Annotated in this window: 108 protein-coding genes, 1 other RNA gene and 4 pseudogenes (2 of these 113 only partly in view); 51 read left to right on the forward strand and 62 right to left on the reverse strand. The window is 60.1% G+C overall.

The features are described 5' to 3' along the window. Positions 1-637 carry the 3' portion of a carbonic anhydrase gene (locus KW849_RS24480; RefSeq protein WP_218431614.1) on the forward strand. The gene continues 116 nt to the left of window position 1, outside the view, so 637 of the gene's 753 nt are visible here — the last part of the coding sequence; the start codon falls outside the window, past its left edge; the stop codon is at positions 635-637. Positions 638-727: 90 nt separating this feature from the next. Beyond that, complete coding sequence (locus tag KW849_RS24485; RefSeq protein WP_218431615.1) at positions 728-1,366, forward strand: TetR/AcrR family transcriptional regulator; 639 nt, start codon at positions 728-730, stop codon at positions 1,364-1,366. Positions 1,367-1,370: 4 nt separating this feature from the next. Here the strand turns inward: KW849_RS24485 and KW849_RS24490 are convergent, their stop codons facing one another. The 11 genes from KW849_RS24490 to KW849_RS24540 all read right to left on the reverse strand — a co-directional run bounded on the left by KW849_RS24490 (position 1,371) and on the right by KW849_RS24540 (position 11,123). Further along, positions 1,371-1,988 carry an LpxA family transferase gene (locus tag KW849_RS24490; RefSeq protein WP_218431616.1) on the reverse strand — a complete coding sequence of 206 codons (618 nt, stop codon included), beginning with the start codon at positions 1,986-1,988 and terminating at the stop codon, positions 1,371-1,373. Positions 1,989-2,114: 126 nt separating this feature from the next. Beyond that, the gene (locus KW849_RS24495; RefSeq protein ID WP_007967989.1) at positions 2,115-2,330 is read right to left on the reverse strand and encodes a molybdopterin-binding protein; all 216 of its coding nucleotides are present in this window, start codon (positions 2,328-2,330) and stop codon (positions 2,115-2,117) included. Between the two features lie 33 nt (positions 2,331-2,363). Beyond that, a complete protein-coding gene (ssuB, locus tag KW849_RS24500; RefSeq protein ID WP_218431617.1) occupies positions 2,364-3,170 on the reverse strand; it encodes an aliphatic sulfonates ABC transporter ATP-binding protein in 807 nt (268 codons plus the stop codon). Continuing rightward, entirely contained in the window at positions 3,167-3,949 is a 783-nt protein-coding gene (gene ssuC, locus KW849_RS24505; RefSeq protein WP_218431618.1) for an aliphatic sulfonate ABC transporter permease SsuC, read from the reverse strand. Before ssuC ends, ssuB begins: the two co-directional genes overlap by 4 nt. 9 nt (positions 3,950-3,958) lie before the next feature. Then, positions 3,959-5,107 carry an FMNH2-dependent alkanesulfonate monooxygenase gene (ssuD, locus tag KW849_RS24510; RefSeq protein WP_218431619.1) on the reverse strand — a complete coding sequence of 383 codons (1,149 nt, stop codon included), beginning with the start codon at positions 5,105-5,107 and terminating at the stop codon, positions 3,959-3,961. A 25-nt stretch (positions 5,108-5,132) separates the two neighbouring features. Continuing rightward, positions 5,133-6,128 (reverse strand): sulfonate ABC transporter substrate-binding protein, encoded by a 996-nt coding sequence (locus KW849_RS24515; RefSeq protein ID WP_218431620.1) that lies wholly within the window; start codon positions 6,126-6,128, stop codon positions 5,133-5,135. A gap of 91 nt (positions 6,129-6,219) precedes the next feature. Further along, complete coding sequence (ssuE, locus tag KW849_RS24520; protein WP_218431621.1) at positions 6,220-6,813, reverse strand: NADPH-dependent FMN reductase; 594 nt, start codon at positions 6,811-6,813, stop codon at positions 6,220-6,222. Then, complete coding sequence (locus KW849_RS24525) at positions 6,814-7,062, reverse strand: hypothetical protein (RefSeq protein ID WP_218431622.1); 249 nt, start codon at positions 7,060-7,062, stop codon at positions 6,814-6,816. Positions 7,063-7,096: 34 nt separating this feature from the next. After that, complete coding sequence (locus KW849_RS24530) at positions 7,097-7,735, reverse strand: peroxiredoxin (protein WP_218431623.1); 639 nt, start codon at positions 7,733-7,735, stop codon at positions 7,097-7,099. A 292-nt stretch (positions 7,736-8,027) separates the two neighbouring features. After that, the gene (locus tag KW849_RS24535) at positions 8,028-9,371 is read right to left on the reverse strand and encodes an OprD family porin (protein WP_218431624.1); all 1,344 of its coding nucleotides are present in this window, start codon (positions 9,369-9,371) and stop codon (positions 8,028-8,030) included. Between the two features lie 411 nt (positions 9,372-9,782). Then, positions 9,783-11,123 carry an OprD family outer membrane porin gene (locus KW849_RS24540; protein WP_218431625.1) on the reverse strand — a complete coding sequence of 447 codons (1,341 nt, stop codon included), beginning with the start codon at positions 11,121-11,123 and terminating at the stop codon, positions 9,783-9,785. A 432-nt stretch (positions 11,124-11,555) separates the two neighbouring features. Between KW849_RS24540 and tauA the strand changes: the two are divergent. Then, positions 11,556-11,780: pseudogene (tauA, locus tag KW849_RS24545) on the forward strand (taurine ABC transporter substrate-binding protein); the annotation flags it as partial. A gap of 127 nt (positions 11,781-11,907) precedes the next feature. On the opposite strand, the gene argA reads toward tauA, so the two are convergent. Then, positions 11,908-13,206 (reverse strand): amino-acid N-acetyltransferase, encoded by a 1,299-nt coding sequence (gene argA / locus KW849_RS24550; protein WP_108217144.1) that lies wholly within the window; start codon positions 13,204-13,206, stop codon positions 11,908-11,910. 263 nt (positions 13,207-13,469) lie between these two features. Next, positions 13,470-14,636: an acetylornithine deacetylase gene (gene argE / locus KW849_RS24555; RefSeq protein WP_218431626.1), complete on the reverse strand. Its 1,167-nt coding sequence runs from the start codon at positions 14,634-14,636 to the stop codon at positions 13,470-13,472. A gap of 157 nt (positions 14,637-14,793) precedes the next feature. Between argE and KW849_RS24560 the strand changes: the two genes are divergently transcribed. Then, complete coding sequence (locus tag KW849_RS24560) at positions 14,794-16,161, forward strand: inorganic triphosphatase (RefSeq protein ID WP_218431627.1); 1,368 nt, start codon at positions 14,794-14,796, stop codon at positions 16,159-16,161. A 120-nt stretch (positions 16,162-16,281) separates the two neighbouring features. Here KW849_RS24560 and KW849_RS24565 read toward each other — a convergent pair whose 3' ends face one another. Beyond that, a complete protein-coding gene (locus tag KW849_RS24565) occupies positions 16,282-16,752 on the reverse strand; it encodes an Lrp/AsnC family transcriptional regulator (RefSeq protein ID WP_218431628.1) in 471 nt (156 codons plus the stop codon). A 126-nt stretch (positions 16,753-16,878) separates the two neighbouring features. Between KW849_RS24565 and KW849_RS24570 the strand changes: the two genes are divergently transcribed. From KW849_RS24570 to KW849_RS24590, 5 genes are all read left to right on the forward strand, one after another. Continuing rightward, a complete protein-coding gene (locus tag KW849_RS24570; RefSeq protein WP_218431629.1) occupies positions 16,879-17,217 on the forward strand; it encodes a hypothetical protein in 339 nt (112 codons plus the stop codon). A 90-nt stretch (positions 17,218-17,307) separates the two neighbouring features. Next, positions 17,308-19,092 carry a GspE/PulE family protein gene (locus tag KW849_RS24575; protein WP_218431630.1) on the forward strand — a complete coding sequence of 595 codons (1,785 nt, stop codon included), beginning with the start codon at positions 17,308-17,310 and terminating at the stop codon, positions 19,090-19,092. Between the two features lie 84 nt (positions 19,093-19,176). Next, positions 19,177-20,097 (forward strand): SPFH domain-containing protein, encoded by a 921-nt coding sequence (locus KW849_RS24580; protein ID WP_108217150.1) that lies wholly within the window; start codon positions 19,177-19,179, stop codon positions 20,095-20,097. A gap of 8 nt (positions 20,098-20,105) precedes the next feature. After that, positions 20,106-20,555: an NfeD family protein gene (locus KW849_RS24585; RefSeq protein WP_218431631.1), complete on the forward strand. Its 450-nt coding sequence runs from the start codon at positions 20,106-20,108 to the stop codon at positions 20,553-20,555. A 68-nt stretch (positions 20,556-20,623) separates the two neighbouring features. Beyond that, entirely contained in the window at positions 20,624-20,941 is a 318-nt protein-coding gene (locus tag KW849_RS24590; protein ID WP_218431632.1) for a DUF2388 domain-containing protein, read from the forward strand. Between the two features lie 132 nt (positions 20,942-21,073). Here KW849_RS24590 and gcvP read toward each other — a convergent pair whose 3' ends face one another. Then, on the reverse strand, positions 21,074-23,947 hold the full coding sequence (gene gcvP / locus KW849_RS24595) for an aminomethyl-transferring glycine dehydrogenase (protein WP_218431633.1): 2,874 nt from the start codon (positions 23,945-23,947) through the stop codon (positions 21,074-21,076). 154 nt (positions 23,948-24,101) lie between these two features. On the opposite strand from gcvP, the gene KW849_RS24600 reads away from it, so the two are divergent. Beyond that, positions 24,102-25,241 carry a DegT/DnrJ/EryC1/StrS aminotransferase family protein gene (locus KW849_RS24600; protein WP_218431634.1) on the forward strand — a complete coding sequence of 380 codons (1,140 nt, stop codon included), beginning with the start codon at positions 24,102-24,104 and terminating at the stop codon, positions 25,239-25,241. Between the two features lie 107 nt (positions 25,242-25,348). Here KW849_RS24600 and gcvH read toward each other — a convergent pair whose 3' ends face one another. The 9 genes and pseudogenes from gcvH to KW849_RS24645 all read right to left on the reverse strand — a co-directional run bounded on the left by gcvH (position 25,349) and on the right by KW849_RS24645 (position 34,491). Beyond that, on the reverse strand, positions 25,349-25,732 hold the full coding sequence (gene gcvH / locus KW849_RS24605) for a glycine cleavage system protein GcvH (RefSeq protein ID WP_108217155.1): 384 nt from the start codon (positions 25,730-25,732) through the stop codon (positions 25,349-25,351). Positions 25,733-25,781: 49 nt separating this feature from the next. Beyond that, positions 25,782-26,864, reverse strand: a complete 1,083-nt coding sequence (gene gcvT / locus KW849_RS24610) for a glycine cleavage system aminomethyltransferase GcvT (protein WP_218431635.1) — start codon at positions 26,862-26,864, stop codon at positions 25,782-25,784. 155 nt (positions 26,865-27,019) lie between these two features. After that, complete coding sequence (locus tag KW849_RS24615; RefSeq protein ID WP_218431636.1) at positions 27,020-28,636, reverse strand: iron ABC transporter permease; 1,617 nt, start codon at positions 28,634-28,636, stop codon at positions 27,020-27,022. A gap of 138 nt (positions 28,637-28,774) precedes the next feature. Continuing rightward, positions 28,775-29,779: an extracellular solute-binding protein gene (locus tag KW849_RS24620; protein WP_108217158.1), complete on the reverse strand. Its 1,005-nt coding sequence runs from the start codon at positions 29,777-29,779 to the stop codon at positions 28,775-28,777. A 232-nt stretch (positions 29,780-30,011) separates the two neighbouring features. Beyond that, entirely contained in the window at positions 30,012-31,229 is a 1,218-nt protein-coding gene (locus tag KW849_RS24625) for a 2-octaprenyl-3-methyl-6-methoxy-1,4-benzoquinol hydroxylase (protein ID WP_218431790.1), read from the reverse strand. A 9-nt stretch (positions 31,230-31,238) separates the two neighbouring features. Beyond that, positions 31,239-31,349, reverse strand: a pseudogene (locus tag KW849_RS24630) (tetrameric acyl-CoA thioesterase); the annotation flags it as partial. 38 nt (positions 31,350-31,387) lie between these two features. Beyond that, a complete protein-coding gene (ubiH, locus tag KW849_RS24635; RefSeq protein WP_218431637.1) occupies positions 31,388-32,575 on the reverse strand; it encodes a 2-octaprenyl-6-methoxyphenyl hydroxylase in 1,188 nt (395 codons plus the stop codon). Then, a complete protein-coding gene (gene pepP, locus KW849_RS24640) occupies positions 32,572-33,906 on the reverse strand; it encodes a Xaa-Pro aminopeptidase (protein WP_218431638.1) in 1,335 nt (444 codons plus the stop codon). Before pepP ends, ubiH begins: the two co-directional genes overlap by 4 nt. A 27-nt stretch (positions 33,907-33,933) precedes the next feature. Further along, complete coding sequence (locus KW849_RS24645; protein WP_218431639.1) at positions 33,934-34,491, reverse strand: YecA family protein; 558 nt, start codon at positions 34,489-34,491, stop codon at positions 33,934-33,936. A gap of 203 nt (positions 34,492-34,694) precedes the next feature. On the opposite strand from KW849_RS24645, the gene KW849_RS24650 reads away from it, so the two are divergent. The 4 genes from KW849_RS24650 (at position 34,695) to KW849_RS24665 (ending at position 36,119) form a co-directional block, all read left to right on the forward strand. Continuing rightward, positions 34,695-34,904, forward strand: coding sequence for a TIGR02449 family protein (locus tag KW849_RS24650; protein WP_218431640.1), 210 nt, complete (start codon positions 34,695-34,697; stop codon positions 34,902-34,904). Further along, the gene (locus KW849_RS24655; protein ID WP_039765346.1) at positions 34,901-35,218 is read left to right on the forward strand and encodes a cell division protein ZapA; all 318 of its coding nucleotides are present in this window, start codon (positions 34,901-34,903) and stop codon (positions 35,216-35,218) included. The genes KW849_RS24650 and KW849_RS24655 overlap by 4 nt, the downstream gene beginning before the upstream one ends. Before the next feature lie 30 nt (positions 35,219-35,248). After that, positions 35,249-35,427: non-coding RNA, 6S RNA (ssrS, locus tag KW849_RS24660), on the forward strand. 86 nt (positions 35,428-35,513) lie between these two features. Further along, positions 35,514-36,119 carry a 5-formyltetrahydrofolate cyclo-ligase gene (locus KW849_RS24665; RefSeq protein WP_008004722.1) on the forward strand — a complete coding sequence of 202 codons (606 nt, stop codon included), beginning with the start codon at positions 35,514-35,516 and terminating at the stop codon, positions 36,117-36,119. 35 nt (positions 36,120-36,154) lie between these two features. On the opposite strand, the gene KW849_RS24670 is transcribed toward KW849_RS24665, so the two are convergent. Further along, complete coding sequence (locus KW849_RS24670; RefSeq protein WP_007978897.1) at positions 36,155-36,310, reverse strand: hypothetical protein; 156 nt, start codon at positions 36,308-36,310, stop codon at positions 36,155-36,157. Positions 36,311-36,505: 195 nt separating this feature from the next. Between KW849_RS24670 and KW849_RS24675 the strand changes: the two genes are divergently transcribed. Further along, on the forward strand, positions 36,506-36,955 hold the full coding sequence (locus tag KW849_RS24675) for an EVE domain-containing protein (protein ID WP_218431641.1): 450 nt from the start codon (positions 36,506-36,508) through the stop codon (positions 36,953-36,955). 99 nt (positions 36,956-37,054) lie between these two features. Here KW849_RS24675 and KW849_RS24680 read toward each other — a convergent pair whose 3' ends face one another. Then, positions 37,055-37,462 carry a flagellar basal body-associated protein FliL gene (locus tag KW849_RS24680; protein WP_218431642.1) on the reverse strand — a complete coding sequence of 136 codons (408 nt, stop codon included), beginning with the start codon at positions 37,460-37,462 and terminating at the stop codon, positions 37,055-37,057. A gap of 150 nt (positions 37,463-37,612) precedes the next feature. On the opposite strand from KW849_RS24680, the gene KW849_RS24685 reads away from it, so the two are divergent. Next, positions 37,613-38,590 carry an NADPH:quinone oxidoreductase family protein gene (locus KW849_RS24685; protein ID WP_218431643.1) on the forward strand — a complete coding sequence of 326 codons (978 nt, stop codon included), beginning with the start codon at positions 37,613-37,615 and terminating at the stop codon, positions 38,588-38,590. 122 nt (positions 38,591-38,712) lie between these two features. Here KW849_RS24685 and KW849_RS24690 read toward each other — a convergent pair whose 3' ends face one another. Then, entirely contained in the window at positions 38,713-39,381 is a 669-nt protein-coding gene (locus tag KW849_RS24690) for a gamma-glutamylcyclotransferase (protein ID WP_218431644.1), read from the reverse strand. 345 nt (positions 39,382-39,726) lie between these two features. Here KW849_RS24690 and KW849_RS24695 point away from each other — a divergent pair, with 345 nt between their 5' ends. Continuing rightward, positions 39,727-40,170, forward strand: coding sequence for a sn-glycerol-3-phosphate transporter (locus KW849_RS24695; RefSeq protein ID WP_305729732.1), 444 nt, complete (start codon positions 39,727-39,729; stop codon positions 40,168-40,170). A gap of 12 nt (positions 40,171-40,182) precedes the next feature. Here the strand turns inward: KW849_RS24695 and KW849_RS24700 are convergent, their stop codons facing one another. From KW849_RS24700 to KW849_RS24720, 5 genes are all read right to left on the reverse strand, one after another. After that, the gene (locus KW849_RS24700) at positions 40,183-41,151 is read right to left on the reverse strand and encodes a CDP-6-deoxy-delta-3,4-glucoseen reductase (protein WP_218431646.1); all 969 of its coding nucleotides are present in this window, start codon (positions 41,149-41,151) and stop codon (positions 40,183-40,185) included. Continuing rightward, the gene (gene ubiD / locus KW849_RS24705; protein ID WP_108217171.1) at positions 41,151-42,617 is read right to left on the reverse strand and encodes a 4-hydroxy-3-polyprenylbenzoate decarboxylase; all 1,467 of its coding nucleotides are present in this window, start codon (positions 42,615-42,617) and stop codon (positions 41,151-41,153) included. The genes KW849_RS24700 and ubiD overlap by 1 nt, the downstream gene beginning before the upstream one ends. A gap of 140 nt (positions 42,618-42,757) precedes the next feature. After that, positions 42,758-44,017 carry a transcription termination factor Rho gene (gene rho, locus KW849_RS24710; RefSeq protein WP_057712815.1) on the reverse strand — a complete coding sequence of 420 codons (1,260 nt, stop codon included), beginning with the start codon at positions 44,015-44,017 and terminating at the stop codon, positions 42,758-42,760. Positions 44,018-44,264: 247 nt separating this feature from the next. Next, on the reverse strand, positions 44,265-44,594 hold the full coding sequence (trxA, locus tag KW849_RS24715; protein WP_003206727.1) for a thioredoxin TrxA: 330 nt from the start codon (positions 44,592-44,594) through the stop codon (positions 44,265-44,267). Between the two features lie 121 nt (positions 44,595-44,715). Further along, positions 44,716-45,423 (reverse strand): FadR/GntR family transcriptional regulator, encoded by a 708-nt coding sequence (locus KW849_RS24720; protein ID WP_218431647.1) that lies wholly within the window; start codon positions 45,421-45,423, stop codon positions 44,716-44,718. Positions 45,424-45,679: 256 nt separating this feature from the next. Between KW849_RS24720 and KW849_RS24725 the strand changes: the two genes are divergently transcribed. The 5 genes from KW849_RS24725 (at position 45,680) to ppx (ending at position 50,231) form a co-directional block, all read left to right on the forward strand. Next, a complete protein-coding gene (locus KW849_RS24725) occupies positions 45,680-46,465 on the forward strand; it encodes a transporter substrate-binding domain-containing protein (protein ID WP_218431648.1) in 786 nt (261 codons plus the stop codon). 22 nt (positions 46,466-46,487) lie between these two features. Next, positions 46,488-47,156 carry an amino acid ABC transporter permease gene (locus tag KW849_RS24730; protein WP_218431649.1) on the forward strand — a complete coding sequence of 223 codons (669 nt, stop codon included), beginning with the start codon at positions 46,488-46,490 and terminating at the stop codon, positions 47,154-47,156. Continuing rightward, positions 47,153-47,803: an amino acid ABC transporter permease gene (locus KW849_RS24735; protein WP_108217176.1), complete on the forward strand. Its 651-nt coding sequence runs from the start codon at positions 47,153-47,155 to the stop codon at positions 47,801-47,803. The genes KW849_RS24730 and KW849_RS24735 overlap by 4 nt, the downstream gene beginning before the upstream one ends. Beyond that, entirely contained in the window at positions 47,790-48,527 is a 738-nt protein-coding gene (locus tag KW849_RS24740; RefSeq protein ID WP_218431650.1) for an amino acid ABC transporter ATP-binding protein, read from the forward strand. Before KW849_RS24735 ends, KW849_RS24740 begins: the two co-directional genes overlap by 14 nt. Positions 48,528-48,728: 201 nt before the next feature. Continuing rightward, a complete protein-coding gene (gene ppx, locus KW849_RS24745) occupies positions 48,729-50,231 on the forward strand; it encodes an exopolyphosphatase (protein ID WP_218431651.1) in 1,503 nt (500 codons plus the stop codon). Positions 50,232-50,402: 171 nt separating this feature from the next. Here the strand turns inward: ppx and ppk1 are convergent, their stop codons facing one another. Both ppk1 and hemB read right to left on the reverse strand, forming a co-directional pair. Beyond that, positions 50,403-52,631 carry a polyphosphate kinase 1 gene (gene ppk1 / locus KW849_RS24750; RefSeq protein ID WP_218431652.1) on the reverse strand — a complete coding sequence of 743 codons (2,229 nt, stop codon included), beginning with the start codon at positions 52,629-52,631 and terminating at the stop codon, positions 50,403-50,405. An 18-nt stretch (positions 52,632-52,649) separates the two neighbouring features. Further along, positions 52,650-53,663 carry a porphobilinogen synthase gene (gene hemB / locus KW849_RS24755; protein WP_218431653.1) on the reverse strand — a complete coding sequence of 338 codons (1,014 nt, stop codon included), beginning with the start codon at positions 53,661-53,663 and terminating at the stop codon, positions 52,650-52,652. A gap of 205 nt (positions 53,664-53,868) precedes the next feature. Between hemB and KW849_RS24760 the strand changes: the two genes are divergently transcribed. Then, positions 53,869-54,501 carry a DedA family protein gene (locus tag KW849_RS24760; protein WP_218431654.1) on the forward strand — a complete coding sequence of 211 codons (633 nt, stop codon included), beginning with the start codon at positions 53,869-53,871 and terminating at the stop codon, positions 54,499-54,501. Here KW849_RS24760 and KW849_RS24765 read toward each other — a convergent pair. Further along, positions 54,482-55,722 (reverse strand): annotated as a pseudogene (locus tag KW849_RS24765) (sterol desaturase family protein). The gene KW849_RS24760 and the pseudogene KW849_RS24765 sit on opposite strands and share 20 nt — an antisense overlap. A gap of 115 nt (positions 55,723-55,837) precedes the next feature. Here KW849_RS24765 and elbB point away from each other — a divergent pair. Further along, positions 55,838-56,506, forward strand: a complete 669-nt coding sequence (gene elbB / locus KW849_RS24770; protein ID WP_218431655.1) for an isoprenoid biosynthesis glyoxalase ElbB — start codon at positions 55,838-55,840, stop codon at positions 56,504-56,506. A gap of 122 nt (positions 56,507-56,628) precedes the next feature. On the opposite strand, the gene KW849_RS24775 is transcribed toward elbB, so the two are convergent. The 5 genes from KW849_RS24775 to KW849_RS24795 form a co-directional block, all read right to left on the reverse strand. Then, the gene (locus tag KW849_RS24775; protein ID WP_218431656.1) at positions 56,629-57,084 is read right to left on the reverse strand and encodes a YaiI/YqxD family protein; all 456 of its coding nucleotides are present in this window, start codon (positions 57,082-57,084) and stop codon (positions 56,629-56,631) included. Positions 57,085-57,207: 123 nt separating this feature from the next. After that, complete coding sequence (locus tag KW849_RS24780; protein WP_218431657.1) at positions 57,208-59,106, reverse strand: cytochrome c/FTR1 family iron permease; 1,899 nt, start codon at positions 59,104-59,106, stop codon at positions 57,208-57,210. A 162-nt stretch (positions 59,107-59,268) separates the two neighbouring features. Then, the gene (gene rhtB / locus KW849_RS24785; protein WP_218431658.1) at positions 59,269-59,901 is read right to left on the reverse strand and encodes a homoserine/homoserine lactone efflux protein; all 633 of its coding nucleotides are present in this window, start codon (positions 59,899-59,901) and stop codon (positions 59,269-59,271) included. A gap of 195 nt (positions 59,902-60,096) precedes the next feature. Further along, complete coding sequence (locus tag KW849_RS24790) at positions 60,097-60,678, reverse strand: mechanosensitive ion channel family protein (RefSeq protein WP_218431664.1); 582 nt, start codon at positions 60,676-60,678, stop codon at positions 60,097-60,099. Next, positions 60,678-62,588, reverse strand: a complete 1,911-nt coding sequence (locus tag KW849_RS24795; protein WP_218431665.1) for an ATP-binding cassette domain-containing protein — start codon at positions 62,586-62,588, stop codon at positions 60,678-60,680. Before KW849_RS24795 ends, KW849_RS24790 begins: the two co-directional genes overlap by 1 nt. Positions 62,589-62,638: 50 nt before the next feature. Between KW849_RS24795 and KW849_RS24800 the strand changes: the two genes are divergently transcribed. Further along, positions 62,639-63,103 (forward strand): TIGR02444 family protein, encoded by a 465-nt coding sequence (locus KW849_RS24800; protein WP_218431666.1) that lies wholly within the window; start codon positions 62,639-62,641, stop codon positions 63,101-63,103. Here the strand turns inward: KW849_RS24800 and KW849_RS24805 are convergent. After that, positions 63,100-64,164 (reverse strand): AlgP family protein, encoded by a 1,065-nt coding sequence (locus tag KW849_RS24805; protein WP_218431667.1) that lies wholly within the window; start codon positions 64,162-64,164, stop codon positions 63,100-63,102. The two genes, KW849_RS24800 and KW849_RS24805, sit on opposite strands and share 4 nt — an antisense overlap. A 192-nt stretch (positions 64,165-64,356) precedes the next feature. Between KW849_RS24805 and KW849_RS24810 the strand changes: the two genes are divergently transcribed. Next, positions 64,357-65,022 (forward strand): FKBP-type peptidyl-prolyl cis-trans isomerase, encoded by a 666-nt coding sequence (locus KW849_RS24810; RefSeq protein WP_218431668.1) that lies wholly within the window; start codon positions 64,357-64,359, stop codon positions 65,020-65,022. A gap of 60 nt (positions 65,023-65,082) precedes the next feature. Here KW849_RS24810 and rsd read toward each other — a convergent pair whose 3' ends face one another. The 7 genes from rsd to KW849_RS24845 form a co-directional block, all read right to left on the reverse strand. Then, complete coding sequence (rsd, locus tag KW849_RS24815; protein ID WP_218431669.1) at positions 65,083-65,541, reverse strand: sigma D regulator; 459 nt, start codon at positions 65,539-65,541, stop codon at positions 65,083-65,085. Positions 65,542-65,719: 178 nt separating this feature from the next. Continuing rightward, a complete protein-coding gene (locus KW849_RS24820) occupies positions 65,720-66,271 on the reverse strand; it encodes a disulfide bond formation protein B (RefSeq protein WP_218431670.1) in 552 nt (183 codons plus the stop codon). Positions 66,272-66,534: 263 nt separating this feature from the next. Beyond that, positions 66,535-67,773 (reverse strand): heme biosynthesis protein HemY, encoded by a 1,239-nt coding sequence (locus KW849_RS24825; RefSeq protein ID WP_218431671.1) that lies wholly within the window; start codon positions 67,771-67,773, stop codon positions 66,535-66,537. After that, the gene (locus KW849_RS24830; protein ID WP_218431672.1) at positions 67,770-68,939 is read right to left on the reverse strand and encodes a uroporphyrinogen-III C-methyltransferase; all 1,170 of its coding nucleotides are present in this window, start codon (positions 68,937-68,939) and stop codon (positions 67,770-67,772) included. Before KW849_RS24830 ends, KW849_RS24825 begins: the two co-directional genes overlap by 4 nt. 16 nt (positions 68,940-68,955) lie before the next feature. Next, positions 68,956-69,723, reverse strand: coding sequence for a uroporphyrinogen-III synthase (locus tag KW849_RS24835; protein WP_218431673.1), 768 nt, complete (start codon positions 69,721-69,723; stop codon positions 68,956-68,958). Beyond that, positions 69,720-70,661 carry a hydroxymethylbilane synthase gene (gene hemC / locus KW849_RS24840; RefSeq protein ID WP_218431674.1) on the reverse strand — a complete coding sequence of 314 codons (942 nt, stop codon included), beginning with the start codon at positions 70,659-70,661 and terminating at the stop codon, positions 69,720-69,722. Before hemC ends, KW849_RS24835 begins: the two co-directional genes overlap by 4 nt. 138 nt (positions 70,662-70,799) lie before the next feature. Beyond that, the gene (locus tag KW849_RS24845; protein WP_218431675.1) at positions 70,800-71,546 is read right to left on the reverse strand and encodes a LytTR family DNA-binding domain-containing protein; all 747 of its coding nucleotides are present in this window, start codon (positions 71,544-71,546) and stop codon (positions 70,800-70,802) included. Between the two features lie 459 nt (positions 71,547-72,005). Between KW849_RS24845 and argH the strand changes: the two genes are divergently transcribed. Continuing rightward, on the forward strand, positions 72,006-73,400 hold the full coding sequence (argH, locus tag KW849_RS24850) for an argininosuccinate lyase (protein ID WP_218431676.1): 1,395 nt from the start codon (positions 72,006-72,008) through the stop codon (positions 73,398-73,400). Between the two features lie 77 nt (positions 73,401-73,477). On the opposite strand, the gene KW849_RS24855 is transcribed toward argH, so the two are convergent. Then, positions 73,478-74,137, reverse strand: a complete 660-nt coding sequence (locus KW849_RS24855; protein WP_218431683.1) for a glutathione S-transferase — start codon at positions 74,135-74,137, stop codon at positions 73,478-73,480. Positions 74,138-74,261: 124 nt separating this feature from the next. Between KW849_RS24855 and KW849_RS24860 the strand changes: the two genes are divergently transcribed. The 3 genes from KW849_RS24860 to KW849_RS24870 all read left to right on the forward strand — a co-directional run bounded on the left by KW849_RS24860 (position 74,262) and on the right by KW849_RS24870 (position 78,065). Continuing rightward, complete coding sequence (locus KW849_RS24860; RefSeq protein ID WP_218431686.1) at positions 74,262-74,552, forward strand: hypothetical protein; 291 nt, start codon at positions 74,262-74,264, stop codon at positions 74,550-74,552. Positions 74,553-74,785: 233 nt separating this feature from the next. Beyond that, positions 74,786-75,031, forward strand: a complete 246-nt coding sequence (locus KW849_RS24865; RefSeq protein ID WP_007980796.1) for a TIGR02647 family protein — start codon at positions 74,786-74,788, stop codon at positions 75,029-75,031. Positions 75,032-75,221: 190 nt separating this feature from the next. Continuing rightward, entirely contained in the window at positions 75,222-78,065 is a 2,844-nt protein-coding gene (locus KW849_RS24870; protein ID WP_218431689.1) for a class I adenylate cyclase, read from the forward strand. A gap of 6 nt (positions 78,066-78,071) precedes the next feature. Here KW849_RS24870 and rnk read toward each other — a convergent pair whose 3' ends face one another. From rnk to cyaY, 3 genes are all read right to left on the reverse strand, one after another. Further along, the gene (gene rnk / locus KW849_RS24875) at positions 78,072-78,482 is read right to left on the reverse strand and encodes a nucleoside diphosphate kinase regulator (RefSeq protein WP_007992229.1); all 411 of its coding nucleotides are present in this window, start codon (positions 78,480-78,482) and stop codon (positions 78,072-78,074) included. A gap of 227 nt (positions 78,483-78,709) precedes the next feature. Next, the gene (locus tag KW849_RS24880; RefSeq protein ID WP_218431791.1) at positions 78,710-78,931 is read right to left on the reverse strand and encodes a DUF1289 domain-containing protein; all 222 of its coding nucleotides are present in this window, start codon (positions 78,929-78,931) and stop codon (positions 78,710-78,712) included. Positions 78,932-78,935: 4 nt separating this feature from the next. Then, positions 78,936-79,268 carry an iron donor protein CyaY gene (cyaY, locus tag KW849_RS24885; RefSeq protein WP_218431699.1) on the reverse strand — a complete coding sequence of 111 codons (333 nt, stop codon included), beginning with the start codon at positions 79,266-79,268 and terminating at the stop codon, positions 78,936-78,938. 324 nt (positions 79,269-79,592) lie between these two features. On the opposite strand from cyaY, the gene KW849_RS24890 reads away from it, so the two are divergent. The 6 genes from KW849_RS24890 to KW849_RS24915 are packed head-to-tail and all read left to right on the forward strand — an operon-like array spanning position 79,593 to position 84,200. After that, entirely contained in the window at positions 79,593-79,769 is a 177-nt protein-coding gene (locus KW849_RS24890; RefSeq protein ID WP_218431702.1) for a lipoprotein, read from the forward strand. A gap of 9 nt (positions 79,770-79,778) precedes the next feature. Continuing rightward, positions 79,779-81,026: a diaminopimelate decarboxylase gene (gene lysA / locus KW849_RS24895; RefSeq protein WP_108217203.1), complete on the forward strand. Its 1,248-nt coding sequence runs from the start codon at positions 79,779-79,781 to the stop codon at positions 81,024-81,026. 4 nt (positions 81,027-81,030) lie between these two features. Beyond that, positions 81,031-81,861, forward strand: coding sequence for a diaminopimelate epimerase (dapF, locus tag KW849_RS24900; RefSeq protein WP_218431712.1), 831 nt, complete (start codon positions 81,031-81,033; stop codon positions 81,859-81,861). A gap of 13 nt (positions 81,862-81,874) precedes the next feature. After that, positions 81,875-82,600 (forward strand): DUF484 family protein, encoded by a 726-nt coding sequence (locus KW849_RS24905; RefSeq protein WP_218431713.1) that lies wholly within the window; start codon positions 81,875-81,877, stop codon positions 82,598-82,600. A gap of 2 nt (positions 82,601-82,602) precedes the next feature. Continuing rightward, positions 82,603-83,502: a tyrosine recombinase XerC gene (xerC, locus tag KW849_RS24910; protein ID WP_218431715.1), complete on the forward strand. Its 900-nt coding sequence runs from the start codon at positions 82,603-82,605 to the stop codon at positions 83,500-83,502. Then, positions 83,499-84,200 (forward strand): HAD family hydrolase, encoded by a 702-nt coding sequence (locus tag KW849_RS24915; protein ID WP_218431716.1) that lies wholly within the window; start codon positions 83,499-83,501, stop codon positions 84,198-84,200. The genes xerC and KW849_RS24915 overlap by 4 nt, the downstream gene beginning before the upstream one ends. A 158-nt stretch (positions 84,201-84,358) precedes the next feature. On the opposite strand, the gene sutA is transcribed toward KW849_RS24915, so the two are convergent. From sutA to glnK, 4 genes are all read right to left on the reverse strand, one after another. Then, a complete protein-coding gene (gene sutA, locus KW849_RS24920) occupies positions 84,359-84,679 on the reverse strand; it encodes a transcriptional regulator SutA (protein ID WP_108217207.1) in 321 nt (106 codons plus the stop codon). A 101-nt stretch (positions 84,680-84,780) separates the two neighbouring features. Beyond that, on the reverse strand, positions 84,781-85,206 hold the full coding sequence (locus KW849_RS24925; protein ID WP_218431717.1) for a secondary thiamine-phosphate synthase enzyme YjbQ: 426 nt from the start codon (positions 85,204-85,206) through the stop codon (positions 84,781-84,783). A 214-nt stretch (positions 85,207-85,420) separates the two neighbouring features. Further along, positions 85,421-86,758 carry an ammonium transporter gene (locus KW849_RS24930; RefSeq protein WP_218431718.1) on the reverse strand — a complete coding sequence of 446 codons (1,338 nt, stop codon included), beginning with the start codon at positions 86,756-86,758 and terminating at the stop codon, positions 85,421-85,423. Positions 86,759-86,793: 35 nt separating this feature from the next. Beyond that, positions 86,794-87,132, reverse strand: a complete 339-nt coding sequence (glnK, locus tag KW849_RS24935; RefSeq protein WP_002555808.1) for a P-II family nitrogen regulator — start codon at positions 87,130-87,132, stop codon at positions 86,794-86,796. Between the two features lie 408 nt (positions 87,133-87,540). Between glnK and KW849_RS24940 the strand changes: the two genes are divergently transcribed. Then, positions 87,541-87,801 carry an accessory factor UbiK family protein gene (locus KW849_RS24940; RefSeq protein ID WP_008015521.1) on the forward strand — a complete coding sequence of 87 codons (261 nt, stop codon included), beginning with the start codon at positions 87,541-87,543 and terminating at the stop codon, positions 87,799-87,801. 433 nt (positions 87,802-88,234) lie between these two features. Beyond that, positions 88,235-88,756, forward strand: a complete 522-nt coding sequence (locus KW849_RS24945; RefSeq protein ID WP_218431719.1) for a Bro-N domain-containing protein — start codon at positions 88,235-88,237, stop codon at positions 88,754-88,756. A gap of 51 nt (positions 88,757-88,807) precedes the next feature. On the opposite strand, the gene KW849_RS24950 is transcribed toward KW849_RS24945, so the two are convergent. Both KW849_RS24950 and KW849_RS24955 read right to left on the reverse strand, forming a co-directional pair. Beyond that, positions 88,808-89,113, reverse strand: a complete 306-nt coding sequence (locus KW849_RS24950) for a HigA family addiction module antitoxin (protein ID WP_054617025.1) — start codon at positions 89,111-89,113, stop codon at positions 88,808-88,810. A gap of 8 nt (positions 89,114-89,121) precedes the next feature. After that, a pseudogene (locus tag KW849_RS24955) lies at positions 89,122-89,280 on the reverse strand (type II toxin-antitoxin system RelE/ParE family toxin); the annotation flags it as partial. A gap of 275 nt (positions 89,281-89,555) precedes the next feature. Here KW849_RS24955 and KW849_RS24960 point away from each other — a divergent pair. The 3 genes from KW849_RS24960 to KW849_RS24970 all read left to right on the forward strand — a co-directional run bounded on the left by KW849_RS24960 (position 89,556) and on the right by KW849_RS24970 (position 92,669). Further along, positions 89,556-90,002 carry a hypothetical protein gene (locus tag KW849_RS24960; protein WP_218431720.1) on the forward strand — a complete coding sequence of 149 codons (447 nt, stop codon included), beginning with the start codon at positions 89,556-89,558 and terminating at the stop codon, positions 90,000-90,002. 101 nt (positions 90,003-90,103) lie between these two features. Continuing rightward, on the forward strand, positions 90,104-90,904 hold the full coding sequence (locus tag KW849_RS24965) for a hypothetical protein (RefSeq protein ID WP_256357362.1): 801 nt from the start codon (positions 90,104-90,106) through the stop codon (positions 90,902-90,904). Positions 90,905-91,175: 271 nt separating this feature from the next. Then, entirely contained in the window at positions 91,176-92,669 is a 1,494-nt protein-coding gene (locus tag KW849_RS24970; RefSeq protein ID WP_218431722.1) for a YifB family Mg chelatase-like AAA ATPase, read from the forward strand. A 92-nt stretch (positions 92,670-92,761) separates the two neighbouring features. Here the strand turns inward: KW849_RS24970 and glyA are convergent, their stop codons facing one another. From glyA to KW849_RS24985, 3 genes are read right to left on the reverse strand one after another with little or no spacing between them, the layout of a single operon-like run. Beyond that, positions 92,762-94,027, reverse strand: a complete 1,266-nt coding sequence (gene glyA / locus KW849_RS24975) for a serine hydroxymethyltransferase (RefSeq protein WP_218431724.1) — start codon at positions 94,025-94,027, stop codon at positions 92,762-92,764. Between the two features lie 55 nt (positions 94,028-94,082). After that, positions 94,083-94,901 carry a YggS family pyridoxal phosphate-dependent enzyme gene (locus KW849_RS24980; protein WP_218431726.1) on the reverse strand — a complete coding sequence of 273 codons (819 nt, stop codon included), beginning with the start codon at positions 94,899-94,901 and terminating at the stop codon, positions 94,083-94,085. Continuing rightward, positions 94,901-96,151, reverse strand: a complete 1,251-nt coding sequence (locus tag KW849_RS24985) for a benzoate/H(+) symporter BenE family transporter (protein WP_218431729.1) — start codon at positions 96,149-96,151, stop codon at positions 94,901-94,903. Before KW849_RS24985 ends, KW849_RS24980 begins: the two co-directional genes overlap by 1 nt. A gap of 311 nt (positions 96,152-96,462) precedes the next feature. On the opposite strand from KW849_RS24985, the gene KW849_RS24990 reads away from it, so the two are divergent. Then, positions 96,463-97,965: a PLP-dependent aminotransferase family protein gene (locus KW849_RS24990; RefSeq protein ID WP_218431730.1), complete on the forward strand. Its 1,503-nt coding sequence runs from the start codon at positions 96,463-96,465 to the stop codon at positions 97,963-97,965. A gap of 104 nt (positions 97,966-98,069) precedes the next feature. On the opposite strand, the gene KW849_RS24995 is transcribed toward KW849_RS24990, so the two are convergent. Next, the gene (locus KW849_RS24995) at positions 98,070-99,281 is read right to left on the reverse strand and encodes an aldose 1-epimerase family protein (RefSeq protein WP_218431732.1); all 1,212 of its coding nucleotides are present in this window, start codon (positions 99,279-99,281) and stop codon (positions 98,070-98,072) included. Positions 99,282-99,547: 266 nt separating this feature from the next. Here KW849_RS24995 and KW849_RS25000 point away from each other — a divergent pair, with 266 nt between their 5' ends. The 9 genes in view from KW849_RS25000 to KW849_RS25040 are tightly spaced (at most 34 nt apart) and all read left to right on the forward strand, a layout consistent with a single transcriptional unit that may run on beyond the window. Then, a complete protein-coding gene (locus KW849_RS25000; protein ID WP_218431734.1) occupies positions 99,548-100,894 on the forward strand; it encodes an SrfA family protein in 1,347 nt (448 codons plus the stop codon). 17 nt (positions 100,895-100,911) lie between these two features. Beyond that, positions 100,912-103,977 carry a virulence factor SrfB gene (locus tag KW849_RS25005; protein ID WP_218431736.1) on the forward strand — a complete coding sequence of 1,022 codons (3,066 nt, stop codon included), beginning with the start codon at positions 100,912-100,914 and terminating at the stop codon, positions 103,975-103,977. After that, on the forward strand, positions 103,974-106,685 hold the full coding sequence (locus KW849_RS25010) for a putative virulence factor (RefSeq protein ID WP_218431737.1): 2,712 nt from the start codon (positions 103,974-103,976) through the stop codon (positions 106,683-106,685). The genes KW849_RS25005 and KW849_RS25010 overlap by 4 nt, the downstream gene beginning before the upstream one ends. 3 nt (positions 106,686-106,688) lie before the next feature. Next, the gene (locus KW849_RS25015; RefSeq protein WP_218431738.1) at positions 106,689-107,702 is read left to right on the forward strand and encodes a hypothetical protein; all 1,014 of its coding nucleotides are present in this window, start codon (positions 106,689-106,691) and stop codon (positions 107,700-107,702) included. Positions 107,703-107,713: 11 nt separating this feature from the next. Further along, the gene (locus KW849_RS25020) at positions 107,714-109,693 is read left to right on the forward strand and encodes a vWA domain-containing protein (RefSeq protein WP_371319184.1); all 1,980 of its coding nucleotides are present in this window, start codon (positions 107,714-107,716) and stop codon (positions 109,691-109,693) included. A gap of 10 nt (positions 109,694-109,703) precedes the next feature. Further along, positions 109,704-110,405, forward strand: coding sequence for an ABC transporter ATP-binding protein (locus KW849_RS25025; protein WP_218431739.1), 702 nt, complete (start codon positions 109,704-109,706; stop codon positions 110,403-110,405). Next, a complete protein-coding gene (locus KW849_RS25030; RefSeq protein ID WP_218431740.1) occupies positions 110,389-111,612 on the forward strand; it encodes an ABC transporter permease in 1,224 nt (407 codons plus the stop codon). Before KW849_RS25025 ends, KW849_RS25030 begins: the two co-directional genes overlap by 17 nt. Further along, a complete protein-coding gene (locus KW849_RS25035; protein WP_218431741.1) occupies positions 111,602-113,146 on the forward strand; it encodes an SUMF1/EgtB/PvdO family nonheme iron enzyme in 1,545 nt (514 codons plus the stop codon). The genes KW849_RS25030 and KW849_RS25035 overlap by 11 nt, the downstream gene beginning before the upstream one ends. 34 nt (positions 113,147-113,180) lie before the next feature. After that, positions 113,181-113,823 carry the 5' portion of a hypothetical protein gene (locus tag KW849_RS25040; protein WP_218431742.1) on the forward strand. 89 nt of this gene lie beyond the right edge of the window, so only the first 643 of its 732 coding nucleotides appear in the window; its start codon is at positions 113,181-113,183; its stop codon lies off the right edge, out of view.

The following is a 113,823-nucleotide window of genomic DNA, read 5'->3' on the forward strand; positions in this document are numbered from 1 at the left end:
TGAAAACTGGGGCAAACTGAAAAGCGAATACAGCCTTTGCAAGGCTGGGCAAGAACAGTCACCGATCGACATTCAAAACGCGTTCAAGTACCCATTCAAACCGGTGTCCTTCAACTATCGCCCAAACAAAGTTACCGTACTGAACAACGGCCATACGATTCAGGTGTCTGCGCCAAATTCAGGTAGTGTCTCCCTGCCCTCCGGTACGTTCTCTCTCGTGCAAATACACTTCCATACACCTGCTGAAGAAAAGATTCAGGGCCGCACTTATCCATTGGGCGTGCATCTGGTTCACCGCAATGACGCAGGCGAACTGGCGATTATTGCCTTGATGTATGAAGAGGGCGCACACAACACGGCACTGGAACCGATCTTCGCCGCCATGCCCAGGAATGCGGGTGGCAGGGTCACCTTGAACAAAGCGAACATTGCCGATTTATTGCCTGAAAACCACAACGCCTATGCCTTCATGGGTTCACTTACAGAGCCACCGTGCACTGAAGGTGTACGGTGGAACGTGCTGACGACTGCGGTGCAATTGTCCCAGGCACAACTGGAGGCTTTTCGAGCGATATATCCAATGAATGCTCGCCCAATCCAACCCTTGAACAATCGTAGCGTGGTGGTTGGTAACTGAGTCATCGGGACGACCAAGCGAGGCGGTGAGTCAATACAGACAAGGGGCGGGTCGACTCGTACAATGCCCGCTGCCCCGCAGGAGACCCCGATGACACGCGTAGCCACCCCCCGCAAACCCCGCGCACGCAGCCAGGCCCGGATCGATTCGATTCTCGATGCGGCCCGCACGCTGTTGGCCACCGAGGGCGTGGCCAGTCTGTCGATCTACAGCGTCGCCGAGCGCGCGGAGATCCCGCCCTCCTCGGTCTACCACTTCTTCGCCAGCGTGCCTGCCCTGCTCGAAGCCTTGACCGCCGACGTCCATGCGGCCTTCCGCGCCTGCCTGCAAGCCCCCATCGATCACCTGGCCTTGAATGGCTGGCGCGATCTGTCGCGACTGGTGGAACAACGCATGCTCGACATCTACGCAGAGGACGCCGCCGCTCGCCAACTTATTCTGACCCAACATGGCCTGACCGAAGTCACCCAGGCCGACCGCCAGCACGACATCGAACTGGGCGACCTGATGCACAAACTCTTCGATCATCACTTCGAGCTGCCGAAGCTTCCCGACGATGTCGATGTGTTTGCCCTGGCCATGGAACTGGGTGACCGGGTGTATGCGCGCTCGGTGCAACAGCACGGGCAGATCACGCCGCGCATGGCCGAGGAAGGAATGCGGGTTTTTGATGCTTACCTGGGGTTGTACCTGCCGCCTTACCTGCCCAAGCGCACCCTCGGCAACTGATGCTCTAAATCACTTCGCAATCGTATAGTGCCAGGCGTCGAATCACTGTTCCTGGTCGCAACAACCCGCCTGGTGCGACGACCGCGTTGGCTCCGAGCCGCGATTCGTCGCCCAGCAGCGCGCCAAACTTGTCGCAACCGGTCGGCACCAGCACATCATCGACCCGCACATTCACAGTTTTGTCAGTACGCTCGTTGCGATAGTTGGCAACGATGCTGCCCGCTTCCAGATTGACTCCGGCACCCAATACCGAATCACCGACAAAATTGAAGTGCGCCAGTTTGCTGCCGCCGAACACGAAGGAAGACTTGAGCTCGGCGCCGGGGCCGATGATGCAATGCTCATCCAGCCAACAACCACCACGCAGATAAGCACCGGCGGCGATAAAACAGCCAGCGCCAATGATCAGCGGCGCCTTGAGAATGGCGCCCTCTTCGACCTGCGCTGTGCGGTGGACGGCAATATCATCCAATACCAGGTAATCATCATCCGGCAACTGCTTGAGTAGCTCGCGCACACGCTCGGGGGCATTGCTCACCAGCTCCCAGGGCGTCAGGTCGGCCCATCGGGCAAGCTTCGAGAGGGCCATACCATGAATGTAATCCGAAATCCTGACTGTCATCTTTGATCTCCTTGTCGCCAAACCTTGCTGCGAAAAAAATCCACACCGGACTCTACCACCGCCAGCAAGGCCAACAAAAACCCCGAAGGGCTAAAACCCTCCGGGGTTGTTGTTTACGCATACGGCTTACAACTTGGCGATCGACACCTCGGTGGATTTCACAAACGCGATCACTTCACTGCCGACCGCCAGTTCCAGCTCTTTGACCGAACGCGTGGTGATCACCGAAGTGACGATGCCGGACGCGGTCTGCACGTCGATTTCCGACAGTACGTCACCGAGGACGATTTCCTTGATGGAGCCTTTGAACTGGTTGCGAACGTTGATGGCCTTGATTGTCATGATGTTGATTCCTGTCGTTGGATAAAACTTGAGTTATTGAGCCCAGCGCAATTGCGTGGGCAAGGGTGAAACAGGTTCGGGTTCCGGCGGCTGGCCGGGCAGCGCCAGCACGCGATTGAGGACTTCGGTTTCCAGCGCCGCCAGCCGATGGGAGCCACGGACCCGGGGGCGCGGCAGGTCCACGTGCAAGTCGAGGCCGACTTCACCGTCTTCGATCAGGATCACCCGATCGGCAATCGCCACGGCTTCGCTGACGTCATGGGTCACCAGCAACACCGTGAAGCCGTGCTGCTGCCAGAGCCGTTCGATCAGTTGCTGCATTTCAATTCGGGTCAGGGCATCCAGCGCCCCCAAAGGTTCGTCGAGCAGCAGCAGGCGCGGCTGATGAATCAACGCACGGGCCAAAGCCACGCGTTGCTTCTGCCCACCGGACAACGCTGCCGGCCACTCACTGGCGCGATCGGCCAGGCCCACCGCATCCAAAGCTTCTAGCGCTTGCGGCCGCCAGTTGCCCTTGAGGCCCAGACCGACGTTGTCGATGATCTTTTTCCAGGGCAGCAAACGCGCCTCCTGGAACATTAGCCGCGTGTCCTCCCGCGCGTCGCTCAATGGCGCGGCGCCGGCGAGCAACTCGCCGCCGGTTGGTTGATCGAGACCGGCGAGCAAGCGCAGCAAGGTACTTTTTCCGCAGCCGCTGCGACCGACCACGGCGACAAACTGGCCTGCCGGAATGTGCAGGTCGATCTCACGCAGCACCTGCCGCGAGCCAAAGGTTTTTTGCAGCTTGCGCACCGCCAGCGGAATACCGCGCAGCAGGCGTGGAGGTTGCTCCGCAATCATGCCGCACCTCCCTTGGCAATCTGATACGCCGGGTGCCAGCGCAGCCACACACGCTCAAGTCCACGGGCCGCGAGGTCGGCCAGTTTGCCGAGCACCGCGTACAACAGAATCGCCAGCACCACCACGTCAGTCTGCAAGAATTCCCGGGCATTCATGGCCAGATAGCCGATGCCAGAACTCGCGGAGATGGTTTCCGCCACGATCAACGTCAGCCACATGAAGCCCAGGGCGAAGCGCACACCGACCAGAATCGAAGGCAGCGCCCCCGGCAGAATCACCTGCCAGAACAGACCGAAACCGGACAAGCCATAACTGCGCGACATCTCCACCAGCGCCGGGTCGACGTTGCGGATGCCGTGATAGGTATTGAGGTAGATCGGGAACAACGTGCCCAGCGCTACCAGGAAAATCTTCGCCGACTCGTCGATACCGAACCACAGGATCACCAGCGGAATCAGCGCCAGGTGCGGCACATTGCGGATCATCTGCACCGAACTGTCGAGCAGACGCTCGCCCCACTTCGACAGGCCGGTGATAAAGCCCAGGGTCAAACCGATGCCGCCGCCAATGGTGAAACCCAGCGCGGCACGCCAGCCGCTAATGGCCAGGTGCGTCCAGATTTCGCCACTGCGCACCAGGCTCACGCCGGCTTCGATGACGGCGATCGGCGCCGGCAGAATCCGTGTCGACAACCAGCCCGCCGACACACTCAACTGCCAGACCGCCAGCAGCAACACCGGCAACGCCCAAGGCGCCAGGCTATGGATGATTTTCTTCATGACCGCGCCTCAGCTCTGGGACGCGGCTTTGGGCAGAATGTCGTTGGCGACCATCTCGCCGAACGGGCTGACGTAGCCGGCACTTTTCGGCAGTTCTGGACGCTCGACATCGAGGTGCGGAAACAGCAACTCGGCCACCCGGTACGACTCTTCCAGGTGTGGGTATCCGGAAAAAATAAAGGTGTCGATGCCCAGGTCCGCGTACTCCTTCACACGAGCCGCCACGGTCGGACCATCGCCTACCAGCGCCGTACCGGCACCGCCGCGCACCAGGCCGACGCCGGCCCACAGGTTAGGGCTGACTTCCAGGTTGTCGCGGTTGCCGCCATGCAATGCGGCCATGCGTTGCTGACCGACCGAATCGAAACGCGCCAGCGAAGCCTGGGCACGAGCGATAGTCTCGTCGTCGAGATGGGAGATCAGTCGATCCGCGGCTTTCCAGGCTTCATCGTTGGTTTCACGCACGATCACATGCAGGCGAATGCCGAAGCGCACAGTGCGTCCAAGCTTGGCGGCCTTGGCGCGGACCTGTTCGATCTTTTCCGCCACGGCGGCCGGTGGCTCGCCCCAGGTCAAGACCATTTCCACCTGTTCGGCGGCCAGGTCTTGCGCGGCATCCGAAGAGCCACCGAAGTACAGTGGCGGACGTGGCTGCTGGATCGGTGGATAGAGCAATTTCGCGCCTTTCACGCTGATGTGCTGACCATCGTAATCGACGGTTTCGCCTTCCAGCACCCGACGCCAGATGCGGGTGAATTCCACCGAGGCCTGATAGCGTTCTTCGTGGCTAAGGAACAGACCATCGCCCGCCAATTCTTCCGGATCACCGCCGGTCACCAGGTTGAACAACGCACGACCGCCGGACAGTCGATCCAGGGTCGCCGCCTGACGCGCCGCAACCGTCGGGGAAATGATCCCGGGGCGCAGGGCGACAAGGAACTTCAAGCGCTGGGTCACCGGAATCAGCGATGCCGCCACCAGCCACGAGTCTTCGCACGAGCGGCCGGTAGGGATCAGTACCCCGCCGAACCCCAGGCGATCCGCTGCCTGTGCGACTTGTTGCAGGTAACCGTGATCGACGGCACGTGCGCCTTCAGCGGTGCCAAGGTAATGGCCGTCGCCGTGGGTAGGCAGGAACCAGAAAATATTGAGGCTCATGGAGTGGTCTCCTTGGGGAATCGAATTATTGGGCTTTGGTTACCGAGCTTTGGGCCACGACGGCCGGCGGCGTCCAGATCACGTCTTTGATGCTCAACGGCTTGGGAATCAGCTTGAGCTGGTAGAAGCTGTCGGCAATTTTCTGTTGCGCCGCGACCACTTCCGGGGTGAGGAACAGCGCGCCATAGCCCTGGCGTTTCACCGAGGTCAGGGTGATGTCCGCTGGCAGGCCGAGCAACGGTGAAACCTGTTGGGTCACCTCTTGCGGGTTAGCCTTGGACCACTCGCCCACCGCGCGCACTTCTTCCACCAGGGTCTTGATCACCTCGGGATTCTTCTGCGCATAAGGCTTGGTCGCCAGGTAGAACTGATGGTTGTCGACGATGCCCTGGCCATCGCGCAGGGTGCGCGCTTGCAGCTGTTGTTCGGCGGCGGCCTGGTACGGATCCCAGATGACCCAGGCGTCGACGCTGCCACGCTCGAACGCGGCGCGGGCATCGGCCGGCGGCAGGAATACGGTCTGGATGTCGGTGTATTTGAGGCCGGCGTCTTCCAGTGCACGCACCAGCAGGTAATGCACGTTGGAGCCCTTGTTGAGCACGACTTTCTTGCCTTTGAGGTCCGCCACCGATTTGACCGGCGAGTCCTTCGGCACCAGGATCGCCTCACTGCGCGGCGCTGGCGGTTCATAGGCGACGTAGAGCAGATCGGCACCCGCTGCCTGGGCAAACACCGGAGGCGTTTCGCCGGTCACGCCGAAATCGATGGAACCGACGTTCAGGCCTTCGAGCAACTGCGGGCCACCGGGGAATTCAGTCCATTGCACGTCCACGCCTTGGGCGGCGAGGCGTTTTTCCAGGGTGCCTTTGGCTTTGAGCAGCACCAGGGTGCCGTATTTCTGATAGCCGATTCGCAGGACGCTTTCATGGGTAGAAAGGGCCTGAGCTTGAGTAATGGCGCCGAAGGTGACAGCCGCAGCAAACAGAGCGACCAGACCACGACGCAAAATGACAGGGCGCATGGCGCTCTCCTTTTTGCAGTTGGGTTTTGGCTGCACCTGCTTGCCCGTTGGCGGGCGAGTAAGGCCAGTACTTCAGTTGTTTCGGTGAGGCTTAAATGCTCCAGCGAGCACTCAACAAACGTTCATTCAACAGGCCTGGATCGAGCGGCCTGGGCCGTCGCGCCATGGCTCCGGAAAATTGCTCCAGCGCTTCATACAAACGTTGCTCCAGCTCCGGCGCCAGTTGCGCCAGGGCGCTGCCTTCGCCGTAAGCGATCTGGCTATCGACGGCGAAAATCCCCTGCAGCATTTCCTGGGCCTTCAAGGCCGACAGCACCGGCTTGAGCGCGTAATCCACCGCCAGCATGTGGGCGATGCTGCCGCCAGTGGCCATTGGCAAAACCACCTTGTGGCTCAAGGCGCGTTCGGGCAGCAGGTCCAGCACGACTTTCAGCGCACCGGAAAACGATGCCTTGTAAACCGGTGTGGCAATCAGCAGGCCATCGGCGTTTTCAATCTGTTGCAGCAGGTCGATCACCTTGGGGCTGTCGAAGCGTGCGTGCAGCAGGTCTTCGGCCGGGAAGTCCCGTACCTGATAACTCACCACTTCCACACCCTGCTCTTGTAACCATTGCCGGGAGCGATCCAGCAGCACCCCGGAACGAGAGCGCTGGCTGGGACTGCCACCGAGTGAGACAACCAACATTCAGACGATTCCTTGCACGGTGTTGGCGATTCGCGGTTTGCGATCTCGCTTCGATGGAGTGACCTTAACAGCTGATTTATATATCCATAAATCATATTTATTCATTTGGTTATGCATTAAAGAGATATGTAATTCGGTTTCTTCCAGACAAAAAAACAGGCCGTCGGAACGGCCTGAAATCCCCTGCTTTGTGGGTGCCTTGAAAAGATCGCAGCCTGCGGCAGCTCCTACAGGGATCGGCGTATGCACGTAGGAGCTGCCGCAGGCTGCGATTTTCTGACCTTCAACGGTTCGGCTGCGGCGTCAGGCGCAAGTAAGGCTTGACCACCCGATAGCCCTTGGGAAAGCGCTGTTTGATTTCTTCCTCATTCTTGAGCGACGGCACGATCACTACCTCATCACCGTCCTGCCAGTTGGCCGGCGTGGCCACCTTGTAGTTGTCGGTGAGTTGCAACGAGTCGATCACCCGCAGGATTTCATTGAAATTGCGCCCGGTGCTCGCCGGGTAGGTGATGGTCAACCGGACCTTTTTGCTCGGGTCGATCACGAACAGCGAGCGTACGGTCAGGGTGTCGTTGGCGTTGGGATGGATCAGGTCGTAGAGGTCCGAGACCTTGCGGTCGGCATCATCCAGGATCGGAAAGTTGACCACCGTGTTCTGCGTCTCGTTGATGTCCTCGATCCACTTGTGATGCGACTCCACCGGATCCACCGACAAGGCGATGGCCTTGACGCCACGCTGGGCGAATTCATCCTTGAGCCTGGCGGTGAAGCCCAGCTCGGTGGTGCACACTGGAGTGAAATCCGCCGGATGGGAAAACAGCACGCCCCAGCTATCGCCCAGCCACTGATGGAAACGGATGATGCCGGCGCTGGAGTTCTGTTCGAAATCGGGGGCGATATCGCCAAGTCTGAGGCCCATGGTGCTGCTCCTTGTGAGTGCTTGATGGGCTCAACAGTGCCTGTGTTTTTTATCCATTAAAAGGAATAAAATGTAACTTGCTTATATCATAAAGAAATATTAAATATCTGTTCACTGGACGTGCACGCCCAACCCGCCGAACATCGCCCACAAGGTTCGAGAAGGCCTTGAGTTGCTGCAAAGAGGGAACTTCAAGGCGGGATTACGGGGGTGAACCCGTCTTGAAAAAGTAAAAGCCCCGCCCGGTGCAATACCGGGCGGGGCTTTTTTTGTCTCGGTTACGCGAGCGCTATTACAACAGCGGGATCGAGTAGCTGAGGATCACGCGGTTTTCGTCCTGCGAACGCGTGTTCGGCAGGTCAGTGCGCCAGGTAGCGTTTTTCCATGCCAGGCCCAGGTTTTTCAGCGGACCTTCCTGAACGACGTAAGCCACGTTCAGATCGCGCTCCCACTCGGAAGCACCATTGGCCGCCTCGCCACCCTTGGCGTTAACGGTATCGATGTTGTCGCCATGCAGATACACCAGGCCCGCCGTCAAGCCAGGTACCCCGACCCTGGCGAAGTCGAACGAGTAGCGTGCTAGCCAGGTTTTCTCGCCGGCACGGGCGAACTTCTGGATTTGCGAATCGGTGATGGTGTAGTTCGACGAACCGTCACCCTGGTTCAGCCAAGGGAAGTCGCTACTGCCGTTGCTGACTTGGTAACCGGCGCCGAAGGTGTGGCCGGCAACGGAGTACAGGAACAAGCCGCTGTACAGGTTGTTGTCGACCTTGCCTTTACCGTTGGCTGCACCGCTGTAGTTACCAGTGGTGAAGAACAGAGGGTCGTGGCCGTTGGCACCGTCGTCGGAACTGTTGAAGTAACGCAAGTCCGACTTCAACACGCCAGGGCCGATAGCCCAGTTGTGCGCCAGACCCAGGAAGTGTTGTTTGTAGAACTCTTCCAGATTGCCGTAGTAGTACTGGGCAGTCAGGTCTTTGGTGATCTTGTAGTCGCCGCCGGCATAGATGAACTTGTTGCTGTCGCGGAATTTGGTGCCGCGAGTGTTCGCGCCCGAAATCGACATCTGCTCATTGTTGCTGGAGTTACGGCCTTTGACGGCTTCGATCTGACCACCGATCAGCGACAGGTCCTTGATCTCGGCGGAAGTGATCTGGCCACCCTGCCAGGTTTGCGGCAGCAAACGACCATCGTTGGTCACGATCACCGGATTTTTCGGCTGCAGGGTGCCCAGCTTCAGTTCGGTCTGGGAAACCTTGGCTTTGGCGGTCAGGCCCAGGCTGGAGAAATCATCAACTGCCTCGCCGTTGGATTTGCTCGGGAAAACCGTACCGCCGTAAGAGGTCGCCGTGGCGCCGTTGGTACCGCCGCCCGAATCCAGCTTGACGCCCAACAGGCCGATCGCATCGATACCGAAGCCGACGGTGCCTTGGGTGTAACCGGAAATGAAACGCAGATCGAAGCCTTGGCCCCATTCTTCGTTTTTGTTCGGGCCAGTGCCGTCACGGTAATCAGTGTTGATGTAGAAGTTACGCAACCCCAATGTTGCCTTGCTGTCTTCGATAAAACCCGCGGCGTTTGCCTGCTGGGCCAATGCCCCGACGGCCACAGCCATGGCCAGGGTGGACTTGTTCATGTTTCGCTCCTCTCGTTTCTAATTCTGATGTTCCTGGTCCCGAATCGATTGCCCGGGATCCTGAATGCATAAATTCGCGGTAAACCGTCTAGACCGGTCATTTTGCGGGCCGCGGGATACATGGCTTTAAAGCAAATAAGAGTTTTTAATATTTTTTAATTCCATTTTGGAATATGACTTCCCACAACAGATCCGAGGTATCGGCAGCGAGGCCAATTCCTGTAGCTGATCAATTGTCGAGGGAGGAAAATGCCAAATCCGAGCTCATGGATGAGTGTCGGACAGGTGCACTTTAAAGCGCGGATTAAAAAACCAAAAAGAATAAAAAAGAAATAACACCTTTGTTTATGGAATATAAAATTCGACGCGAAAAAAACCCCGCCAATCGACGGGGCTCTTTTCTTACGGCTATTACATGAAGCTGTAGGTGTAGTTGAAGATCAGACGGGTCTGGTCTTGGTCAAGGGTGCTGGTGTTGCCACGGTAGGTGCCGTGACGCAGCGTCGTACCAAACCCTTTCAGTGCGCCCGTTTGAATCACGTAATCAATACGCGCGTCGGTCTCGTGCTCACTCAGGTCTTTACCAACACCGTTGGTAGCCTTGATGTCCTGGCCATTCAAGTAAGCAATCGAAGCTTTCAAGCCCGGTACACCCAGGGAGGCGAAGTCATAGGAATACTGACCGAACGTGGTGTTTTCACCGGCACGGATAAAGCTGCCAACCGTAGCGTCGGTAAACGAGTAGAAGCTCGCGCCGCCGGCACCTTCAGGATTACCGTTGCTATCGACAAGGTTGCCTTGGTTCAAGAAAACGAAGCCGCCGTCATCGTTGACACGCTGATGCCCGATCAGGAATGCGTTGCCACCCAGGGTATAGGTGAACATGGCGCTCCAGGTCTTGTTATCGACCTCCCCCGGGTTCTTGGCGAAGCCATTGTTGTTGTTGAACTGGAAGCCCGGATCGCCGTTCTTGCCGTCGGAGCTACTGTCGAAATAACGGATATCGGTCTTGAACGACTGATTGGCCGCGATCGGGTAGACGTGCACCAGACCGAGGAAGTTCTGCTTGTAGAAGTCTTCCAGGTTCGCATAGTAGTACTGCAGCAAGAGGTCTTTGGTGACCTTCCAGTCAGCACCGCCGTAGAGGAATTTGTTGCTGTCCTGACTAGCGCCAGCCACAGACAGGCCAGTGGAGTTCGAGGAGGCACGACCCGACGCGTGCTCCAGCTGACCAAAGTTAAAGGTCACATTGTCGATTTCTTTGGAGGTGATGGTGCCACCTTCAAAGGTCTGCGGCAGCAGACGGCTGTCGTTCGCGATCAGGATCGGCAGATTAGGTGCCAGAGCGCCACCCAGGTGGGCTTCGGTCTTCGAGAAGCGCGCCTTGACGTTGCCATCCAGACGGCTCCACTCGTCGGCCGCCTCATTGCCATCGCTAGGGAAGAATGAGTTGCTGTTACCGGTCGGGTGATGACCCTTGCCACCATCCAGGTGGATACCAACCAGAGCCTGGGCGTCGATACCAAAACCTACGGTACCCTGGGTGAAACCGGACAGGTAATCGAACTTCAGACCCTCAGCGGTTTCGCGCTGACGGTTGGCAGGAGTGCTCGCACCTTCACGCATATCGGCGTCGTAATACATGGTGCGAGAGCTGATGGAAGCCTTGCTGTCTTCCAGGAAACCGGCGGCGCCTGCCTGCTGCGCCAATACCCCAACGGTCACGGCCAGAGCCAAGGTGGACTTGTTCATTGTGTAGCTCCTCTCGATTCTAATTCTTGTGTTCCTGGTCTCGAGTCGACGCCCGAAATCCTAAGATGCGCGATTAGCGCCAGAGCGTGACCCACAAGTCAATCGTAACCATGTGTGTCTACGACCATAGTCTAATCCCCGGTTTTCTGGTCCCTGCAGGGTCATGAATTCGTCATTCCCCTGAAAAGAATTACCCGATTCTTTTCCAATACCGTTTAGGAATTCAGCTCCCCACGCCCTAACCATCCCAGAATAGACGGTTTGGCTCATAAGCTAATTCATAATCGGTATTTATTTTCGCTTTTTTAGATCGATTAGTTTCTGACGTAATTTGGAAACAAATCCTTTACCGAAAGGCGGTCCCATGACGTCCAAACGCGCACTATCCGGATCAATTGTTACAGTTTGTGTATCGTTCGCGTTTTCTTTCACTTTGAGGTCTGGGTGACGCGCAAGGATTACGCCGAAAAACATCCGCAGGTCGTGGCCGGTTCCGCTTTTCCGGATGCCAGGGCGCAACAGAGCGCTGCGCTGCTGGATGGCGGCACGGCCAAGGCGATTGGCGAGACAGCGAAATTCTTGAAGGAACAAAGGAAGGTCGAGACGGTGTTGCCGGATTATTCGCCGTATGTCAGCGCGAAGTTTGTGCAGGAGTAACGCAAACTCTGTGGCGAGGGAGCTTGCTCCCGCTGGGCCGAACAGCGGCCCCAATTGGGAGTCCTTCGGCCTCCAGCGGGACGGTGCGGCGGTCCGACAAGCTCCCTCGCCACGAAAAGCTGCTGGGTTACAGGGCTTTTTCGAAGATTTTCGAATTACGCTGATAGTTGTATAGCGACGCCCGTGCCGACGGTAGTCGGTCGACGCTGCTGGGTTCGAAACCACGTTCGCGGAACCAGTGCGCGGTGCGGGTGGTGAGGACGAACAAGGTTTTCAACCCCTGAGCCCGCGCGCGGTTTTCAATGCGTTCCAGCAGCTCATCGCCGCGGCCGCCATGGCGGTACTCCGGATTCACCGCCAGGCACGCCAGCTCGCCCGCGTCCGAATCGGCGATTTGGTACAGCGCCGCACAGGCGATGATCATGCCTTCGCGTTCAACCACACTGAACTGCTCGATTTCGCGCTCCAGCACCTCACGGGAACGGCGCACCAGGATGCCCTGCTCTTCCAGCGGACTGATCAAGTCCAGCAAACCACCGACGTCTTCAATAGCCGCTTCGCGCACCACTTCGAACTGTTCCTGGGCGACCAGGGTACCGCCACCGTCGCGGGTGAACAGCTCGGTCAAAAGTGCACCGTCTTCGGCGTAACTGACGATATGGCTGCGAGCCACGCCGCCACGGCAAGCTTCGGCCGCGGCATCGAGCAATTCTGCCTGATAGTTGCTGCCCAGCCGTTGCAGATGCGCTGGCACTTGCTGCGGACGCAGTTCGCGCACCAGGCGCCCGTGTTCGTCGATCAGGCCCAGGTCAGCGCCGAACAGCAGTAGCTTGTCTGCTCCCAGATCGATGGCCGCGCGCGTGGCGACGTCTTCGCAAGCGAGATTGAAAATCTCCCCGGTCGGCGAATAGCCCAGCGGCGACAGCAACACGATGGAGCGCTCGTCCAGCAGACGGTTGATGCCCTTGCGGTCGACCCGGCGCACTTCGCCGGTGTGGTGATAGTCGACGCCTTCGAGCACGCCGATCGGGCGTGCCGTCACCAGGTTGCCGCTGGCCACCCGCAGGCGTGAGCCCTGCATCGGTGACGAAGCCATGTCCATCGACAGGCGAGCCTCAATGGCAATGCGCAACTGGCCGACCGCGTCGATCACGCACTCCAGGGTCGCCGCATCGGTGATGCGCAGGCCGTGGTGGTAATGCGGGGTCAGGCCACGGGCAGCGAGGCGCGCTTCGATTTGCGGCCGGGAACCGTGAACCAGCACCAGACGCACACCCAGGCTGTGCAACAGCACCAGGTCGTGGACGATATTGCCGAAGTTCGGGTGTTCAACGCCGTCGCCGGGCAGCATGACGACAAAGGTGCAATCGCGGTGGGCGTTGATGTAAGGCGAAGCGTGACGAAGCCAATTGACGTATTCGGGCATGAACCTGGGCCTGTAATAAATAGCAGCCGAAAAAAGGGCGAAACTGAAAACGCACAGCGGGCTGATGGTTATCGTCGGAACAGGCTTGGCAACACGCGCGCTCTCCTCATGAATACGGGTTTGGGTACCGGCAATTTATACGGCTTGTCAGGCAAATCACAGACCCTGTGTAGGAGCGAGCTTGCTCGCGATGAACGCAAGGACGACGCGTCCATTCAGAAAGATCGCGTAGTCGTTGAAGTCCATCGCGACCAAGCTCGCTCCTACAGGTCTTCCGCAGTTTGGGCCGGTGTCAGGCAATAGTGTTCGATCAGTTGCCTTAATAGATGCACCGTAGGCTGCAAACGTGACATTTCGAGGTATTCCCCCGGCTGATGGGCGCAGGCGATATCACCCGGGCCAAGCACCAGCGTTTCACAGCCAAGGCGCTGAAGATAAGGTGCTTCGGTGCCGAACGCCACTGCTTCGGCGCTGTGACCGGTGAGCTTTTCGGCAAGGCGCACCAGCTCGGCGTCCTCGGCCTGCTCGAACGGCGGCACTTCGGGGAACAGCGGCGCGTAATCGATCTTGACCTGATGCCGCTCGGCAACCGGCTTGAGCTTCTGCAGGATCTCGGCGCGCAGGACTTTGGGGTCCATGCCGGGTAGCGGCCGCAAATCGAATTCCAGCGAACACTGGCCGCAGATGCGGTTGGGGTTGTCGCCGCCATGGATACAGCCGAAATTCATCGTTGGTGTCGGCACGCCGAATTGAGGATTGCGGAATTCGCGCTGCCATAACAAGCGCAGGCCACGCAATTCACCGATGGCATCGTGCATGGCTTCCAGGGCGCTATGGCCCAGGCGCGGGTCCGAGGAATGACCGCTCTGCCCGAGGATGTCGATGCGCTCCATCATGATGCCTTTGTGCATGCGGATCGGCTTGAGCCCGGTCGGCTCGCCAATCACCGCCGCCCGCCCCAGCGGTCGCCCCGCTTCGGCCAGCGCGCGGGCGCCGGACATCGAGCTTTCTTCATCGCAGGTGGCGAGAATCAGCAACGGCTGTTTGAACGGTTGGTCGAGCAGCGGTTTGACCGCTTCGATCGCCAGGGCGAAAAAACCCTTCATGTCGCAACTGCCCAGGCCGACCCAGCGACCGTCGACTTCAGTCAGCTTCAACGGGTCGGTTTGCCATAGCGCACCGTCGAACGGCACGGTGTCGCTGTGCCCGGCCAGCACCAGGCCGCCGGGACCGGAACCGAAACTGGCCAGCAGGTTGAACTTGCCGAGGCTGACTTGCTGGATCTCGCAGGTAAAACCCAGCTCACCGAGCCACGTCGCCAGCAGATCGATGACCGGGCGGTTGGTTTGATCGAGACTGGGCTGGGTACAACTGACCGACGGTGCAGCGATCAACGCAGCGAATTGTTCTTTCATCGACGGCAATGGCATCGCTGACTCCCGGCACCCGAATTGAGGTCCATCATAGAACCAACCGATGACAGGAATAAACCGTCTCGGCGCGCACTAACCTTGAGTCCTGTACACTGCACGACCTTGGCAGCCACACATTCCCCCGGCTGCGCTCCCGATTCTGGATTTTCCGGCCATGCAGAAAGAAACCGAAATCAAACTCCGCGTCAGCCGCGAAACCCTCGCCGCCCTGCGCGAGCACCCGTTACTGAAAAAACGCAACAAAAGTGGCTGGGAACGCCGTGAGTTGATGAACCAGTACTTCGACACGCCCGAGCGTGACCTGGCCCAGGCCAAAGTCGCCCTGCGCCTGCGCAAGGATGGCGACGACGTGATTCAGACCCTCAAGACCCGCGGCCATAGCGTCGCCGGTTTGTCCGTGCGTAACGAGTACGACTGGAACCTGCCCAAAGCCAAGCTCGACCTGAAGAAACTCGACGGCGAATGCTGGCCCGAGGAATTGGCCACGCTTGACAAGAAAACCCTGAAGCCGATCTTCACCACCGATTTCGTCCGCGAACGTGCGGAAATCGCCTGGGGCCGCGGCAAGACCAAAGTGGTCATCGAGGCCGCGCTGGACCTGGGCCACGTGGTGGTCGGCAAGCAGAAAGAAGAAATCTGCGAGCTGGAACTGGAACTGCGCGAAGGCGAGCCGGCCGCGTTGCTGGAGCTGGCTGCCGAGCTGGCCGAGAAACTGGCTTTGATGCCGTGCGACATCAGCAAGGCCGAGCGCGGTTATCGCCTGTACGACGCCCACAGTTACTCGTTGAGCCTGCCGGCGCCGCAGATCACCGCCGAAACGCCGCTGGACGACGCGTTCGCCGCGCTGAGCTGGCATTTGCTGAGCAGCAGCCAGCGTCTGGCCGAACAGTATCGCTTCAATGGTCACTGGCGCCTGTTGCAGGACTGGGTCGAAAATCTCGCGGAAATGCGCGCGCTGATCAGCAGCCTGGGCCAGGCCGCTCCGCGTCAGTCGACCCACGACCTGCGTATCGCCCTCGATGCCTTGCTGGAAGACTGGCGCCCGCTGGTCCAGGCCGGCCTGGAAGATGAAGACGTGCGCAAAGCCGCGCCCGAGCAGTTCCTCGAAGAACTCGAAGACCCACGCTGGGGCCTGTTCTCCCTGACCACCTCGCGCTGGCTGCTGGCCCGTACCTGGGCCGCCGACCGCAACACCCGTGGCAATCGCCAGGGCGCTGCGCAACTGGGCAGCTGGTTGCCGCGCCTGCTGGGTGAAGAAGCCAATTCGCTGCAATTGCAACGCTACCAGCAACAACCGGAAGACCTGGCCGAACAACTGCCGCGCATCGAACGCATCCAGGTCTGGCTGCACCATGCGCGTAACGTGCTGGAGATCCCGGAAATGGATCGCCTGTACGGTGAGCTGAACAAACTGGCGCAACTGGCCAACGAATCGATCACCGACGAAGTCCTGGATGCGCGCAAGCAGCAGGCGATTGCGGTGTATCAGAACCGTGCCTGGAAGATGTTGCTGCGCCTGTAACAGCCAATACCTGTGGCGAGGGGGCTTGCCCCCGTTGGGTTGCGCAGCGACCCCAAAAATGGGCCTGCTGTGCAGTCCAACGGGGGCAAGCCCCCTCGCCACAAAGTCCCTCAAGCATCATCAGCGCACCACCGGCAAACTGGTCGTCGACTTAATCTCCGACAACGCCACGATCGAATTGACCTCCTGAATCCCCGGCACCATCGACAGCTTCTCGAAGAAGAAGCGCTCGTAGGCCTCGATGTCCGCCGTGACAATCCGCAGCAAGAAATCCACTGCCCCCATCAGCACATGACACTCCAGCACCTGCGGAAAGCCGCGAATCGCCTCGGTGAATTCGGTGAAGTTCGAACGCCCGTGGGCATTGAGTTTCACCTGCGCGAAGATCTGCGTGTTCAGGCCGATTTTCTTGCGGTCGAGCAAGGTCACCTGGCCGCGAATGATGCCCTCCTCTTTCATCCGCTGAATCCGCCGCCAGCACGGCGACTGCGAGAGCCCCACTTGCTCGGCGATCTGTGCGCTGGAAAGCGAGGCATCCTCTTGCAGCAAGGCGAGGATCTTGCGGTCGTAGCTGTCCAGTTCGCTTTGCATAAAAAAACCCTCAACTGAATAATTATCGAATTGATTAATTCTATATTTTTGCAATGTAGCCAATCATAGAGAAGAAATACCCGGCACAGGATGTAAACATTTCTCCAATGATTTTGGAGCCAGACCATGCCGTATCTCGAAGCCGTGAACACCCCACCTGCCCGCGCCGATGTCTGGAACGTCGGCAACGCCCATTGCCGTGTTCACTATCAAATGCTGGCCGAGGCAGAACCCGACCTGCTGTGTCGCGCCCTCAATCTGTTCGCCTTGCAATTGCTCACCCCGGAACAGGTCAACGCGCAGCGCCAGGACGACTGGCTGACCATCGAGATCGTCATCGACGGTTTGAGCTGGCACCGCGCTCAAGTGATTGCGGAAAAACTTCGTAACCTGATCAGCGTCTGCTCGGTGGAGCTACAAGAAGCTGATGCCCCATGGGCCGAAGCGGCTCAAGCGGCGGGCTGAAAAACTCCGAAACGGCTTCGTCGGGTAGTGGCCCAGCGGTCAGCCGGGCCACGGCTATCCTTTGCGCACTGTCGTTCAAAAGGAGCCCGCATGTCCGTACATATCGCCCTTCAGGACCGCTGGCTGGATCTCAATGATGTGCTGCGCGAACTCGTCGCCCAAGGCTTTATCAGCCAGGATTCGGCCGAACACGCGCTCAATGCCCGCCGTCGCAACGCCACCCATGGCCAGATGCATCCGCTGGAGTTCATCGCCAGCCAACAGCTGGACGATCTCAGCCGCCCCGGTAAACCGCTGGACCTCGAAAGCCTGACCCTGTGGCTGTCCCGGCAGGCCGGCCAACCTTACCTGCGCATCGATCCGTTGAAAATCAACGTCGCGGCCGTGACCCCGCTGATGTCCTATGCCTTCGCCCAGCGCCACAAGATCCTCGCGGTAGCGATCGACCGCGATGCGGTGACCGTGGCCAGCGCCCAGCCTTATGTCAGCGGCTGGGAGGCTGACTTGACCCACGTGCTCAAATTGCCGATCAAGCGCGTGGTGGCCAACCCGGTGGACATCCAGCGCTTGAGCGTCGAATTCTTCCGCCTGGCCAAATCGGTCACCGGGGCGAACAGCGCCGATCCCCAGGTCAGCAACCTGGGCAATTTCGAACAGTTGCTCAACCTCGGCGCCAGCGACCAGGAGCCGGACGCCAACGACGCGCACATCGTCAATATCGTCGACTGGCTGTTCCAGTACGCGTTCCAGCAGCGCGCCAGCGACATCCACATCGAGCCCCGGCGCGAGCAAGGCACGGTGCGCTTTCGCATCGACGGCGTGCTGCACAACGTCTATCAATTCCCGCCCCAGGTCACCGTGGCCATCGTCAGTCGCCTGAAAACCCTGGGGCGCATGAACGTCGCGGAGAAACGCAAACCCCAGGACGGCCGGGTGAAAACCAAGACCCCGGACGGCGGCGAAGTCGAACTGCGTTTGTCGACACTGCCCACGGCCTTCGGCGAAAAAATGGTCATGCGAATCTTCGACCCGGAAGTCTTGCTCAAGGACTTCGACCAGCTTGGTTTTTCCGCCGACGACCTGCGCCGCTGGCAGGGCATGACCCGCCAGCCCCACGGCATCATCCTTGTCACCGGGCCGACGGGTTCGGGCAAGACCACTACCCTCTACACCACCCTGAAAAAACTGGCGACGCCGGAGGTCAACCTCTGCACCATCGAAGACCCGATTGAAATGGTCGAGCCGGCGTTCAACCAGATGCAGGTCCAGCACAACATCGACCTGACCTTCGCCGCCGGCGTGCGCGCGCTGATGCGGCAAGACCCGGACATCATCATGATTGGCGAGATCCGCGACCTCGAAACCGCGGAGATGGCGATCCAGGCTGCACTCACCGGGCACCTGGTGCTGTCGACCCTGCACACAAACGATGCGCCCAGCGCCATCAGCCGCCTGCTGGAGCTCGGCGTGCCGCACTACCTGATCAAGGCCACGGTGCTCGGCGTCATGGCCCAGCGACTGGTGCGGACCCTTTGCCCGCACTGCAAGGCGCCGCTGACGCTGGGCGAAGATGACTGGCAAACCCTGACCCGGCCCTGGCAAGCACCGTTGCCGGTCAATGCCCAGCGTGCCATCGGTTGCGTGGAATGCCGCGATACCGGTTATCACGGTCGCGCCGGGGTCTACGAAATCATGCAGCTCAGCGACAGCCTCAAAGCGCTGATCAGTCCCGACACCGATCTGCTGGCCGTTCGGCGCCAGGCGTTCAAGGAAGGCATGCGCAGCCTGCGCTTGTCGGGGGCGCAAAAGGTCGCCGCCGGGCTGACGACCATCGAGGAGGTTCTGCGCGTGACACCCCAGAGCGAGCAGAGCTGAGCCCGACTGTACTTATCCGGCATTGGCACCGCTACACTCCAGCCATTGCAACTCCACAGATCCACACATCAACAAGGAATAGTTATGCAGATCGGTAGTGTGCTTTTGCTTTTTGTCGGCCTGGTGGTCGCCATTCTGTTCATGGGTTTCAAGGTCGTGCCCCAGGGCTTTGAATGGACCGTCGAGCGCTTCGGGCGCTACACCAACACACTCAAGCCGGGGCTGAACGTCATCATTCCGGTCATGGACCGCATCGGCCGCAAGATGAATGTGATGGAAAGCGTGCTGGATATTCCGCCGCAGGAAGTCATCACCTCCGATAATGCCACGGTGCAAATCGACGCCGTATGTTTCTTCCAAGTGGTCAACACGGCCCAGGCGGCCTACGAGGTGAACAACCTCGAACATGCGATCCGCAACCTGCTGCAAACCAACATCCGTACGGTGCTCGGCTCGATGGAACTCGACGCCATGCTCAGCCAGCGTGACGGCATCAACGAAAAACTGCTGCGCACCGTCGATGAAGCGACCGCGCCGTGGGGCATCAAGATCACCCGGATCGAGATCAAGGACATCAGCCCGCCCGCCGACCTGATGGCGGCGATGTCGGGGCAGATGAAAGCCGAACGGATCAAGCGCGCACAGATCCTCGAGGCCGAAGGCCTGCGCGCCGCAGCGATCCTGACCGCCGAAGGCAAGAAGCAGGCGCAGATCCTCGAAGCCGAAGGCAGTCGCCAGGCCGCCTTCCTGGAGGCCGAAGCCCGCGAGCGGCAAGCCGCAGCAGAAGCCCAAGCGACCAAAGTGGTGTCCGAAGCCATCGCCAGCGGCAACGTGCAGGCGATCAACTATTTCGTGGCGCAGAAGTACATCGATGCACTGGGCAAGTTGTCATCGGCCAACAACAGCAAAGTGATCCTGATGCCGCTAGAGGCCAGTTCGATGATCGGTGCGGTGGGCGGCATTGGCGAAATCGTCAAAGCCACGTTCGATAACAAGAAAGCCTGAGGCGCACCATGTGGGCATTTTTGCAGCATCTTTCGTTCTGGGACTGGTTGGCGCTGGGCACGATACTGTTGATTCTCGAAGTGTTCGGCGCCGGCGGCTACCTGTTGTGGATCGGCATGGCGGCAGCGACCGTGGGCGTCTTGACCTTCTTCCTGCCGGGCCTGCCCTGGGAATGGCAGTTTCTATTGTTCGGCCTGCTGTCGATCGCCACCGCGTCTTACTGGTGGCGGCGTCAGCGCACGGCGGCACGCCCGAGCGATCAGCCGCACCTGAATCTGCGCGGCCAGGAACTGATCGGCAAAACCTTCGTGGTGCATGAAGCGATTATCAACGGTCGCGGTAAAATCAAGGTGGCCGACGGCGTGTGGATGGCCCGCGGGCCGGACACTGCCATTGGCAGCCGCGTGCGGGTGGTCGGCCAGCAAGGCGCGATCCTGCTGGTCGAAGCAGCGGAATAGGCAGCCACGGAACTCGATAGGGGGTTGGCAATCCAAGGGCGTAGTTAACCCAGTGGAGTCACCCTGTCATGCGTTTCAAACTTGCTGTCGCTACCGTCGCGCTGCTGTCCCTGCCTGTCGGTTCGGCGATGGCCGATACTTTTTGGCGTAACGTTCTTACGTCCGGTGCAACCACCGGTTCGAGCTATCTGACATCCAAGGATAACAAGCTGGTCGTCGCGGCCCAGGACGATGCCAGCAGCTTCGTTGCCAGTGATGGCGGTATCCGCGGTCCGTACCTGGAAGCCGCCATGCAAAAAGTCCGCGCTGAAAACCCTGGCCTGCAAGCGACGGACATGGAACTGGCGAACGCGATCCTGGCGAAGAATACCATCGCCTCGAAGTAAGCGTTGCGAATGAAAAATGCCGCTCAATTGAGCGGCATTTTTTTGCCCTGCGAACACAAATCCCATGTTCACCGCCCCCCCTGTGGGAGCGAGCTTGCTCGCTCCCACAGGGGTTATGTGCACCCTGAAATGTCAACGGTATTCATCCACCGGCACACACGCGCAAAACAGGTTCCGGTCCCCATATACATTGTCCACCCGGTTCACTACCGGCCAATACTTGTGAGCCTTGGTGTGCGCGTCCGGCGTGACCGCCTGCACAATGCTGTACGGCCGCTCCCACACGCCAGTGATATCGGCCAACGTATGCGGCGCACCTTTCAACGGGTTTTCTTCAGCCGGCCAGTTACCGTTCTGCACCTCGTTGATTTCCGCGCGGATGCTCAGCATCGCCCCGATGAACCGGTCCAGTTCCGCCTTCGATTCACTTTCGGTCGGCTCGACCATCAGCGTCCCCGGTACCGGAAACGACATGGTCGGGGCATGGAAGCCGTAGTCCATCAGGCGCTTGGCGACGTCCTCTTCGGTGATACCTGTCAACACCTTGAGCGGCCGCAGGTCGAGGATGCATTCGTGCGCCACTCGCTCGTTGCGCCCGGTGTAGAGCACCGGGAAGGCACCGGACAAATGCCGCGCCAGGTAATTCGCAGCCAGGATCGCCACTTCGCTGGCGTCCGCCAATTGCGGCCCCATCATGGCGATGTACATCCAACTGATCGGCAGAATGCTTGCGCTGCCCCAGGGCGCTGCGCTGACGGCGCCATTTTTCGGGTGCGGCCCGTCGATCGGCACCACCGGATGGTTGGCCACGAACGGCGCCAGATGCGCCCGCACCCCGATCGGTCCCATTCCCGGCCCACCGCCACCATGGGGAATGCAGAAGGTCTTGTGCAGGTTCATGTGCGAGACATCGGCGCCAATATCGGCCGGCCGCGCCAGCCCGACCTGGGCGTTGAGGTTGGCGCCATCCATGTACACCTGACCGCCGTGCTGGTGGATCACTTCACAGATTTCGCTGATGCCTTCCTCATACACGCCATGGGTCGAAGGGTAAGTCGCCATCAGGCAGGCGAGTTTGTCTGCGGCCTGCGCAGCTTTTTCCTTGAGATCATCGAGGTCGACGTTGCCCGCCTCGTCACACTCGACGATCACCACGCGCATCCCGGCCATTTGCGCCGACGCAGGATTGGTGCCGTGAGCCGACGAAGGAATCAGGCAAATGTCGCGGTCACCCTGTTGCCGGCTCTCATGGTATCTACGGATCGCCAGCAGCCCGGCGTATTCGCCCTGGGCACCGGAATTGGGCTGCATGCAGACCGCATCGAAACCGGTGATCGCGCACAGCCAGCGTTCCAGTTCTTCGATCATCAGCCCGTAACCGGCGGCCTGTTCCTTGGGCACGAACGGGTGCAGGTTGGCGAACTGCGGCCAGGTGATCGGGATCATCTCGCTGGTAGCGTTGAGCTTCATGGTGCAGGAGCCCAGCGGGATCATCGATTGGTTGAGCGCCAGGTCCTTGTTTTCCAGTTGCTTGAGGTAGCGCAGCATCTCGGTTTCGCTGTGATGGGCGCTGAACACCGGATGGCGCAGATAAGGCGAGGTTCGCGCCAGCCCTTCGGGAATTCCGCCAGGCAAGACTTCGGCATCCAGGTCCTCGATGCTGAGCCCGTGATCGGCCCCCAGGAACACGTCGAACAGCTTCGCCACGGTGCCTTCGTCGCAGGCCTCGTCGAGGCTCAAGCCCAGTTGGCCGCGCCCGAGAATGCGCAGGTTGATCTGTGCGGCCCGGGCACTTTCGATGATCGCGGTCTGGGCTCCGCCGACCTCCAGTGTCAGGGTGTCGAAATAGTGCCGGTTGACCCGGGTGATACCGTTGCGCTCAAGCCCGGCGGCAAGGATGCAGGTCAGCCGATGAACCCGCTGGGCGATCCGCTTGAGCCCTTCCGGGCCGTGGTAGACCGCATAGAAACTGGCGATATTGGCCAGCAGCACCTGGGCCGTGCAGATATTGGAGTTGGCCTTCTCCCGACGGATGTGTTGCTCGCGGGTTTGCAGGGCCATGCGCAGGGCAGTGTTGCCCCGCGTATCTTTTGAAACACCGATGATCCGCCCGGGAATCGCCCGCTTGTATTCATCGCGGCTGGCAAAAAATGCCGCGTGCGGCCCGCCGTAACCCATAGGCACGCCAAATCGCTGGGACGAGCCGAACACCACATCGGCGCCCAGTTCACCTGGCGGAGTCAGCAACAACAGGCTCAGCAAATCCGTGGCGACACAGGCCAGAGCCTGTTGTGCGTGCAGGTGATCGATCAGCGGCCGCAGGTCGTGGATTTCACCGTGGGTGTCGGGGTATTGCAGCAGCGCGCCGAACACCTGGTGCTGCTTCAAGTTATCCACAGCGTCGACGATCAGCTCGAAGCCGAAACCTTCTGCGCGGGTCTGCACCACGGAAATGGTTTGCGGGTGGCAGTTTTCGTCGACAAAGAACAGGTTACTTTTGGACTTGGCGACCCGCTTGGCCAGGGCCATGGCCTCCGCCGCGGCAGTGGCCTCATCGAGCAGCGAGGCGTTGGCCAGTTCCAGACCGGTCAGATCGATGGTCAGTTGCTGGAAGTTCAGCAGCGCTTCAAGCCGCCCTTGGGCGATCTCCGGTTGATAGGGTGTGTACGCGGTGTACCAGCCGGGATTTTCCAGCACGTTACGTACGATGACCGCCGGTGTGAGGGTGCCGTGGTAGCCCATGCCGATCAGGCTGGTCCAGATCTGATTCTGCTCGGCATAACCTCGCAGCTTGGCCAGTGCGGCCTCTTCGTCGAGTGCCGGGGGCAGGTCCAGCGCCCGGTTGAGGCGGATGCCCGGCGGCACCGTTTGCTCGATCAATTCAACCCGGCTGCCCAGACCGAGGCTGTCGAGCATTGCCTGTTGCTCGGCGGCATCAGGTCCGAGGTGGCGGCGCAGAAAGGTATTGGGGTCGCGTAACTGGCTCAGGGACGGCATCTTGGACATGACGGGCTCTCTCTTGACTGGCGCTCAACGTCGATGCAACACGGTCAAACCAGCATAGCAGTCGATATCCGCGTGGATGACGTGGCGCCGTCAGCCAATCCGGATCATCATGTCCGACGCCTACCTAATGTCCGCTGATCGGGTGACTGTATCCATGAGCCAACTGCCTTTCCTGCCGTTTTCCAAACCCACCATCGATGAAGCCACGATTGCCGCTGTCGGCGACGTATTGCGCTCAGGCTGGATCACCAGCGGCCCCAAGGTCCAGGCCTTCGAAGCACAACTGTCGGAGTATTTCGGCGGGCGCCCGGTACGCACCTTCAATTCCGGCACCTGCACCATGGAAATCGCCTTGCGCATTGCCGGGGTCGGGCCGGGAGATGAAGTGATCACTACGCCGATTTCCTGGGTGGCCACCGCCAACGTCATCCTGGAAGTCGGCGCCACCCCGGTGTTTGCCGACATCGACCCGGTGACCCGCAACATCGATCTGGATCAACTGGAAGCGGCGATTACCCCCCGCACCAAAGCCATCATCCCGGTGTACCTCGCCGGGTTGCCGGTGGACATGACGCGGTTGTACGCCTTGGCGAAAAAGCACGGCCTGCGGATCGTCGAAGATGCGGCCCAGGCACTCGGCTCCAGCTGGAACGGCCAGCGCATTGGCTCGACGGGGGATTTCGTGTCCTTCAGTTTCCAGGCGAACAAAAACGTCACCTCTTCCGAGGGCGGTTGCCTGGTGCTGAATACGGCCGAAGAAGTACGACTGGCAGAGAAGTACCGGCTGCAGGGCGTTACCCGCAACGGTTTCGATGGACTGGATGTTGACGTGCTGGGTGGCAAGTTCAACATGACCGACGTCGCCGCGGCCATTGGCCTGGGGCAATTTGCTCATATCGAAACCATTACCGCTCATCGCCGTGACCTGGCCCGGCACTATTTCGCCTGCTTTGGCGAGGATTTCGAAGCGCAGTACGGTGCGCAATTGCCTCCGGCGGATTTCACCCACAGCAACTGGCATTTGTTCCAGCTGGTATTACCGGAGCGTACGGACGGCAAACCGGCGCGAGCGACTTTCATGGAGCAGATGCAGGCATTGGGTGTCGGGATCGGCTATCACTACCCGCCGATTCACCTGTTGAGCCTTTACCGCGAGCGCGGATTCAAGGAAGGCATGTTCCCGGTCGCCGAGCGGGTCGGTCGGCTGATTGTCTCGCTGCCGATGTTCACGGCGATGAGCAAAGCCGATGTCGAGCGTTCGGTGGCGGCCGTGAAGGCCGTCTTGCGGCCTTGACTCAACCTTGATTCGGCCTTTGTAGGAGCTGCCGAAGGCTGCGATCTTTTGATTTTAAAAACAAGATCAAAAGATCGCAGCCTTCGGCAGCTCCTACGGGGCGAGCATTACTCGCCGATGGCAGCCTTGTAGCCGGCGGCATCCAGCAGTTTTTCCAGGTCTGCAGCGTTGCCTGGCTTGAGCTTGAAGATCCACGCGCCGTACGGGTCGCTGTTGAGCAGTTCCGGCGAAGCGCTCAATTCTTCGTTGACCGCGATCACTTCACCGGCAATCGGGGAGTAGATGTCGGAAGCGGCTTTGACCGATTCAACGACACCCGACTGATCACCGGCAGCAAACACGTTGCCGACTTCAGTCAGCTCGACGAACACCACATCACCCAGCGCTTCCTGCGCGTGATCGCTGATGCCTACGGTGACGGTGCCATCGGCTTCCAGACGTGCCCATTCGTGACTTTCGGCAAAACGCAGTTCGGCAGGGATATCGCTCATGTTCTGTGTCCTCAGGAAAAGGGTCGGCGGGCATGCCCGCCAGAAAAGGTTAGATCAAGGTTTTGCCGTGACGTACGAAGGTCGGTTTGACCACTCGGACCGGGTACCACTTGCCACGGATTTCCACTTCAGCGCGGTCGGCAGTAGCCATCGGCACGCGCGCCAGTGCAATCGACTTGCTTAGCGTAGGAGAGAAACTACCACTGGTGATCTCCCCTTCGCCAACATCGGCGATACGGACCACCTGATGAGCACGCAAAACCCCGCGCTCCTCAAGGACCAGACCGACCAGTTTGTGCTGCACACCGGCGGCCTTTTCGGCTTCCAGGGCCTTGCGCCCGATGAACTGCCGAGTGGCAGGCTCCCAGGCGATGGTCCAGGTCATATTGGAGGCCAATGGTGAAACATCTTGCTGGATGTCCTGACCGTATAGGTTCATACCGGCTTCGACCCGCAAGGTATCCCGCGCGCCAAGGCCGATGGGAGAAATCCCGGCACCGACCAGATCGTTGAAAAAGCCTGGCGCCTGATCGGCCGGCAGAATGATTTCCAGACCGTCTTCGCCGGTATAACCGGTGCGCGCGATGAACCAGTCACCATCGGACAGGCCTTCGAAGGGCTTGAGGAGCTGGATCAGGTTGCCGCGGGGCTGGCTGACCAGTTCGGCGATTTTCTGCCGGGCGTGAGGGCCCTGGATGGCCAGCATCGCCAACTCGGAACGCTCGCGAAGTTGCACATCGAAACCATCGAGATGCGCTTGCATCCACGCCTTGTCCTGATCGCGGGTGGAGGCGTTGACCACCAGGCGATAACCCGCATCGAGACGGTAGACGATCATGTCGTCGACGATCCCGCCCTGTTCGTTGAGCATGGTGCTGTACAACGCACGGCCGGGGCTGTGCAGGCGTTCGACATCATTGGCCAGCAAATGCTGGAGCCAGGCTTTGGCCTGGGCGCCGCCGACGTCGATCACGGTCATGTGGGATACATCGAAGACACCGCAATCGCGGCGTACCTGGTGGTGCTCCTCGACCTGCGATCCATAATGCAGAGGCATGTCCCAACCGCCAAAATCGACCATCTTCGCGCCAAGTGCGAGATGAAGGTCATACAGAGGCGTACGCTGTCCCATGGGTTTCTCCTTCCGGGCGTGGCGAAGGTGCGGGCAGGTGCTGCACGGACTGAATGCCTTGAAACAAGGGCCTTCAGCCGATTTCAGCTGCCTGGTCTGTCAGACGGACCGCACCGAATGCCGCGCATTGTAGCCGCAAGGTGTAGGACTGACACCTAGCTGTTTCGATGTGCTGAACGCCGAATCAATCCGATGACCGGTAACAGCCCGACCAGCACCAGGGTCAATGCCGGCAAAGACGCCCGCGCCCATTCGCCTTCGCTGGTCATTTCGAAGATTCGCACCGCCAGCGTGTCCCAGCCAAACGGGCGCATCAGCAAGGTTGCGGGCATTTCCTTGAGCACATCGACGAACACCAGCAGCGCGGCGCTCAACGTGCCGGGTAACAACAACGGTAGATACACTTTGAAAAACAGTTGTGGCCCACTGACGCCCAGACTACGTGCCGCTTCGGGCAAAGATGGCCGTATACGCGCCAGGCTGCTTTCCAGTGGCCCGTAGGCCACCGCAATGAAGCGCACCAAATAGGCCAGCAACAACGCTGACAGACTGCCCAGCAGCAGCGGCTTGCCCGCACCACCGAGCCAGCTCGAAAGCGGGATCACCAGTTCGCGATCCAGGTAACTGAACGCCAGCATGATCGACACCGCCAGCACCGAACCGGGCAAGGCGTAACCCAGGTTGGCCAGACTGACCCCGGAACGAATGACCCGGGTGGGCGCCAGTCGTCGGGCAAATGCCAGTAACAAGGCAACGCTGACGGTGATCAACGCCGCCATCGCCCCCAGGTACAAAGTATGGACAATCAACCCGGTGTAACGCTCGTCGAGATCGAAGCGCCCGCGTAGCCAGAACCACACCATCAGTTGCAGCATTGGAATGACAAAGGCGCAGGCAAATACCAGCCCGCACCATGTCATGGCTGCCAGCGCCTTGAAGCCTCGCAGGTGATACAGCGCCTTGACCCGTGGTCGCTCGTTGCTCGCCCGGTTGGCCCCGCGAGCACGCCGTTCGCCATACAGCACTAGCATCACCACCAGCAGCAACAGGCTGGCCAGTTGCGCGGCGGAAGACAGGCTGAAGAAACCGTACCAGGTCTTGTAGATGGCGGTGGTGAAGGTATCGAAGTTGAACACCGACACTGCGCCGAAGTCCGCCAGGGTTTCCATCAATGCCAATGCCACGCCCGCACCGATGGCCGGCCGCGCCATGGGCATTGCCACCCGCCAGAACGCTTGCCAGGGCGATTGGCCAAGGACCCGCGCGGCTTCCATCAGGCCTTTGCCCTGGGCGAGGAAGGCCGTGCGGGCCAGCAGATATACATAGGGATAGAAAACCAGCACCAGCACCACAATCACCCCGCCCGTGGAGCGCACGCGCGGCAGCCGCAGGCCACTACCAAACCACTCGCGCAGCAGGCTTTGTACGGGCCCGGCGAAATCCAGCAGGCCGACAAACACGAACGCCAGCACGTAGGCCGGTATCGCGAAGGGCAGCATCAGCGCCCAATCGAGCCAGCGCCTGCCGGGGAATTCACAGAGGCTGGTCAGCCAGGCGAGGCTGACGCCCAGCAGGGTGACACCCGCACCGACACCGAGCACCAGCGTCAGGGTATTGCCCAGCAGGCGCGGCATCTGCGTGTCCCACAGGTGGGACCAGATTTGAGTGTCGATGGTTTGCCAGGAAAGCAGCAGGACGCTCAGGGGCAACAGGACCAGCGCAGCAATGGCGAAGACGACGGGATACCAGCGGCGTTGGGCGGGATGGGCCAAGGAAAAGCTCTCGCGAAATTTTGAAGTGTAGAGAAAGCACAAAAAGATCGCAGCCTTCGGCAGCTCCTACATTGGGTTGGTGATCAACCTGTAGGAGCTGTCGAAGGCCGCGATCTTTTGACCTTTAAAACAGCAGGCTCAGTTCCAGCCAGCCCGATCCATCATGCGAATCGCCTCAGCCTGGCGCTTGCCAGCAATTTCCACCGGCAAGGTATCGGCAATGAACTTGCCCCAGGCCGCCACTTCCTCAGAAGGAGCAACCGCCGGGTTCGCCGGGAACTCCTGGTTCACGTCGGCAAAGATTTTCTGCGCTTCAGGGGTGGTCATCCACTCCACCAGGGCCTTGGCCGCTTCCGGGTGCGGCGCGTGTTGTGTCAGGCCGATACCCGACAGGTTGACGTGTACGCCACGGTCAGCCTGGTTCGGCCAGAACAGTTTCACCGGCAGATCTGGCTTCTGCTTGTGCAGGCGGCCGTAGTAGTAGGTGTTGACGATACCAACGTCGCACTGACCGGCGTTGATCGCTTCCAGCACGGCGGTGTCGTCGGAGAACACGTCAGTGGACAGGTTCCTGACCCAGCCCTTGAGGATTTCCTCGGTCTTCTCGGCGCCGTGCACTTCGATCATGGTCGCGGTGAGGGACTGGTTGTAGACCTTCTTCGCCGTGCGCAGGCACAGGCGGCCTTCCCATTGCTTGTCAGCCAGCGCTTCGTAGGTGGTCAGTTCGCCCGGCTTCACCCGGTCAGTGGAGTAGGCGATGGTCCGCGCTCGCAGGCTCAGGCCAGTCCAGGCATGAGAGGCGGCCCGGTATTGCAGCGGAATGTTGGTGTCGATGGTTTTCGAGGTGAACGGCTGGAGGATGCCCATCTGCTCGGCTTGCCAGAGGTTGCCGGCATCGACGGTCAGCAGCAGGTCGGCCGGCGTATTCGCGCCCTCGGCCTTGAGCCGCTGCATCAGTGGCGCTTCCTTGTCAGTGATGAACTTCACCTTCACGCCGGTCTTGGCGGTGTAGGCATCGAAGACTGGCTTGATCAGCTCGTCGATACGCGAGGAGTAGACCACCACCTCGTCAGCAGCCTGGGCGGCGGTGCTGCCGATCAGGGTCAGGGCCAGTGCGGTCAGTAGACGCTTTGGTGCCAACATGGGAGCGGTCCCTCGATTGATAATGAGGGCAAATGATAAGGACTCACATTTAGCTTCTCAATCGAACCTGGCTGTGGAGGAGTTACCGGATGTTGCACAGGCGTTAAAATTTACCGCATTCCATGTAGGAGCTGCCGCAGGCTGCGATCTTTTGATGTTGAAGAGCAAGATCAAAAGATCGCAGCCTGCGGCAGCTCCTACACGGGAACCTCGCCGGCAGCCTCAACAAAAATCAGGCCTTGGCGAGCGCCGGCAAATCTCCGGTCAACCCCAGCGCTTCCCGCACGAACAACGCCTTGGCCTCGGGCATCTTCTCAACCAATTTCAACCCGGTATTACGTAACCAGCGCACCGGCAACGGATCGGCCTGGAACAAGCGCTCGAAGCCTTCCATCGCCGCCATCAGCGCCAGGTTGTGAGGCATGCGCCGACGCTCGTAACGACTGAGGACTTTCACATCTGCCAGACGTTCGCCACGTGTTGCCGCTTGCAGCAACACTTCGGCCAGCACGGCGGCATCGAGGAATCCGAGATTCACTCCCTGCCCGGCCAACGGGTGAATGGTGTGCGCCGCGTCGCCGATCAACGCCAGGCCTTGCGCCACATAACGCTTGGCATGTCGCTGGCGCAGGGGCACACACAGGCGCGGGTCGGCGCTCAGTACTTCGCCGAGTCGACCTTCAAAGGCGCGCTCCAGTTCCTTGCAGAAACCCTGGTCATCCATCGCCATCAGGCGTTCGGCCTCGCCAGGTGTGGTCGACCAGACGATCGAACACCAATCCTGCTGGCCATCGCGCTCAAGGGGCAGAAACGCCAACGGACCGTTATCGGTGAAGCGCTGCCAGGCCGTCATTTGATGCGGTTTGGCGCAACGCACGCTGGTGACGATGGCATGGTGCAGATAATCCCATTCGCGGGTTGCGACCCCCGCCAGGCGCCGCACCGCCGAGTTGGCGCCATCCGCTGCGATCACCAGTGGCGCGCGCAGGGTGCGGCCATCGGCCAGGGTCAGCAGCCAGTCATCGCCGGAGTGGCGCATCTGTTCCAGTCGCGCATTGGCCAGCAACCCCAGGTCGCAGTCGTGCAGGCGGTCAAGCAAGGCATCCTGGACCACGCGGTTTTCGACGATATGCCCCAACACCTCGGCATGCACGCTGGCCGCCGAAAAATGGAGTTGCCCGGTGCCGCTGCCATCCCAGACCTGCATGTCGGTGTAGGGGCTGCTGCGCCGCCCGGCGATGCCATCCCAGACGCCCAGGCGTTCGAGAATCCGCTGGCTGGCGGCCGACAGGGCGCTGACTCGCGGTTCAAACGCGGCCTGAGCGTTGAACGGTTTGACACTCATGGGGCTGCCGTCCAGCAGCAGGACTTCCAGCCCACTGTTCTGCAACGCCAGCGCCAGGGCGCTGCCGACCATTCCGGCCCCGACAATCAGCAGATCTGCGCGCATTTCCATGCTTTAAGCCTGTCTCTCTTGCGGCTTGAGCCGCACGTAAAGGGTTTTCCCGACTCGCGCCAACAAGTGGCCGGCGCCGTCATGAATGTCGACCTGCAATTGCGGCAGGTATTTTTATCAATCGTGCCTTGCCGAACCGGCGGATCGACCCGTTACGCATCTGGACGCGTACCCAGACCCATCGCCTGTCGGGCAAACCAGCGTTTGGCCGGTGGCAACAGGTCGAGGCCGAGCAGTCCGATGTTGCGCCCCAGGGATACCAGCGGCTGGGTACTGCCGAACAGGCGCGTGACCTGATCGGAGAAACCCACGGTGAGGTCCTGATCGAGACGCTGGCGTTCACGATAGGCCTGCAACGTGGCGAAGTCGCCCAATGGTTTTTCGCTGGCGAGCAAGGCATCGGCCAGGGCCTGGGCATCGCGCAAGGACAGATTGAACCCTTGGCCGGCAATCGGATGCAGGCTGTGTGCCGCGTTGCCGAGAATCGCCAAATGCGAGCGCACCTGTTCTTCAGCCTCGACCAGTGTCAGCGGATACAGATGCCGCGCACCGACCTGCTTCAACGCGCCGAGGCGATAACCGAATACACCCTGCAATTCACTGAGGAAGCTGCGCTCATCGAGGGCCGCCAGGCGTTGCGCGTCCATGCCCAGGCGGGTCCAGACCAGTGCGCAGCGGTTTTCCGGCAGCGGCAGCAACGCCATCGGGCCTTCGTCGGTGAAACGCTCGAAAGCCATGCCGTTGTGGGCTTCGCTCGGGGTGATGTTGGCGATCAGCGCGCTCTGGTTGTACGGACGCTTGCGGATGCCGATCCCCAATTGCTCGCGCAGGCCGGAGCGGCCGCCATCGGCGAGCACCGCGAGGTCGCATTCCAGGGTGGTTTCATCATTGAGGGTCAGGCGGTAGCCGTCGGTCAGCGGCTCCATGCGGGTGACTTCCGCCGGGCAGCGCCAACTGATCACGTCCTTGTCCAGGCCTTGCCACAGGCATTGGCCGAGCCAGGCGTTTTCAACGACATAACCCAGCGCAGGAACGCCCTCTTCCATCGCCGACAACCGCGCCGTCGAGAAACGCCCACGGTCGGAAACATGAATCTGCTTGATCGGCTCGGCGCGACGGGAGACTTCCTGCCAGACGCCCAGGCGTTGATAAATTTGCCGGGAGCCGAAGGACAACGCCGAAGAACGGGCGTCGTAACTCGGTTGATACGTGTCGCCGGGGGCGAACGGTTCGATCAGCACGATCTTCCAGCCCCGGGCCTTGGCTCCAGCTTGCAAGGCCAGCGCCAGACTCGCACCGACCAGCCCGCCACCGATGATTGCCAGATTGAGTCGACTCATGCCGCTTGTGTCCGCGCGGCGGCCATCAGGGCCTCGATCTCGGCGACGGTTTTCGGCACGCCGTTCGTCAATATTTCACAGCCGGTTTTGGTGACCACTACATCGTCCTCGATGCGCACGCCAATGCCGCGCCATTTCTTCGCCACGCTCTGGTTGTCCGCAGCGATATAGATCCCCGGCTCCACGGTCAGCGCCATGCCGACTTCCAGCACGCGCCATTCGCCGCCGACCTTGTATTCGCCGACGTCATGTACATCCAGGCCCAGCCAATGGCCGGCGCGGTGCATGTAAAACGCTTTGTAGGCTTCGCTGGCGATCAATTCGTCGACGTCGCCCCGCAGCAACCCCAGCTTGACCAGCCCGGCCGTGATGACCCGGACCGTGGCCTCATGCGCCTGATTCCAGTGTTTGTTCGGGGCGATTTCGGCAAAGGCAGCCTCCTGGGCGGCCAGCACCAATTCGTAAATCGCTGTCTGTTCCGCTGAATACTTGCCGCTGACCGGAAAGGTCCGGGTGATGTCGCTGGCGTAGCAGTCGATCTCGCAACCGGCGTCGATCAGCACCAGATCACCGTCCTTGAGCAGCGCGTCATTCTGCTGGTAATGCAGGATGCAACTGTTGCGCCCCGCCGCAACGATCGACCCGTAGGCCGGCATCTTCGCCCCACCCTTGCGGAACTCGTAATCGAGCTCGGCTTCGAGGCTGAATTCGTGCAACCCGGCGCGACAGGCCTGCATTGCCCGTACGTGCGCCTGGGTGGAAATCCGCGCCGCCTCGCGCATCACTTTCACTTCTGCCGCCGATTTATACAGGCGCATGTCGTGCAGCAGATGATCCAGGGCAACGAATTCGTTCGGCGGCTGGGCACCGAGGTTGGCCTTGGAGCGGATCACGTTGATCCACTCCATCAGGTGGCGGTCGAATTCGGGGTTGCTGCCCATGGCCGAATACACCCGGTCACGGCCTTCGATCAGACCCGGCAGGATGTCGTCGATATCGGTGATGGGAAAGGCGTCGTCGGCGCCGAAGTCGCGTATCGCGCCCTCTTGCCCGGCACGCAGGCCATCCCACAGCTCGCGCTCGGCGTTGCGTTCACGGCAGAACAGAATGTATTCGCCATGCACACGCCCCGGCATCAACACCAGTACGGCCTGGGGTTCGGAAAAACCGCTGAGGTACTGGAAGTCGCTGTCCTGGCGGTAGACGTGCTCGACGTCGCGGTTACGAATGGCCACCGCGGCGGCGGGCAGGATGGCGATGCTGTTGGGTTCCATCTGCGCCATCAGGGCCTTGCGGCGACGGCTGTATTCCGATTTCGGGATGTGGATCATGGGCAGATGGCGTTCCCTGGCAAACGATTAATGCAGAGACGGTTTGGCGGCGGCCGGCACGTCTTTTTTGGTCTCGGAGAACAGCAGCAGCGGTGCGACGCGCAGGTACTCCATGACTTCCATATAGTCGGTTTCGCCGTCTTCGGACTCTTCCAGCGCGTCTTGCACCTGGGAAATGGCCGCCAGATCCTGCAGCACTTCGGAGGCCTCGGTGCTCAGGGAGCTGCTGTCACGGCAGTTCAGGCCGAAACCGCTGAGGAAGCCTTGGCACCATTGGCCCAGTGCGGCGGCACGCTCGGTGAGCGGGGCGTCGTCGGTCGGCAACAGCAGAACGACGGTCACGTCATCGCCGGTGAGCTCACCCTTGACCATCTCTTGCAGGCCGATCAGGGCGTTGCGAACGTTGTCCTGCGGCTCGGTTTCGAGCAGTTCGGCGGCGTCGATCAGCCAGCCTTCGGCGTCGAAACCGGCGCCGGCGCAGCTGCGGCCGAGCAACAGGCCGTGCAATTCGGCAGGCGAGACGTTGTGACCGCTGGAAGTCAGCAGGGTGGCGAAGGCTTGGTACGGGGAATTCTGAATGGTCATGGGCAGCTAGGCGCCAGACGGCGCTATGTCTAGAATGAAGGCCTTGTATCCTACATCGACTACCCCTGTAGGAGCGAGCTCGCTCGCGATGGTCATTAACGATAACGCTGGGTACCTGACACCCCGTGGCGTTTTCAAATTCATCGCGAGCAAGCTCGCTCTTAACAGTCTTACAGTCCAACACCCATCAGACAGTGAAGACAATGGAAGACACCGATCTGCAAGCGCTGATGTCCAGACTCGAACTGTTGATTACCCGAGTCGAGCAACTTAAGAGTCAAAACGGACTCTTACTAGCTCAGGAAAAAACCTGGCGCGAGGAACGCGCGCATCTCATTGAAAAAAACGAAATCGCCCGGCGTAAGGTCGAATCGATGATTTCGCGCCTCAAGGCCCTGGAGCAAGACTCATGAGTTCAAGCAATAGCGTCACCGTGCAGATCCTCGACAAAGAGTATTCGATCATCTGCCCTCAGGAAGAGCGCAGCAATCTGATCAGCGCTGCCCGTTATCTGGACGGCAAGATGCGCGAGATCCGCAGCAGCGGCAAAGTCATCGGCGCCGACCGTATCGCCGTGATGGCAGCGCTGAACATCACCCACGACCTGTTGCACAAGGAAGAACGCCCGGATATCCAGGCCAGCGGCTCGACCCGCGAACAGGTGCGCGACCTGCTCGATCGCGTCGATCTGGTGCTCGCCACCGATCCGGACGTCACCAAGGGCTGATTCGCGCCGCCGCTTGCGGTATAATCCCCTCACTCCCTGGGGTGCTTGCCAGTTGGCGATGTCCCTGAGCCGATTTGCTATACCCTGGAGGTTGCACGTTGGGCTGGTGTGCATGTCCGCTAGACGGAAAGCCTTAAAGCCTACTGCATCTTCCACCTTGAACTTTCGGGTTCAAGGGCTAAGTCGACAGCGGCACATTCGGGGAGCCTGATTTCAGTCCAATGCCGGTTTTGATACCGGCTTTGGCGTTTTTACGGGTACGCTTCACGTATCCGCATTGCTGAAGCCCGAATACATGACCGAACCTGCGCTGCTCCCTCGCCCGCAACTTCGACGCATGCTGCGCAAGGCCCGCCGCGCACTGACCCCCAGCCAGCAGCGCCAGGCCGCTCGCGGGCTATACCGGCAATTGGCCCAGCAACCGCTGTTCCGCCGCGCCAGACACATCTCGCTCTACCTGCCGACCGACGGAGAAATCGATCCGCGCCTGTTGCTGCGCGCCGCACAACGCCGGGGCAAAGCCACCTATCTACCGGTGCTGAGCGCCTGGCCGCGAACCAAAATGGTGTTCCAGCGTATCCGGCCCGGAGAAAAGCTCAAACCCAACCGCTTCCGCATTCTCGAGCCACGGGCCAACCTCGCCCGGCAACGCAAGATCTGGGCGCTGGACCTGGTGTTGTTGCCCTTGGTGGGGTTTGACGATGTCGGCGGACGCCTGGGGATGGGCGGTGGTTTCTATGATCGGAGCCTGGCTTACCTGGCGCGACGAAACGACTGGCGCAAGCCGACGCTGTTGGGGCTTGCCCATGAATGTCAGAAGGTGGAGCGATTGGCTCAGGCAAGCTGGGATGTGCCGCTGCAAGGAACGGTGACGGACAAGGCCTGGTATTACGCAGGGTAGGCGCCACTTCGATCAGCGACGCCGAGGCAACAGGATCAGCGCTTGAAGGCTGTCGACTGTTGCTGCAATTGGGCGAGCTCGACTGGTGCGTCGGTCTTGCTGGCCCACAGGCTTTGGGCATAGCCAGTGGTCACGACGCCAAGGCCAAACAAAATGACCAGAATCCATAGTAAATCCGGTTTGCGTTTCATCGATTACCCCCCAAAGGCATATCTACACGATGACAGCAGCGGTTTCCGTTTGTAGGCCGTGCAGCAGCGTCAAGCTTTAAAGGCCGGCATTTTGCGACAACGTGAACCGCTGCGCAAATGCTGACGTCAACCGACTGTCGGTTTGTCATAAAATCGCCGACAAGCTGCTCAATCACCTCGCAAGGAGCAACAGACATGGCCTACTGGCTGATGAAATCCGAGCCCGACGAACTCTCGATCAAAGGACTGGAAAAACTCGGCAAAGCGCACTGGGACGGGGTTCGCAACTATCAGGCACGCAATTTCCTGCGGGCTATGGCCGTGGGGGACGAGTTCTTTTTCTATCATTCCAGCTGCCCCGAGCCTGGTATTGCCGGAATCGGCAAAATTGTCGAAGCCGCGTATCCGGACCCGACGGCACTGGAGCCGCAGAGCCATTATTTTGACCCGAAGGCCACCCCGGACAAAAATGCCTGGAGCGCGATCGATGTCGCGCATGTCGAGACCTTTGCCCGGGTGCTGAAACTGGATTACCTGAAGCAGCAGACGGCGCTGGCCGAGTTGCCGCTGGTGCAGAAAGGCTCGCGGTTGTCGGTGATGCCGGTGACGCCGGAGCAGTGGGCGGCGGTGATTGCACTGCGTTGAGATGCCTCTGTAGGAGCCGGCTTGCCGGCGATGGCGGTCTTGAGGGCGCTATCGCTGCGATGCGGCGACCCGACAAGCCAGCTCCTACAGAATCCAGCATTACTGGATGATCAGGTTGTTGAACAATAAGTCCTCAACCACCGGCTTACCGGTTTCATCATTCATGATCTGCTGGGTCTGCTTGAGGGCTTCCTGACGCAGCTTTTCCTTGGCCTCGACGTTGTTCATCGTCTCGGTAGTCTGCTGGGCAAACAGCGCGACCAATTGATTGCGGATCAACGGCTCATTGGCCTTCACCGCTTTGGCCGCCTCGTCACCGGTCACCCGCAACGCCACATCGGCCTTGTAGACCTTGAGTTTCGGCGTGCCGTCCAGCCCGTAGTTACCCACGAACGGCGGGCTCAGGGTGATGTAACTGACCTTCGGAGCTGCATCCTCTTTGGCCTCTTCGGCCACCGCTGTCACAGGCAGAGACAGGGCCAGCATCAACATGATCCACGCTTTCAAAATTCGCTCCTTATCCGGTTTACGGCCTGGCATAACGACCCGTCACGCAGGCACAAGCTTATGGCTGACTATCAGGGCCAGGCATGCTCGTTGACCCATCAACTCACACACCTACACTTATCGGCCATCACTCCCAAAGGAATAGCCCTGATGAAAGCCGTGCTGTGCAAAGCCTTCGGCCCTGCCGAATCGCTGGTGCTGGAAGACGTCGCCAGTCCTGTCGTGAAGAAGAATGAAATCCTGCTGGACGTGCACGCCGCCGGGGTCAACTTCCCCGACACGTTGATCATCGAGGGCAAATACCAGTTCAAGCCGCCCTTCCCGTTCTCTCCGGGTGGCGAAGCGTCCGGCGTGGTCAGCGCTGTGGGCGAAAAGGTCAGCCACTTGAAAGTCGGTGACCGGGTCATGGCCCTGACCGGCTGGGGCAGCTTTGCCGAACAGGTCGCCGTGCCGGGCTACAACGTGTTGCCGATCCCGCCGTCCATGGACTTCAACACCGCCGCCGCCTTCAGCATGACCTACGGCACCTCGATGCATGCCCTGAAGCAGCGCGGCAACCTGCAACAAGGCGAAACCCTTCTGGTGCTTGGTGCCTCCGGCGGTGTTGGCCTGGCGGCGGTGGAAATCGGCAAAGCCATGGGCGCCCGGGTGATTGCCGCGGCCAGCAGTTCAGAGAAACTCGCCGTGGCCAAGGCCGCCGGCGCCGACGAACTGATCAACTACAGCGAAACCAGCCTGAAGGACGAAATCAAGCGCCTGACCGATGGCCAGGGCGCTGACGTGATCTACGATCCGGTCGGCGGCGACCTGTTCGACCAGGCCATCCGCGCCATCGCCTGGAACGGCCGCCTGCTGGTGGTCGGCTTCGCCAGCGGGCGCATTCCCGAATTGCCGGTGAACCTTGCACTGCTCAAAGGCGCAGCGGTGCTCGGTGTGTTCTGGGGCTCCTTCGCCCAACGTCAGCCACAGGACAACGCCGCGAACTTCCAGCAACTGTTTGGCTGGTTTGCCGAAGGCAAATTGAAGCCGCTGGTGTCACAGGTTTATCCGCTGGGCAATGCGGCGCAGGCCATCAATGATCTTGGTCAGCGTAAAGCGGTCGGGAAGGTTGTTGTGCAGGTTCGCTGAGCGAGGCAAGCGATCTGAACTTCGAAAGACGTCATTCAGATCGCTTTTAATTGGCACGTAAATCAAAGCAACTGGCGAAGATCTTCAGGCAAAAAGCTCATGTGTTGCGAACCAGTTTCCAGTCAGGGCCGCGCGACATTCGTCTGGTCAGACTTCGATTTACAGCGCTTGAGCCGCGCCTCCAGATTCCGGTCTGGCATGGCATGACTGCGCAGGGCGTGCGCGGTCTGCTCGACATAATCGCGAGTGCTGCCGTAGCGCCCGCAGGCGTTTTCAAACACATGGCTCAGCACATGGTCCGGCAAGTTGCCTGCATAGCTGGGCAGGTGTCGCTCCAGCACAAAGCCCAATGCCTGTACCTGACTGCCATCTTCGAGACGGCAGTTGAGCCAGTGCGGGCGATAGGAAGGGAATGGCATCTCGCGCTGCCAAAGTGCGTAAAGCGATGCTTCGAGTTGCTCTTCGGGCAAGCGATAGGCGAAACCGCTGCAAGAACCGCCGCGATCCAGGCCAAACACCAGGCCGGGCATTTCCGGTGTGCCGCGATGTTCGTGGGACCACAGGTACAACCCGCGATGGTAGCCATGCACCCGGCCGCGAACCCGCTCAACCGCCGTGCATTCTGGGCGCCAGATCAGCGAACCATACGCAAACAGCCAGACCGGCCCGCCCTTGTGGCGCGCCATGGTCGATTGCATCGAGCTGAGCAGTTGTTCGTGAGTGAGCTGCGGCCCCAGATCGAGCCGCGGAGGGTAAGCCAGATTCAAGAAAGCAGATTCAATGGCGCTCATGGCAAAAGTTGTTCGGCCCCGCAAGCATTACAAAATGTAAGTACTATTAATGTAATAGAACATATAGCAGTAAAGGTAAAACGAAATGTGATAAAGGACGTTTGCCTGACTGTTTATATACCCTAATGTCATTATGCAAATATCTTAAATACCAGAATGAAATATGCATAAGCATTGAGTCCTTCCGGGAATAAAGCCGCTTATCAGAAACGTCCTACTCCCCCTTCAGATTTGCCGCCTTCTGGCCCCCATCGGGCGTCGCGTATAACGGCCACACAGGCGCAAGCCAGACTGCCTTTACAGGGGCCGCCAATGAAAAAACCATGGTTTTACGCAGTGCTGTCGATGGTCTTGGCGCCATTGGCGCTGGCACAGCATGCAAGCTCAAACGACACCGGCTCCTGGTATTTGCAGACCAGTGTTTATACGAAGCACTATTCGCCCGACCCCAGGCACAACAACAATCAGGATCTGATTGGTCTTGAACGTATCGACGCGTCCGACTGGCTGTTTGGCGCTGCCACTTTTCGCAATTCGTACAGTCAGCGCTCACATTATGTCTACGCGGGTAAACGCTACGACAACGCCTCCTATCCCGTGTACATCAAATTCACGGGCGGCCTGCTGGAAGGCTACCGTGGCAAACATAAGGACAAGATCCCCCTGAATCACTTCGGGGTCGCACCGGTGATCATCCCCTCACTGGGCGCACATTACGGTCCAGTGGCAGCCGAGCTGGTGTTGCTCGGCTTCAACGCCGCCATGGTGACCACTGGCGTGCGCTTCTGATCCCACGCTGACCTACGAGCGTGGCGCGTAGGCAAAAACGTCGGCACGCATCTGATGCGCATCCATTCCCGCTTCCACCAGCGCATCCAGCGTGCCGTAGACCATGGCCGGAGAGCCGCTGGCGTACACGTGCAGCGGCTTGAGGTCAGGGAAGTCTTCACAGACCGCTTCATGCAACATGCCGCAACGCCCTTCCCAGTTGCATTGATCGCTGACGACCTTGTGCAGGAACAGATTGGGCAGCTTCAGCCATTCGTCCCAATGCTCGACTTGATAAAAGTCTTCTGGGCGACGCACGCCCCAATACAGGTGCACTGGATGCTTGAAACCCGAGGCCCGGCAATGTTCGATCAGGCCGTGGATCTGGCCCATGCCGGTGCCAGCGGCGATCAGCACAAGAGGACCGTCCGGTAACTCTTCCAGGTGGGTATCGCCAAACGGTAACTCGACCCGCACCATGCTGTTGCGCTGAAGCTGTTCGATCAGACCCAGCGCACTGGATTCACGCGCCAGTACGTGGATTTCCAGGTCGCGTCCCGCATGCGGTGCCGAGGCGAGGGAGAAGGCGGATTTTTCGCCGCTCTCGCGTTCGATCATCAGGTACTGACCGGCATGGTAGCGCGGCGGTTTGCCGGCCGGAGCCCGCAGACGCACGCGCCAGGTGTCGCCGCCCACGTCCTTGCACTCAATGACCTGACACGACAGGCTGCGCACCGGCAGTTCTCCCAAGGCGAGCACGCCATCCCACAGCACGATGCAGTCTTCCAGCGGCTCCGCTATGCAAGTGTAGAACTCGCCATGATCACGCACATTGCCGGCCTGCTCGACCCGCCCTTCCACCAGCAGCGCGGCGCACACGTGGCAATTGCCGTTGCGGCAGCTTTGCGGGCATTCGTAGCCCAGACGGCGTGCGCCATCGAGAATCCGCTCGCCGGGCAATATCTCAAGCACTGCTCCGGAGGGCTGCAAGGTTACACGCATCAATCTATTCCTAACTGATTCCAGATGGCATCGATCCGCTGGGTCACGGCATCGTCCTTGACGATGACCCGGCCCCACTCGCGGGTGGTTTCGCCCGGCCATTTATGTGTGGCATCGAGGCCCATTTTCGAACCCAGGCCGGACACCGGCGAAGCGAAGTCCAGGTAGTCGATCGGCGTGTTGTCGATCATCACCGTGTCGCGCTTGGGGTCCATGCGCGTGGTGATGGCCCAGATCACGTCGTTCCAGTCCCGGGCGTTGATATCGTCGTCGGTGACGATAACGAACTTGGTGTACATGAACTGTCGCAAAAACGACCAGACACCCAGCATTACCCGCTTGGCGTGGCCCGGATACGACTTCTTCATGGTCACGATGGCCATGCGGTACGAGCAGCCTTCGGGCGGCAAGTAGAAATCGGTGATCTCCGGGAACTGCTTCTGCAGGATCGGCACGAACACTTCGTTCAGCGCAACGCCGAGAATCGCCGGTTCATCCGGTGGACGGCCGGTGTAGGTGCTGTGGTAGATCGGTTTGATCCGGTGGGTGATGCGTTCGACAGTAAATACCGGGAAGCTGTCGACTTCGTTGTAGTAACCGGTGTGGTCGCCGTACGGGCCTTCATCGGCCATTTCGCCCGGATGGATCACGCCTTCGAGGATGATTTCGGCGGTGGCCGGCACTTGCAGGTCATTGCCGCGGCATTTCACCAGCTCGGTGCGGTTGCCGCGCAACAGGCCGGCGAAAGCGTATTCGGAAAGGCTGTCGGGAACCGGGGTCACGGCACCAAGGATGGTCGCCGGGTCCGCGCCCAATGCCACAGATACCGGGAACGGCTGGCCGGGATGCTTCTCGCACCATTCGCGGTAATCCAGCGCGCCGCCACGGTGGCTCAGCCAGCGCATGATGACCTTGTTGCGACCGATCACTTGCTGACGATAGATGCCGAGGTTCTGGCGATCCTTGTTCGGGCCTTTGGTGACGGTCAGGCCCCAGGTGATCAACGGGCCAACGTCGCCCGGCCAGCAGGTCTGCACCGGCAACATGGCCAGGTCGACGTCGTCGCCTTCGATGACCACTTCCTGGCACACCGCGTCCTTGACGACTTTCGGCGCCATCGAAATGATCTTGCGGAAGATCGGCAGCTTGGACCAGGCATCCTTCAAGCCTTTCGGTGGCTCGGGTTCTTTGAGGAACGCCAGCAACTTGCCGATTTCGCGCAATTCGCTGACCGCCTCGGCGCCCATGCCCAGCGCCACGCGCTCGGGGGTGCCAAACAGGTTGCCGAGCACGGGAATGTCGTAACCCGTAGGCTTTTCGAATAGCAGGGCCGGGCCTTTGGCGCGCAGGGTACGGTCACAGACCTCGGTCATTTCCAGTACTGGGGACACCGGAACCTGGATGCGCTTGAGTTCACCGCGCTGTTCCAGGCCGCTGATAAAGTCGCGCAAGTCGCGATACTGCATGCGTGAGCCTCGTGTTGGCCGTGGCGTTCGGGGCAGGCAGTTTAGCGCCGAACCCTTCGGTTCAGAACCACGAACTGCCACCTGATCAAAAATCGGATAGCAAAAAGCCGGGTTTCCCCGGCTTTTTGTGCCTGCTCGACTTACTTGCGCTTCATCGACAGGAAGAACTCATCGTTGGTCTTGGTCGTTTTCAGCTTGTCGACCAGGAACTCGATGGCTGCGATCTCATCCATCGGATGCAGTAGCTTGCGCAGAATCCACATGCGCTGCAGCTCGTCGTCGGCGGTCAGCAACTCTTCGCGGCGGGTGCCGGAACGGTTGATGTTGATGGCCGGGAACACGCGCTTTTCAGCGATACGACGATCCAGCGGCAGTTCCATGTTGCCGGTGCCTTTGAATTCTTCGTAGATCACTTCGTCCATCTTCGAGCCGGTTTCTACCAGCGCGGTGGCGATAATGGTCAGCGAGCCGCCTTCTTCGATGTTCCGCGCAGCGCCGAAGAAACGTTTCGGTTTCTCCAGGGCGTGGGCATCGACACCACCGGTGAGCACTTTGCCGGAGCTCGGGATCACGGTGTTGTAGGCGCGAGCCAGACGAGTGATGGAGTCGAGCAGGATCACCACGTCCTTCTTGTGCTCGACCAGGCGCTTGGCCTTCTCGATCACCATTTCGGCAACCTGCACGTGGCGGGTTGGCGGCTCGTCGAACGTCGAGGCAACCACTTCGCCGCGCACGGTGCGCTGCATTTCGGTTACTTCTTCCGGACGCTCATCGATCAGCAGCACGATCAGATGAACTTCAGGATTGTTACGCGCGATGTTCGCGGCAATGTTCTGCAGCATGATCGTCTTGCCGGCTTTCGGCGGTGCAACGATCAGACCGCGCTGGCCTTTGCCGATCGGGGCGCACAGGTCGATGACACGACCGGTCAAGTCTTCGGTGGAACCGTTGCCGGCTTCCATCTTCATGCGCACGGTCGGGAACAGCGGGGTCAGGTTCTCGAAGAGAATCTTGTTTTTCGCGTTTTCCGGACGGTCGAAGTTGATGGTGTCGACCTTGAGCAGCGCGAAATAACGCTCGCCTTCCTTTGGAGGGCGGATCTTGCCAACGATGGTGTCACCGGTGCGCAAGTTGAAACGACGGATCTGGCTCGGCGAGACATAGATATCGTCTGGACCTGCGAGATAGGAAGCGTCAGCGGAGCGCAGGAAGCCGAAGCCGTCCTGGAGAATCTCCAGCACGCCATCACCGGAGATTTCCTCACCGCTTTTCGCGTGCTTCTTGAGCAGGGAGAAAATCACGTCCTGCTTGCGCGAACGGGCCATATTTTCTATGCCCATCTGTTCGGCCAATTCGAGCAGTTCGGTAATCGGCTTTTGCTTGAGTTCAGTCAGATTCATATAGGAATGACGTAATCATTTATGGAGGGGGGAAATTAAGCTTTTGGCTTAATGAGGCCGCGCCGCGGAGAAGGCGACAGGATCGCGTACTTATTCGAAAAGGAGTGCGTCGGCGACGGCTAGCAGGGGGCAATGGAGAAACCAGTGCGGGGCCGAATGTACCACCTGAGTTTAGGAGCGTCTAGCCCTGAATACGCAAAAAGCCCCGCTATTTGCGGGGCTTTTTCAGAACACTTTGCAACGACGCTTAGATGTTGGCGTCGAGGAAGGCAGCCAGTTGCGACTTCGACAGTGCGCCGACCTTGGTCGCTTCAACGTTGCCGTTCTTGAACAGCATCAGGGTCGGGATACCACGCACGCCATGCTTGGCCGGGGTTTCCTGGTTTTCGTCGATGTTCAGCTTGGCAACGGTCAGCTTGCCTTTGTAGGTCTCGGCAATTTCGTCCAGAACAGGAGCGATCATTTTGCAAGGGCCGCACCATTCAGCCCAGTAATCGACCAGTACAGCGCCTTCAGCCTTGAGTACGTCAGCCTCGAAGCTAGCGTCGCTAACGTGTTTGATAAGATCGCTGCTCATGGAATTCTCCAGGGTTGTAAGCAAAAAAACGTGGCCCATCATAGCGGTCCTTACCTCGTTCAGGAAGGTGCAGTTGATTGAGTCTCGCTATGGTGTTCCATGAGTTTGGGTATAGCCCAGGTCACGCCGTGGCGGGAGCGACGAAGGCGATTCCAGTGCGCAACGCCGCGTTACGCACATGCTCACACATGGCTTTCTGTGCGGCGCCAGAGGCTCGGCGAGCCAGCGCGCGAAGGATCTTGCGGTGTTCCTGCCAGGTTTCCATGGCCCGCTCGGCCCGGATGAACGGTAGCTTCTGACTCTCCAGGAAGATGTCGGCACTGGCAGTCAGGATACTCAGCATCGCCTGATTGCCGCTGGCCAGCAGGATGCGTCGGTGGAATTCAAAGTCCAGCCGCGCCGCCGCTTCGAAATCGGCGGCTTTCAGTTCGTTGCGCATGGCGGCGACATTGTCTTGCAGCGCATCGAGCTCATCGATGCTCAAGGTCACGGCCGCCAGCCCCGCGGCAAACCCCTCCAGCGCGTAGCGCAACTGGAAGATATCCAGCGGCGAAGCCTGCGCCGCGAACGGCCAGCCTGGCGCTGCCTCGCCTCGCGGCAGCTCCACCGGCGCCTGCACGAACACGCCTTTGCCCGGCTGGATGCTGATCACGCCCAGCGCACTCAACGATGACAACGCCTCGCGCAACGATGCCCGACTAACCCCCAATTGCACCGCCAGTTCCCGTTGCGAGGGCAATGCATCCCCCGGTCCGAAGCCCTGCTCGGTAATCAGTTTGCGGATGGCCTGCAGCGCCACTTCAGGTACGGCACGGGAGATCGAATTCATGGTTTTCCAAACGAACCAGGACAATGTGCGCCCAGTTGTAAAGCTATTCACGACGCCCGGCAAGTCGTGCCCCATGGGGGTTCGGCAATTTTCCTGGCTGCGCTATCGGGGTGCGAAATACAACCTGACTGTTCAGACCAGTAAGACCGTTCGACACCAGCAAAACCGCGCCCTGGCGCCCTCAAAACCCCAAGTTGGCATGGCCCATGCTCTGTCGATCCGCAGAAATCACTCCTCGCCGATCCGGAGATTTGCCATGACCCAGCGTTACCGCGCCCTCCTCGCTGCCCTGTTTGCCAGCCTGCTGCTGAGCCAGGTCCCCGCCCACGCCGACGGTCTGGACGATGTGGTCAAGCGCGGAGTCCTCAAGGTCGCCGTGCCCCAGGACTTCCCGCCCTTCGGCTCGGTCGGCCCGGACATGCAACCCCGGGGACTCGACATCGACACCGCGAAACTGCTGGCCAACCAGCTCAAGGTCAAACTCGAACTGACGCCGGTCAACAGCACCAACCGCATCCCGTTCCTCACCACCGGCAAGGTCGACCTGGTGATCTCCAGCCTCGGCAAGAACCCGGAACGCGAAAAAGTCATCGACTTCTCCCGCGCCTACGCGCCGTTTTACCTCGCTGTATTCGGTCCGCCAGACGCCAGCATCAACGGTCTGGACGATCTCAAGGGCAAGACCATCAGCGTGACCCGCGGCGCCATCGAAGACATCGAGCTGACCAAGGTCGCCCCCGAAGGTGTGACCATCAAGCGCTTCGAAGACAACAACTCGACCATCGCCGCGTATCTGGCGGGCCAGGTCGACCTGATCGCCAGCGGCAACGTGGTGATGGTGGCGATCAGCGAGAAAAGTCCGAAACGCGTGCCAGCGCTGAAAGTGAAGCTCAAGGATTCGCCGGTCTACATCGGTGTTAACAAGAACGAGCCGGCGCTGCTGGATAAGGTCAACCAGATCCTCGTCACCGCCAAGAGCGACGGCGCACTGGAGAAAAACGCCCTCACCTGGCTGAAAGAACCGCTGCCGGCCGATCTCTGATTCGGCGCGCTGGAGACGTTTTATGGCTTATCAGTTCGATTTCCTGCCGGTGGTGAACAACACCGACCTGTTGCTGCGCGGTGCATTGTTCACCCTTGAGCTGACAGCCATTGGCGCGGTGCTTGGGGTGGGCCTGGGCATCGCCGGGGCGCTGGTGCGAGCGTGGAACATCCGGCCTTTCGCGGGGATTTTCGCGGTCTATGTCGAATCGATCCGCAACACACCATTTCTAGTGCAGTTGTTTTTCATCTTCTTCGGTTTGCCGTCCCTGGGTGTGCAGATTTCCGAATGGCAGGCGGCGGTGCTGGCGATGGTCATCAACCTCGGCGCCTATTCGACCGAGATTATCCGCGCTGGCATCCAGGCGATCCCCCGCGGCCAGCTGGAAGCCGCGGCGGCGTTGGCGATGACACGTTTCGAAGCCTTTCGTCACGTGGTGCTGCTGCCGGCGCTGGGTAAGGTTTGGCCAGCCCTGAGCAGCCAGATCATCATCGTGATGCTCGGCTCGGCGGTGTGTTCACAGATTGCCACTGAAGAGCTGAGCTTCGCGGCCAACTTCATTCAATCGCGCAACTTCCGAGCCTTTGAAACCTATGCCCTGACCACGCTGCTCTATCTGTGCATGGCGCTGCTGATCCGCCAATTGCTGAACTGGATCGGGCATCGGTTTATCGCGAGGAACAACCAATGAGCGATTTCACCTTCTGGGACATCGTGCGCAACCTGCTCACCGGCCTGCAATGGACGCTGGCGCTGTCGCTGGTGGCGTTCATTGGCGGCGGATTGATCGGTTTGCTGATCATGGTCATGCGCATCTCGGATAAATCCCTGCCGCGCAGTTTCGCTCGCACTTACATCGAACTGTTCCAGGGCACGCCGCTGTTGATGCAGCTGTTCCTGGTGTTTTTTGGCGTGGCGCTGGCCGGGGTGGAGATTTCGCCGTGGATGGCGGCGGCGATCGCGCTGACGCTGTTCACCAGCGCTTACCTGGCGGAGATCTGGCGCGGTTGCGTCGAGTCGATTCCCAACGGCCAGTGGGAAGCCTCGTCGAGCCTGGCGCTGAACCCGCTGGAGCAACTGCGCTACGTGATCCTGCCACAAGCCCTGCGTATCGCCGTGGCGCCGACTGTGGGCTTCTCCGTGCAAGTGGTCAAAGGCACCGCCGTCACCTCGATCATCGGTTTCACCGAGCTGACCAAGACTGGCGGCATGCTCGCCAACGCCACCTTCGAACCTTTCATGGTCTACGGCCTCGTCGCCCTCGGCTATTTCCTGCTCTGTTATCCCTTGTCGCTCAGTGCGCGCTACCTGGAAAGGAGACTGCATGCCTCTGCTTAGAATTTCCGCCCTGCATAAATACTATGGCGATCACCATGTGCTCAAAGGCATCGACCTGAGTGTCGAGGAAGGCCAGGTGGTGGCGATCATCGGCCGCAGCGGCTCGGGCAAGTCCACTCTGCTGCGTACCCTCAACGGCCTGGAGTCGATCAACGACGGTGTGATCGAAGTCGACGGCGAATACCTCGACGCCGCCCGCGCCGACCTGCGCAGCCTGCGGCAGAAAGTCGGCATGGTGTTCCAACAGTTCAACCTGTTCCCGCACCTGACCGTGGGTGAGAACGTGATGCTCGCGCCGCAAGTGGTGCAGAAAGCACCAAAAGCCAAGGCCGCCGAACTGGCGCGGCAGATGCTGGAGCGGGTCGGGTTGGGGGAAAAATTCGATGCCTTCCCGGATCGACTGTCCGGCGGGCAGCAACAGCGGGTGGCGATTGCCCGTGCCCTGGCGATGTCGCCGAAAGTGCTGCTGTGCGATGAAATCACCTCGGCCCTGGACCCGGAGCTGGTCAATGAAGTGCTGAGCGTGGTTCGGCAACTGGCGAAGGAAGGCATGACGCTGATCATGGTCACCCACGAAATGCGCTTCGCACGGGAGGTTGGGGACAAGTTGGTGTTCATGCACCAGGGCAAGGTGCATGAGGTTGGGGATCCGAAAGTACTGTTCGCCAACCCGCAGACGGCAGAGCTGGCGAATTTCATCGGGACGGTTGAGGCTGTGGCCTGAAAGATTTTCGGCGCCGCTCAGGCCGTCATCGCGAGCAGGCTCGCTCCCACATTGGTTGTGTGTCGGTCGTGGGATTAGAGGCAACATGGGACCCTGTGGGAGCGAGCCTGCTCGCGATTGACCGCGAAGCGGTCACCTACGCGTTGGCGGCAGCCTTTGATCGTGGCACGATGTCGAGGTTATCGACCGAGACCCCTGACCATGCCGCAATCCCAAGCCAAGAATCTGTCCCTGATCGCCGCAATCGACCTGGGCTCCAACAGCTTTCACATGGTCGTGGCCAAGGCCCAGAACGGCGAGATCCGTATTCTCGAGCGTCTCGGGGAGAAGGTTCAGCTGGCCGCCGGCATCGACGAAGAGCGCCATCTCAACGAAGAATCGATGCAGCGCGGGCTCGACTGCCTCAAGCGCTTCGCCCAACTGATCAGCGGTATGCCCACCGGCGCCGTTCGCATCGTCGGCACCAACGCCTTGCGTGAAGCCCGCAACCGCGCCGAATTCATCCGTCGCGCCGAAGAAATCCTCGGCCACCCGGTGGAAGTCATTTCCGGTCGTGAAGAAGCGCGCCTGATCTACCTCGGCGTGTCCCACACCCTCGCCGATACCCCGGGCAAGCGCCTGGTGGCCGACATCGGCGGCGGCAGTACCGAATTCATCATTGGCCAGCGCTTCGAACCGCTGCTGCGCGAAAGCCTGCAGATGGGTTGCGTCAGCTACACCCAGCGCTATTTCAAGGACGGCAAGATCACCCCGGCCCGTTACGCCCAGGCGTACACCGCGGCGCGGCTGGAGATCATGAGCATCGAGCATGCCCTGCACCGCCTGACCTGGGATGAAGCCATCGGTTCCTCGGGCACCATCCGCGCCATCGGTCTGGCGTTGAAGGCTGGCGGTCACGGCACCGGCGAGGTCAATGCCGAAGGCCTGGCCTGGCTCAAGCGCAAACTGATCAAGCTGGGCGATGTCGAGAAAATCGATTTCGAAGGAATCAAACCGGATCGCCGGGCGATTTTCCCCGCCGGCCTGGCGATCCTCGAAGCGATCTTCGACGCCCTCGAACTGCAACGCATGGATCACTGCGAAGGCGCCCTGCGCGAAGGCGTACTCTATGACCTGCTGGGCCGCCATCATCACGAAGACGTGCGCGAGCGCACCCTCACTTCACTGATGGAGCGCTACCACGTCGATCAAGAGCAAGCGGTACGGGTCGAGCGCAAGGCGCTGCATGCGTTCGATCAGGTGGCCGCGGACTGGGATCTGGAAGACGGCGTCTGGCGTGAACTGCTCGGCTGGGCGGCCAAGGTCCATGAAGTGGGCCTGGACATTGCTCACTATCAGTACCACAAGCACGGCGCCTACCTGATCGAGCACTCCGACCTCGCCGGGTTCTCCCGCGAAGACCAGTTGATGCTCGCGCTACTGGTGCGCGGCCACCGCCGCAATATTCCCAAGGACAAGTTCGCCGATTTCGGCGACGACGGCATCAAGCTGATTCGTCTGTGCGTGCTGCTGCGCTTTGCGATCCTGTTCCACCACATCCGTGGCACCCAGCAAATGCCCCAGGTGGAACTGAACGCCTATGGCAATAGCCTGGAAGTGGTGTTCCCGGAGAACTGGCTGGACGAAAACCAGCTGACCCAGGCCGACTTCGAAATCGAAGCGCAATGGCTGACCCGGGTCGATATCGTGTTGAGCGCTCGCTAGAGCCCCTGTAGGAGCGAGCTTGCTCGCGAAAAACCTGAGGGCAACGCGTTTATCCAGGCTGTACGCATAATCGTTCACGCCCATCGCGAGCAAGCTCGCTCCTACAGTGGGCAGTGCAGAATGAAAAAGGGCGATCCATTTGGATCGCCCTTTTTGTCTGCCTGATCCGCGTTACCGCACCGTCAGTATCGGGCTGCCCAAACGCTCCAGCAATGTCGCCTGGGCACTGCGCGGGTTCTGGTTTCCGGTCGGTGTATTACGCACGTAACGACCGTCCGACTGCAGGCTCCAGCTGTGGGTGTTATCGGTCAGATACATCTCCAGCTCTTTCTTGACCCGCATGATCAGCTTCTTGCCTTCCACCGGGAAGCAAGTCTCGACGCGCTTGTCGAGGTTGCGCTCCATCCAGTCGGCACTGGACAGGAACATCTGCTCGTCGCCGCCGTTGAGGAAGTAGAAGACCCGGGTGTGTTCCAGGAAGCGGCCAATGATCGAACGCACGTGGATGTTGTGGGAGACCCCAGTGATGCCCGGCCGCAGGCAGCACATGCCACGCACCACCAGATCGATGCGCACGCCTGACTGGCTGGCCTTGTACAGCGCACGGATGATCTTCGGATCGGTCAGCGAGTTGAATTTGGCGATGATGTGCGCCGGTTTGCCGTCGAGGGCGAACTGGGTTTCGCGGGCAATCATGTCGAGCATGCCCTTTTTCAGGGTAAACGGCGCGTGCAGCAATTTCTTCATGCGCAGCGTCTTGCCCATGCCGATCAACTGACTGAACAGTTTGCCGACGTCTTCGCACAAAGCGTCGTCGGAAGTCAGCAGGCTGTAGTCGGTGTACAGGCGGGCGTTGCCGGCGTGGTAGTTGCCCGTACCGAGGTGCGCGTAACGCACGATTTCACCCGCCTCGCGACGCAGGATCAGCATCATCTTGGCGTGTGTCTTGAAGCCGACCACGCCATAGATCACTACCGCACCGGCCGCTTGCAGACGGCTGGCCAGTTGCAGGTTGGACTCTTCGTCGAACCGCGCACGCAGTTCGATCACCGCGGTGACTTCCTTGCCGTTACGCGCAGCATCCACCAGCGCATCGACGATTTCCGAGTTGGCGCCGGAGCGATACAGCGTCTGGCGCACCGCCAACACGTGCGGATCCTTGGCAGCCTGACGCAGCAGGTCGACCACCGGGGTGAACGACTCGAACGGGTGCAGCAGCAGGATGTCCTGCTTGCTGATCACGCTGAAAATGTTCTCGCTGTTCTGCAGCAGTTTCGGAATCTGCGGGGTGAACGGCAGGTATTGCAGCTCGCGCTGGCTGTCGAGGCCGGTGATGCTGAACAGCCGCGTCAGGTTCACCGGACCGTTGACCTGATACAACTCCGACTCGCTCAGGTTGAATTGCTTGAGCAGGTAGTCGGACAGGTGTTTCGGACAGGTATCAGCCACTTCCAGACGTACCGCATCGCCATAACGACGGGAGAACAGCTCGCCACGCAAGGCGCGGGCCAGGTCTTCTACATCTTCGGAGTCCAGCGCCAGGTCGGCGTTCCGGGTCAGGCGGAACTGGTAACAGCCCTTGACCTTCATGCCCTGGAACAGGTCATCGGCGTGGGCGTGGATCATCGACGACAGGAACACATAGTTGTCGCCAGCGCCGCCGACTTCTTCCGGCACCTTGATGATGCGCGGCAGCAGACGCGGTGCCGGGATGATCGCAAGGCCGGAGTCACGACCGAACGCATCGATACCTTCGAGTTCGACGATGAAGTTCAGGCTCTTGTTCACCAGCAACGGGAACGGGTGCGTCGGGTCGAGGCCGATCGGGGTGATGATCGGGGCGATCTCGTCGCGGAAATAGCGGCGGACCCAGGTTTTGAGCTTGGTCGTCCAATTGCGGCGACGGATGAAGCGGACCTGATGCTTTTCCAGCTCCGGCAACAGAATGTCATTGAGGATTGCGTACTGACGATCGACGTGACCGTGAACCAGCTCACTGATGCGAGCCAGGGCCTGGTGCGGCTGCAGACCATCGGCGCCAGCCTGTTCACGGGCGAAGGTGATCTGCTTCTTCAGGCCGGCGACACGAATTTCGAAGAACTCGTCCAGGTTGCTGGAGAAGATCAACAGAAACTTCAGCCGCTCCAGCAACGGGTAGGACTCGTCCAGCGCCTGCTCCAGCACGCGGATATTGAACTGCAGTTGCGAGAGCTCGCGGTGGATGTACAGGCTGCTGTCATCCAGACCGGGAATGGCCACCGCCGGCGCTGGCGCTGGTGCAGCGGTTTCGACGACCGCTGCGGGCGGAGCTGGCTCCAGCTCCGGCGGGGTCTCGTCGACTTGCTCCACCACAGGTTGAGCGTCTTTTACGGCAACTTCAGTGAGCACTTCGGTATTCATCGAATGTTCCTGGGAGGGCTATTTTTGCTCTCGTAACAATTGAGCGGCACGAACGGCAAAGTACGTCAGGATGCCATCTGCCCCTGCACGTTTGAAAGCGGTCAGGGACTCGAGGATAACCCCTTCGCTCAACCAGCCATTCTGGATCGCCGCCATGTGCATGGCGTATTCGCCGCTGACTTGATAAACAAACGTCGGCACTTTGAATTCTTCTTTTACCCGGCACAGGATGTCCAGGTACGGCATGCCTGGCTTGACCATGACCATGTCTGCACCTTCTGACAAGTCCGCCGCCACTTCGTGCAGGGCTTCGTTGCTGTTGGCCGGGTCCATCTGATAGGAGGCCTTGTTGGCCTTGCCCAGGTTCAGCGCCGAACCGACCGCATCGCGGAACGGGCCGTAATAGGCGCTGGCGTACTTGGCCGAGTAGGCCATGATCCGCACGTTGACGTGACCGGCCACCTCGAGGGCTTCGCGGATCGCCTGGATGCGGCCGTCCATCATGTCCGATGGCGCCACGACCTGGGCGCCGGCTTCGGCGTGGGACAGGGCTTGCCTGACCAGTGCGTCGACGGTGATGTCGTTCTGCACGTAGCCTTCTTCATCAAGAATGCCGTCCTGGCCGTGGGTGGTGAACGGGTCCAGGGCGACATCGGTGATCACGCCCAGCTCAGGGAATTGCGCACGCAGCGCACGGGTCGCGCGTTGGGCGATACCTTGCGGGTTCCACGCTTCGGCGGCGTCCAGCGACTTGAGCTGCGAGGGTGTTACCGGGAACAGCGCCAGCGCCGGAATCCCCAGTTCGACCCACTTGGCCGCCTCTTCCAGTAACAGGTCAATGGTCAGGCGTTCGACACCCGGCATCGAGGCCACCGCTTCGCGACGGTTTTCACCGTCCAGCACGAATACCGGCAGGATCAGGTCATCGACGGTCAGGACATTTTCACGGACCAGACGACGCGAGAAGTCGTCACGACGGTTGCGGCGCAGGCGGGTTGCGGGGAACAAACGATTGGCGGGGGTAAAGCTCACGGCAGACTCCTGAGCCCGCAGACGTGCGAGCGTGACAGTTATAAGCGGCCATTATGACGAACGTATTACAGTTATGCGCACGCTGCGACAGGTAGCCGCATTCCATTGTCGTTGTAGGAAATGTTCACGTCGAGACACATTTGGACACTTTCCTGAATGTGTCCGAAGGGTTAGGCTGCGCGTTCATTTCGCCAGCACCCAGACAATGCTCCAACAATTTCTGCATGACTTCGGCTACTTTGCCCTTTTTCTAGGCACGTTCTTCGAAGGCGAAACCATTCTGGTACTCGCGGGCTTCCTCGCGTTCCGTGGATACATGGACATCAACCTGGTGGTGGTCGTGGCCTTCTTCGGTAGCTATGCCGGCGACCAGCTGTGGTATTTCCTGGGACGCAAGCACGGCCGCAAGCTGCTGGCGCGCAAACCGCGCTGGCAGATGATGGGTGACCGGGCGCTGGAACACATTCGCAGGCACCCGGACATCTGGGTATTGAGCTTTCGCTTCGTCTACGGCTTGCGCACGGTCATGCCGGTGGCCATCGGGTTGTCAGGTTATCCGCCGGGCCGTTACCTGCTGCTCAACGGTATTGGCGCGGCGATCTGGGCCGCCGCATTGGCGGCGGCCGCGTACCATTTCGGCGCCGTGCTCGAAGGCATGCTTGGCAGCGTGAAGAAGTACGAACTCTGGGTACTCGGCGCCCTGCTGGTACTGGGCTTCGTGCTATGGCTGCGCCGGCGCTTCAAGAATGCCCGCCTGGCCAAGCAGGTCTACGCCGACGAACAAGCCCTGAAAGCTGCGCGGACCAACATCGAAGGCCCTACGACGCCAACCGAGTGATGCGGTTCCTGCAACAGTAGAGACCGATGCCACTCAACAGGCTGTAACTGAGCAGGCCGACCCAGCCCACCGCGCTGGCCGGCCACAACCCCACCATCGGGGCCAGCCATACCAATGGCAGATTCGACGCCAGCCGCACCCACTCCAGCTTCAACGCCCACGGGCGATTCTCCAGGGCCACGCCCAGCACAAACAGACCGAACGCCACCGCCCCCCAACCCAACCCAACACCAGGGCGACGACCGGCAGCTTCGGCTCAAAATTCATCAAGTAGCTGCCCAGCGCGATGTAGGCGCAGAACTGCAACAAGACGTAGAGCTGCTGGCGCCCGTCCAGCGGCACCTCGAATTTGCGAAACTGGCTCAGGTCCGGCTTGTTCATCGGGTATTTGGCCGCCACGTCCGCCGGCCGCCAGCCGGTGCGCATGAACCAGATCCGCAGCTTGTCCCAGGTGCTTTCGGTACGCCGCGCATCTGCCCACAACTGCGCGTAGAACTGCACGTTTGCCCACACAGGATTCCAGCTCGCCAGCGGCGTGGTCACACCGAAGATCACTGGCTCGTTGTCGTCTTCTTCCTGGAACGAGCCGAACAGACGGTCCCAAATAATGAACACGCCGCCGTAGTTGCGATCCATGTAGAGAGCATTCTGTGCATGGTGAGCCCGATGATTGGACGGCGTGACAAAGAACCATTCGAACCAGCCGAGCTTGGGAATGTGCCGGGTGTGCACCCAGAACTGGTAGAGCAGGTTCAGCGCCGCGACGCTGACGAACATCAGCAGCGGCACGCCGAACACGGCCATAGGCAGATAGAAGATCCAGCTCAGCAGGAATCCGGTACTGGTCTGGCGCAACGCCGTGGACAGGTTGTAGTCCTCACTCTGGTGATGCACCGAATGGGCGGCCCAGAGGATGTTGCGCTCGTGGCCCATGCGGTGCAGCCAGTAGTAGCAGAAGTCATAGAAGACAAAAGCGAACACCCAGACCCACACACTGTCGACCGACAGTTCGAACAGCGCCAGGTACTTGAGGGCGAACGCGTAGGTCACCAGCCCCACGCCTTTGGTCAGCAGTCCCGTGGTGGTCGACAGCACACCGGTGCTGATGCTGTTGATCGCGTCCGCCACCCGATAATTACTGACCCCGCGCCAGCGGTCGGCCAGCAGTTCGACGGCGATCAGCACAAAGAAAAACGGCACCGCATACAGAATGAAGTCCATGACACGCCCTGACCGGAATCTTGAGGACAGATGCTATGTGTAGCCGTGAATTAACCCTATGGCAACGAGTGACAAATTAGTGGACATTTAACGCCATGAATCTGGAGAAAAGCCCATGAGCAAAAAAGTTGCAGTGATCCTTTCCGGTTGTGGCGTGTACGACGGCGCCGAGCTCCACGAGAGCGTCATCACCCTGCTGCGTCTGGACCAGCGCGGTGCTCAGGTGCAGTGTTTCGCACCGAACATCGCGCAGTTGCAGGTGATCAATCACCTGACCGGCGAAGAAATGCCTGAATCGCGCAACGTGCTGGTGGAGTCGGCACGGATAGCCCGGGGCAACATCAAGGATATCCGTGACGCGAACGTCGATGAGTTCGATGCGCTGATCGTGCCCGGCGGCTTCGGCTCGGCCAAGAACCTGTCCAACTTCGCCATCGAAGGCGCTGGCTGCACCGTTCAACCGGATGTCCTGGCACTGACCGAAGCCTTTGCCGAGGCCGGCAAGCCCGTGGGGTTGATGTGTATCTCCCCTGCCCTGGCGGCAAAGATCTACGGCCCCGGCGTCACCTGCACCATCGGCAATGACACCGACACCGCTGCCGCGATGAACAAGATGGGCGCCACCCATGCCGATTGCGCGGTCAGTGACATCGTCGAGGACAAGGCACGCAAACTGGTGAGCACACCGGCTTACATGCTGGCGCAATCGATCAGTGAGGCAGCGTCCGGCATCAACAAACTCGTGGACCGCGTGCTCGAACTGACACACGAAAACGACGCCTGACATTGTTCAGGACTGTAGGAGCGAGCTTGCTCGCGAAAGACGTGAGAGCGCCGCGTTCATCCAGCCAGCACTCGTCATCGTTGACGTCCATCGTCGGAGCGCCGCCCGGAGCAAGCTCGCTCCTACAGTTTGCCGGCCAGCCGGGTGAGGATCCGGTCCAGCGCATTGGCAAACGCCTGCTTCTCACGGTCGCCGAACGGCGCTGGCCCCCCACCCATTTGCCCCTGTTCGCGCAAATCGGTGAACAGGTTGCGCACCGCCAGCCGCTCTCCCATGTTCTGCGCATCAAACTCCTTGCCCCGGGGGTCGAGCGCCGCCACGCCCTTCTTCACCAGACGGTCGGCCAGCGGCACATCGCTGCAAATCACCAGCTCACCGGGCACCGCGTGCTCCACCAGATAATCGTCCGCCGCATCCGGACCGCTCGGCACCACGATCAACTTGACCAGCGCCAGCCCCGGTTTGGTCTGCGGCTGCCCGGCCACCAGCACCACTTCGAACTGGCGCTTGAGGGCGAACTTCACCACCAGATCCTTGGCTGCCCGCGGACAGGCATCGGCATCGATCCACACACGCATTGAATTTTCCTCTGTTGAAAAGCATCGTCGGAACGCCGCCCGGGGCAAGCCACGCTCCCACAGGTTAACGCTAAACCTGTGGGAGCGTGGCTTGCCCGCGAAAGTGAGCGAAGCGAATGCCGTTTAAGAAACCTGCACCCGCTGCCTCTCAACCACCCGGCTACGACCGTACAACACGACAATCGCAATGATCGCCACAACCTGGGCACTCAGCGAATACGCATCGGCATGGATCCCCAACCATTCAAAGTCAAAGAACAGCACCGGTCGAGTGCCGAAGATCCCGGCTTCTTGCAGCGCTTTCACGCCATGCCCGGCAAACACTACCGACAAGGCGCACAAAAGACCTGCGTTGATGCTGAAGAACAGCGCCAGCGGCAGCTTCGCCGAACCGCGCAAAATCACCCAGGCCAGGCCGACCAGCAGCACCAGCGCCGTGGCCCCTCCGGCCAGCACCGCGTTGTGCCCAGCCGGACCTGCCTGCAACCACAGGGTTTCGTAGAACAGAATCACTTCGAACAGTTCGCGATACACCGAGAAAAACGCCAGGGTCGCAAAGCCGAAACGCCCACCGCCACCCACCAGGCTGGTCTTGATGTAATCCTGCCAGGCCGCCGCGTGACGACGGTCATGCATCCACACGCCCAGCCACAACACCATGACACTGGCAAACAAGGCTGTCGCGCCTTCCAGCAATTCGCGCTGCGAACCGCTGACATCGATCACATAGGCTGCCAGCGCCCAGGTACCCAGCCCCGCCAGAAACGCCAACCCCCAACCGGCGTTGACGCTGCGCACCGCCGCCTGTTGACCCGTGTTGCGCAGGAAAGCCAGGATCGCCGCCAGCACCAGAATCGCTTCCAGACCTTCACGCAGCAGAATCAGCAGGCCGGAAATGTAACTCAGCGACCAGCTCAAACCCTCGTTGCCCAACAGGCCAGCCGATGCCTTCAACTTGGCCTTGGCCACGTCCAGACGCTGCTCGACCTCGCTCACCGGCAGGCCATCCTGCAACGACTGACGGTAGGCCATCAGGGATTTTTCAGTGTCTTTACGCACGTTGGCGTCAATGTTATCCAGCGAGCTCTCAACCAGCTCGAAGCCTTCCAGATACGCCGCTACGGATAAGTCATAAGCCTGATCATGCTCACCAGCACGATACGCCGCGATGCTCTTGTCCAGAGTGGCTGCGGTGTAGTCGAGCAGTTGTGCCGGGCCACGCTTGACCTGCGGCGGTTGTGCTCGCTGGGCACGGAAGGTCGCGGCGGCTTGCGGGCCTTCGGCGGCCAGCACTTCGGCCGGGATCTGACGAGCGAGGTCGGCGATGTTGTAGGTCTTTTCAGCCTTGGCCGTCGCCGAGTCGACACTGAAACTGGCGATATAGGTGGCCAGGTCCCAACGCTGACGATCATCCAGTTGATCGGCAAAGGCCGGCATGTCAGTCCCTTCGACGCCCAAGCCCAAGGTGCTGTAGATCGCGTAGAGGCTCAGTCGATCCAGTCGTGTGGTGTCACGCAGATTGGATGGCGGTGGCGTCATGCCGACACCTGCCGGGCCGTCGCCTGCCCCTGTATCGCCATGGCAGACCGAGCAATGCTGAGCGTACAGCGGCGCGCCACGCGCCGGGTCCGGCGTAATGAGCGGGGCCTGGCTGACTTCATAGGCCACGGCCAGCTTTGCACCGAGTTGCCGGGCCTGGCGAGAGACATCAGCACCGTCCTGACGGGCGCCGATGGAATTTCCCAGCGCGGTCAGGCTTTGCTCCAGCGCGGCTTTTTCCGGTTTGGCCGGCATGGCCGCCATCAGACTTCCCAGCGTCTTGACCGACTCTTGCTGCGCGCGAAATCCGGCCTGGTCCGTGATGCTGCCCGCCTGCACCGTATCCGGGTAATCCGCGCCGATGTAATCGAGCAAGTGCAGCGCCTGCGGCGCACCTTCGGCGGGGGCGGCCAGCAGTTTAACGCTGCACGCCGCGAACAACGGCAGCAGCAACCAGGCCAGCAAACGGGAGGGGGCAATCATGAATGAATCTCAGTTGGAAAAACGAAGTTACATATTGTTAACGCCCAACGGGTTTCGCTCAAGCATTGTCGGGACTTCCGGTGAAATCACGGGCTCTCCAAGGTATTGATACACCAATGAAAAAGGCGACCTCATGGGTCGCCTTCCTGGATTTTCGCGGGTTTAGACCGCAGCTTTGCGCAGCGTCGCCATGAATGCTGCCGCACCGATGAACAGTCCGGCAAAGGTCCGATTCATGCGTTTTTGCTGTTTCGGTGTGCGCAGCAGACGCAGCACCCTGGACGCCAGACCGGTGTAGCCAGCCATGACGATCAAGTCGACGCAGATCATGGTCACGCCGATCACCAGATACTGAATCAGTAGTGGGGCATGGGGGTCGATGAACTGCGGCAACACCGCCAGCATGAACACCAGGGCCTTGGGGTTACTGATGTTCACCAGGAAACCACGGAACACCAGGGCCAGAGGCTTGCCGATCTGACGCACCGCCGCGTCATCGCTCATATCGCTGGGCAGCGCACGCCATTGCTTGATCGCGAGGTAGACCAGGTACGCCACGCCGAACCATTTGATCGCATAGAAGGCTGTGGCCGACGCCGTCAGAATCGCGCCCACACCGGCGCCGACAATGGCGATCTGCACTGCAAGGCCCAATTGCAGACCCAGGGCATTCCAGTAGCCGCGCCAGAATCCGTATTGCAGACCGCTGGACATCGACGCAATGGCACCGGCACCGGGGGACAGGCTGATCACCCAGCAGGCGGCAAAAAACGCCAGCCATGTTTGAAGCTCCATTTCACACCTCGACTCAGACTCGTGACAGATGTCTAAGCTAATGCGGCTTTGATTGGATGACTACCGATTTTTTACAGGACATGGCGACTGCTAACAGCCAAAAAGCAAAGAACGCAGCCTTCGGCAGCTCCTACAGGGAAACGCATTCCAATGCAGGAGCTGCCGAAGGCTGCGTTCTTTAGATCTTGAGCTGGCTTACTTCTCAAACCCGCTTGAAGGGAAACCATCCGTCCCGCGCCAGCGCCGCACCGAACGCTGGAAGAACAAACTGTTGGGCACTTGCACCATGGCGCTGCCAGTGCCGAGTTCTTCGGCCTCGACCAGCGTGGTGTAGAGGAGATTGATCGCCACCACCCGACCTTTGACGCCAGGCTTGTCGGTGGTGTCCACCAACTCGACCACGTCGCCGATGCGGAACGGGCCGACGGTAAAGATCAGGATCGCGCACAGCAGGTTCGACAGCACGCTCCACATGGCGAAAAACGCCACCGCCGCGACCGCGACAAAACCGGATAGCGCGGTCCAGAGCACCGTGGCCGAAACCCCGAGGCGCTCCAGCACGAAAATCAACGCACTGCCCATGATCAGCCAGCGCAGGCCCCCGCGCAGCGGCATCAGCAACTGCGGCGGAAACGGGTAGCGCTCACCGAGACGAGTCAGGCATTTGGCAACAAAGCGCTGGGCGATGTAACCGGCGAACAGGATCAGCAGGATTTGCACGCCAAGCCAGATCGGCTCGACCCACACCGCCGGCAACGGCAGCTTGAAGGCGTCCATCAGGACAGCGCCTCCAGCTCCGCCTGCATGCTTTCCAGCAATTCCAGGGCTTCCATCCACGCTTCTTCCAGTTGCGCCTCACGCACCTTCAACTTGGCCTGTTCAGCCAGCAGATCACGCAAGTCGTTCTTGCGTGCCGGTTCGTAGATGTCACTGTCGCCGAGGCTGGCATCGATTTTCGCCAGCTTTTCGTGGAGCTTGCCCAGCTCGGTTTCAAGCTTGTCAGCTTCACGCTTGTGCGGCGCCAGTTGCTGACGCAACGCAGCAGCGGCCTGACGCTGGGCTTTCTTGTCAGTCTTGTCCGGGTTGACCGGCGTGTTACTGACCGGGGCATTGCGCTGGCGATACTCCACCAGCCAACGGGTGTAGTCCTCCAGGTCGCCGTCGAATTCCTCGACCTTGCCGTCCGCCACCAGATAGAAATTGTCGGTGGTGCTTTTGAGCAAATGCCGGTCGTGGGAGACCACCAGTACCGCACCACTGAATTCCTGCAGGGCCATGGTCAGCGCCAGGCGCATTTCCAGGTCCAGATGGTTGGTCGGTTCGTCGAGCAGCAGCAAGTTCGGCCGATCCCAGGCAATCAACGCCAAAGCCAGACGCGCCTTCTCGCCACCAGAGAAATTCAACACCGGCTCGTCGATTCGCGCACCACGGAAGTCGAAGCCGCCGAGGAAGTCGCGCAGGGTCTGTTCGCGCTCGGTCGGCGCCAGACGCTGCAGGTGCAGCAACGGGCTGGCCTTGGAATCCAGAGAATCGAGTTGATGCTGGGCGAAGTAACCGACCACGGTGTTCTCGCCACGGGTCAAGCGGCCGGCCAATGGCGAGAGCTCACCCGCGAGGTTCTTGATCAGGGTCGATTTGCCGGCGCCGTTAGGGCCGAGCAAACCGATTCGCGCACCCGGGGTCAGTTGCAGCTTGACCTTCTCCAGCACGGCTTTGTCGCCGTAACCCAGGCGGGCATCGGACAGGTCGATCAGCGGGCTGGAGATTTTCTGCGATTCACGGAAGACAAAATCGAACGGCGAGTCGACGTGGGCCGCGGTCAGCTCTTCCATCCGCTCCAGTGCCTTGATCCGGCTCTGGGCCTGACGGGCCTTGGTGGCCTGGGCCTTGAAGCGGGCGATGTAGCTTTCCATGTGCGCACGTTGCACCTGCTGCTTCTCGTAGGCCTGCTGTTGCTGGGCCAGGCGTTCGGCACGGGCGCGCTCGAAGGCGCTGTAGCCACCGCGGTACAGGGTGATCTTGCGCTGATCGACGTGGGCCACGTGATCGACCACGGCATCGAGGAAGTCCCGGTCGTGGGAGATCAGCATCAGGGTGCCCGGATAGCTCTTGAGCCATTCCTCAAGCCAGATGATGGCGTCGAGATCCAGGTGGTTGGTCGGTTCGTCGAGCAGCAGCAGGTCCGATGGGCACATCAGGGCCTGCGCCAGGTTCAGGCGCATCCGCCAGCCACCGGAGAAATCCCCGACCTGACGATCCATCTGCTCGTTAGTGAACCCGAGACCGGCCAGCAACTTGCGCGCCCGGGCGTCGGCGGTGTAACCGTCGGCGCTGTCGAGTTCGGAGTGCAGGCGGGCCTGTGCGGCACCGTCATGGGCTGCTTCGGCTGCCGCCAGGTCGCATTGCACCTGGCGCAGGCGCAGGTCGCCATCGAGCACGTAGTCGACCGCCAGGCGTTCGAGGGTGTCGACCTCCTGGCGCATGTGGGCGATACGCCAGTCGGCCGGCAGGAAGCAATCACCCGAGTCCGGGTGCAGTTCGCCCCGAAGTAAGGCGAACAGGCTCGATTTGCCGGCGCCATTGGCACCGATGAGACCGGCTTTCTGGCCGGCGTGCAGGGTCAGCTCGGCGTCTTCTAGCAGACGTTGCGGGCCACGCTGTAAAGTCAGGTTCTGAAGTCGAATCATAATGGCGGCGGAGTCTACCAGCTTCGCTCGCAACTGGCGCGAGTAGCACTATGTCCTCTGACCTGTGGAGCTTTTCCCTGACCATTTACGCCCGCCCGGGCGTTGAGCAGGCATGCCTGCAATTGCAGTCGGCGGGAGTCAATGTGTGCCTGTTGCTGTGCTGTGCGTGGCTGGGACAGCGAGGTGTGGCCTGCGATGAACAGAGCTTGCAGCAACTGCGTAGCGTGGCCGTCGCCTGGGAAGCCGATGTCGTGCGGCCGCTACGGGCCTTGCGTACGCAATGGAAAACCGCAGCCTCGGAAGACGCCGGTTTGCATACCCTGCGTGAACAAGTGAAGGCACTGGAGCTGGAAGCCGAACGGCATCTGTTGTTGCGGCTGGAGAGAGCGGCGCAGAGTTGGCCGCAAAATGCCGAGACCGATCTATCGGCCTGGCTGGAAGGTGCGGCGGCGGAGGCCGCCCACCTGCACCGCGACGCGCTGCATCAGCTGCGCGTCGCGGTAACCGGCACTTAGGAAGCGCTGGTTGGGGTGGTTACAGCGCTCGAAGTTGCGGTAGGCGTTGGCGCTGGCGCGGCTGTCGAGGGAGTTGCTGCAGGTGCTGCTGGAGCAGCCGGAGCGACTGGCTTGGCAACCGATGCTGTGGCTGGCTTCGCGGCAACCGGTTTTTTCACCGCAGGTTTGGCCGCTGGTTTTGCAGCAGCCGGTTTGGCAGCGGCTGGTTTTGCGGCTGGTTTGGCAGCCGCTTTTACCGCAGGTTTTGCCGCTGGCTTGACTGCTGTTTTGGCTGCTGGTTTTGCAGCAACAGGTTTTGCAGCCGGCTTGGCAGCAGGTTTCGCAGCAGCGGTACGGGCAGCGGGTTTAGCGGCCGGTTTGGCAGCTGGTTTGGCAGCCGCTTTAGCGGCGGCGGTTCTAGCCACGGCAGGTTTGGCAGCAGCGGCTTTTGCAGCGGCAGGTCGTGCAGCGGCAGGTTTGGCAGCCGTGGTTTTAGCCGCAGGTTTTGCGGCGCTGGCAGCAGCTGGTTTTCTCGCAGCCGGTTTTGCAGCAGGTTTGGCTGCGGCAGTTTTCGCTACTGGTTTGGCAACTGCCGGTTTTGCGGCAGCAGGCTTGGCCGGTGCTTTTGCAGCAGCCGGTTTGGCAGCGGCTTTCTTCGCAGGTACCGCAGCAGGTTTGGCTGCACGCAGGGACAACGCCTTGCCGACAGCCTCTTGTACACGACCGACGCCCTGGGCCAGTTTCAGGCTTTCCTGAGCATCGCGCTTGAGTTGCAGAATGTAGCTGCGGGTTTCCGATTGACGATTTTTGAGGGTATCGAGCAGCTCCTCAAGATCGGCCACTGCGCCCTTGGCCTTGGCTTGTGCCTTGGCTTTTCCGGCCGCCGCAGCGTCCTGCAATTTGGTGCGGGATTTGTGCAGTTTTTCTTGCGCTTGTCCGCGCTGCTTTTCCAGTTTGGCGAGCAGTTTTTCAGCATCAGCCAAGGCTTCGGAACAAGCGGTTTCCAGATGCTCGAGCAGGCTGCGCGATAGTTGTTGGAGCAGGTGCAATGGAGTTTTTACTGGCTTCTTGGTGGCCGACATGGTTTACCTCCTGGCTGAAGTGAGTGCGGCTCATACTAGACCTCTGCTGCAACCGCCGCTAGGGCATGTTGACACTATCGAAAGCCCCGCGTTGCAAAGGATCGAAAAACTTCTGCCTCGACGCAAAAGCAGCTCACCGTTGCGTGCATTCTCACTGGCATAATCGCCCGCAATTCAGGTCGGAGAGTGCCCATGTCGCGCTACCTTTTTTTATCGCTGTGCGTGTTTTTTTCGGTGGCCCAGGCCGCCGAAAAAACGCAGGAAAATGAAGCCCACGATCTCGCTTACAGCCTGGGCGCAAGCCTTGGCGAACGCTTGCGCCAGGAGGCTCCCGACCTGCAGCTCCAGGCACTGGTCGAAGGATTGCAGCAGGCCTATCAGGGCAAAGCACTGGCGCTGAAGGACGAGCAGATCCAGCAGATACTGAACGAGCACGAAGCCCGGATCGCCATGCAGTCAGCCGAGCCGCAAAGCGAAATGGCGCTGGAAAAGGAACAGCGTTTTCTCGCCACAGAAAAGGCCAGGCCCGGCGTGCGCGAACTGGCTGATGGCGTGTTGCTGGAGGAGTTGACGCCTGGCACTGGCGCCAAGGCCGGACCGAACGGCAAAGTGCAGGTGCTGTACATCGGTCGCTTGCCAGACGGCACAGTGTTCGATCAGAACAGCCAGCCACAATGGTTCAGTCTCGACAGCGTGATCGCCGGATGGCGCAGCGCATTGCAAAACATGCCGGTCGGGGCGAAATGGCGACTGGTGATTCCATCGGCCCAAGCCTATGGCGCCGACGGTGCCGGCGACGTGATCGCACCGTTCACCCCATTGGTATTCGAAGTTGAATTGCGTGGCACAACCAACTGACAGCGGAAATGAAAAACGGCGTGCCTTGGCACGCCGTTTCGGGGTCTTGCAGGAGGTGCTTCAGGCCTGAACCGAATCGACTTCCTTGTGGGCTGTGTGCAGCACTTCGATCAGGCAGTCTTCCAGTTCGAAGCGTTCGTGCAACAGGCCACCCAGTTCCTTGAACTTCTCGGCGACACATTTGCCTTCATCGCACAGGTCATTGAACGCCAGCAGCTTCTCGGTAATTACGTCGATGCGCGGGTAGATCGTCTCGGCGAGTTCAAGACCACGCTTGTCGTTGAAAGCCTTGGCTTCCCCGGTAAGTTGTTCGTAGATCTCAAAGTGGCCGGCTGACACGTAATCGACCAGCACGCCGCAGAACTCCTGCAATGGCTTGCGATTCGTGGACAGTGCCTCTGGATCGGCACCGAGCTTGTCGTATGCATCGATCAGCTCTTTGCGCTCCTGCAACCAGCGATCGATCAGCAGGTGCACTCCACCCCAGCGTTCCTGAGCATTCTGACAACTTTCGAGCATGGTGATCTCTCTTCCCTTGTGGGTCAGCTGCTCAATGCCCGTCGCCCTCTTGTTACGTCGGGGGCGATTTCAGGCAGAGCGTCATCGAGCAACATAATTCCAATGACACGTGCGGGCCAGATTATGCCCGCACGACACTGGCTTCAAGGTACGCAGGCGATAAAGTTCATACAAGTGTTTAATCGCCCGCGAAGGCCCGGTGCGACGACTCGCCGCTGAGTGGTCGCTGATAGCGGGTCCAGACCAGTCGCAACGACTGGTAAACGGCCAGAATCATCATCGCGACGAAGAACAGCAGGCTCCACTCGGTGAGACTCAGATCGAACAGTGTCCAGGAAATTTCCACACAATCGGCAGCACCCTTGAACATTTGTTGTACGACGGATAGCCACGGAGAACTGGCCAATACGTCCGCCAGATCGGTCGAGCACGTCGCTGCCTGTTCCGTCGGAAGGCTTTGCAGCAGGACCTGTCGCCACGCCGTGACAGTGCCGGCGAAACTGCAACAAAGACTGAGCAGCCAATACAGAACGTTTCCAATGCGACCGGGGCCATGGACCGAAGCCAACAGGCAGACACCGGCAAAGAGCGCCATGCAAAAACGTTGCAACAGACACAATCCACAAGGCCGCAGGCCGACTGCATATTCCAGGTGGTAGGAAACGCCCATCGCCAGAGCGCCCGCAATGAAAGCCATGAAAAACAAGGAGCGTGAGCAGGCCAAAGACATGGCTTTTCCGTAAAAGTAGTGACAGACCATTACGGTAGAGGAAAGCGCGACAGCCTTACAAGGCAAGTGCCCACAGAGACTTCAGCACAGGTGTAGGGAAATCCCGACGCAGGCGAGAGGAAAAAATGTAGTCCTCTGTAGGACTTTTCCTGCGACGAGATGCGGCAACTGAATTTCAACTCATCATCGCACTGCGGCGAGGGCGATCACTCCTTCGCCGCAGGTCATCGCTCAGACGCCGGAACCTGGCGCCAGCGAACGGGTCAAGCGCGGACTGGCACTGGCAGAGGGGCCGCGAGCAAGCGTTCATCCAATAACCCCAGGCCTTCCTGAAACAGCTGGTTGCTGCGCTCGGTATCGCCCATCTGCGCCAGCAAGCGTGCCAGTTCCGCACAGGCTTCCGGATTGCGTTGTACACGCAGGCTGCTTTCCAGATAGTCGCGGGCCTTGCCCCACAAGCTGTTTTGCAGACATAGACGACCCAGTGTCAGTAGCAGGCCAGGATCGGCCGGATGGTCCTTGAGCCAGCCTTCGGCGGCCTGCAACTGGCGGGCCGGATCATTGCCGCGAACCAGTCCGTAGAGTCGTGCCAGATGACTGTCGTAGCTGCGTTTTAGGGCAGTACGCAGCACTTCTTCGGCCTCGACCTGAGCCCCCAATTGCCGCAGTTGTTCGGCATACGCGAGCACCAGTTGCGGCTCCTGACGCTGTGCCGAGGTCAGTTGTTGCCAGGCACGTTCAAGCGATTGCTGCCCCACCGTTCCGTCTTCTTCCCGTTGCGCTGCCAGGGACAAGTTCGCCCCCCAGGCCCGATGCTCCAGCTCGGCGAGCTCGGCCGCCGGCAGGATTTTATCTTTGCGCAGCTCCGGTAGCAGGCGAATCACTGCCGACCAGTCACCACGCTGCTGCAGCAAACGCTGCAACTGCCGCAGGGTCTGTGCGTTATGAGGATGGCGTTCACGCATGGCTTGCAGGGTGGCGAGGGCACCGTCGGTATCACCGCGATCGGTCTGCAACTGAGCGTGGCTCAAGGCGATAGCCAACTCGGCCTGAGGCTGACGCTCCAGGGCGCGCTCCAGCAAGTTGTCGCTTTCTTCGTAATTGCCTTGTTCGTTCGCGGCACGGGCCGCACCGAGGTAGTAAAGCAGCGGCTGGCGCTCGGCTTCAGCGGCCCGATGCAAGTGACGTTGCGCACTTGCCCAGCGACCCTCGGCCAGGTCCAGTTGACCGTGTTCGATCGCCACCTGCACCCGACGACTGCGGTTACGCCGCGACCACGGATTGACCACGCCACTGGAAGCCATCACCAGTTCGACCAGCGACTTGATGCCCCAGATCACCAGCCAGAGCACAGCCACCAGCGCCAAGGTAGCCCACAGGCTCGACTCATAGCGGAAGGTCTTGTAGGCAATCAGCACATAGCCGGAGTGTTCGGCAATCGCCAGCCCAAGCGCAGCGGCAGCGGCGATCACGAGAAACACGATCACATAGAGGCGTCTCATGGCGTAGCCTCCGGCGCGGCGTTCGCGGCAGGCCTGGCCATTGGCTTGACCGAATCCTCGGCGTTGACATTGCGCCGTTCCAGATACCCCTGCACCGCGCTCAGGGTGCCGGTCATATCTGGCGTGACTACAGTGACAGGTTGCTTGCTCAACTCGGCCACCTGCTCAAGCATCACTTTGCTTTGTGCGTTGTCCGGGTTGAAGTTGCCCCTGAGGATGTCCTTCGCTTCGTCCAGCACTTGGGAGTAAACCGCCGCCTGGCCATTGAGTGCGGCCCACTGCGCTTGCTCTAGCGCCAGGCTCAGGGCCAGGCGTACCTGACTCAGGCTCTGGCCGGCCAGCAATGGACGAACGTTTTTGTCAGCATTGAAATCGATACGGATGTAGCGCGAAATCTGATCCCACCATTGCGCCCAGCGACTGGCACCGTCGCCATCGGCGGTCAGGCCCAGCAACGAATCCCCGCGGTCCTTGTACTCCGGCGCCAGCTCGGTGAGACTGGCCACTTGATCGCGCAGCGCGCCCAGACGCAGAAACAGCCCGGTGCGATCCGGTTGCTCGGTACTGCGCAAGGCAATCAGGGTCCTGGCCACCTGCTCGCGAGCAGCAAAGGCGCCTGGGTCGTTCTGCTCGCGCAGAATCTCGTCGGCACCCTGGACCAGTGCCTGGGCGCTGCTGATGTCCTGCAAGGCAGACAGTCGCAGACTGGCCAGACGCAGGAGGTGCTCGGCCTCGGCCAAACGCCAATCCTTGCGACTGGCGCCGAGTATGGTTTCCAGGCGCTGGTTCAACCGCTGCTGATCACCTTGCAACTGAATGACCAGACGGCTACGTGCTTCCAGTTCATCGGCGGGAGGTAATTGCGCCAGGCGTGCACTCAGGCGCTCCTCATTGAGCTTGAGGTTTTGCGCCTGATCATTCAGCGCCTGCATCTGGCTCAGTTGCTGCTGATTATTGGCTTGCAGGTGACGCACCTGCCAGACACCCCAACCGCCCACCGCGACACCGGCCGCACCCAACAGCAGCGCAATGATTGCCAGACCATTGCCTCGACGCTGCCCGGCAGCAGGTGGCGGCGGTGGCGTCGGCATTTCATCAACAGGAGCATCAACAGGTGCATCGAGCACCCGTCGCGAGTCATCTTTAGGCAAGGCTGTTTCGCTCACGTATCCATCCTTTGCATTAGAAAACGGGTACGGGATGCTCCCGTAACGCCGTCAGCAAGGCCGCGGCACTCGCGCCGCGACAATCCACAACTGTTTTGGCCCCGGCGGCACGCGCCAGCTCGGCAACCCTGGGGCTTGGTACAAACAATGGCAACTGCGCCAACTGCGGCCAGGCGTCGCCGGCCAGTTGATGCAGGTGCTCAAAACCTTGTCCACTGCTGACCACCAGCCCGTTCAGGCGTTCCGCCTGGATCCGCTCCGGCAGCGCTGTCGGAGGGTAAATCGGCAATGCCCGGCGGTACAGTTCCAGATACTCGACACTAGCACCAAGCTCACGCAAACGCTCCGCCAGCAACTCGCGCCCGCCCTCCCCGCGCAGGATCAACACTCGTGCATCGGGATGTGCGATAGCCTCGCGTAGTCGGGGTAATTCGAGCAAGGCTTCACTGTCATCGCCTTCTGCCGGGAAGCTCACGTCCAATCCGTGATCCTCGAGGATCTGCGCAGTCGCCGCGCCGACGCTGAACCACTTCACACCGGGCGGCGTTGGCCAGTACCGCTCGAGCAGATCGACGCCGATCCGGGCGGCCGGCTTGCTGACCACAATGACCGCGCAGAACTGATCCAGCGTCAGAATCACCTGGCGCATTGTGTCAGTGACCGCAATCGGCATGATGTCCAAAAGCGGCAGACTGTTACTGAATATCCCCTGCTCAGCCAAAAGACTGCTCAGCGCCGCCGACTCATCGGCGGGACGCGTCAGCAGCAAGCGCCAGCCGATCACTCGTGACCAGCCTCGCCATAGACCGCTTTGAGTATGGCGTCGGCACCCTGGCTGAGAAGGTCTTCGGCCACCCGCACCCCCAGCGCTTCGGCATCGCCGCGAGGAGCCCGGGCCTCTGCGCTGAGCAGCAGACCACCCTTTGGATCGCCCACCAGACCGCGCAACCACAGCTGCTCACCTTCCAGTACGGCGTAGCAGGCAATCGGCACCTGGCAGCCGCCATTGAGGTGCTTGTTGAGAGAACGTTCGGCGGTCACGCGGGTGGCGGTGTCCTGATGATGCAGGGGCGCCAGCAGAGCATGGATTTCACGGTCGGCGCTGCGGCATTCGATACCCACCGCGCCTTGACCACCGGCTGGAAGGCTGTCGTCGACACTGATGGCCGAGGTAATGCGATCTTCAAATCCCAGGCGTATCAGGCCGGCAGCGGCGAGGATGATGGCGTCGTATTCGCCGGCATCGAGCTTGGCCAGGCGCGTATTGACGTTGCCGCGCAGGAAACGGATTTCCAGGTCCGGGCGACGGGTCAGCAATTGAGCCTGGCGGCGCAGGCTGGAGGTGCCGACGATGCTGCCCTGGGGCAACTCATCCAGGCTGGCATAGGTGTTGGAAACGAACGCATCGCGCGGGTCTTCCCGCTCGCAGATGCAGAACAGACCAAGGCCTTCGGGGAAGTCCATCGGCACGTCCTTCATGGAGTGCACGGCGATGTCGGCTTCATTGTCCAGCAGCGCGGTTTCGAGCTCCTTGACGAACAGGCCCTTGCCACCGATTTTCGACAGCGGTGAGTCAAGCAGCTTGTCACCACGACTGACCATGGGGACGAGAGTGACCAGCAGGCCCGGATGGGCCGCTTCAAGACGGGCTTTGACGTATTCGGCCTGCCACAGGGCGAGAGCGCTTTTGCGGGTGGCGATGCGGATCTGACGAGAGGACATGGATCAATCCGTACTGAATAGATACGGCGGATAATAACATCTCAGCCAAATCCACTTTGACTTGTATCAGATACTACTCGGCCTCCCTGGCCCCGGATGTCCGGCAATCGGGTGTGAAATTCGCCTGCGAACAGCTGTTTAAAGCTGTTGCATCATTTTGCGCACGCCAGCCACATGGCGTCGACTGACGATCAGCGCATCACCGTTGAGACCTTTGAGAAACAGCTGAAAATGTCCCAAGGGGGTGCGCTGCAGTCGCTCGATACGCTCGCGGGCGACCAGTGCATTGCGATGGATGCGCACGAAGCGGTCACCGAATTCGTCCTCGAGGGCCTTGAGCGGCTCATCGAGCAGCACTTCGCCGCCTTCGTGGCGCAAGGTCACGTATTTGTGGTCGGCAATGAAGTACACCACCTGATCCAGCGGAATCAGCTCAATCCCTTTACGGGTCCGGGCGCTGATATGGCTACGCGGGCCGCTGCCGCTTTCGGCAGCAGGACGGGTCAGGGCGGAGAGTTGGGAACGATTGGGGCGCTCAGCTCTCTTTAATGCGTCATGTAATTGTTCAGTTCTCACAGGTTTCACCAGATAGCCTACGGCGCTGGCCTGTAAGGCTTCCACGGTAAATTCATCGGGCCCGGCGCAGAACACTACGGCGGGAGGGGTTTCACGTTCGCACAATCGCGCAGCCACTTGCAGGCCATCGAGGCCGGGCATGCGGATATCAAGCAGCACGATATCCGGTTTGTGGCTGTCGATCAGTGCCAACGCCTCTTCGCCATTCGTGGCACTAGGCTCCATGACACTGTATCCCTCGAGTTCGCCAACCATTCGGCTCAGGCGCTCGCGGGCCAAGGGTTCGTCATCAACGATCAGGACATTCATATTGCGCTGGATTCCTGCGTGAGTCTCGCACAAGGATAGCGTAGACAGGTGAAGTGACGTCCGTCACCGCGATCCACGCTAAGACTAGCGCGAGCGTCAAAAAGTGCCGTTGGTCCGGCGGCTAAATTTTCATCTGCCGGGCGATTGGCGGCCCAGGCCCGCATTGGCGACACATCGCCACAGGGTTTGCTGTTACGCAATCTGAACACTCCCTCTTTTTATAATCAGCGGCTGCAACGAAAAGTGCGCTGATCCTACGTCCAACTGTAGACGGTTGCCGGGACGATATAGCTCAATTGGAAAATATCGTTCCGCAAAAATGCGCGGGGCTTACCCTAGCCTGGACTCGTCCCCCCAAAAAAATCCTGTCGACCAGTGTCAGCGACAGGATTGGCAACCCTGTTATTATCCGCACCAGCGTTCCACGCCTTCCTACTTCAAGCCGATACGAGCGAATTCATGAGCACTGACAAGACCAATCAGTCCTGGGGCGGCCGCTTCAGTGAACCCGTCGACGCCTTCGTCGCCCGCTTCACCGCCTCCGTCACCTTCGACCAGCGCCTGTATCGCCACGACATCATGGGCTCGGTTGCCCACGCCACCATGCTGGCCAAGGTCGGCGTGCTGACCGATGCCGAGCGCGACAGCATCATCGATGGCCTGAAGACCATCCAGGGTGAAATCGAGGCCGGCCAGTTCGACTGGCGCATCGACCTCGAAGACGTCCATATGAACATCGAGGCGCGGCTGACCGACCGCATCGGCGTGACCGGAAAAAAACTGCACACCGGCCGCAGCCGTAACGATCAGGTCGCCACCGACATCCGTCTGTGGCTGCGTGACGAGATCGACCTGATCCTGGCCGAAATCACCCGCCTGCAAAAAGGCCTGCTGGAGCAGGCCGAGCGCGAAGCCGCCAGCATCATGCCGGGGTTCACCCACCTGCAGACTGCACAGCCAGTGACGTTCGGGCACCACATGCTGGCCTGGTTCGAGATGCTCAGCCGCGACTACGAACGCCTGGTCGACTGCCGCAAGCGCACCAACCGCATGCCGCTGGGCAGCGCCGCACTGGCCGGCACCACCTACCCGATCGATCGTGAGTACACTGCCCAACTGCTGGGTTTCGACGCGGTTGGCGGCAATTCGCTGGATAACGTCTCCGATCGCGATTTCGCCATCGAATTCTGTTCAGCCGCCAGCATCGCGATGATGCACCTGTCGCGCTTCTCCGAAGAGCTGGTGCTGTGGACTAGCGCGCAGTTCCAGTTCATCGATCTGCCCGATCGTTTCTGCACTGGCAGCTCGATCATGCCGCAAAAGAAAAACCCGGACGTGCCGGAGCTCGTGCGTGGCAAGACCGGTCGCGTATTCGGTGCGCTGATGGGCCTGCTGACCCTGATGAAAGGCCAGCCTCTGGCCTATAACAAGGACAACCAGGAAGACAAGGAACCGCTGTTCGACGCCGCCGACACCCTGCGCGACTCGCTGCGGGCCTTTGCCGACATGGTGCCGGCGATCAAGCCCAAGCACGCGATGATGCGCGAAGCCGCGCTGCGCGGGTTTTCCACAGCCACCGACCTGGCCGACTACCTGGTGCGTCGCGGCCTGCCATTCCGTGACTGCCACGAAATCGTCGGTCATGCCGTGAAGTACGGTGTGGACAGCGGCAAGGACCTGGCGGAAATGAGCCTGGAAGAGCTGCGCAAGTTCAGCGACCAGATCGATCAGGACGTGTTCGCCGTGCTGACCCTCGAAGGCTCGGTCAATGCCCGTAACCACATCGGCGGTACTGCGCCGGCGCAGGTGAAGGCTGCCGTGGTTCGCGGTCAGGCGTTGCTCGCCAGCCGCTAAAAGCTAAAAACATCGCAGGTAAGTCGGAGCGGCGATCCGACTTGCCCGCGATGACATTCGCAAGAACGCTACAAAACCTACTTCTTGCTGGCGACCATCGCCATGAACGCCGGCATCGCCGCCTCTCTGTCCGCCGCAATTCGCTGAACGTTGGGGTTCTGTCCCAGACGCTCCAGCAACGCCTTGGCCGCCGGCATTTCTGCCAGCAGATCAATCCCGAACACCTTCTGCCCGACCGCACTGGCCAGTGACACGCTGTACTGGAAGTACAGATCGGCAATGCTCAAGCTTTCTCCAGCCACATAAGGGGCGAATTTGCCGTGCCAGGCCAGGGAGGCAAACCCCTGTAGCAACTCAGCCTTGCTCTTTTCCTTAATCGCCTCCGGCACCGTCATGCCAAAAAATGCCTCCGGGAAGCAGGCTCGCGCCGGCAGTTCGATGTACAGCTCGATTTCCTTGGCCAACGCCAGCACCTGCGCGCGCTCGAACGGCTCATTCGGTAGCAGCGGCTTGCCCTTTTGGGCTTGTTCGATGTACTCGAGAATCACACTGGTTTCATTGATGTAGCCCTGCTCGACGCCCAGTACCGGGACCTTGCCCCGCGGGCTGATCGCCAATGACTCCGGGGTCTGGGTCGGGACGAACATGACCTCCTCGAACGGCAGGCCTTTTTCCAGCAACGCCAGCTTGACCATGTTGTAATAGTTGCTGACACAAAATCCATAAAGTTTAAACATCACATAGCCTCCAGGCCGTGCGGGGTGGGCAGTGCGTGTTTATAGAACGTTGCCGGGATTCTTGCCAGAAGCATCATGCGGCTGAATGCGGGTAAACTGACCACCTTTCCCTGAGGAGCCTGCCGTGAGCGAGCCAACCGATATCGACAACGACAACGACGAAGAAGAGTTCGCCGAAAGCACCCTGATCCAGGCCATCGAAAACCAGATCGAAAGCGACAACCCGCCAGCGGCCAAGGCGACGCTCAACAAGCTGACGCTGGTGGGCTACGAGCGGGAAGAAATCCTCAACTTGATGGCTCACGTTCTGGCGGTAGAAATCGACGCGATCCTCGAAGAAGACCGCCCGTTCAACACCGAATGGTACGAAGCCGCGCTGCGCGCATTGCCTGAGTTGCCGCCGGAAAAGCAGTAAGCCCACATACTCCCTGTAGGAGCAGCCGGTCGACGCTCGATTGCTCGCGAAAACCCGAGAGCGCCGCGGGGTGTCAGGTTTCCAGCGTCATCGTTGACGACCTTCGCGAGCAATCGAGCGTCGACCGGCTGCTCCTACAGAGAAAAAACCCTGTCGCGGGCACTGGACATGCCGGACAAGCGGGTTCACCTTAGGGGCGCTGTCGTCCAATTCCTAGAAAGTCTGGAGTCCTTATGTCGCTTACCCCTGAGTTGGTTGCCGAACTGGAAGTCCTCGCACTCTTCAACCTGGACAGTTCCCAGGAAGGTCTGAAAATTCATCAGACCGCTGCCCCGAAACACATTGCCGCCGCCAAACGCCTCTTTGAAAAAGAACTGACCGACCAGCCTGATGGCGGTTACCTGACCAGCCTGGGTCGTGACGCCGCGCAAAATGTGCAATCCGTGCTGACAATTCTTAACGCCGAAGTAACAGCCTGAATTCTGCCGCATCGCCCACGGAGACCCCGACCCAGGGATTTCCGCGGGCACACTCCCCTGATTTCCGTCTCCAGCCGATAGAAATCTGACGCCAGAAAAAATCCGCTTAAAGGTCCTCGCCTCAAGGCGCTAAACTGCCCCTCATCCGAAGAGCCCCACGTCCGAGCCCTGCGAGCCGGTTTGAGCTGACATGACGCGCAACCATGAAATCCGCCCCGATCTGGACGAGGGAATCGACCGCAAGGTTCTCAGCCAGTTGCGCGCACGCTTTCTGAAACTCAACGAAGGACGCATGGCTCGCGCCATGGAAGGGTTGTCGACCCGCCAGCAAGGGGTCCTGACCTTGCTGCCGCTGTTTTTCCACGTGAACCATCCGCTGTTACCCGGCTACGTATCCGGCAGTACGCCGGCCGGGCTGTCGAATTTCGAACCGGATGCCAATGTCCTCGCTGAAGCCCAGCGCCTGACCCGATCGTTTTCCTACAAACCGCGCCACGGCAGCAACCCGCCCCGGCCGATTCACGGACTGTTCCTGATGGGCAGCCTCGGCACCCTGGCTCAGGCCGACCAGAGCGACATGGATGTGTGGGTCTGCCATGGGCCGGACCTGACCGAGAACGAACTCGCCGAACTGCACAAAAAATGCCAGTTGCTGGAAATCTGGGCCGCCAGCCAGGGTGCCGAGGCGCACTTCTTTCTGATCGACCCGACCCGTTTCGTCCGGGGCGAGCGCGATACCCAGCTGAGTTCGGAAGATTGTGGCACCACCCAGCACTACCTGTTGCTGGACGAGTTTTACCGCACTGCGATCTGGCTGGCCGGACGTACACCGATCTGGTGGCTGGTGCCGGTCTACGAAGAGTCGAGCTACGACCGCTACACCCATACCTTGATCTCCAAACGCTTCATCCGCACCGATGAAACCCTCGACCTCGGCAATCTGGCCTTCATCCCGCCCGGTGAATTTATCGGCGCCGGGCTCTGGCAGTTGTTCAAGGGCATCGAGTCACCCTACAAGTCGGTACTCAAGCTGTTGCTGACTGAGGTTTACGCCAGTGAACACCCAAGGGTTCATTGCCTGAGCCTGCGCTTCAAACAAGCGGTATTCGCCAACCGGCTCGACCTCGACGAACTGGACCCGTATGTCGTGGTGTACCGGCGCATCGAGGAATACCTGGTCGCCCGCAACGAACCGGAACGGCTGGAGCTGGTGCGTCGCGCGCTGTACCTGAAGGTCAATCGCAAACTCACCGGCAGCAGCCGCACCCAGAGCTGGCAACGCTCTTTGCTCGAGCGCCTGGCCCGCGAATGGCACTGGGACCAGCGCCAACTGGCCCTGCTCGATAGCCGCAGTCAGTGGAAAATCCGCCAGGTCAGCTCCGAGCGGCGGGCGCTGGTCAATGAGCTGAACTACAGCTACCGCTTCCTCACCCAGTTTGCCCGTCACGAACAAACGGTCAGCCGCATCAACAAACGCGACCTGAGTGTCCTCGGCCGTCGCCTGTACGCCGCGTTCGAGCGCAAGGCCGGCAAAGTCGAGCTCATCAACCCCGGTATCGCCCCGGACCTGGCTGAAGACACCCTGACGCTGGTGCACGCACCGAACAGGAAAGAACCGGGGCAAAGCCAGTGGCGCCTGTACAACAGCAACCTGACGGCGCTGGAGTGGGAACATTTCGCGCCGATCAAACGCAGCCGCCACTTGCTGGAACTGCTGACCTGGTGTCACCGTAACGGAGTGATCGACAGCAGTACCCGCCTGGCCCTGCACCCCGGCACCAGCGACTTGAGCGAATTCGAACTGTTCAACTTGCTCGGCAGCCTGCAACAGACCATCGCCCTGCCCTTGCCCACCGTCGCCGAAGAACCTCTGCTGCGCGCCAGCGTGCCAAGTGAAGTGCTGATTCTGGTGAATGTCGGCATCGATCCGCTCAAGCACCATCGCGATCTGAACATCCTGATGACCACCGAGCGCACCGATTCCCTGAGCTACGCCGGTGTCCGGGAAAACCTGGTGCTGACCCTGGACCAGGTCACGCTCAACAGCTGGAATGAAGTGCTGGTCGGTCGCTACGACGGCCCCCACGCCCTGCTCGAGTGCATCCGCGATTACCTCAACAACCTGCCGGCCGGGCCACATCAGCCGAAACTGCGGGTACGTTGCTTCTGCCATAACCGCGCGCAGTTCATCGCCCAACGAGTGGAAGAACTCCTCGATACCGCGCAGAACCTGCTGTTGAGCCGGCTCAATCATCGCTACCTGATCCAGGTCCAGCAGCACTACCACGTACTGGAGTTGGTGTCGGGCCAGGTCCAGCACGTCGCGCTGGCCACTCTACCGGCGCTGGTCGATTACCTGGGCGAGGAAATGGCCGGCTACAGCCCGTTGCACCTGGATCCGAAGGCACTGGAAGACCACGACCTCGCGCTGTTCCTGCCGACGGGCCAGCCGGACTGCATACAAGTGTTCTATCGGGTCAACGAAAATCAGGCCGATCTGTACGTGCTCGATGAGCTCAATGCCCTGTGGCAGCAACACCTGCCCTGGCACGACGAGCAAAGCCTGCTGGTGCCGCTGCAGCGTTTCCTGCAATCGATCCAGCACCGTCGCGATACCCTGTTGCCAATGGATGCTGCCCACCCCTTGAACCTCGACACCCTGTATTGCCAGTTGCTGCCGTCAGGCCCTGGCCGGGCGCGCCGCTTCGAAGCCCGGCCGGCACCGCAGACACCGGTGAACAAGCCGTTCTACGACGTGCAGGCGATCATCGGCAAAGCCGCACCGGGTCAGGTGCAGGTCACGCTGTATTGCAATCAACGGGAGTTTTCCGAGTTGGAACATGGCGACCAGCTGTTCAGCGTGGTCGCCCGGGAAATCGTCGGGCAGCGCCGGGAGACCGAACGTTATCGCTGCTACATCACTGACCTCGACCTGTCAGGCCTGCTCGGCGAAGGGCAGAGTTCCACTCATCTGTACCTGCGCTACAAGGCTGACCTGGAGCACGCGTTGAACGAGGCGCTCGATCAGGTCTGAGGGGTGTCACTCGGGGAACGCGCCGCCATTGGCCGGCTGCGATTCGACTTCCAGCAGCGTCAGCTTCAGGGTCTTGCCGCCCGGAGCCGGCCAATCGATATGCTGACCAACCTTCAAGCCGAGCAGTGCGCTGCCCACCGGTGCCAGGATCGAGACCTTGCCTTCGTCGGCATTCGCATCCTTGGGGTACACCAGGGTCAGGTGGTAGTCCTTGCCACTGCCTTCTTCACGGCAATGCACACGGGAATTCATGGTCACGACATCCGCCGGCACTTCATCGTGGCCGACCACGGTATCGGCGCGATCCAGTTCGGTTTGCAGCGCAATAACGCCCGGCAGTGTCTCGTCCAGGCTATCGATCAGACGCTCCAGACGCTGGACGTCCAAACGGGTAAGAGTGATGGAAGGTGCGGTCATGATCTGGGCAGACTCCTTTCTTCTGCACGAAAAAAGCAAAACCCCGCCAGAAAAAGGCGGGGTTTTCACAAGCCTCGGTGGGTTGAGGCGTTTCCGGACACTATCACAGCTCAAAAAATATACAAGCCGCCACACGGCGGCGTAGGAGCTGCCGCAGGCTGCGATCTGTTGATCTTGTTCTTCAGCAATCTACAGAGCTGCCAAAAGATCGCAGCCTTCGGCAGCTCCTACAGAGCGCCAGCCTTGCGATTCGAAGCCTGCGCGCAAATCACGCGCCGACGATCGTCATCGGCCGAACGCCACTCACGTATATCTTCGACATGGCGGAAGCAGCCCAGACAGACTTTCTGCTCATCCAGCCGGCAAACTCCGCTGCACGGCGACGGCACCGCCGGGCTGACATTGCTGTAGAGCGGCTTGGGCGCACGGACAGGCGCAGCCTGGGTCACGATCTCACAGGCCTTCGAAATCGAGCTCGACACCAGCCTGCTGCTGGACGATACGCTCGAGCATTTCACCCAACTGCTCTTCACTCTTGTCGCACATCCAGCGCTCGCTTTCTTCGTCGTAGTCGAAGTGGAAACCGCCGGAAACCGCTGCCAGCCACAGTTGACGCAGCGGCTCCTGGCGACTGAAGATCAACTGGCTGCCGTTCTCGAACTTGACGGTCAGCACACCGGCCGAGCTTTCGAGGTCAATGTCCAGGTCGCTGTCGTCAAAGATGTCCTCCAGGGTTTGCTGGGTGGTATCGACCAGGTCATGGAAACGCGCTTCGGACAAACTCATTACGGCAACCTCAAAAAGTGTCTGATCAGGCTCAAGCGCCGCAAGATACGACCGAGCCCTGTCGATTGCAAAGGATAACGACCTGAGGGAGCGAGCTTGCTCGCGAATGGCAGGTACATTCAACCTGTTCGTTGGCTGACACACCGCTTTCGTCGGATCGCCGCCCGGAGCAAGTCGGATCGCCGCACCGCCGCTCCCTCAGGGATTGCGTGATACCGGCTGGCCACGGCCCAAGCCCCGCCGGACGGGAGCCCCGTTGCATAGGCAAGCTGCCGGGTGGCCGGTATACTCCGGCGCAATTAATGCATTTTCAAGGATTTCGCCATGAAGCGCCTGATCTCTTCCCTTGCTGCGATCGTCGCGGTTGCCTGCCTTGTGTCGGCCTGTGGTCAAAAAGGCCCGCTGTACCTGCCTGACGAAAATCAGGACCCTGCCGAGCAGGCCATATCGTCGCAACAACAGCCTGCCTCGAAAGCACACAAGCACGACGTCTACCAATAAGGGAACCTCATGGACGCTTTTAACTACCGTGACGGTGAACTGTTCGCGGAAGGTGTTGCCCTGTCTGCCATCGCCGAGCGCTTTGGTACACCGACCTACGTTTACTCCCGTGCACACATCGAAGCCCAATACCTGGCTTACGCCGATGCACTGGCCGGCATGCCGCACCTGGTGTGCTTTGCTGTAAAGGCCAACTCCAACCTGGGCGTACTGAATGTCCTGGCGCGTCTGGGCGCCGGTTTCGACATCGTCTCCCGTGGCGAGCTGGAACGCGTACTGGCCGCTGGCGGCAGCGCCGACAAGATCGTGTTCTCCGGTGTCGGCAAGACCCGTGACGACATGCGTCGCGCCCTGGAAGTCGGCGTGCACTGCTTCAACGTCGAATCCACCGACGAGCTGGAACGCCTGCAAGTGGTCGCCGCCGAACTGGGCGTTCGCGCGCCGATTTCGCTGCGCGTGAACCCGGACGTAGATGCCGGCACCCACCCGTACATTTCCACCGGTCTCAAAGAGAACAAGTTCGGCATCGCCATCGCCGACGCCGAAGACGTGTACGTGCGTGCCGCGCAACTGCCGAACCTGGAAGTGGTCGGCGTCGATTGCCACATCGGCTCGCAACTGACCACCCTGCCTCCGTTCATCGACGCTCTCGACCGCCTGTTGGGCCTGGTCGACCGCCTCGGCGATTGTGGCATCTACCTGCGCCACATCGATCTCGGTGGTGGCCTGGGCGTGCGATACAAGGACGAGGAGCCGCCACTGGCTGCCGACTACATCAAGGCCGTGCGCGAGCGTCTCGACGGTCGTGACCTGGCGCTGGTGTTCGAGCCGGGCCGCTTCATCGTGGCCAACGCTGGCGTGCTGCTGACCCAGGTCGAGTACCTCAAGCACACCGAGCACAAAGACTTCGCCATCGTCGACGCCGCCATGAACGACCTGATCCGCCCGGCGCTGTATCAAGCCTGGATGGACGTCACTGCCGTGCGCCCGCGCGCCTCTGCTGCTCGCGCCTACGACATCGTCGGCCCGATCTGCGAGACCGGCGACTTCCTGGCCAAGGATCGTCAACTTGCACTGGAAGAAGGCGACCTGCTGGCCGTGCATTCGGCCGGTGCCTATGGGTTTGTCATGAGCTCCAACTACAACACCCGCGGCCGTACCGCTGAAGTGTTGGTGGACGGTGATCAGGCATTTGAAGTGCGTCGCCGTGAGACGGTAGCCGAGTTGTTTGCTGGCGAAAGCCTGCTGCCGGAGTAAAACCATGCTGCTGCGTTTTACCAAGATGCACGGCCTGGGCAATGACTTCATGGTCCTCGACCTGGTCAGCCAGCACGCACATATTCTGCCCAAGCACGCCAAACAATGGGGTGACCGGCACACCGGCATCGGTTTCGACCAGTTGCTGATCGTCGAGGCGCCGAGTAACCCGGACGTGGACTTCCGCTATCGGATCTTCAACTCCGACGGTTCCGAAGTGGAACAGTGCGGTAACGGTGCGCGCTGCTTCGCTCGCTTCGTACTGGACAAGCGCCTGACCGCAAAACGGCAGATCCGCGTCGAGACCAAAAGCGGCGTCATCGAACTGGACGTGCGAAACGACGGCCAGATCAGTGTCAACATGGGCGCCCCGCGCCTGGTGCCGGCGGATATTCCGTTCCAGGCGCCGGAGCAGGCCAAGAGTTATCAGGTCGATGTCGACGGCACCCCGGTCGATCTGGCTGCCGTGTCCATGGGCAACCCCCATGCCGTGCTGCGGGTCAGCGATATCAACAATGCGCCGGTGCATGAACTGGGGCCGAAAATCGAACATCACCCGCGCTTCCCGGCACGGGTCAATGTCGGTTTTCTCCAGGTCATCGACCGGAGCCGCGCGCAGTTGCGCGTCTGGGAGCGTGGAGCCGGGGAAACCCAGGCCTGCGGAACCGGCGCCTGTGCCGCCGCAGTGGCCGCGATCAGCCAGGGGTGGATGGATTCGCCGCTATTGATCGATCTGCCTGGCGGGCGCTTGTCCATCGAATGGGCAGGCCCTGGCCAACCGGTGATGATGACCGGCCCGGCAGTGCGCGTATATGAAGGACAAGTGCGTCTTTGAGTGAGCGAAATCCATGACCGACAAGCCCCAGGTACCCGCACGACAAGCTGACGAATCACCGTCCGAAAGCCTGGAGGCGGCGGCTGTTGCCGCGTACCTGGAGGCTCATCCGGACTTCTTCGTCGAGCACGAAGAACTGCTCCCGTCCCTGCGTATTCCCCATCGACGCGGCGATACCGTGTCGCTGGTGGAACGTCAGATGACGATACTGCGCGACCGCAACATTGAACTGCGTCATCGCCTGTCGCATTTGATGGACGTGGCCCGGGACAACGACCGGCTGTTCGACAAGACCCGTCGCCTGATCCTGGCGTTGATGGATGCCGCCAGCCTGGAAGACGTGGTGATGTGCGTCGAAGACAGCCTGCGTCAGGAGTTCCAGGTGCCCTTCGTCAGCCTCATCCTGCTCGGCGACAACGCCATGTCGGTGGGCCGCTGGGTCACCCACGCCGAAGCACAAGTGGCCATCGGTGGTTTACTCTCGGAAGACAAAAGCGTCAGCGGCAGCCTGCGCGAGCACGAACTGGACTTCCTGTTCGGTGAAGAACAGCGCAAGCAGATTGGCTCCACCGCGGTCGTTGTCATCAGCCACCAAGGCATCCACGGCATCCTGGCCATCGCCAGCCGTGATCCGCAGCACTACAAAAGCTCGGTGGGCACCCTGTTCCTGAGCTACATCGCTGAAGTCATGGGTCGCGTACTGCCACGGGTCAACAACTCCCTGCGCTCGGTACGCTGAACATGGAACGGCAACTGGACGCTTACTGCGAACACCTGCGCAGTGAGCGGCAGGTGTCGCCGCACACGCTATCGGCCTACCGCCGCGACCTCGATAAAGTGCTGGGCTGGTGCGTCAAACAGAACATCGGCAGCTGGGCGGCGCTGGACATCCAGCGCCTGCGCAGCCTGATTGCCCGCTTGCACGCCCAGGGCCAATCGTCCCGCAGCCTGGCGCGATTGCTGTCTGCCGTTCGCGGGCTCTATCATTACCTGAACCGCGAAGGTCTGTGCGACCACGATCCGGCCAATGGTCTTGCGCCGCCGAAAGGCGAACGCCGCCTGCCGAAAACCCTCGACACCGACCGCGCCCTGCAACTGCTTGAAGGCGGGGTTGAAGATGACTTTCTGGCACGTCGGGACCAGGCGATTCTGGAGCTGTTCTATTCCTCCGGGCTGCGGTTGTCGGAGTTGACGGGACTCAATCTCGACCAGCTCGACCTGGCTGACGGTATGGTCCAGGTACTCGGCAAAGGCAGCAAGACTCGTCTGCTGCCGGTAGGAAGAAAGGCCCGCGAAGCCCTGGAACAGTGGCTGCCACTGCGGGCCATGGCCAACCCGGCGGACGATGCGGTGTTTGTCAGCCAACAAGGTCGCCGTCTCGGTCCGCGGGCGATCCAGGTGCGGGTCAAGGCTGCCGGAGAACGCGAATTGGGGCAAAACCTGCATCCGCACATGCTGCGGCACTCCTTCGCCAGCCATTTACTGGAGTCCTCCCAGGACCTGCGCGCGGTGCAGGAACTGCTCGGACACTCGGACATCAAGACCACGCAGATCTACACCCACCTGGACTTCCAGCATCTTGCAGCGGTCTACGACAGCGCCCACCCACGGGCCAAACGCATGAAAGGCGACGATTCATGAGTATTCAATTGATCACCTTCGACCTCGACGACACCCTGTGGGACACCGCCCCCGTGATCGCCAGCGCCGAAACCGTTTTGCGTGAATGGCTGACCGAGCACGCGCCCAACCTTGGGGCAGTGCCGGTGGAGCATCTGTGGGCTATTCGCGAGCGTATATTGAGCAACGAGCCAAGCCTCAAGCACCGCATCAGCGCCCTGCGTCGACGGGTGCTGTTCCATGCGCTGGAAGAGTCCGGTTACGGGCATGACGAGGCGTCGGATCTGGCGGACAAGAGTTTTGAAGTGTTTCTGCACGCTCGCCATCAGATCGATGTGTTTCCGGAGGTCGAACCGACCCTGGAAATCCTCGCCAATCATTACGCCCTCGGCGTGGTCACCAATGGCAACGCCGATGTGCGTCGGCTGGGGCTGGCGGACTACTTCAAGTTTGCGTTGTGTGCCGAAGACATCGGCATCGCCAAACCCGATGCGCGACTGTTTCATGAGGCGTTGCAGCGTGGTGGCGCGACCGCTGAAACGGCGGTGCACATTGGCGATCATCCGGGCGATGACATTGCCGGTGCGCAACAGGCGGGAATGCGGGCGATCTGGTTCAACCCGGCGGGCAAGGTCTGGGAAGCCGATCGCTTGCCGGATGCGGAGATTCGCAGCCTGACTGATTTGCCGGCATTGCTGGCGAGTTGGAATACCCTTTAGTTTCGAGGTGATTTCACAAAGATCGCAGCCTTCGGCAGCTCCTACAGAAGTTTGCGTATACCTGTAGGAGCTGCCGAAGGCTGCGATCTTTTGCTTTTCCATGAGGCATGAAAAAGCCCGCGGCGACGGCGGGCTTTTTCAGCAAGCGGGTAGCAGGCTCAGATAGGCCGGCTGCCGTACTTGTTGTCAGGCTTCTTGGGCGGATCGGCGACCACATTGGCCTCCACTTCCTGCACCTTGCCACCCTTGGCCAAAAACTCCTCCATGGCCCGCGCGAGAGCATCGCGTTCCTTGTTCTTGGCTTCGACACTCGGTAGTTCATCGACCGATACCGCTGCCTTGGCCTTGCCTTTGGCGGTCGGAACCGGCGCATCACCGCCGTCGTCTTCAGCGACGTCTTCCGCCGCTGCTTCCAGACCTTCTTCGGTTTCGTCGTCGCCTACTTCGAGGTCGTCGTTTTCCAGATCATCGTCGCTCATGTTCTACCTCATGACTTGCGAAAAGCAGATTAGTTATAGCCCAGCTTTGCCCTCTGTCGAAGGCTGCCGGAAAAAAATCAACAACCGCTGCTGACCAGCGGTTATGCCTCTTCACCGTGCACGGTGGCGAGGACTTTACGGGCACCGCCATGATCACGGTGCTCGCCCAGGTAAACGCCTTGCCAGGTCCCCAACGCCAGCCGGCCCGCCGAAATCGGCAAACTGAGCTGACAGCCAAGCACGCTGGCCTTGAAGTGCGCCGGGAGGTCGTCCAGGCCTTCGTCGTTATGCTCATAGTCGCCTGTTCCTTGTGGGATCAGACGATTGAAAAATCGTTCGAAGTCGCGACGTACCGCCGGATCGGCGTTCTCGTTGATGGTCAACGACGCCGAGGTATGCTGCAGCCACAAATGCAACAGACCGACCCGACACGCCTTGAGTTCAGGCAAGCCGGCGAGTAACTCGTCCGTTACCAGATGAAAGCCCCGGGGCCTCGCCCGCAAGGTAATCAGAGTCTGTTGCCACATACAGTTCTCCGCACGTTCGGGGCGCATTCTAGCGCGCTCTGGGAAAAAACAAAGGCCCTAATACTCCTTCAATCCTGTAAGCCTTCGACCGCACAAAAACACCCGGTGCAAACATCGCAAAACCTGTAGGAAAAAACCTTTCAGCTCAGCTCTCAATGACAAATTCCAGACAAAAAAATGCCCGGCAAGCCGGGCAAGTTTTTTACGGGCGTGCTTACAAGTTGTAGCCGCGCTCGTTGTGAAGCGCCAGATCGATGCCGACCGCTTCTTCTTCTTCGTTGATGCGCAGGCCCATGACCGCATCCAGCACCTTGAGGATGATGAATGTGGCGATCGCGGTGTAGATCACCGTGAAGCCCACGCCTTTGCACTGAATCCACACTTGTGCGGCGATGTCGGTGACAGTGCCGAAGCCGCCCAGGGACGGCGCAGCGAACACACCAGTCAGGATTGCGCCGAGGATACCGCCGATACCGTGTACGCCAAAGGCGTCCAGGGAGTCGTCATAGCCGAGCTTGCGCTTGAGGGTGGTCGCGCAGAAGAAGCACACCACGCCAGCCGCCAGACCGATGACCAGCGCGCCCATCGGGCCAACGGTGCCGGCAGCCGGGGTGATTGCCACCAGACCGGCAACCACGCCAGATGCGATACCCAGTGCGCTAGGTTTGCCGTGGGTGATCCACTCGGCGAACATCCAGCCCAATGCCGCAGCGGCGGTTGCGATCTGGGTCACCAGCATCGCCATACCGGCGGTGCCGTTGGCCGCAGCGGCGGAACCGGCGTTGAAACCGAACCAGCCGACCCACAGCATGGCCGCGCCCATCAAGGTGTAACCGAGGTTGTGCGGCGCCATCGGCGTGGTCGGGAAGCCTTTGCGCTTGCCCAGCACCAGGCAGGCAACCAGACCGGCCACACCGGCGTTGATGTGCACCACCGTGCCACCGGCGAAGTCCAGAACACCCCAGTCCCACAACAGGCCGCCGTTACCGGACCAGACCATGTGCGCAATCGGCGCGTAAACCAGGGTGAACCACACGCCCATGAAAACCAGCATCGCGGAGAACTTCATCCGCTCGGCGAAAGCGCCGACGATCAACGCCGGGGTGATGATCGCGAAAGTCATCTGGAAGGTGACGAACACCGCCTCAGGGAACAGCGCCGCAGGCCCGGTCAGGCTGGCTGGCGTGATGCCGGCGAGGAATGCCTTGCCCATGCCGCCGAAGAACGAGTTGAAGTTGACGACGCCCTGCTCCATGCCCGTGGTGTCGAACGCGATGCTGTAGCCATAAATGACCCACAGGACGCTGATCAGACCGGTAATGGCGAAGCACTGCATCATCACGGAAAGAATGTTTTTCGACCGAACCATGCCGCCGTAGAACAGCGCGAGGCCGGGAATGGTCATGAACAGCACCAAGGCTGTAGAGGTCATCATCCAGGCGGTATCGCCGGAGTTGAGGACAGGTGCCGCCACTTCGTCTGCCGCCAAGGCAAGGCTGGGCATTACGATGGACAACAGGGCTCCTAGCCCTGCGAATTTACGCAGAGTCATATTGTTTTCTCCTGGGGCGTTGGGTTTGTGGCGGCTTAGATAGCGTCGGTATCGGTTTCGCCGGTACGGATGCGAATCGCCTGTTCCAGATTGACCACGAAGATCTTGCCGTCACCGATCTTGCCGGTGTTGGCAGCCTTGGTGATGGCCTCGATTACCCGGTCGAGATCCTTGTCGTCGATGGCGACGTCGATCTTCACCTTGGGCAGGAAATCGACCACGTATTCCGCGCCGCGATACAGCTCGGTGTGACCCTTCTGCCGACCAAAGCCTTTGACTTCAGTGACGGTAATGCCCTGCACGCCGATCTCGGACAGCGACTCGCGTACGTCGTCCAGCTTGAACGGCTTGATGATGGCAGTGACTAGCTTCATGAAAACTCTCTCCCGAATTGGTGGACTTGCCCCAGGAAAACAAACCCGACTCAAGTCTAAGCGCAGTGCCTGTCTTTGTAACGCATCGTCGGCCCTTACCTGCCCGTCCGACGCCCCTCACGAAACACTCCCCCGCTTCGCTTGGCGCACTGCGTTCGTCACAGGGACTGCATCAGTGCATGGGTCATCAGGGTCTAAGCAGAAAGCTTGCCATCTCCACAAAAGCTATCGTTTTCAAGCCTTTACCCGCAGATGACTGCTACTTCGCAACAACACTCGACGCGATACGCACAACAACGGTGCGACACCGTCCGTCCCCATGCGCGAAAAGCGTGCATCCCTTGCCCGCGCAAATGACTATAGACACTGCGTGATACACTGCCCGGCATTGTTTCCAGGACATTGCCCATGCTCGCGCCAAAAGACTTCCTCGACGCCCTCACCGGCACCGCCTCCCGCCTCTTCAGCGGCGACACGCCTCTGCCGAAAGCTGAAATCGAAAGCCAGTTCAAAATGTTGCTGCAGAGCGGCTTCAGCAAACTGGATCTGGTGAGCCGGGAAGAATTCGATAGCCAGATGGTTGTATTGGCACGCACCCGGGCGCGGCTGGAGAGCCTTGAGGCGAAGGTGGCGGAGCTGGAAGCGAAGCTGAATCCACCAGCCGAGTAACACCACGATCCCTGTGGGAGCGAGCCTGCTCGCGATTGAAGGTCGGAACGACCTTGCACTTCACCTGTAGGAGCTGCCGAAGGTTCGGGCCGCGTTCGGACGATCTTTTGATCTTCAGCCCCGCAACAATCCCGGCAACGTCCTACAAACATCACACCGCCGTCCGATTGCGCCGCGAAGTATCCGATCTCTAAGCTCATCCCCAGCTGAATATTCAGCACCGGGTTTGGCGACCTGGATAGCATCCGACGCACCGCGACCACATTCGATTCAGGGAATTATCCCATCTCGAATTATGGCGGCTGTGCGTGGGAGACCTTCAGGTCTGCCGGTTTGTCCGGATGCACCGGTTCGCCAACCCGCGCGCAGCTGCCACCCTTTCGTTTGGCGACGAACAGAGGCAGCTTCCTTCATACGCATCCGGAGTTGCAAAATGGAAGAAAGCTATCTAATCCCTCACGTCTTCACCCGCCACAAACTCCACCTCCACGCCCTCCTAATACAAAACCAACCCTGGTTCAGCGCACGCGACCTAGGGCGATTTCTACGCATCCACCTCAACGACCGCCAAGTCCGAAAACTCGACCCCGACCAATACCAAACAGCCAAAACCCTCATCCACGGACATATCGAAAACACCCTGCTGGTCAGCGAATCCGGCGTCTACGCATTACTGGTCTACCACTACTGCCCCGAATACCGAGCTCTGCGTGAATGGCTCACCCACGAAGTTGTTCCTGCCCTGCGAGATGCCCAATACCCCATCACAACCGAACGCCCGCAACTGAGCCTGCTCAACTGGCCGGAAATGTCGTTGAGTTTGCTGCACTGGAACAACCAGCCGTGGATTCGATTGCAGGATGTGCCGCAGCTATTGCCTGATCAGGTTACTCCCAGGCCCGCTATCAATGCGCCTTGGTGGAAAAGAGCCGCGAAGATGCTTCACGCATTCTGAATAAAAAACCCCACGCTTTCGGCGTGGGGTTCAATAAATCCAGGACAACAATCAGGCGCAGTGCGCGAGTCGCTCAACCTGATCCCGAATCGCAGCCCCTCGTTCAATCTCGGCTTTACGCAAATCGTAAGTCGATTGCAAGTTCAGCCAAAATTCCGGGGTCGTGTCCAGACAGATAGATAACCTAAGAGCCATATCAGCACTGACACCCCGACGCTGGAGCACGATATCGTTCACCGTGGGTGTCGAAACGCTCAATGCTCTGGCCAATGCTGCAGCCGTAAGGCTCAGAGGCTCCAGGTATTCCTCTTTGAGGATCTCGCCAGGGTGAACCGGGCGCATACCATTCTTAGTCATTACTCACCTCAGTGATAATCGACGATTTCGACATTCTCTGGTCCGTTAGCACCCCAAATGAAGCAAATTCGCCATTGAGCGTTGATGCGGATGCTGTACCGACCTTTTCGACCGCCCTCCAACGCTTCCAGGCGATTGCCCGGTGAAGATCGAAAATCTGCGTGGGAGCGAGCCTGCTCTCGATAAAGTCAGAACGACCTTCAGATTTACCTGTAGGAATTGCCGAGCCTGCGATCTTTCCGCCCGCAGTAATCCCGGCAATGCCCTACAACGTTCTCGTCCGCGGTCTGATTGCGCCTCAAATCCACCCTTTCTAAGCTCACTTCTCAAAGCGCGAGCGCTGCACTCGCTCGGAAAAAAATTCAGTCCAGCTTGAATAATGGACTATGACGAGTGCGATACACCCAAAGGAATGTTCATAACACCACAAGGAGCAATACCCATGAAACTATCCAAGTCTTTAATTGCGGCTTTCGCATTGACTGCATTTCACATAAGTCCAGCTGTCGCCGGGCCGCCTGTGACAGTCACTTTCAAGAACCTTGGAACACAGACTGCTATGTATACCCCTACAACCAACAACGAAGCCACGACAAAAGCCAACGCATTAACTACTCCACAAGAGTCCGTAATTGCAAATGGCTCGGATACGTACACCATACAAAGCCGGATGTTTCCTGGCCACAACTATGCTAATTTGCGATATCAAATGGGTAGAAAGAAATGTATTTATTTAGCTACATTTGTGGAGACTGTTGGCCCAGGCGCGACCAAAATCCCAAAATGGAATAATACGGCAACTCCTAGCGGCGGCGCCACCTGCACCATCAAGGTAACTAGAACAAATCCGTCCTCCTATGCCTGGTCAGTAGTAATCACCATGAAGTGAAGCATGTAGCGGGCCTTAAGTGGTTTGCAAGATCTTGCCAAAGTATCAATATTATCAAGCGATAGATCATATTTTAGTCATCAAACAGGGAGTTGCAAAAAATGTTTAATTCACTAAACAATTCTGCAGTTAACAGCGGCCAAACGCTGGCTGGAACTAAAAAACTGACAGCGACTCCCAGCAAAAACCCAGGTATCAACCAAAGTAGCCCCCAGGGCCGGTATGGCAACGCACGAGATAGCAGTACCGTTTCCACGCTAGCGAGCCAATTGAGCGAAGCCTCAGTACGTGCACAGGCCCGGGATGCACGCCTAACTAGAATGGAGCTGGATTCGATGGCTAAAAACACATTCAACGAATTGGAGAGTGCTAATTATACTATCAATAAATCAAAATACGACTCTGAAGTTCCTGACACAGATGATGCCACATTATTAGCACGCGCAAAAAGTGCGACACAGTATACAAACGGATTCGGCAAAAATCCGTTTTCGGGGATGCCCAAGGATCAACTGACCTTAATAACTTACGATGACAGCGGCACCTTTACTGTCAATGAAAGGCGGGCAGCATTGGAAGAATCGGCCAAACAAGAATCTACTTGGCGACAGCAATTTTCGGCCAAGGCAATTGATGAATACAACCGTACTGGAAAGCTTACTAACTCTTTCCAAATTGCCCTTGATCGTTACAAAGTTCTGCCCGCAGTGGAGCAAGCACAGTATCCAAATGACTACGCAACCAAACTTAAGTTGTGGATAGATTTAGATTTCAACTATTTTACGCATATCGCAGAAGGCAAAAAAAAGATGGATACCGAGCGCTTCGCCAGCAAAATCCTGGACGGTGACAGTAGTTTGTTTGACGACACAACCTCTTCCAAAGAAGCTGCCTCAACATAAATTATTTGATTTTTCACGCAGAATAAATTCGAAAAATCAAATACCTGCGATATGTTTTGCAGACACTCCTTATGCAACTCGCAAACAGCGTTGAGTAGTGCGATTGCTCAGGAGGAGGATTTGCCACCGCAGCCGAACGCAGCGTTTGGCTGCTGTTACAGATCGTAGCTTCAGCAACATTCTGCGAAAGTTTCCCTCCTCTCCGGCCAAACTCCACGACTACCCTTCAACAACCCGCAGGAAGCGGCCCCGTTTAACTCAAGGAACGACCATGTCCCTCTCCATCGTCCACAGCCGCGCCCAGGTGGGCGTGGAAGCGCCTGCCGTAACCGTAGAAGTTCATCTGGCCAACGGCCTGCCGTCGTTGACGATGGTCGGTCTACCTGAAGCCGCAGTGAAGGAAAGCAAGGACCGGGTGCGCAGTGCGATCATCAATTCCGGGCTGCAATTTCCGGCGCGACGCATCACCTTGAATCTGGCCCCGGCGGATTTGCCCAAGGATGGCGGGCGATTCGATCTGGCGATTGCCCTGGGGATTCTCTCGGCCAGTGTGCAGGTGCCGACGTTGACACTGGATGACGTGGAGTGTCTGGGGGAGTTGGCGCTTTCCGGCGCAGTGCGACCGGTGCGCGGGGTGCTGCCGGCGGCATTGGCGGCGCGCAAGGCCGGACGCTGGTTGATGGTGCCGCAGGCGAATGCCGAGGAGGCTTGTCTGGCATCAGGGTTGAAGGTCATCGCAGTGGACCATCTGCTGCAGGCGGTGGCGCATTTCAATGGGCACACCCCCATCGAGCCTTACGTTTCCAACGGTTTGCTCCACGCCAGCAAACCCTATCCCGACTTGAATGAAGTCCAAGGGCAAATGGCGGCCAAACGCGCACTGCTGATTGCGGCAGCGGGTGCGCATAACCTCCTGTTCAGCGGGCCACCGGGCACAGGCAAGACGCTGTTGGCGAGCCGATTGCCAGGGCTGCTGCCACCCCTGGCCGAGAACGAAGCACTGGAAGTCGCAGCGATTCAATCCGTCGCCAGTTGTGTGCCACTGAGCCATTGGCCACAACGCCCCTTCCGACAACCACACCATTCCGCCTCTGGACCGGCACTGGTGGGCGGCGGTTCGAAACCGCAACCCGGCGAAATCACCCTCGCTCACCATGGCGTGCTGTTCCTCGATGAACTCCCGGAATTTGATCGCAAGGTACTGGAGGTACTGAGAGAGCCACTGGAATCCGGCCACATCGTGATTTCCCGCGCCAAGGACCGCGTGCGCTTTCCGGCGCGCTTTCAGCTAGTCGCCGCGATGAATCCCTGCCCCTGTGGATATCTTGGCGAACCGAGCGGCCGTTGCTCCTGTACACCGGACATGGTTCAGCGCTATCGCAACAAATTGTCCGGGCCCTTGCTGGACCGCATCGACCTGCATCTGACCGTAGCCCGGGAAAGCACGGCGCTGAATCCGATCAAAACCGGTGACGATACAGCCAGCGCTTCTGCCCTGGTCGCCCAGGCCAGGGAGCGCCAGCAACAACGCCAGGGCTGCGCCAATGCCTTTCTCGACCTGCCAGGGCTGCGCCGGCATTGCGCGCTGTCCAAAGCAGACGAAGGCTGGCTGGAAAGCGCCTGCGAGCGATTGACCCTTTCGCTTCGTGCTGCTCACCGTCTACTGAAAGTCGCCCGTACCCTGGCGGATCTGGAACAAGTAGATGCTATCGGTCGCAGCCACGTAGCCGAAGCACTGCAATATCGGCCATCCGCATCCAGCTAGAAACTCAATAGATTGGCATCGAGTGCACCCGGTCGTCCCGGGCGCCTGACCCAATGATGACATCAGCCGGGTAATAGCCCAGAGCAAAAGGGTTAACGATAGACAGGATGACGGCGGCAGAGCTCCACCACTTGTTCGCGCACGTGGTGCCCGACCCTCTCGCTGTCGCCGTTTTCCAGGGCGTCCAGTACGTCGCACAACCAGCCCGCCAATTGTTCACATTCGATCACGCCGAAACCACGGGTGGTGATGGCTGGGGTACCGATGCGCAGTCCGGAGGTCACGAACGGTGAGCGCGGGTCATTGGGCACCGAGTTTTTATTAGCGGTGATATAGGCATTGCTCAGGGCTGCATCGGCTTCCTTACCGGTATAAGTCCTGTCGGACAGATCGATTAGCATCATATGGTTATCGGTGCCACCGGAAACGATCTTGTAACCCCGCCCTTGCAGCACGGCCGCCATGGCCCGGGCGTTGATCACCACCTGGGTCTGATAAGTTTTGAACTCGGGCCTCAGTGCTTCCTTGAAGGCGACTGCCTTGGCGGCGATCTGGTGCATCAATGGGCCGCCCTGGACACCCGGGAATACCGCAGAATCGAGCTTTTTGTAGAACGCTTCATCTTGCCCCTTGGACAATATCAAGCCACCCCGTGGGCCCCGCAGGGTCTTGTGCGTGGTGCTGGTGACCACATGGGCGTGCGGCAATGGGTCCGGGTATTCTCCCGCGGCGACCAACCCTGCGACGTGGGCCATGTCGACCCAGAAAATGGCCCCGACCTTGTCGGCAATGGCTCGCATGCGCGCCCAGTCCTTGTACCGGGAGTAGGCGGAAAAACCACCGATCAGCATCTTCGGCCGGGTTTCCAGGGCGATACGCTCCATCTCGTCGTAGTCGAGAAGGCCCGTCTGCGGGTCAAGGCCATAAGGAACGATCTTGTAATGACGGCCCGAGAAGTTTGAAGGGTTACCGTGGGTCAGGTGGCCGCCTTGGGCCAGGTTCATGCCCATCACCGTGTCGCCGGGATTGGTCAATGCCAGGAATACCGCGGCGTTCGCCTGCGCACCTGCATGCGGTTGTACGTTGGCGTAGTCGCAGTTGAACAGGGCCTTGACCCGCTCGATGGCCAGGCGTTCGGCCACATCGACATACTCACAGCCGCTGTAGTAGCGCTTGCCTGGATAACCTTCGGCGTATTTATTGGTGAGCACGGTGCTCTGGATTTTCATCACCAGAGGGCTGGCGTAATTTTCGGACGCGATCAGTTCGACGTGGTCTTCCTGACGATGTTCTTCGTTATGAATCGCCTCACACAGCTCGGCGTCGAATGCTTCAAGGGTCAGCGTTGAGTCGTACATCGGATTGGCTTCCTGTAGAGCTGGATCAAAGATATTAAGGGGGTGTCAGCGGCGACTACTCATCACTTCCCGGACAGGCATCCGCGGTTGGCCAGTAGTAGGCATCCGGCATGGCACGTGCGCCGAAGATGGCCTGACCGACACGCACCACAGTGGCCCCCTCTTCAATGGCGACTTCGAAATCACCGGACATGCCCATGGACAGTTCCTCCAGCCCGACGCCCGCCGGTGTGTGCTGGCGCAAACGCTCGCGCAATTCGCGCAGCCGTACAAAGCAAGTGCGGACACGGGCCACATCAGCCGAAAACAGCGCCAGCGTCATCAGCCCACGCACCCGTAACGCCGAGAACGCCGGCAGGGCGTACAAAAAGTCCGCGACGGCTTCGGGCACCAAGCCATATTTGCTGGCTTCGCCGGAGGTATTGACCTGAACGAACACATCCAGTTGGCGCCCCTCGATGTGCAGGCGACGATCCAGGGCCTCGGCCACTCGCAGGCTGTCCAGCGCCTGAAACTCACTGGCAAAACGCGCCACCTGCTTGGCCTTGTTGGTTTGCAGGTGGCCGATAACCGACCATTGCAGGTCGGCCAGATCGGCCATGGCCTGCCATTTGCGCTGCGCTTCTTGCACTTTGTTCTCACCCAGTAGCCGGCAGCCGGCGGCGTAGGCCAGACGCAGATGAGCTTCATCAAAGGTTTTGCTGACCGGCAACAGGCGCACACTCGCCGGGTCACGTCCGACCCGCTGACAGGCATTGGTAATTCGCTGCTGCACGGCTGCCAGGTTGTGGCGAAAGTCCTCGACGCTGGTGGCCTGTGGGTAACGGTAATGTCGATCGTGCAGGGTGACGGTTTCTTCCAGTTGATCGAACATCAGTGGGTGCCTCCTTTGGTCGTCACAACAGCGTCGGCAGCCGGAATGACCACCGTCTCACGACGCGGTAAGCGGCCATTGAGCAAGGCGTAGGCCGCCAGACCGATCAGCAACCCCCAGAACGCCCCACCAATCCCCAGCAAGGTGATGTTCGCGGCGGATGCCAGAAAGGTGATCAGCGAGGCTTCGCGGGTTTTGAGGTCAGCCATGGCGCTGGCCAGGCTGGCGCCGATAGTGCCGAGCAGGGCCAGCCCAGCCAGCGTCATAATGAAGGTGGCCGGTAATGCCATGAAGACGGCAGCGAGGGTCACCCCGAAAATCCCTACCAGGATGTAGAACACGCCTGCGGCAACCCCTGCGATCCATCGCTTGGACGGATCCTCCGAGGCTTCTTTGCCGGTGCAGATGGCCGCCGTGATGGCCGCAATGTTGAAGGCATGACAACCGAATGGCGCCATCAGCAAGGAGCCCAGCCCCGTGACAGTCAGGATGGGATTAGCGCTGGTGCTGAAGCCATCGTTGCGCAGCACCAGCATGCCCGGCATGTATTGGCCGGTGAGGGTGATCAGGAACAGCGGCAGCGCAACACTGAGCAGCGCATTGATCGAAAACTCAGGCTGGGTGAATACCGGTGCCGCGAATTGCAGCGCCAGCCCCGACAGTTCTGCACGGCCCTGCGTCAGAAGAAACGCCAGCCCCAGCATCAGAATGCCCACCACCGCGTAGCGCGCGGTAAAGCGCTTGAGCACAACGTAAGCGGCAATCAGCAACCCGACCAACACGGGGTCAAGGCTCATGCCACCAAACGCGCCAATACCGAACTGCAGCAGAATACCGGCGAGCAGGCCCGCAGCCACACCCGGCGGAATCAGGCGGATGACTTTTTCGAAGCATCCGGACAAACCCAGCAGCACGAAGGCGGCGGCTGAAATGATGTACGCACCTACTGCCTCGGCGTAGGGCGTAGTGGACAGCGCGACAACCAGAAAGGCCGCGGCGGGTGTCGACCAGGCAGTGATGATCGGCTCACGGCTCACCCAACTGAGAAACAGCCCGGTAATACCCACGCCAATTGACACCGACCATACCCACGACGCCGTCAGCTCGGGGCTGAGCCCAGCGACCTTGGCAGCCTGAAAGACCAGGATGAACGTGCCGCCATAATTGACGATGACTGAAATCAGCCCGGCGACAATCGGATGCAGAAGGTCGCGTGGACGTAGGGGCGATGGGAATGCTGTAGAAGACATGATTGCTTTGCTCCTTGCAAAACGAGGCGCTGGCTTCGGTGAGGGATGATTTATAGCGCTGAAATGGTACGTTTAGCCCCTACACTTTCTCGCGGAGTACCAGACCACTTACCGGACCGCTTGCTGTGACTGAAGCGATCCTTGCCTCAGCCATGCACGCGGGAAAAACCCTTCATGAAGTCGGTCAACCCCTGTTCAAAATTGCTCGCAATGCACGTGATCGCCGAGCGCAAAGGCAGTGGCGAGCGGCGGACTCTACGGATAGGATGGCCTGCCTTTGCAGACAAATTTATTAAGATCAGGCAGACCGCATGGCGAACACGTTCGAGCTGGAAACGCTGAAAATGCGCCTCAACGATGTTGAGTTTCAGCTGTTGGATCTGCACCAACGGATTCAGCGCGCATTGCGTGCATTGATCCTCGAGGGAGCCCTTGACCCGGGCTTGAAGCTGCCCGCGACCCGGGGCCTGGCCAAGTCACTCGGGATCGCCCGCGATACCGTGGAGAACGCCTACGTGCAACTGCACCGCGACGGTTTTATCGTGCGGCGCGAGGGGTCGGGCAGTTATGTCTGCGAAACGCTAGGCACCGAATTGCGCGGCGCAGCGCGCAGACGCATCAAGGCGCAAGAGGTCAAAAGCAGCCAGGCGGCACCGGGGGCGGGATTGAGCCAGCGCGGGCGGATGATCCTCGACAGTGGCGGCGTGAACGATCAGCAGGTGATCAAGGCGTTTGCGACCGGCTTGCCGGAAACCCGCACCTTCCCCACCGATGTCTGGGAGCGCCTGCAGCGCCAGGTGATGAAGGACTATCGCGCCAACGTGCTGTTGCACGGCGACCCGCAAGGTGCCGAGCCGTTGCGCAAGGCGATTGCCACCTACTTGAACCTCGAGCGCGGGGCCAAATGCTCTCCCGACCAGATCATGGTGCTGAGTAGCACTCGCCAGGCCCTCTTTCTGTGTGCGCAGTTGCTGGTGGATGCCGGCAAACCGATCCTGCTGGAAAACCCGGGTTACTATGGCGCCCGGAAAGCCTTTGAAACTGCCGAGACCAAGGTCCTGCCCATCGATGTCGATGAACTGGGCATACGCACTGACCTGCTATACGCCGACCGCAGCGGCGCCAATTGCGTCTATGTCACGCCGTCTCATCAATACCCCACCGGCGCGACCTTGCCGCTGGAACGTCGTCTTGAGTTGATCAACTGGGCCGCAGAGAAGGGCAAGTGGGTCATCGAAGATGACTATGACAGCGAGTTTCACTACGACGGGCAGCCGACCGCCTGCGTGCAGGGCCTGGACAAATATCAGCGCACCCTCTACCTGGGTACCTTCAGCAAGACCCTCTACCCCGGTCTGCGAATGGGTTACATGGTACTGCCCTACGAGCTGATCAAAGCCTTCACCTACGCGCGCAGCATGATGGACGGCCATACACCACAGATCCTGCAACTGACCCTGGCGCGTTTTATGGAAGACGGCCATTACAACGCCCATGTGCGGGCCATGCGCAAGCTCTATGCCGGGCGCCGATCGTTCACGCTCGACGCCATTGGCAAGCACCTGGACGGCATCGTCACCGCCTTGCGCCCCCAAGGCGGACTGCAAATTCCCTGCCTGCTGCACGATGGCTGGTCGGAAGAGAAAACCATCCGCCAAGCAGCCAGCGCTGGCGTGCAGCTTTCCGGCCTCAGCCGGCTATACGCCGGCGATCAGGAGAAAAAACAAGGTTGGTTATTGGGCTACTCGTCCTTGACCGCTTATGAAATCGAAGCGGCCATGCTGCGCCTGGCCAATGCGCTGAAAACCAGGTAGGGCAGTGTCAAGCGGCTTTTTGGGAGGCTTGCGCATTCCCCCGCCGCCAACTGCCCGTCAATCCGACTCGTTCTCCCGTCAGAGCCGTCCGCCAAAACGGGACATCACCCCTTGCTGAGATCAACCAACGGCGTCTGCCGCACCTCAGTCTCCCGCCCACTTTGAATCTCGCTCACCCGCTTCAACGCCTTATCCACCGCCGCCTTATCCGCCAGCAAGCCGTAGCTGATGCGGAACTGCTTGTGTTCCTTCGGCCCAATCGTCGGCACCAGGTTCAGTGGCCGTTGATACCGGCGGTTGTAGGAAAAACTCGTGCCTGGCTCCAGCCCCGTGACATAGCCCTGCCCTTGGGTATCGGTGTTTTTCCACAGCGAGAACACGGGCAGTGTTTGAGTGTTGAAACCGACCGAGACGCCCAGGCTGCCGGCCTTGTTATGCAGCACCGTCAATGTATCGCCCTTGGCATCGGCATACGGCACTACGTTGTAAACCGTTTCGTCGTAGTCCTTGGTCGGTGCGCGATAGGTTTGCCAGTCCGGCAAATCGCTTTTGGCTTTATCGTTGAACGGCGACACCTGTTTCACCGGCGCGGCGAAGCGGGCGCCCTGCTCCAGGAATGGGGTGCTGAAGTTGCTGTGATACAGCGCCTGGTATTCCTTCGGATAGTCGCCGTTGTTGGTCAGGGTGTCGTTGAGGGCGAACGCTACGCTGCCGGGCTCGGTGACCAGTTCGGTCGCGACCGAGAAGTCGACTTTCTTGAAAGCCTGCTCTTTCAGCTCGCCGCGCAGGCTGATGGCATACGGCGGTTTTTCATCGATGTGCAGGGTGACTTTGTTGGCCGGGATATTGGCAGCGCGACCGTGCAGGGTCAGCAGTTCGCCATTGTCGATGCCGGGGTGGCCGACCCATTCGTAGCCGCAGCGGGTGACCAGTTCATTGAAGCCTTCCAGCCAGCCCAGGCCACCACGGCCGTTGAGCTCGATGAAGGACGGATTGACCACTTCCTTGACTGGCGAATCCCACCCCATGCGCACGTTACCGACCGAGGCCTGCAGGACGTTCATGCCGCGAGTTGGAACTACCGAAAGTTTCATCGTGCCGTTATCGATGTCGACGATGCTGACGCCTTCCTGCCGACCGCCATGCAAGGTACGCAGGGTCACGGAGAAGGGTTTGTCGGTTTTTACGCCGAGTTGCTGGCTGGTGATCTGCCAGTTCTGGGCGGCTTTGTCGGTGTCCAGCAGGACGTAATCCCAAGCCATGGCGTGGGAGGCGGACAGCGCGCCAAGGACAACGAGGAGTTTGAGCGAGGTCATGGGGAAAGCCTTTCTTGGAGTTGTGCATTTTTTATAGCGCCGATGAAACGATTCAGCAAGCATAAAAAGCTTACGCCCGAGCCTTCCCAAGCCAATTAAAATTGACCTTATGCAACCTCCGCACGCTTACGTTAGTCTCATAAGGCTTGAACCTCCGGCAGATTGACGGCGATATCATTATGACATTAAGGTCGCCCGCTAAATGCAGGAGCAAGTACAGACACATTTGTCTGTCATTTTTGCGCAACGGATCGTATGGAGTTTGAATGCGCGGGGCACTATTACGCAGCGGTAAGAGCGGGTCATTCACTGCTCTCGGCGAAACAGGTCAACCGGTCTACCGGGCAGCCCTGCAATTGCGCGAAGCCATTCGCCGCAAGAACCCCGATTTGGTCGATCATCTGGCCATCCCTCAAAGCGATGAACTCGGCAACCAGATCGATTGGTATAGCGCCCTCGACGGCGATGTGATTCCGTGGAGCAGCGCGACCGAAGAAGAACGCGCCCCCGCCCGCCGCCAGCTTGAAGCTCTGAAGTCCGCGCTTGAAGAATTGAGCCAGCGTTTCCTGGGTACTGACTCCGCCGAACAGCAGCAAGGCGACAAAGTCGTGTTCGGCAAGCTACTCAAGCGCGTGATTCATTTCCCAGACGAAAACTTCGTCTACCTGGTGCAAGGCAAACCGGTGCTGACCTTCTGGGGTTTCGAGCATGCCGGTACCGGCAATGGCGATCCCCTGCACTGCCTCTATCAGATCCCGCCCGCGTTCACGCTGCCACCCGTGGTCGAAGCGCCTGTTGTTGCGCCCGTCGTGCCGGTGGTTTCTCGTCCATGGTGGCGTCGCTGGTGGTGGCTGTTGCTGCTGCCGTTCCTGCTGCTGCTTTTGTGGCTGTTGCTCGGTCTGCGAGGGTGCGTCCCGATTCCGTTGGTAGCGGTAGATTTGCTGCCTGAGGGCCTTGTGCCTGTGGAAAAACAACTGGAAGAGCCGCCACTGACCGGCAATGTCATGATGCTCAATGGCGTCCCGGTGACAGGCACCGTTGTAGGCTCCAGCACTGTAACCGGTGCCGCCGTGACCGGAACCCATGACGTGGAGGCGCCGGCAGTCGAGGGCAACAAGGCTGATGCAGCACCGGCCGACCTGGCCGAAGACCCAGCCAAAGACCCGGCAGCCGAAAACAAAACCGCGCCGCCGGATGTCACATCGCCCGAGGCCGAAAAATCCGCCGCCGCAAAACCCGGCCCTCCCCTGAGCATCCCGCCAGACGCCGCCGACGGTGCCGCCAAGTTTCTCGACGGTCAGTACAGCGCAGGCGCCGGGATACAGGACCGCCGAACCGGCAAACCGCTGCGTCTGGAATACCAGCTCAAGGACGGTAAGGGCCAAGTCACCGTACATCAGGCCGACGGCTCGAAATGCAGCGGGCCGGTGAGCGCTACCATGAAGGGCGGCAGCCTGGCGATCGACAGCCAGGGCCAGGCCGTGTGCGGCGATGGCAGCACTTATGACATGCCCAAGATCAACTGCCGCCAAGGCGCGACCACGGTCGCGGACTGCACCGGCGGTTACGGAAAAGATCAATTCCCCATGTCCATGCGGCAAGTGGCCGAATAAAAACGGAATAACCCGACATGTTGCCTGAAGTCACTCAATTCGAAGACACCGTCACGCTGGTCAGCGACACCGGCATCCAGTTCATGGATTTCGCCCTGCGCCTGGATCCCCGCAAGGAACCGGCGGGCGAGTTCGCACCGATGATCAGCGGGCTGATCTGCCGTCTGGCATACAACGAAGAGAAAGACTTCTTTTTCTACGAGCCCGAACCGGAAAAGGTCGAAAAAGCCAAACCTGCGTTCAGCGTCGACATGAAAAGCAGCCTCGAATTGCTCGACGGTATCTGGCTGCCGACCCCGTTTTTCCGCTTCATGCCGCCGCATCGCTTCGATGAAGGTCCGACCAACTGGTCGCGCATGCGTCTGGTAAAACTGGCGACACCCGACATCGACGGCAACACCCACCGTCTGACGATGGCGTTCGACAGCCGTGTGATGCCCAAGCGTGATGGCACCGCCTACCTGGCGCCCAACGAAGAAGACATCAGCTCCGGCGTGTCTTTCAAACTGGCGACCAAAGCCAGCGAAACCCGCTGGTTCTTGGCGCAGCCGTGGGTCAACGAGTGGCTGCTGGAAGTGTTCAACGAGGGCAATGCCCACCGTTCGCGCGCAGAGCTGGACATCGATATCCGCGCCAACTATCACCTGGCGCATTATCTCAACCTGCTCAGCCTGTTGAGCAAGCCGTCAGCCGCCCAGCAGTCGAAGGCCCGGGCGAAAGTTGAAATCCCCGAGCTGAAAGTGGTCGCCAACGACAGCAATGGCCTGGTCAAACCGATTCCGGTGGACCTGGTGCTGGACGTCGGCAACTCGCGCACCTGCGGCATCCTGATCGAAAACCACGGTCAGGCCGGCTCCGGGCTGAAGCAGAACTACGTGCTGGAACTGCGCGACCTGATCACCCCCGAACACACCTATAACCTGCCGTTTGAAAGCCGCGTGGAGTTCTCCCAAGCGTACTTCGGCAAGGACCACTGCTCGGTCAAGAGCGGTCGTCACGATGCGTTCCAATGGGCGACGATTGCCCGTGTCGGCAATGAGGCCAGTCGTCTGGCCAGTCGTCGTCGCGGCACCGAAGGCTCCACTGGCCTGTCCAGCCCGAAACGCTATCTGTGGGACGAAAACGCCTATGGCCACGGCTGGCGTTTCAACTGTTCGTACATAAAGACCGACAACGAGCCGTACGCCACCGCCACGCCGTTCTCGCATCTGATCAACGAAACCGGCGAGGCGCTATACAGCCTCGAAGAAGACGATCGTCTGCCGGTGTTCATGCCGCGTTATTCACGCAGCTCGCTAATGACCTTCATGCTCGCCGAAGTGCTGGCCCAGGCGCTGTCGCAAATCAACAGCCCGGCCCAGCGCTCGCGCCAGGGTCACACCCGCGTGCCGCGCCAGCTCAACAGCATTACCCTGACCGTGCCGCCGGGCATGCCACAGGCCGAGCGCAGCATCCTCAACGAACGCATGCTGCAAGCCATCGGCCTGGTGTGGAAAAGCCTCGGCTGGCATGCCGGCGAGGAAGATCCACATCAGGATCAGGCCGTCAGCCCGTGCACGCCGATTCCGAGTATCCGCGTGGAATGGGACGAAGCGTCCTGCGGCCAGTTGGTGTACCTGTACACCGAGGTCAACGAGAACTTCGCCGGTCACCCGGAGGAGTTTTTTGACACCATCGCCCGGCCGGACAAGGCCGACCGCCAACGCATCACCCTCGCGACCATCGACATCGGCGGCGGCACCACCGACCTGGTGATCACCGACTATCGCCTCGACCGCGCAGGTAATACCGGCAGCGGCAGCAACGTGCACATCGTGCCCGAACAGCGTTTTCGCGATGGCTTCAAAGTGGCCGGCGACGACATCCTGCTGGACGTGATTCAGGACTTCGTCCTGCCAAGTTTCGAAAAAGCCTTGCAGAACGCTGGCGTGAAAGCCGCGGATTCGCTGATGTCACGGCTGTGTGGCGATGAATCGGTCAGCGCCCAGGACATGATCCTGCGTCAGCAATTGAACCTCCAGGTGTTCGCCCCTTTGGGCCTGGCACTACTCAAGGCGTACGAGCATTACGATCCGCAGGTCCCGCAAGAAGTCACCCCGCAAAGCTACAGCCAATTGCTCGGTGACAACGCAATCAGCCAGACCGTGCTCGACTACGTCAATGCCGCCGTGCGTCGCGATGTCGGCGGTCAGAGCGGTTTCGACCTGTATGCCGCGCCGATCAGCTTCGACCTGCAAAAGCTCCACGCCGCGTTCCTCAACGACCAGATCAACATCACCAAGATCCTTGGTGCGCTGTGTGAAGTGGTCGCGCATTACCCGTGTGATGTCTTGCTGCTGACCGGCCGCCCTTCGCGCCTGCCCGGCATCCAGGCGTTCATTCGCAAGGTGCTGCCGCTGCCACCGGGGCGCATTCTGGCGCTGCAAAACTACCGCACCGGCGGCTGGTATCCGTTTCACAAGAATGGCCGGATCGACGACCCGAAAAGCACCGCCTCGGTCGGCGCCATGCTCTGCCTGTTGTGCGCCAACCACAGCGTGCCGAACTTCTACTTCCGGGCATCGGCGCTCAAGCCGTATTCGACGGTCAAGCACATCGGCGTCATCGACCTGAACAACGTGATCAAGGATGCCGACGTGCTGTACCGCGACATCCAGTCCGAAGACTACAAAATAAAGCTGCCGGAAATCGGCACGGGCGACGCCGCCGACACGCCACAGCTGGAAATGCGCGGTGATCTGCGCCTCGGTTTCCGCCAGTTGGCCGCCGACCGCTGGGCCGCCTCGCCGCTGTATACCTTGCGGTTCACCAAGGCGGGTCGGGAGAAGTTTTCCCGCGCAATCGGTGAAAACGGCAGCGCCCCGCTGCTCAAGGTGCGGTTTGAGGTCAAACCGGCAGACAAATACACGCGCAAGCAGGATCTGGTCAGCGACCGCCTCTCGGTCCGCGACATCGAATCCAACAGCAACAACGTCAACTTCAACCCGCGCAGCGACCTCGAGCTGGAGCTCAACACCATGCTCGACGCCGGCCTGAGCGAGACCAAGTACTGGCTCGACAGTGGAAGTGTGAAACGCAAATGAATGACCTGACCCCCGATCAAACTCAGCTCTCTGCCAGTTGGGCCGCTGTTTATGAAGGCGCCGGTCAGGCGCTGGACTGGATAGGCCAGACGCGCGGCAATGCGCCGCGTCTGGACAGCGAAGCCGACAACCTGAACATCCGCCTGCACCGCGCCCGCAACCTGGCCCAAAGCCTCGGTCGCGTGGCCTGCACGCCGATGACCATTGGCTTTTTCGGTTTGTCCCAGGCCGGCAAGTCCTACCTGATTTCGGCCCTCGCCGCCGGTCAGAACGGCAAGCTGGAGACCGAGTTCGGCGACCATCGCCTGGACTTCATCAAGCACATCAACCCGGTGGGTGGTGGCAAGGAAGCTACCGGCCTGGTAACGCGCTTCAGCCGTCGGGCGACGGAAAGTCAGGACAATGACTTCCCGGTAGAACTCACGCTGTTCAAGGAAATCGAGCTGGCGAAGATTCTCGCCAACGCCTGGTTCAAGGATTTCGACCTTGAGCGGATTTCCTACGAGATCGACGAAGAGCGCATCCAGCGCGTGCTCAAACCGCTCGAAGGCCGCGAAACCGGCCCGCTGCAAACGGGGGTCAATGCTGACGATCTCGTGTCGCTGTGGGATTACCTGCGCGACAACTTCCGCAACTCGGTGAAGAAGCTTGAGCACCTGTACTGGCCAAAAGCGTTGCAATTGGCGCCACGCCTGAATTTCCAGGAACGGGCCGAGCTGTTTTCGATTCTCTGGGGTGAGCAAAGCGAGTTGACGCGCGTGTACCAGCAACTGGCCGGTGCGCTGCACAGGCTGGGTCTGCCCGAGACCGTGTTCGCACCGTTGAAGGCCTTGGTGAGTTTCGAAAACGACACCTACAGCCAGCGCGACAGCATCATGAATGTCGACATCCTCGAACGCTTCGGCAGCCCGCTGGACTTGCCGATCGATGTTCGACCGCTGGTTGGCGATCGCCTGCAAAACAGTCAGGCGATTCCGGTCGCGCAACTGGCGGCACTAACCGCCGAAATGACCTTCCGCCTGATCGAAGCGCCGGTAGATGACATCGTCAATCAGGTCGACCTGCTGGATTTCCCCGGTTATCGCGGGCGCCAGAAGCTGCACGAGATCGCCGATTCCAACGACCCGCAATCCACCACCAAGGACAACTCCGTTTCTCAGCTGATCCTGCGCGGCAAGGTCGCCTACCTGTTCGAACGCTACACCGACAACCAGGAAATGAACGCGCTGGTGGTCTGCACAGGCTCGACCAAGCAGAGTGACGTCAACGACGTGGGCCCGGTGCTGACCCGCTGGATCGAAAAGACCCAGGGCGCCGACTCGGCAGCTCGCAGCAAACGCGACACTGGTCTGATCTGGGCGCTGACCATGCTCGACCTGCGCATCACCAACTCCCTGAGCCTGACGCCTGATCAGTACGACGAGAGCTGGAACGGCATGGTCAAGCTGACCATGCTGGAGCGCTTCGGCAGCTTGAGCTGGATGAACGACTGGGCCGGCACACCGTTCCAGAACACCTACCTGGTGCGCAAACCGCGTATGGACGCGGCGTTCATCGGGCAAGACGCGACCGGTGCGGAAACCGGCCTCAATGACATCTATCAGGAACGTGTCAGCGCGTTGGGCAACAGCTTCGCCAGCAACGCTCTGGTGTGCAAACACATCAAGAGTCCGGCCAACGCCTGGGCAGAAATGCTGCGCAACGATGACGGTGGCATCAGCCACTTCAGCGGCAGCTTCAAAGGTGTGGCCAATATCGAATTCAAATTGCAGCGTATCCGCGAGCAATTGAGCGAATGCCTCGAAGGCCTGACCACTCACGGTCTGAGCACCTGGTACCACGCTGACGACGACGGCGCCGCAGCCGCCAAGAAAACCAAGGCGCAAATGATTCTGACGGGCCTGGGCCGTCGCCCGGCGGTACTTGGCGAATTGATCGATCAACTCGACATGCCGAGCGAAGAGGTGCGCGACCTGTACCTCAGCGGCGTATACGAAACCGATGACGAGCCGGCCGTGAACGACGAACCGATCGCCCCGACACCGAGCCAGAGCCTCTACGGAAACGACGCCGGTTTCGATTTCGATTTCAGTGATGACCTGAGCCACGACGCGCCAGTCAGCAGCAAAACCGGCACCCCGGCGCCCGAGCTGCAAAGCAACGAGCACCGTTTTGCCAAAGCGGCCTTCAAGGCCTGGATCGCGCACCTGCGTGAACTGACCACCCGGCAAAGCCTGCTCAACCTGCTGGGGCTGGAAAAGGCCTTGCTGGAAGCGGTGGTCGATGAACTGATCACCGCCGGCTATCGCCAGGACTTGCCGGGGCAACTGAGCCGCGCCGTCCTCAAGCGTGCACAAAGTGGCGCGCGGCGCGATCAACTGGTCGAACGCCAGGTATTGGAAGTACAACGTGTGCTGCGCGATTTCGTGTCCTGGTTCGGCTACCTCCAGAAGCCGGTGAACGAGCGCCCGAACAGCCGCGCCGGAGCCAAGGCGCCTTTATTTTCGTTCTACGCCGACATTGGCCCGGGACAAGTGCCCATGCTGCCGGCGCAACCGGCCAATCAGGCACAGCTGTATCTCGGCGACTGGCTTTCGGGCCTGGCCTACATCACGCAGGACAATGCCGGCCATGGGGCCGGACGTGAAATCACCCCTGAACAGAACGAACGGCTGGGCCAAGTGCTCACAGCCTTCGCAGCGAGATAAGCAATGCCAATTCGTGTCGACCTGCTCGCGTTAGAGCCCAATGTGCCTGGCCAGGCCCGCCTCACTGTGAAGAAATGGCAGGGTGGCGAGGAACAGCTGGAGTTTTCCATTCAGCGCAACCAGGACGGTTTTTACCTTCAGGGCCACAAGGCCTGGAGCAACAATCCATTCTGGTTCAAGGTCTCGCGTTTCAACCACACGGCCAACGGCGAAGCTTTGGAAACGCAGGTCGGCCCGGGCGTGGTCGACCCGCTGCTGGAAGGCGGCGCCAACTCGCAATTCCAGATCGAACTGCGCGAACAGAGCCAAGGCCACGCCGACAAAGGCGTGGTTCGGCCAGGCGTCGGCTTGCTGCCGTCCACGGCAGGCGGCCAGACACGCTCGACTTACGGCGGTACCGAACTGACGGCGCCGAGCGTACCTGCACCGGAGATCCCGGAGCTGCCTGAACTGACCCTGTCTACCGCCGAGCCAGAAGTGGAGTTGGAGTCGGTACTCACCGAGCCCGCCTATACGCCGCCTCCCGCACCGGTGAAGAAAAGCAACAAAGGCTTGATCGGTCTGTTGATTGTGGTGTTGCTGCTGGCGGCGGGCGCAGGATTCTGGTTCTACAAACGTCCCCCGGCCCCTGCGGTTGCAGCCACTGCCACCGCACCCGCCGGCGCCGACGCTCAAGCCTGCACCCTCGACAGCATGAACAGCCTGCCCGAGTTGACCTTCGTCCAGACCTGCATCAAAGCGGCACCCGACAGTGCCAGGTTGCTGGAGATCATCAACCAGGCCAAGGCCGGCAAGCACTGCGGCGTCGCCCAGCGCCTGTACGCCAACCGTGCCCAGGCCGGTGACGCTCTGATCGCCAACGCCTATGCCCGCGAATACGACCCTAAATACCTGAAGGCCAGCGAGTGCTTCCCGGCCGCGGACAACGCCACCGCCGCCTACTGGTATGAAACCATCCTCACCCAGGACCCGAACAACGCCGAAGCCAAGCAGCGCTTCGAGGAGTTGCAGAAGTGATGCGTTCGCCCATGAGTCGATTCCTGCTGAGCGGTGCCGCATTACTGGCGCTGTGCATCAGCCCGCTGTCCCAGGCCGATGACAAACCGCTGATCCAGGCTGGTAAAAAGACCCTGTTCCAACGCGTGCTGACCACGCCGGGCTGCAAAATCAGCCCGGCGGCGGGCGGTGCGTCAGGCGACGCACAACCGGTCTTCAGCCGCTTTTATGTGTACGAGCGCGCGCAAGCAAACAACGCCGAGTGGCTGAAAGTCGGCCCCGACAGCTACGGAAAAACCATTGGCTGGCTGCCTGCCAGCTGCACCACCGACTGGAAGATGCAGCTGACGCTGGCCTTCACCAACCCGGCCAACCGCGACCGGCTACTGTTCTTCAAGGACCGTGCCACCGTCGAAGGCATTCTTGATGCACCGGACCCGGTCAGCAAAGTCGCGCCGCTGCGGGCCACGCTGAAAAAAGGCCAGCAAGCACCGGGCGTACTGGCTGAAGAACCTGAATACTTCGTCGACCTGCAAAAGCAGTTCTACCTGCTGCCGGTGCTCAGTGGCGAAGAAGTCATGACCGAAAGCGGTTTCCGCACGCGCCTGCTCAACGTCGCCTCCGTCAGCAAGCCGGATGACAAGAACGCCAAGGGTGGTGCTGCAAACAGCGCTGCCAGCGGCAAGGAAGCCGAAGAGAAAAAGGCCAACCAGCTGAAGGAATTCAGCGCGGCCGTGGTATTTGTCATCGACTCGACGATCTCGATGGACCCCTACATCGACCGCACCCGCGAGGCGATCCGCAAGGTTTACCAGAAGATCGAAGCGCAGAATCTCGGCAAACAGGTCAAGTTCGGCCTGGTGGCTTTCCGCTCCAACACCCAGGCGGTGCCGGGGCTGGAATACACCACCAAGATGTACGCCGACCCGACGCAGGTGAAAGACAGCGCCGACTTTTTCGCCAAGATCGCCGACCTCAAGCAGGCCACCGTGTCGAGCAGCAGCTTCGATGAAGACTCGTTTGCCGGCGTCATGGAGAGCATCGACAAAGTCGACTGGAGCCAGTTCGGCGCACGCTACGTGGTGCTGATAACCGATGCGGGCGCCATCGAAGGCGACGACAAGCTGTCGAAGACCGGTTTGAGCGCCACGCAGGTGCGTATCGAAGCCGCCAACCCGGGGGTGGCGATTTACACCCTGCACCTGAAAACCCCGACCGGGGCCAAGGACCACGCCAAGGCCGAGGCGCAGTACCAGAACCTGTCGACCTACCCGGGCACCAACACCTCGCTGTACTACCCGGTGAACGCTGGCGATGTGCAGGAATTCGGGCGCAAGGTCGACGCACTGGCCGGGGCGATCACTACACAAGTCAAAGCCGCCTACATGGGAGAAGACGCCATCGGCAGTGCGGCGAACGCCAAGCAGGACCCGGCCGAGAAAAAAATGCTCGAAGACGCGGCGCTGATCGGTCACGCCATGCAACTCGCCTATCTCGGCGAAAAGACCAACAGCAAAGCCCCGCCAGTGTTCAAGGCATGGATCACCGACCGCGACCTGATCAAGCAGAACATCCCGACCACCGACGTGCGGGTGCTGCTGACCAAGTCACAGCTCAGCGACTTGAGCGACGTGATGAAGCAGATTCTCGATGCCGCCAACGAAGGCCTGATTTCTCCGACGGAAATGTTCGATCGCCTGCGCTCGGTGGCGGCGACCATGGGCGCCGATCCCAATCAGCTCAAACAGAACAGCAACGCCAAACTGGCGGACATGGGCGTCCTCGGTGAATACCTCGAAGACCTGCCCTATCAGAGTGAAGTGCTGAACCTGGATGAAGAGACCTGGAAAAGCTGGGATGGTCTGGCACAAGAAAAATTCATCCGCACACTGAACACCAAACTGCGGCATTACCAGCGTTACAACGCCGATGTCGACCGTTGGGTAGCTTTAGCCAAAGACAGCGATGCACGGGACAACGTCTACCCCGTGCCACTGGAAATGATGCCTTAACGAGACGCCCATGCTCGATATCAAGAACCTGCTGGTGCGCCGTGGTGAAGGCGCACAGGCTCATCACGTGCGACTGCCGCACTTGCGGATCGGCGCTGGAGAAATCCTCGCCATCACCGGTGAGAGCGGCAGCGGCAAAAGCACGTTGCTCGAAGCCATCGGCCTGTTGCTCGCACCGGTGGAACTCGAGCGCTTTCGGCTGGGCCCGACGCACGCTCAGGATATCGCCCAACTGCTGGCCACTGACGACCAGCCTGCTCTTGCAGCGGTGCGTTCACGGCATTTGGGATTCATTTTGCAGAGCGGCGGCTTGCTGCCGTTCCTGAGCGTGCGAGACAACATCAGCCTGCCGCGCCGTTTGCTCGGTATGCCGGCGAAGAGCGATCACATCGACCACGCCGTTGACGTGTTGCGCCTGCAAGGGTTGCTGGATAAACAACCTCAAGCCTTGTCGATTGGCGAACGCCAGCGCGTTGCCTGCGTTCGGGCAGTTGCCCATGAACCGCTGCTGCTGTTGGCCGACGAGCCGACCGCCGCGCTCGACCCTCACAGTGCCCGGCGTTTGTTCGAGTTGCTCCTGAGCCTGGTGTCGAGCATGGGCCTGAGTGCACTCGTTGTATCCCATGACTGGGCCTTGCTGAAGGATTTCGGCTTGCCGCGACTCGGCGCTATCAGCCATCAGGGAGAGACTCTGTTTGAACCGATGGACTGATCGCTTGCGCCTGCTGGGCTCACTGGCACTGCAAGACCTCTGGCACGACCGCAAGGTCTCGCTGTGTATCGCCGCCTCCCTGGTGGCGGTGATCGCGCCGTTGTTGTTGCTGTTCGGGCTCAAACACGGGGTGGTCAGCCAGCTGCAAGACGAACTGCTGCGCGACCCGCGCAACCTTGAAGTGAAGATGCTCAGCAACGGCAACTACGACACGGCCTGGATCGAGCGTTTACGCCTGCGCCCCGAGACCGGTTTTGCCCTCGGCCAGACCCGCTCGCTCAATACCCAGGCTGACCTGCTGATCGGCATGCAACGGTTTGTCGAAGGCGCGGAAATCATCGCCACTGAGCCCGGCGACCCACAACTGAACCTGGCGTCACTCAACCCCGTCGGCAATCAAGTGATCCTCAGCGCCAGCGCAGCGCAACGCTTGCAGGCCAAGGCCGGCGACAGCGTGCAGCTGCGGGCCTTGCGCCGCCTGGAAGGTGTCAATGAACGCGGCGAGATGACGCTGACGGTACTGGCCGTGCTCGACGGTGCCCGCTTCGGTCGCGCTGCCGGGTTTGTCGCCCCGCCGCTGCTGCTGGATCTGGAGCGCTTTCGCGACGGTTATCAGGTCAGTGAGTTCGGTGTGACCACCGGCAAGCCTCAGGGTAATCTACAACCGCTCTATGCCCGCGCCCGCGTATATGCACGCGACATCGATCAGGTCGCGCCGCTGGAACACTGGCTCAACGAACAACATATCGAAACCTCGAGCCGACTGGCCGACATCGACAACGTCAAAGCCATCAATCATGTGCTGGGGCTGATCTTCAGTGTGATCGCCTTAGCGGCGCTGATCGGCTGCGTGGCGTCGATGGTCGGCGCGTTCCTGGCCAACATCGATCGCAAACGCAAAAGCCTGGCGGTCCTGCGTCTGCTGGGTTTCAAACGCAGGGCCGTCGGCGGTTTCGTGGTCCTGCAAGCGCTATTGCTGAGCTTGGCCGGCTACGTTGGCGGGCTGGGTTTTTACGCCGTGGGCAGTCATTTGTTCGACTACCTGCTCGGAAGCAGCCAGGCCACCGGCACCTTCGTTTGCCACATCACTGTTTGGCATGGCCTGGCCGCCCTGCTCCTGACCTTTTTGGTCGCTGCACTGGTGGCCGTGATCGGCGCCTTACGAGCCATCAACATCCAACCTGCGGAGAGTCTGCGTGAGCTATAAACGTTTTGGCTTGCTGTTACCCCTGAGCCTCGGCTACTTGCTCGACGCCTCGGCGGCGGGCTGGGAAGAGAAGTTTTACAACCCGATGCCCGAGGCTAGCGACGTCGTGCTGCCGATGCCCTGCGAAGGCTCGATGGTGTTTCGCAAGGTGTTCATTCCGCTCGCCGGTCCGCTGGATGACTACCCGATCAACATCGGTCAGGACGGCGCGGAATACGGCTACGTCGAACAGACCCGTCCGACCTTTATCGCCGGCAGTTTTACCGGGGCCAAGAACGACAAATCCCGCTACTACCTGATGGCCAAGTACGAGATGAGTCAGTTGCAATACGCCGCGCTGACCGAAGCAACCTGCCCCACCGCCGCCACCAAGATGCGCTTGCCACAAACGGCGGTGAGCTGGGTGCAAGCCATCGAAGCCGCCGACAAGTACAACCTGTGGCTGCGCAAAAACGCCGCCGGCAAGCTGCCCAAGGAAGACGGCGCGCAAGGTTTCCTGCGCCTGCCGACCGAAGTCGAGTGGGAGTTCGCCGCGCGCGGCGGGCTGGAAGTCGGTGCCGCTGAATTCCGCGACACGCACTACCCGATGCCAGAAGGCATCAACGCCTACGAGTGGTTCGCCGGGGCGCAATCGTCCAACGGCAAAGTGCAATTGTCCGGTCTGCAAAAACCCAACCCGCTGGGCCTGCATGACATGCTCGGTAACGTCGACGAAATGATGTTCGAGCCGTTTCGCCTGAACAAACTCGACCGCCAGCACGGTCAGGCCGGCGGTTACGTCGTCCGTGGCGGCAACTACCTGACCGCGCAGGCCGACCTGCGTACGGCATTGCGCAAGGAAGAGCCGTATTACAACGCCGAAGGCCAGGTGAAAAACAAGACCACCGGCCTGCGACTGGTGCTGGTCTCCCCGACCCTCACCTCTCGCGAGCGGGTCGCCAGCATCGAAAGCAGCTGGAAGAAACTCGGCACCGGCAGCAAGGAAACCGAATCCGCCGACAAAGGCACCGTGCAATCCCTGAACAGCCTCGCCTCGGGCGTCGAAGACAAAGCGCTCAAGGAAAAACTCCAGGCCCTGGAAAACCAGCTGCGCGCCAGCAACCAGCAGCAGGAAGAAACCCGCGACCAGGCGATCCGCGCCAGTCTCAACCTGGGTGCATTCCTGTGCACCAAGATGCTCGACGACGGCCAGTACGTCGACTTCCTGCAAAAGAACTACAAGCTCAACTGCGAAAGCGCAGACAAAGATGCCAGTTGCGACATGCGTAAAGGCAAGCTCGACGAGCAAAAGGATCGCCTGCACAAACTCAGCCGTTACTACGCCAGCAGCCTGGTGGAATCGGCTACCTTGTACGGCCAGCCACTGCTTGAAACGCAAGTCCCGGTGATGGAAGAAATCATCACCCGCAACAAACAGCTGCAAGACCTCAAACCTTACTTGCGCACCCACTGGGCCAATCAGAAGGCGTTCCTGCAAAAGCAGAAAATCGACACTGAAGCCTGGCTGACCAGCTGCAAAACCGTCACTCAATAACAACGCGTCAACACCGTTACCTAGGAGTTTCACCATGTCGCGCAGCCTTTGGACTCGCTTCAAGCTACAGATCGCTTTCATTGTCGCCGGCAGCCTGCTAATGACCGGTTGCGCCAACACCGGTAGCTCCATGCTCGGCGAAAGCGAGGGTGCCGACCCGCGCCTGACCCAGGGCAATGACGCAGAATTCTTCAGCAAGTCCGGATACCAGGCCTGCGCCGTCGGCGCCGGTGTCGGCATCCTCGCTTGCGCGCTGTCCAACAGCAACAACAAAACCGTGTGCGTCATCGCCGCCGGTATTACCGCATGTGGCGTGGCCATGGGCGCTAACTATTACCTGGATCAACGTCGCAGCGAATACGCTGACACCACCACCCGTTTGGCGAAGATGAACAGCGACGTCCAACAAGACACGCAGAACGTGATCGCCCGTACCGCGACCGCTCAGCAAGTGATCGATGATGACCAGGCGCAAATTGCCCAGATCAAAAAGGACATCGCCAACAAGAAAGTCGACAAGAGCAAGGCTCAGGCGCAAATCGCCGGGATCGATTCGGACATCGCACGCCTGCGTAAAGACCTTGCCAACATGCGTATCAAAGTCACCGAGTACAGCAAAGTGGCAGACGCCGAGCGTACACAAGGCACCAGCGCCGAGATCAAGCAGGTGGACATGA

Origin of the sequence: Pseudomonas sp. PDM26, assembly GCF_019219185.1 — a bacterium.
Classification (GTDB): Bacteria; Pseudomonadota; Gammaproteobacteria; order Pseudomonadales; family Pseudomonadaceae; genus Aquipseudomonas.

Coding starts and splice junctions, on each gene's coding strand:
- KW849_RS24485 (WP_218431615.1), top strand. CDS start 728: ATGACACGCGTAGCCACCCCCCGCAAACCCCGCGCACGCAGCCAGGCC.
- KW849_RS24490 (WP_218431616.1), bottom strand. CDS start 1,988: ATGACAGTCAGGATTTCGGATTACATTCATGGTATGGCCCTCTCGAAG.
- KW849_RS24495 (WP_007967989.1), bottom strand. CDS start 2,330: ATGACAATCAAGGCCATCAACGTTCGCAACCAGTTCAAAGGCTCCATC.
- ssuB (WP_218431617.1), bottom strand. CDS start 3,170: ATGATTGCGGAGCAACCTCCACGCCTGCTGCGCGGTATTCCGCTGGCG.
- ssuC (WP_218431618.1), bottom strand. CDS start 3,949: ATGAAGAAAATCATCCATAGCCTGGCGCCTTGGGCGTTGCCGGTGTTG.
- ssuD (WP_218431619.1), bottom strand. CDS start 5,107: ATGAGCCTCAATATTTTCTGGTTCCTGCCTACCCACGGCGACGGCCAT.
- KW849_RS24515 (WP_218431620.1), bottom strand. CDS start 6,128: ATGCGCCCTGTCATTTTGCGTCGTGGTCTGGTCGCTCTGTTTGCTGCG.
- ssuE (WP_218431621.1), bottom strand. CDS start 6,813: ATGTTGGTTGTCTCACTCGGTGGCAGTCCCAGCCAGCGCTCTCGTTCC.
- KW849_RS24530 (WP_218431623.1), bottom strand. CDS start 7,735: ATGGGCCTCAGACTTGGCGATATCGCCCCCGATTTCGAACAGAACTCC.
- KW849_RS24535 (WP_218431624.1), bottom strand. CDS start 9,371: ATGAACAAGTCCACCCTGGCCATGGCTGTGGCCGTCGGGGCATTGGCC.
- KW849_RS24540 (WP_218431625.1), bottom strand. CDS start 11,123: ATGAACAAGTCCACCTTGGCTCTGGCCGTGACCGTTGGGGTATTGGCG.
- argA (WP_108217144.1), bottom strand. CDS start 13,206: ATGCCCGAATACGTCAATTGGCTTCGTCACGCTTCGCCTTACATCAAC.
- argE (WP_218431626.1), bottom strand. CDS start 14,636: ATGCCATTGCCGTCGATGAAAGAACAATTCGCTGCGTTGATCGCTGCA.
- KW849_RS24560 (WP_218431627.1), top strand. CDS start 14,794: ATGCAGAAAGAAACCGAAATCAAACTCCGCGTCAGCCGCGAAACCCTC.
- KW849_RS24565 (WP_218431628.1), bottom strand. CDS start 16,752: ATGCAAAGCGAACTGGACAGCTACGACCGCAAGATCCTCGCCTTGCTG.
- KW849_RS24570 (WP_218431629.1), top strand. CDS start 16,879: ATGCCGTATCTCGAAGCCGTGAACACCCCACCTGCCCGCGCCGATGTC.
- KW849_RS24575 (WP_218431630.1), top strand. CDS start 17,308: ATGTCCGTACATATCGCCCTTCAGGACCGCTGGCTGGATCTCAATGAT.
- KW849_RS24580 (WP_108217150.1), top strand. CDS start 19,177: ATGCAGATCGGTAGTGTGCTTTTGCTTTTTGTCGGCCTGGTGGTCGCC.
- KW849_RS24585 (WP_218431631.1), top strand. CDS start 20,106: ATGTGGGCATTTTTGCAGCATCTTTCGTTCTGGGACTGGTTGGCGCTG.
- KW849_RS24590 (WP_218431632.1), top strand. CDS start 20,624: ATGCGTTTCAAACTTGCTGTCGCTACCGTCGCGCTGCTGTCCCTGCCT.
- gcvP (WP_218431633.1), bottom strand. CDS start 23,947: ATGTCCAAGATGCCGTCCCTGAGCCAGTTACGCGACCCCAATACCTTT.
- KW849_RS24600 (WP_218431634.1), top strand. CDS start 24,102: ATGAGCCAACTGCCTTTCCTGCCGTTTTCCAAACCCACCATCGATGAA.
- gcvH (WP_108217155.1), bottom strand. CDS start 25,732: ATGAGCGATATCCCTGCCGAACTGCGTTTTGCCGAAAGTCACGAATGG.
- gcvT (WP_218431635.1), bottom strand. CDS start 26,864: ATGGGACAGCGTACGCCTCTGTATGACCTTCATCTCGCACTTGGCGCG.
- KW849_RS24620 (WP_108217158.1), bottom strand. CDS start 29,779: ATGTTGGCACCAAAGCGTCTACTGACCGCACTGGCCCTGACCCTGATC.
- KW849_RS24625 (WP_218431790.1), bottom strand. CDS start 31,229: ATGCGCGCAGATCTGCTGATTGTCGGGGCCGGAATGGTCGGCAGCGCC.
- ubiH (WP_218431637.1), bottom strand. CDS start 32,575: ATGAGTCGACTCAATCTGGCAATCATCGGTGGCGGGCTGGTCGGTGCG.
- pepP (WP_218431638.1), bottom strand. CDS start 33,906: ATGATCCACATCCCGAAATCGGAATACAGCCGTCGCCGCAAGGCCCTG.
- KW849_RS24645 (WP_218431639.1), bottom strand. CDS start 34,491: ATGACCATTCAGAATTCCCCGTACCAAGCCTTCGCCACCCTGCTGACT.
- KW849_RS24650 (WP_218431640.1), top strand. CDS start 34,695: ATGGAAGACACCGATCTGCAAGCGCTGATGTCCAGACTCGAACTGTTG.
- KW849_RS24655 (WP_039765346.1), top strand. CDS start 34,901: ATGAGTTCAAGCAATAGCGTCACCGTGCAGATCCTCGACAAAGAGTAT.
- KW849_RS24665 (WP_008004722.1), top strand. CDS start 35,514: ATGACCGAACCTGCGCTGCTCCCTCGCCCGCAACTTCGACGCATGCTG.
- KW849_RS24670 (WP_007978897.1), bottom strand. CDS start 36,310: ATGAAACGCAAACCGGATTTACTATGGATTCTGGTCATTTTGTTTGGC.
- KW849_RS24675 (WP_218431641.1), top strand. CDS start 36,506: ATGGCCTACTGGCTGATGAAATCCGAGCCCGACGAACTCTCGATCAAA.
- KW849_RS24685 (WP_218431643.1), top strand. CDS start 37,613: ATGAAAGCCGTGCTGTGCAAAGCCTTCGGCCCTGCCGAATCGCTGGTG.
- KW849_RS24690 (WP_218431644.1), bottom strand. CDS start 39,381: ATGAGCGCCATTGAATCTGCTTTCTTGAATCTGGCTTACCCTCCGCGG.
- KW849_RS24695 (WP_305729732.1), top strand. CDS start 39,727: ATGGTCTTGGCGCCATTGGCGCTGGCACAGCATGCAAGCTCAAACGAC.
- KW849_RS24700 (WP_218431646.1), bottom strand. CDS start 41,151: ATGCGTGTAACCTTGCAGCCCTCCGGAGCAGTGCTTGAGATATTGCCC.
- ubiD (WP_108217171.1), bottom strand. CDS start 42,617: ATGCAGTATCGCGACTTGCGCGACTTTATCAGCGGCCTGGAACAGCGC.
- rho (WP_057712815.1), bottom strand. CDS start 44,017: ATGAATCTGACTGAACTCAAGCAAAAGCCGATTACCGAACTGCTCGAA.
- trxA (WP_003206727.1), bottom strand. CDS start 44,594: ATGAGCAGCGATCTTATCAAACACGTTAGCGACGCTAGCTTCGAGGCT.
- KW849_RS24720 (WP_218431647.1), bottom strand. CDS start 45,423: ATGAATTCGATCTCCCGTGCCGTACCTGAAGTGGCGCTGCAGGCCATC.
- KW849_RS24725 (WP_218431648.1), top strand. CDS start 45,680: ATGACCCAGCGTTACCGCGCCCTCCTCGCTGCCCTGTTTGCCAGCCTG.
- KW849_RS24730 (WP_218431649.1), top strand. CDS start 46,488: ATGGCTTATCAGTTCGATTTCCTGCCGGTGGTGAACAACACCGACCTG.
- KW849_RS24735 (WP_108217176.1), top strand. CDS start 47,153: ATGAGCGATTTCACCTTCTGGGACATCGTGCGCAACCTGCTCACCGGC.
- KW849_RS24740 (WP_218431650.1), top strand. CDS start 47,790: ATGCCTCTGCTTAGAATTTCCGCCCTGCATAAATACTATGGCGATCAC.
- ppx (WP_218431651.1), top strand. CDS start 48,729: ATGCCGCAATCCCAAGCCAAGAATCTGTCCCTGATCGCCGCAATCGAC.
- ppk1 (WP_218431652.1), bottom strand. CDS start 52,631: ATGAATACCGAAGTGCTCACTGAAGTTGCCGTAAAAGACGCTCAACCT.
- KW849_RS24760 (WP_218431654.1), top strand. CDS start 53,869: ATGCTCCAACAATTTCTGCATGACTTCGGCTACTTTGCCCTTTTTCTA.
- elbB (WP_218431655.1), top strand. CDS start 55,838: ATGAGCAAAAAAGTTGCAGTGATCCTTTCCGGTTGTGGCGTGTACGAC.
- KW849_RS24775 (WP_218431656.1), bottom strand. CDS start 57,084: ATGCGTGTGTGGATCGATGCCGATGCCTGTCCGCGGGCAGCCAAGGAT.
- KW849_RS24780 (WP_218431657.1), bottom strand. CDS start 59,106: ATGATTGCCCCCTCCCGTTTGCTGGCCTGGTTGCTGCTGCCGTTGTTC.
- rhtB (WP_218431658.1), bottom strand. CDS start 59,901: ATGGAGCTTCAAACATGGCTGGCGTTTTTTGCCGCCTGCTGGGTGATC.
- KW849_RS24790 (WP_218431664.1), bottom strand. CDS start 60,678: ATGGACGCCTTCAAGCTGCCGTTGCCGGCGGTGTGGGTCGAGCCGATC.
- KW849_RS24795 (WP_218431665.1), bottom strand. CDS start 62,588: ATGATTCGACTTCAGAACCTGACTTTACAGCGTGGCCCGCAACGTCTG.
- KW849_RS24800 (WP_218431666.1), top strand. CDS start 62,639: ATGTCCTCTGACCTGTGGAGCTTTTCCCTGACCATTTACGCCCGCCCG.
- KW849_RS24805 (WP_218431667.1), bottom strand. CDS start 64,164: ATGTCGGCCACCAAGAAGCCAGTAAAAACTCCATTGCACCTGCTCCAA.
- KW849_RS24810 (WP_218431668.1), top strand. CDS start 64,357: ATGTCGCGCTACCTTTTTTTATCGCTGTGCGTGTTTTTTTCGGTGGCC.
- rsd (WP_218431669.1), bottom strand. CDS start 65,541: ATGCTCGAAAGTTGTCAGAATGCTCAGGAACGCTGGGGTGGAGTGCAC.
- KW849_RS24820 (WP_218431670.1), bottom strand. CDS start 66,271: ATGTCTTTGGCCTGCTCACGCTCCTTGTTTTTCATGGCTTTCATTGCG.
- KW849_RS24825 (WP_218431671.1), bottom strand. CDS start 67,773: ATGAGACGCCTCTATGTGATCGTGTTTCTCGTGATCGCCGCTGCCGCT.
- hemC (WP_218431674.1), bottom strand. CDS start 70,661: ATGTCCTCTCGTCAGATCCGCATCGCCACCCGCAAAAGCGCTCTCGCC.
- KW849_RS24845 (WP_218431675.1), bottom strand. CDS start 71,546: ATGAATGTCCTGATCGTTGATGACGAACCCTTGGCCCGCGAGCGCCTG.
- argH (WP_218431676.1), top strand. CDS start 72,006: ATGAGCACTGACAAGACCAATCAGTCCTGGGGCGGCCGCTTCAGTGAA.
- KW849_RS24855 (WP_218431683.1), bottom strand. CDS start 74,137: ATGTTTAAACTTTATGGATTTTGTGTCAGCAACTATTACAACATGGTC.
- KW849_RS24865 (WP_007980796.1), top strand. CDS start 74,786: ATGTCGCTTACCCCTGAGTTGGTTGCCGAACTGGAAGTCCTCGCACTC.
- KW849_RS24870 (WP_218431689.1), top strand. CDS start 75,222: ATGACGCGCAACCATGAAATCCGCCCCGATCTGGACGAGGGAATCGAC.
- rnk (WP_007992229.1), bottom strand. CDS start 78,482: ATGACCGCACCTTCCATCACTCTTACCCGTTTGGACGTCCAGCGTCTG.
- cyaY (WP_218431699.1), bottom strand. CDS start 79,268: ATGAGTTTGTCCGAAGCGCGTTTCCATGACCTGGTCGATACCACCCAG.
- KW849_RS24890 (WP_218431702.1), top strand. CDS start 79,593: ATGAAGCGCCTGATCTCTTCCCTTGCTGCGATCGTCGCGGTTGCCTGC.
- lysA (WP_108217203.1), top strand. CDS start 79,779: ATGGACGCTTTTAACTACCGTGACGGTGAACTGTTCGCGGAAGGTGTT.
- dapF (WP_218431712.1), top strand. CDS start 81,031: ATGCTGCTGCGTTTTACCAAGATGCACGGCCTGGGCAATGACTTCATG.
- KW849_RS24905 (WP_218431713.1), top strand. CDS start 81,875: ATGACCGACAAGCCCCAGGTACCCGCACGACAAGCTGACGAATCACCG.
- xerC (WP_218431715.1), top strand. CDS start 82,603: ATGGAACGGCAACTGGACGCTTACTGCGAACACCTGCGCAGTGAGCGG.
- KW849_RS24915 (WP_218431716.1), top strand. CDS start 83,499: ATGAGTATTCAATTGATCACCTTCGACCTCGACGACACCCTGTGGGAC.
- sutA (WP_108217207.1), bottom strand. CDS start 84,679: ATGAGCGACGATGATCTGGAAAACGACGACCTCGAAGTAGGCGACGAC.
- KW849_RS24925 (WP_218431717.1), bottom strand. CDS start 85,206: ATGTGGCAACAGACTCTGATTACCTTGCGGGCGAGGCCCCGGGGCTTT.
- KW849_RS24930 (WP_218431718.1), bottom strand. CDS start 86,758: ATGACTCTGCGTAAATTCGCAGGGCTAGGAGCCCTGTTGTCCATCGTA.
- glnK (WP_002555808.1), bottom strand. CDS start 87,132: ATGAAGCTAGTCACTGCCATCATCAAGCCGTTCAAGCTGGACGACGTA.
- KW849_RS24940 (WP_008015521.1), top strand. CDS start 87,541: ATGCTCGCGCCAAAAGACTTCCTCGACGCCCTCACCGGCACCGCCTCC.
- KW849_RS24945 (WP_218431719.1), top strand. CDS start 88,235: ATGGAAGAAAGCTATCTAATCCCTCACGTCTTCACCCGCCACAAACTC.
- KW849_RS24950 (WP_054617025.1), bottom strand. CDS start 89,113: ATGACTAAGAATGGTATGCGCCCGGTTCACCCTGGCGAGATCCTCAAA.
- KW849_RS24960 (WP_218431720.1), top strand. CDS start 89,556: ATGAAACTATCCAAGTCTTTAATTGCGGCTTTCGCATTGACTGCATTT.
- KW849_RS24965 (WP_256357362.1), top strand. CDS start 90,104: ATGTTTAATTCACTAAACAATTCTGCAGTTAACAGCGGCCAAACGCTG.
- KW849_RS24970 (WP_218431722.1), top strand. CDS start 91,176: ATGTCCCTCTCCATCGTCCACAGCCGCGCCCAGGTGGGCGTGGAAGCG.
- glyA (WP_218431724.1), bottom strand. CDS start 94,027: ATGTACGACTCAACGCTGACCCTTGAAGCATTCGACGCCGAGCTGTGT.
- KW849_RS24980 (WP_218431726.1), bottom strand. CDS start 94,901: ATGTTCGATCAACTGGAAGAAACCGTCACCCTGCACGATCGACATTAC.
- KW849_RS24985 (WP_218431729.1), bottom strand. CDS start 96,151: ATGTCTTCTACAGCATTCCCATCGCCCCTACGTCCACGCGACCTTCTG.
- KW849_RS24990 (WP_218431730.1), top strand. CDS start 96,463: ATGGCGAACACGTTCGAGCTGGAAACGCTGAAAATGCGCCTCAACGAT.
- KW849_RS24995 (WP_218431732.1), bottom strand. CDS start 99,281: ATGACCTCGCTCAAACTCCTCGTTGTCCTTGGCGCGCTGTCCGCCTCC.
- KW849_RS25000 (WP_218431734.1), top strand. CDS start 99,548: ATGCGCGGGGCACTATTACGCAGCGGTAAGAGCGGGTCATTCACTGCT.
- KW849_RS25005 (WP_218431736.1), top strand. CDS start 100,912: ATGTTGCCTGAAGTCACTCAATTCGAAGACACCGTCACGCTGGTCAGC.
- KW849_RS25010 (WP_218431737.1), top strand. CDS start 103,974: ATGAATGACCTGACCCCCGATCAAACTCAGCTCTCTGCCAGTTGGGCC.
- KW849_RS25015 (WP_218431738.1), top strand. CDS start 106,689: ATGCCAATTCGTGTCGACCTGCTCGCGTTAGAGCCCAATGTGCCTGGC.
- KW849_RS25020 (WP_371319184.1), top strand. CDS start 107,714: ATGAGTCGATTCCTGCTGAGCGGTGCCGCATTACTGGCGCTGTGCATC.
- KW849_RS25025 (WP_218431739.1), top strand. CDS start 109,704: ATGCTCGATATCAAGAACCTGCTGGTGCGCCGTGGTGAAGGCGCACAG.